Raw genomic sequence first — 115,343 nt, forward strand, 5'->3', positions numbered from 1 at the left:
TGAAAATACGCCTATGATGGCGGAGAACAAGCCAGAAGAAGGCGAGTTCCATTGCGACAGTTCACGTACGCCAATTATCTTAAATCAAGCTCAGAAGATGCTCAGCGGCATTCAGAGCTATGATGAGTTAACACCTGACCAGCGCAACCAAACTCGTCGCCTGTTAATGTGTATCTCCGATACTGCGAATGCAGTGGCGAAGTTACCAGAAACTAGCGCGAAAGATGCGAGCTTACTGAAAAAACTGAGTAATGACCTGCTGTATACTGTTGAGTATGCACCGTTATGGATCATCGTTGCTGTTGCGTTAGCATTGGCACTGGGTACCATGTTCGGTTGGCAACGTGTTGCTGTGACTATCGGTGAGAAAATCGGTAAGAAAGGTATGACTTACGCACAAGGTGTATCGGCTCAGGTGACTGCGGCAGTATCTATCGGTGTGGCAAGTTATACAGGTATGCCTGTTTCAACAACCCAAGTTCTCTCTTCTGCGGTAGCGGGTACGATGGTGGTTGATGGTGGTGGTGTTCAGAGTAAAACCATTAAGAGCATTGCGCTTGCATGGTTACTGACGCTTCCTGTTTCCATCATTCTGTCTGGTGTACTGTACTGGATTGCGCTGAAGATTATCTAATCAGCGGTAGGAAGCCCAATTGGGGCTTCCTACACACTTATCAGTACGCTAAATATAAGCATTCTAAAATAGTGATGATCGGTTTCCGGTCATCACTATTTTTTTGCCTTGAATAAAGGGAATGACAAACGCGAGGTTAATTGGCTATCACCATATAGACCAAACTCACAACAACTAAAATGCTTAACCGGCTGATCAACATAAACTGCTTACGAATACGCTCACAACGGAATATCACATCAGGATCGTAGTGCTCAAGGTACTGTTTGGTATTGATATAGCGGACAAGGCGTAATTGCTTGTTCAGCTGGCCGTGAGTCGTGAAAAAGCCATTACCATCAACGGATTGATAAAGTAGGGGATCCGAATCCCTCAGAATAGATAATAAAACGCGAATGGAAGAAAAATAGCGCATCATATTTAAGATACACAAAATGCAGAGTGCCCAAAATAATGCAATTACACTGAACATAATCCCCTCCTTAGAACGAACCTAAATTGCCCCGTTGTCACTAAAGGAAATACCGCCAAAATATTGCACTAACATCGTTTATTTTCATTGTAGGGCATGTCGTTACTTAAACACAATTCATTGCTTAAAAAAAGTGCAGATAGTTCAAATTTTGACTTCAAAAAAGTGGGCATCATAAGCTGTTAATTTACAGATTGTTGATTACACTTACTGGCATTGCGGTAATTCGAATTTTGAACCGATATATATTAATATTGAATGAATGATGTTATTGTTTTATCAAATGTTCTGTCTTTTAATCCTTAAAAATTAATCTGCTAGATGTGATCAAAACGACACTTAGTTATCGCTTTTAGCAGGTATAGTATATTCATAAGATATTGGTGAACGTCGTTAACCACCAGTTAAATCAGCATTTGGAAGGAGTTTACTTATGGCTTATAAACATATTCTTGTCGCGGTTGATTTATCACCTGAAAGTAAAGTTTTACTGGATAAAGCAGTTTCTATGGCAAAACCGTACGGAGCCAAAGTATCCATGATCCATGTTGATGTTAATTACTCGGATCTGTACACCGGTCTTATCGATGTGAATTTAGGTGATATGCAACAGCGCATCACTGACGAAACTCGTAATTCACTAAAAGATCTTTCCGCAGGTGCGGGCTATGACATCCAAGAAACCCTTAGCGGTAGCGGTGACTTAGGTCAGGTGTTAGTGGATGCTATCAAAAAATACGACATGGACTTAGTTGTTTGCGGACATCACCAAGATTTCTGGAGCAAGCTGATGTCTTCAGCTCGCCAGCTAATCAATACTGTTCATGTGGATATGCTGATTGTTCCACTGAATGACGAAGAAGAATAATTCATTACCGATAAATTGAAATATTATTCACTGAAAACGCCTGCTTATGCAGGCGTTTTTTTTGCAGCAAAATAATCGTCTGAAGGGAGTGATTGGCAGGTCAAGCAATTTTTTTTTCAAATGAGTAAAAAAAAACCTTGAATTGAGAATATAAACTAATGATATATTCAATAGGCAAACACAAATCGACCTCACATTTTCTAAAAAAAAAGATAAGAAATAGTGAGGCTCCTCACAACAATATCCACATTGAAAAAGGAAGACAAAGATGGCGCAAACACTATCTTCATTCTTGGAGTCTGTCCAAAAAAGAGACCCTTCACAACCTGAATTCCTACAAGCAGTGCGTGAAGTATTCACTTCTCTTTGGCCTTTCATTGAACAAAATTCAAAATATCGCGACCAAGCACTTCTCGAACGCTTCGTTGAGCCAGAAAGAGTGATCCAGTTCCGCGTGTGTTGGATGGATGATCAAGGCAAGGTACAAGTTAACCGTGCATGGCGTGTTCAATTTAGCTCTGCGATTGGTCCATTCAAAGGTGGCATGCGTTTCCACCCATCCGTTAACTTATCCATCCTGAAATTCTTAGGTTTCGAACAAACCCTCAAAAATGCACTCACAACCCTACCAATGGGCGGCGCAAAAGGCGGTTCTGACTTTGATCCTAAAGGAAAAAGCCACGGTGAAGTGATGCGTTTCTGCCAAGCGTTAATGACAGAACTTTATCGCCACTTAGGTGCGGATACTGACGTTCCTGCTGGTGACATCGGTGTGGGCGGTCGTGAAGTTGGCTTTATGACTGGGATGATGAAAAAACTGTCTAATGACACCTCTTGCGTTTTCACCGGTAAAGGTCTGTCATTTGGCGGTAGCTTAATTCGTCCAGAAGCAACGGGTTACGGTCTTGTTTACTTCACTGATGCGATGCTCAAACGTCACGGTTTAGGCTTTGAAGGCATGCGAGTGGCCGTTTCAGGTTCGGGTAACGTAGCTCAGTACACCATTGAAAAATGTATGGAGTTAGGTGCGAAGGTTATCACTGCATCTGATTCTAGTGGTACTGTCGTCGATGAAGCAGGTTTCACCCCTGAAAAATTAGCACGCTTAGAAGCTATCAAAAATAACTATGGTCGTGTTGAAGAATACGCGAAAGAGTTTGGTTTGACTTACTTAGCGGGTAAACAACCTTGGGGCGTTCCAGTGGATATCGCACTGCCATGTGCAACACAGAACGAACTGGATGTAGAAGCGGCTAAAGTGCTGATCCAAAACGGTGTTAAAGCTGTCGCGGAAGGCGCAAACATGCCAACCACTATTCCTGCAACTGAGCTGTTCCTTGAAGCAGGTGTTCTGTTTGCTCCTGGTAAAGCAGCTAATGCTGGCGGTGTTGCAACTTCCGGTCTGGAAATGGCACAAAACGCAGCACGCTTAAGCTGGAAAGCAGAAAAAGTGGATACGCGTCTACACCACATCATGTTGGACATTCACCACCACTGTGTTGAATTCGGTGGCGAAGCCAAACAAACCAACTACGTCCAAGGCGCGAACATTGCTGGCTTTGTCAAAGTCGCTGACGCTATGTTTGCACAAGGCGTTGTGTAAGGTTTTACTCAAAACGTAAGCGAAAGGGCGGTCGTACAAGTTTGTCAGCAACGTTATTTGTGATAAACCGTACAAACGCCCTTCGCCGTTACGTTTTAATCGCTGTGTTTAATGCAGGGATAGATATCGAATCGATGGCTTTTGGTTGTGACTGCTGAGGGTGCTTTTTGCCCCGCAAGCGGTTCGGCGTAATCAGGTCGCTTAACCACAACACGGCGTTTTGCCAGCGCAATGGCTGGTGCCAGTAAAGAATCTGCATCATCATCAGCCCCGACCAATGACTGAAACACCCGCATCTCTTTCTTCACTAATGCACTTTTTTGCCGATGTGGGTACATCGGGTCGAGGTAAATCACGTCCGGCGCTTCAGTAATTTCGGCTAATGCTGTAATGCTCGATGCGTGGATCAGAGACATGCGTGATTGTAACCATTCCCCTATTTCAGGGTCTTGATAACCGCGTTGTAAGCCATCATCAAGCAGTGCAGCCACCACCGGATGGCGCTCTAACATCTGTACTTTACAGCCCAAAGCCGCCAGTACAAAAGCATCACGGCCTAAACCCGCAGTCGCATCAATCACATCGGGTAGATACTCTTTTTTGATCCCCACCGCTTTAGCAACCGCTTCACCGCGTCCACCACCAAATTTACGGCGATGGGCCATCGCGCCTGAGACAAAATCCACAAAGATGCCGCCTAATTTTGGCTCATCCATTTTGCGTAATTGCAGGTTTTCGGGGGTTAACACCAACGCCATTAAGGCATCTGGCGTGTGAGTGAGTTGCCATTTTTCAGCAAGTTGATTGAGAGTGCCGATATCGGCACCCTCTTCACAGATTAATTGAATAGCAATCTTCTCAGCCATGAATACCGTAGCTCTTCAACATCGCATCTAATTCTGGTTTACGACCGCGGAAACGCTCGAACAGAACCATAGGCGCTTCAGAACCCCCGCGACTTAAAATATTATCAAGGAAGGACTGGCCAGTTTGGCGATTAAAAATGCCTTCTTCAGAGAAGCGAGAGAACGCATCGGCTGCCAACACATCCGCCCATAAATAGCTGTAATAACCCGCCGCGTAGCCGCCGGCAAAAATGTGGCTAAATGCGTGCGGGAAGCGTCCCCATTTCGGAGATGGTACCACGGCAACTTTTTCTTTGATGGCGTACAGCGTTGGCATCACTTGCGCGCCTTTTGCTGGGTCATATTCTGCGTGTAAGGTGAAATCAAACAGACCAAACTCAAGCTGGCGCAGTACAAACATTGCAGACTGGTAATTTTTCGCAGCTAACATACTTTGTAGCATATCGGCTGGCAAGGGTTCGCCAGTTTCATAGTGACCAGAGATAAACTCAAGGGCTTCAGGTTCCCAGCACCAGTTCTCCATAAATTGGCTTGGTAATTCAACAGCATCCCATGGAACCCCATTGATACCCGCCACATCGGCAACATCAATCTGGGTCAGCATATGGTGCAGACCATGACCAAATTCGTGGAACAGGGTGATAACTTCATCGTGGGTAAATAAAGCAGGCTTATCCCCTAGCGGCTTATTAAAGTTGCAAGTTAAATAGGCCACAGGATTTTGCAGCGCACCATCTTTATGCACCATGCGGCCCACGCAATCATCCATCCATGCACCGCCGCGTTTGTGCTCGCGAGCATATAAATCGAGATAGAAGCTACCGCGCAGGGTATTGGTATCATCATACAGTTCGAAGAAACGGACATCATTGTGCCAAGTTTCAACATCATGGCGTTCTTTAGCCGTTAAACCATAAATACGGTGAACGACTTCAAACAGACCATTTAATACGCGCTGCTCTGGGAAATAAGGGCGTAATTGCTCATCATTAAGTGAGAATTTATGCTGTTTTTGTTTTTCGCTGTAATAGGCTAAATCCCAAGATTCGAGGGTTTCAACGCCATAATTTTCTTTCGCGAATGCGGTAAGCTCGGCGAGTTCCTCTTTACCTTGCTGATGAGCGCGGTTAGCTAAATCATTCAGGAAACCTAAAACTTGCTCAGGGGATTCTGCCATTTTGGTGGCGAGGGATTTTTCGGCAAAGTTTTTAAAACCAAGCAGTTGAGCCAGTTCATGGCGTAGCGCCATTAACTCATCGATAAGTTCGCTGTTATCCCATTTCCCAGCGTTTGGACCTTGGTCTGAGGCGCGAGTGCTATAGGCATAGCTCATTTCGCGGCGCAGCTCTGCATTATCGGCATAGGTCATGACTGGCAGGTAGCTTGGCATATCTAAAGTCAGTAAATAGCCTTCTTCACCTTTAGATTCCGCCATCGCTTTTGCTGCGGCGATAGCGCTTTCTGGCATACCCACAAGTTTGTTTTCATCTTTAATGAGTTTTGACCAACCCATTGTCGAATCCAGTACGTTATTACCAAACTTAGAGGCGATCTCCGACAAACGTGCGACGATTTCGCCATAACGTTGCTGCTTTTCAGCAGGTAGACCGATACCGGATAGCTCAAAATCACGTAGGGTGTTTTCGATAGATTTACGTTTAGCTTGGCTTAATTGATTAAATCCAGCGTCTTCTTTGAGGGATTTATAAGCTTGATACAGTGGCTCATGTTGTCCCATCCATGTACTGAATTCGGACAGTAATGGCAAGCATTGTTCATAAGCTTCACGCAGTTCAGGGCTATTTTTAACAGAATGCAGATGGCTCACTGGGGACCAAACGCGGGAGAGTTTATCGCTCGCTTCTTCTAATGGTTGGCACAGGTTGTCCCAAGTATAGTGGCTGTTGGCCGCCAGAATATTTTCAACGGTTTGGCGATATTCACCTAAAACATGTTCAACTGCTGGGAAAATATGTGCAGGTTCAATATGTTCAAAACGGGGTAATGCGGAATCGGCTAATAATGAGTTTGTCATAAAAAACATCCTTGAATGCAGGCTTGCGCTCGGGAGCCAAGGCTTACTGTGCTGACAATGAAAGTGTTGGCGGGGTGATGTTGAAATCAGCGCGCCGTATGTAGACATGAATAAGTATATGGGGGCAATTGTACAAACCTCAATATCACATTTGTGCTTTTTGTTATCAGTTCTTGAGAATGGTGCGGCATTATTGGCGTGCATCAATAATTTGAATGGTTGTTCTTACAATACCTTGGAAAATAAATAATTCAGTTTATAATCGAACACCTACCAAATAGAGGAAGATCGTCGTCTCCGGTGAGGCGGCTGGATTTCAAATCCAGTTGGGGCTGCCAGCAGTCCCGGGCAGGTTCGACTCCTGTGATCTTCCGCCACTTTTTAGTTTTTCCATCATTTTTAGTCAATTAATTGTACTTTTCATATTGGTTTATGAGTAAAACCGCTTCTTCGGAACCATGAGCTTTTTGCGTATTACAAATGTGTTATCTCAATCCCGCTAATATTCATCAATATCATTTTTTTCTTGTAATTATTTTACTCACACTATAATTTAGTAAAAAATAACTTTTATTTACTAAATTTTTGGGGGTGGTTATGGATAGTGAACATCTGGTTGCTTTAGCACTTAAAACGTTGTCATGGACTCAAAAGGAACTTGCTCAATATCTTGATGTATCTCCAACTCAGATAACAAAATGGAAGAAAGGCGAATATATGTCAGAAGATATGGATCGGCGCATTCGTCAGAAAATTAATTTGGGTGATACATCTCCTGAATTGGTACTAATGGTAGGAAAATATGACGACGCAGTTAAATGGGATCGATTAATTCAAACTCTTGCAGAGCTTGAAAAAGAAAATGCTGAGACAGGATATGTCACAGTTCCACTAGAAGAGGATACGGATTTTCTAAGTTTGCAGATTATGCAAATTTTTAAAGAAATGGGAGTTAGCATTCCGAATCAATTTCCTGCTGAACTTGAAATAAATTATGACGAAGAAGATGATGCTAGTTGTGATGAGTTTTTTTGTATTATTGAGGAAAATAATTATACCAAGCTAATTAAGCATATTTTTTCTTCTTTGAATGATATATATGGTTTCTATTCCGCATATATTGAAGAGCTAATCTTTGATGATGCATTAGATTTATATGATACAGAAGCTATTAACATTGAAAGTTGCTTAATATTTTTGGCTGCGTCAAAAATAGATGTTGATATGGATTTCGCACCAAATTTTAATCAATTCAGATATAAAACCAATCAAGAATATATTCAATGGATTAATATTGTCAAAGAAAGAGCTTTTAGAGAGAGAATCCCATTAAGATCTGAACTATTAAATATTGTGTATAAACATCACAGTGAAATAGGACATGAAGCTGAAGCGCAAAGTTTAGGCTTCAATGACGGAAAATTACATCCAGATATTTATATGAATGAGTTACTTGTTGGGATGAGATTGATACATCAAGTCCTTCCTAAGATTATGGAAAAACTAGAAATTAAAGAATTTGAAATTGATGAGTCAGATTTGCACTTATAAAAGGTGGATCCTTAAATCTATATGCTCTGTAGTGGTCAATTAAATTTGGGCATTTGTTGAGCTTTTTCCAAGATAGTCGCTTCGACTTATTTGGCATTAAACTACCACTAGTGATTGAAAAATCTCGAATAATCAATGGGTATTCGATCTTATACTCAATAGTTTGTATTGAAGTAAGTGGCTAAGAATACTCAATATTATTGATGAGGTGGCTCGTTAATACTTTGTTATTGAGATTGATGCACCATTACCAGCTGAGTGAGTTATCAAGGTTCTTGACCGTTTAAAAACAAAAAGAGGGCTGAAATATATTCGAGTCGATAATGCCCTGAATCTCTTTCTGCTAACTTACCGAGTTATAGCGAAGAAAAGCAAACTGTTCTGTGTCATAGTCAACTGGATAAACCACAACAAAATAGTTTTATTGAATGATTTAATGGCTCGTTCTATTGTTAGTTTTTAAATGCCTATTTATTTAAATTGCTGAGCCAAGTTAGAGAGTTAGTGTAGTTTTGGCTGTAAGATTATAACCAAGATAGAATTTATGAAAGTTTAAATCATCTGTCATTGGAGACATATCGTAAACAGTTAGAAAACTATAAGCTGGTGTGTCTCAATTAAAGAAGAGTGGACGATATGTTCGTAGTATGAAAAACAGCGATTCCAGTCTCTGCTAGTTTAAGGGGGGATAGTTTGGCTATGGGTAAAGCGTGTTTTTTCATCGAGATCTTCTTAGCTAAGATAATGATAATATTCTATTTACTAATACACTGGTTTTTCGAGTATATTACTGTTTAATTTTTTATGCTTAATGACTTTTTAAAAGTATTAGGTGTTTATGTGAAATCCTCTAACCTGAAAAAATATTTTTAATATAATAAAGTTAGAGGGTTTCTATAGTATTAATGATGTGATTTTGAATTAATTAAATAAGTAACTGAAGCTAGTTAATTATATCCATAGCAAAAATTGCTGTTGGAGTATTAGCTTGAGCGCGAATCACAGGCCAATAAAATGGAGCTCCCCTCCAACCTTTTTCAATATTACCATTCTGACGAAGTAAAAATAAAATTGGAGTATTAATCGCATGTTTACTTGCAATTTTTCCTTCTGTTTTTGGGGAATCAGGAGTTTCAATATATGTTGAATGGGAACCTTCTCCAGATAATCGTGCAGAATTACGATCCTGTGCAGCCCATAACAATATTTTTCCTCTTTGTTCCTTATCAGGATGCTGTGCAGATAAATGAGCCATTGCTGAAAATGCAACATCCCAATCAAAAGCTGGCGTTTCATCTGGCTCTTCAAATCGTAATGTAGATTTAATTAATTCTAATAGTTCATATGCTTTATCTACTGAAATTAATACTGGTTCGCCAGAATTAAATTCGATAATTTCTTGAATTAAAATATCTAGCTTATCTATATTTTTCGAAATGCCATTTTTCCCGGAGTTATAACCAGATTGAAAACCAATTGGTAAAATACGTTTAAATTTTTTCAATGTATGAATAGTGGAAACTAAAATTTTATTAGGATTACATGGAATTATAGTTCCATCTTCCGCTTTACGAATAAATTGTACCGATTTATCATTACCGGCTTCAATTGCTTCACGTAGTGATGCATCAAATTCTTCCATTTTTTGCATAGCTAAGCGAATAGCCCTAGAAGTATAAAACCTTGTGATAGCTAAATTTTTACGGCGATAGCCAAACATGCGAGAATGTTGTAAAACGGTATCTTGTTGAAATTTATTTGGTCTTCTACCGTAATAAAATCCTATCAGGTTTGCCAAGGTAATGCCTCTATCAAGTACTTGCCCACCAATAAATATGTTTAAAGGACTCCTTAATTTTAATTGTCCTGTATCATCTAATAAGTTAATGACATTTTCTTCTGAGTTAACTTTAGATATAGTTATATATTCATCATTCAGTGCTACAGTTACTTCAAAAATAACATCTTCAAGTGTAGGAACAATTTCATTATTTAACTCTAATGATTTTGACAAATCATCATATGAAATTTGAATAAGATCTCTAAATAAATTTGGTTGTTTTATTATTGAATTTTTCAGCTGCTCAAATAACTCATTAGTTAAGTTTTCTTGCCAAGAGTGAGAGAATTTTGTTGATTCAGAATGTAAAAGAAAAGAGTAAAGTAATTTTTTGGGATTTTCTCCTTTTTTAATCCCATTAATTCTTTGAATACAACCACCAACTATGAATGTTATTAAAGCGGTACGATAGCCTTGGATTTGTTTGATTTCAAGCAGTTTATTTATATTAACAGATCGCCCATCTAGCTTTTTTAGTTTGCCAAATTCATCATGATCGACAGCATAGTGAATCAGACTTTCAACTGTATCTATTCCAGACCTAGACCTTTCACCGAAATACGTATCACCACCAACATACTCTTTCGGTACGGGTACTAAATTCGTAAAAGCTGGTCTCATGGGCTTAAAATCTACGATATTATCAACCTCAATTTCTGTAGGCTGAAGATAAAGTGAATAAGGTGTTGCTGTTACTTGTAAGAAGCTTACATTGGTAATTCTAGATCGTAGATCACTAATTTTTCCCGCTATTGTTTTGGCGTTTATTATTTCTTTTTCCTTTGAATAGCCTATCGATGCATTATCAGCTTCATCATCAATGATTAACACTTTTTTTTCAGACATTTTAGGATTATTTTCGAAGAGTTCTATTAAGTGTTTTAAATTATCACTTTGTTTTTTAGCTATGAATATTAGCTTTGAATCCAACTCAAAATTTGTGAATTTTTTTGGGGAGCTCATTATATCATAAATTTCAAGCTCATTATCATCAAGAAATATTTCAAAATCTTTACGCAGCCGCTTGTATGTTTGCTGGATTAATGCTTTTGAGTTTTTACTCAATACAATAACAATATCAAATTGATTATCAAATGCTAAAGCTATTACACTAATGAACGTACGAGTTTTACCACTTTGTACTTTACCTAATAACATGCCAGGATGTTCTGATGTTGTCGCTATATGCAATAAATCAGATACTGTTTTTTCTGCACATTCAAATGTTTCTTTAGAAAATGTATTATTTATTTTTTTGAAACTTTTATAAAATTTTTTTTCTAGATTAATATTTTCTTTCATTTTGTCCTCATGATATTTTTAGCTATCTGATTAAATATTTTAAAGTTACTTATTCATTCGTCCTATTATGTCCATATCTCCAAAAATAAGACAGTTATAATTAAATTTTTTATTTAAAATAGCAGCATTCATGATGAATAACGTCTGTTCTACGGAAAATAAGATATTCAAATGCTATTAATTAATGCGTTTATGGGCAAATGGCGCTTGCTAACCATCTTATCTTTATGTGCAACATAGTATATTGTTGGCTTTGGACCTTTCTCAGACGATTCAAACGGAGACAATTTGATGAGCGATAATCTTCCTGACGCACCACTGGGTGAATTTGTTTTATTCCGAAGTGAAGATGGTCAGACTCGCGTCGAATGCCGTTTTGAGTCTGATACGCTGTGGTTATCTCAAGCTTCAGTTTGTGAGCTATACGGGAAAGCAAAAGCCACTATTAGCGAGCATATCAGCAATATCTTTGCTGAAGGAGAACAGGTCGAAAATTCAGTTGTTCGGTTTTACCGAACAACTGCGGATGATGGAAAGCAGTACAATGTAAAATACTTCAACTTTTCAATGATCCTCGCCATCGGTTACCGCGTCTGTTCTGTCCGCGGCACACAATTTCGTCAGCGAGCTGCGCGCTTTCCAAGACAGAAACCGCGCGTGTTTCAATTTAGGCAAAACATCGTTTAAAACAAATTTTCCAACTAAAAATCAGTCTTAGAAAAACCTGTCATAGTTTCCAGCTCCATTTCGCGACCTAATGCTGTCATTGGGTGGACAATAACGAGGCCTCGTACGGATTTCTTCAGCTTACCCATATCCGCTTGCTCTTTCTTGGTGATAGGGCGCTTGAATGGCATATCCACTAATTTTTGTGCTTCTTTGCTTAGCTTTTTGTTACGCGTTTCTTTCAGGCGAGCGATTTCAACTTCCAGCGTCGCTTTTTCTTTTTCAAGTTCAGCGTACTTTTCCGCTTGGGTGGACAGCTGCAGACTTGCCATTTGGTGACGAACAAGGTCTAAGCGGTCGCTAAGCGTTTTAATTTGTGTTTTTTCAGTTTCTTTCATCATTAATTAACCGTGAATAAATTTCCTGCCGGCAAGTATACAACATTCTGGGTTAGAGGGGGAAAGGGGATTGTGCCTATTAAGCTCATCACCAAAATACGGTTATTTGCGATTTATCTATCACTATTTCACGGCCTATTTTTACTCAAAAATCAATTCGAAGCATGACGAGTTTAATTATCAGCGGACAATTATTTCTTTTTCATAATGATTTTGCTCACCGGAATCATCAATGAGGCTAAACAGTATCTTGTTATTGGTATTATTTTGTTTAATTTCAGTCTGTTGCTCCGAAAAAGGATTCAATAACATGGTCGGTAATTGCTCTCCTGTTTTACCCATTTGTAGTTTATTGAACGTAATATAAAAAGGGGTTGGGTTTTTTATAATTAAGCGTTGGCTTCCTTTATCTAACGTAAATTGGATTTGATCACTTATCTCACCAATGGTCGCGTTAAGGTTATCAGGCCGGTAGAAGACTTTAATTTGTAGCCTGACCGCTACATTGATAATGCTGGTATTGTCTTTTTCATTGTCAGGGGTCGGTGTGATTTCATATAAATTTAGCCAATAAAGTGATTCTCTGTCTGTTGAAGATGGCATAAATTTATTCACTAACCGGATGTATTTTAATTCGTTTTCATTAAGGCGAAAAATAGTAGGAATAGAGATGATAGGAGAGTGACTTGCTTTTTCTGGCGTGCCATCGGGAGCCCCGTCATCAACCCAGCTTTGGATAATAACTGGGTATTTACTGGTATTTTTAATGGGCAATGTCGCTTCTCTTTGAGAATGCTTGATGATAACCCGTGAGCCTTCAATCATCATTGCCGCCTGACTATAAGAGCAAAGCAATATCATTAACACGAATAAGGTAGATTTCATTATCATTGAACCTGAATAATCACTTGAACAGTCGCATCAAATTTTCCGGGTTTGACGACTTTACCAGGGATCTTTTCAAGTGAGGCATTGACTGTTTTAGAATACGTCGTCACACCATTGACTACACCGGCAGAAATAGCATCGGTCAGAACAGGGTACCACCCATTAGCCGCTCCTTGGCCGGTGTTTGATAAAGAAGATAGATAATTTAAAGCCGTGCCGTTAAGTTGATACAATCTAACCCCGACGCCGGTTGCAATATTTGGCATGCCATACCCATTTGACAGCAAATGCGTTACACCGGATCCCGAACTGACGGTTAAATTTTCTTGGATGGCAGAGGTAATATTTGCAGGGTTAGGTAAAAAACCCATCGCAGTTTGTGTATTTGCGGTTCCGCTGACAAACCCTGAAAGCCCGCTATTTGCAGGGGGACCGGATTGACATTGAAATCGAATATTAATAGGCGCGGTGACTTTCACATTATTATCGATATCATTCTTAGAGATTAATGGGAAAAAGACATTAGGCGTCACGTTTTCAACCATACAAGTGGCGGCTCGTCTAACAACGATGTTTTGGTGCAAATTAATGGCTCCGGGCCAATATAGATACCAACCATTATAGTAGTATGCGGAATCCGCATTCTCCGTTACGTTTAAAGAGCATTGCTTACATTTAAACGCCGTGTAGGTAGAAGGCTGAGTCCAAGAAACTGTCCCCGTTGTTACACCTGGCACAGGAACTCCAGAACCATAGTCAATTTTAAATAACTCTATGCTTGAGTCGGAAAAGTTTTTTGCTTTAACCAGAATCCAACCTTGGCTATCTCTATCTAGATTTGTTAGTGGGCGAGATTTCCAATAGCGAGAAAAATACTCCCCTGTATTGACATTTTTAACCCTAATTCCGACACCATTAACGATGGTTGTATAGGTCTGATCGAGCCCTAAAGCCGGATTCGCTTGATACATGCCCGCATAGGGTGAGTCACCATTGGTGGCATAGAATTCTTTTAAAAACCCATCTTCATCAGCGGTACAACGAAATAAAATTTGTTCTGGTTCATAACGTGCAGAACCAGAATCTAAAAAAGAAACATATCCTGTGGCGATTAAAGAACCTAAAGGCTGAAAGTTATTATTATTAATATTAATAACTCTTGGCGTTGTTCCCATTGTACCAGACGAGTCCGTAGACCCTCCCCAAGCCCCAGCCGTTCCCTTTCCTGGTTCGGTATAATATACGTCACGAGGGTTCGTATTTATTGATGTGATTCGATAGCATGTTGCGAATGTATAGCTAGTAAAAGAAGAAAGTAGCAGGGCTAGCAATATTTTTGCAAAAGAAGATGTTGTCATTTTAATCGCCTTTACTTACTCGCAAGTTTCATTTAATAAAATGAGACTTAATGCTTTTTTGTCATCAGGAATGTTGTACGTTACGTGGCAATCGCCTAATTGCTGCGCAACGGATAGCGTGCCATTCAATTGTTCAACTCGAGCGTATATCTGATTTCCTTGTCCTACTAACCCAACGACTTGTTTGTTGACATCATAAACGTCTGCACCTAGAGGTAACGATACAGATTGAGGTATAGAGATAAGGATAGGATAACCTACGGATGTATTAAACTTCAGTTTTACGTTGGCACCCGCGTAAGGTGCAATCTTTTGGGAGTTTTCAGTTAATGCAACATGATTATCCTCAATTTCTTTACTGTCTAAGCCAACGTTATTGTATTGATAAGGGATGAGGGACGGGATGATTGCATATCCGAACCTGTCAATTGATGCACCAGAGCCATTAATCACTCTAGCCCCTTTAGCTCCCTGCGCTTCAACTAACGCAAATGTGTCGCTAACATACGGACCCATGGTGACTCCTCCACTATGAGCAACGATGGCTCCCCTAGCAGAAAGGCTGCCTTGAGTATAATTTTCACCTTTAGATACACTGCCGGAAATTGTCGCTTCAGGAAATTGTTTCGTTAAATGAATTCCTGAGCTGACATTTCTATTATTCGCATCATAGTCGGCATTCACGCTGTAACTGAGTGTTTGGTCTTCTCCCATAATTCCAGATAGGTTGGCTTGATAGCTGGAATTACTGTCGCTATTTGTACCACCGAGCATCAGCATAGGAGAATCATAACTTCCACCCAGAGGGACTGAGACCGTGAACATCACGATTTTATCGGTTTTCGAATTATCACGTTGATCGCTGTACGTGTAATTGTCGTTAACATGTCCAACTTTTTGTTGGCTATAAACAATGCTGTATCCAATGTTTTTGTATGTATTTGAATACCCTAATTGAAATTGCGTATCGCGTTCACGGTTACCATAATAATTATTGATTGAACCCGATGTAAAAACTTGTCCCCATTCCCCTAAAGATTGGTTGATGTGTAACACCATTTGGCTTTCTTGTTTATAGGTATTGGAATTCCAGACTTCATTTTCTGATTTCATTCCTCTCACACCTAAAACATCAGCTAACTCACGAAATCCTTCAGTTGAATATTTATAGCCTGCTAATGTAATGATCGTATTTGTTGTCGACAAAGTACGGCTGTAATTTATGCCAACCCGCGCACCTTGGTGAGTTTCACCATTGATATCAGCATTAGAAAAGGCGGATTGTAGTCCAAAGGCACCAAATTGAGTCGCAAGTACTGTTCCAACAGAAGCCGCATAGTATTTATCTGCCGCACGGACACCACTGCTTAGCGTTAGCATGTTAGTTAAACCATGCTGAAAGGATGCATCGACAAACCGATTATTTATTCGGTTGAAATTCTTCAATTCACCCATAGCGATAGCATAGCGAGTATATCCTGGGCGAACAGACTCAGGTACGGCAGAGAAAGGCACAACAAATGATGTTACCTTGTCATTTGCTTCTTGAACTTCGACAAGCAGGTCACCTTCATAGCTGGTTGGATATAAATCTGTGATTTCAAATTGGCCGGGAGATACCGTCGTTTGGTAGATTTCAACGCCATTTTGCTTGACTGAGACGCGAGCGGTTGTTGTGGCGACACCACGGATAACGGGCGCATACCCTTTTTGCGAGTCAGGTAGCATCCGATCATCTGAAATTAACTGAACGCCTCTAAATGAAAGGCTGCCAAAAATTGAACCAGCGGTAGATATTTCACCAACTAACAATTGTGATTTTAGTGAAACAATAGGGCGTTGCAGATAAGTTCTTATCCAATTAAATTTTGTTTTTTTACCACTATTATTTTCTGTCGATGTGTAGTTCATCGATGCTTGTTGGCGAAACTGCCATAAACCTAAATTTATTCCCCCATTGAAACTGGCAAACGCATAATCAGAATTGTATCCTTTGGACTTATTTTTGTAATAGTTAGTATCATAATTAGCGAAAAGCATCGCTGTTCCAGCATTTAAGCTACTTTCGGGGACAAACCCTTTAGCATCTTGTTTGATATAAATCTGTGGAATGAGAAGATTTAATCTTAAATTAGCAGAATCAAAACTCACTTTAGCATCAGGGATAACGTCTTGAATAAACAAGCATTGGGCGGATTTTGTTTCTATGGAAGCATTGGCCTTTTTGAGCAAAATGCCCATAGACTCTAATTCTTCAGGTGAAAAGCATGGCGAGGTGGTCTCTGTCTTATCTAACTTGAACTCAACCTCTTTTTTTTCATAAAAATTACTGTTAACAAAAAGATTGACTAAGTATTGCCCTGTTGGGACATAGTTATTCTCACTAAATTTATTAATATCAATGTTTTTCCCTCCACCTAGCAACATACTTTGGTCAAAGACAAATGATTGCTCGTGATGTTGAGCACTAGCTTTAGAGATAAATAAAACAGAGATAAAGCAATAAGATGCAATCTTGTATTTAAACGATTGGTTTTCTCTCCTTAAATAGGAACAACGTCTGATTGTCATCTTATTTTTATCCACTAATTATATTTATACGTGTATTCGACATTACCACCCAAATCATTGGTAAATGAGAATATGATTTTGTCTTGCTTGGAGTTTATGGTTTTCCCATTTTTAAGAGGCAATTTTTTACTGGCAAATGGCGGGATCATTGTTGGTATTAATTCTATTTTTTCACCTGCTTGACCGAACACTTTTACAGAGTTCAATGATAAAAAATAAGGTGAGTTGTTTTTAACTTCGATACCTGAAGACGTTATGCCTGAAAATGAAATATGTTTCCCTATGTCATCTGCACCTGATGCGAGTGATGCTGGACGGTAGAAAATTTTAATGCGATGGCGAATTAAAAAAGAAAGTTCATTCTCACTTGAAGCAGCATCGCGAGGCGGAATTTGCACTAAATTTAAATAAAATAGGGATTCCTTATCTTGAGGTAAATTTCCTCCGGTATAAATTAAGTTCGCGTCTCTACCTGTATTTGGTTCAATACGAAATACTGTCGGTTGTACAATGAAAGGGCCGTCCGCATCGGCTGGAGTTGAATTTGAATTATCAATATCCGTCCAGATTTGCATGATATAGGGGGTATTGTCGTTATTCTTTAATTTTAATGTTTCTGATTTGGTATCTGACAGATAAACAACACGAGTTTTTAACATCGTGACAGATGCTGACGCGCTTGAAACAAAGGCATAAATAAAAAGAATAAAAAAAATAGATTTTTTCATTATTTGGCTCTTTCTATAAAAACAATCTCTCTTCTTTTTGAGAAGAGAGATTAGGGGCTTAATTATAAGAAATAGAATATTGAACACTTCCTAATACAGTACCCGCTTCAGCTTGACCTTCAGCATAATAACGAACGGCATAGTCATGAGTTGCCGATTTTTCATTTTGTTTTAATACTAATCCAGCATTAGATTTAGTACCTGTTACATCAAGTGCGGCTTTACCAGCAGTTGGTTCAATGAGTTCTAAAGAAACATTGGTTGCCGTACCAGTATTACCAACGCGGTTACTGGATGTAATATTGTTAGCAACAAAAATGGTGTTTATATTTGTATCTGTAGTTGTCGATCCTGTGCAGCCACTTACAGCGATGGTAAATGGTGTTTCACCAGCAGTACTACCTGATGATGCTAGGTCCTTCTTTGATACTGTAGGCAATAAAACAACGGGTAACGCGGTGTTTCCATTAATTGTTACAGTACATGTTTCATCAGCAACTTCGCCTTGAAAACGTATTGTATTATTAGAGGCAGCAATTGCATTAGAAGAAACAATACAAGCAGCGATAACTAAATATTTATTCATGATTACATTCTCTCCATTCAAAAATATGTAATTTTTATTTGCTTACAAAAAAGTATTAAATTGATAAAAGAAAAATTAATACATTATTTATTAAAGGTGCTAGAAGCCATCTCATTAATAAGTTAATGAGAGATATTTAAAGGAGATGTTTAATTTTTCTTTTTTAGGAAAATAAAGTTATGAGAATGAATTTCATTTCTTTATTATCGTTACTACATTTAAAAAACTATCCCTATAAATACAGGGAAATTTAAGTCAAAAAAATATTAACATAACTAATACTCACTTAAAAGGTGTGAGAAATAAACTGAGAAATGTAAATATTTGCACCTTGAAACACTTGAAAACATTTAGATACAAAGTATTAAAGCATAAAAATAATTAATGATAAATAATTGATGCTTATTATTCTGAAAAATCAAAAGACTAATCAAATAAGTAAAAATAACGCACTCTAGGTTAACTTAGTTAGGCTAATTTAAATTTTGGATAAGTAAAAAATCGTATGTAATAATTTTTTTAATAAAAAATGTTTCCACCCCAAAATTAAGAATTATCTTAATATTTGGGTGGGAAAGTAACAGTAAGCAACTTTTTAGGGTGCATTTAATAAGATGTAATACTTTTATTTTCAAGAGTCAGTAAGAGAATTGGAATAGTGACACTGAAGGGTATTAACAACATTTCACTTAATTCAGGCAATTGATTGAAATTGAACACCAATATTTAGTGTCATCTAGTTATATTAAAGTCACTAAATTATATTGGTTAAGCCACCTTTACATTAAAAATAAACTAATTAATTTTGTGATGATAAGATAATATGCTGGTTGGTTGTGTGTTATATGAATGTTTTAATTTGCCATGCATTGTTAATTTTATGATGCAATTTTATTTCACAATATTTGAGTTTTTTTTCAAATAACATTTTTGTGGTGAAGAGATACAAAGGACTTCACAATGAAATATAAAATTATTAACAAAAACCAAATTATTGGGATGAGTGAACTTGGAAAAAGCGACCCGCCAATGGGGTTTGTCTTTGGTGAATTAGAACCAACACCGTTTTATCAAGCCAATATCAGCATTATGAACTACAAACTGTATTGCTGTGAAAACCATGAAGAGATCCTTTGCAAATCTATCATGATTGAAGATCATTCAGACGAGGTTGGCGAGCAATATATCGAGGTGACGGTTTTAGTTGAGTCAGCAGAAGAGTTCGAGAAATTTTTTAAGCATCATCTAGACGCTTATGAAGAACAATTTATCTCAGAAGAATAGCGAAGAATGAACGTAACCATCTCTTTAGGTGCAATTTAAAGAGATGGTTAATTTTTAAAGGGAAGGAAAATAATTTAAATGATGAGCAGCCGCTTTAGTTATTATTTAGAATAATCACTGTTTGACCCGAAAACTCACCTAGGTTATTCCCAATCAATGGTGACGGTGGCAGAAGCGGAGGCTGCACCAATTTTAAAGCCTTGTCCAAGAGCGCAAAGGCTAAAACGGTAAGGTACTTGGTGTGAACCGGCGGTGAGTTTGCCTAAGTCCACAACATTTCCTGGTTCAGGGTCTGTTCCAGAATTAAAATATATACCATTAGAGGAACATGCTGAGTAAATTGATTTAATCGATGCTCGTACGGTTGCAGGGGCAACCTCACCGGTGACATCCATCGTCATTTTTAAGTCATTCGCATAACCTTGAGTGTCTCCCTTAAGTGTTAATTTAGCCGGATTTACAACGTCATTATCACCGGTACAATTTATGGAAAAATTCCCATCCACTACCCCTAAAACATCCTTACGGCTCCCTCCTGGTGTACCGGAGGTATTGCCTTCCCAATCCCAAACATTGACCTTGCCAAAATCAATCTTAGGTGGTGCAGAAATAGAGCAGGATAACTGTTTGTTTTTTATTGTGATATATCCTGCTGAAGAAAGGGGGATCCCTGTTTCCATATATAGGCCAGCATAGAAAGCAGGAATGCTATACCTCCCTGGCTGTGCATTAGGCCCCACATAAATAGCAACTACTCCATTAAAAGATAGACTTCTTCCTGCCCCCATTGGATTTGGAAAACTAGTATAAGATGTCCCTGTCACACAATATGTAAAGGGAGACTTTTGGATCACTGCTCTACCCGTCGCAGTCGTCTTTCCATAAGAATTAAACGTGGCTCCACCATTATCCCCGCCGCCTCCATAAGTATTAGCAGTCGCATCCTTTACAATAAAAAGGATGTCTTCAGCAATTTTTAAGCCTGTATATTTACCATCTGAGGATGTATATGTTGTACTTGCACGATTAAAAACGGAATTATCATCTGTACTGCGAATGTTAAAGGCAAAACAGCTTTGATCCATCAGAGTTTGGTACCCCCAACCAGTTGCTGAACGATATGTATCATTAACAGCATCGCTCCATACTAAACCACCTCCTATATCATATTCACCAGAGGGCCCGCTAAGAGATAAAGCGTGAGGCTGACCTAGCAAGAAAAAACAAATACTTCCAATCAATTTATAAAAATAATATTTCATATTTTTTTAATCCTTTTATTACCCAAAGTTTGTCCATTGTGAAAATGGAGATTTTTCTTCATTCGCTAGGTCATCTAATGTCTGTATCTCTGAAGCAAGGCTAACGGGCTCTTTCGCAGGTAACACCGCTTCTGTTTTACTTTCAGCACCGCAGGTATATGTCACTTGGCGGATTGGCATATCCGCAGAGACGTCCACATGGCGTAAATCAAAACTCACCTGACATTGCTGTGCGGCGGCGTCTCCCCATTTCACCAACAGTTCCCCCGTTTCAGGTAACCCCGTGAGGTACACTTGCCCTGCATCCCCCACAATGCTGCTAATGTTGTCAGCGCTGTTATCGGAAATTAAGGTGGCAATTGCCCCAAATGGCACATATTTAGCACCTTGTTTTAAGGTCATTAACACTTGGTACCCAACACGAGTGCGGAAGTTAGCTTTCACCACCGCGCCTTTTGTTGGGTAAACATTGGTATTGGATTGCGGCAAATCGACGTTTTCAGGCAGCGTGCTGGGGTCTAAGCCAATGCTGTTTTTGTTATAGTCGGAGAGATAAGGTGCCACGGCATAGCCTCGCCAATCGGTCACGGCGGTTCCGCCATTAACACTGACGCCTTCGGCTCCCGGCGCACTAATGAGTGCAACAGAATCCCCCATAGAGCGGCTTAAGGTCAGCCCTTCGGCGTGGAGTAATGCGCCGCCGCTGGCGTTTATATTGATTGACTGGGAATTATTGCTATAGCTATAACCGGTGCTGATACTGCCTTTATCGCCTTGGTAGCCCGCATTTAGGTTGGTGTTGGCGATTTGCCCTTTATTTCCCCAGCTTTGTGACGCGCCATAAGACAGCTTGCCATCCATAAAACTGCCGCTGAGACCACTATTATTTTGCGTGCGCCCATTTTGGTCATGGCTCAGGGAGTAGGTGGCATAAATTGACTGTAAATCACGGTCTTGGGTAAATAGACTAAACGGCACGCTTAAGTTAAAGGAGAGCTGGCGGTTTTCCGGCCAATTATTGCGGCTGTCTTTCACGCGGTCGATATTGTAATTCACACCGTAGCTGACCCCTTTAAAACTGTTGCTGTAGCCCATGGATAAACCGGTTAAGGTTCGGCTGCTGCCCCAGTAATCATCGCGGTTAGCGCGAAAATGCAGTGAGCCATACTGTTGCATCTGTTGGCTGAGCTGGGTTTGGAAGCTGCTACGACGACGCTGCAACGTCCACGGGCTAAGACCATCTTCAAGGCGATAGCCTTGGCTATTAAATTCGCTGAAATTATAGAAATGCTCCGTGGAGTAACGTAATGCGGTTAAATCCACCGAGGTGCCTGTTGCCATTAAACTTTTTGAGTAACGGATACGGTAGGATTGCCCGGTTTTACGCTCATTGGAACTGGCCACTTGGTTAGAGTACGTGAACTTTGACGATGAGTGGGTGACGTCAGTGGAGACAGCGCCGAAGTCACCTAAAGAGACCCCCGTTCCGACACTCAGGGATTGATAATCTTTTGCCAGCAAGGCACCGCCATACAGAGTGACATCGTTATGCAGCCCATAAACAGCGGTACCGAGAATAAAGTCAGAGCGACGCGAGCTGGTGGTTAAATTACCGTTATAGCGGCCAGAGGCCACTTCGTATTTCCAGCCGCCGGGGCGCAGCATTACGGGTAAGGATGAGTAGGGCACCACAAACTGGCGTTCAGCGCCATCGGCTTCGGTGACGGTGACATCATAATCCCCAGATAAGCCGGCTTGCTGGATATCATTGATATAAAAGGGACCCGGAGCCACATAGGCTTCGTACACGATATTGCCATTTTGGCGAATAGTGACGCGGGCGTTGCTGTTGGCAACACCACTGATTGCCGGCGCATAGCCGCGTAATTGGCTTGGCAGCATCTGCTCGTTGGAGGTCAGTTGCACGCCCTTAAAGGGCACACCATCAAATACATCACTGCCCGTGCTGCTTTCACCCACTAACAATGTCGAGCGCAATGCACGAATATCCCGTGATAGGGTGGTATTGGAGAAGTAGGTTTGGGTATTGGTCGTCGCCGATTGGTTCTCGCTTCCGCTGTATTCAAAGCGAGAATGGGTGAGGTTACTGCGCAAGCGCCACGGCCCCGCATTAGCGCCCAATCGTGCAGACGCAAATACGTTGGTATTTTGGTTTTTTTTGCCGTGATCATAGCGGCTCGTGGTGCGGCCTGCGCTGACGTTATAGTTTGCCATTAATGCGGGAATACCATCATCCCATAATGACGGATCGGCATTACGATTGACTTGAGATTGCATCGCCACTTGCGGCACGCTGATGTTTAATCGTAAGCGTGACAAATCTAATCGGGTTGTTGCTTGTGGGATCAGTGCGCCTAAATCTGAAATAAACTCGCCGTTAGGTAAGTCTTTCAGGACCGGAATTTGTGGCACATTGACCCCAAACGTGTCGAGCTGTGCGGGGGTTAATTCCGGTGCGATTTCACCGTGGGCATTTTTGATAAAATTAAGTGTAAATTGCCCCACGTCCTGTTGGTTAACAAAAACGGACACGGTGTATTCCCCTTCAGCAACGCCACCGGCTTGTGAGAAGGCGGATAAATCCACGTCTGTGTTTTCACCCACTACCCCTAAAAAACTGGGATCAAAGTAATCTTCGGCTTGTGTTGGAGCGACCGCCAATAGCAATATACACGCCAGCGGGTGATATCGGAAAAAAGGGATTTTAGGCTGATTTTCAGCAATTTTATGGGCTTTTTTCATGATCTTCCTTTATCTTGCGAATGCAAGAATCCCCCCGTTGCCAATGTGCATCGGGTGAATATGCTTATCTGTCGGTTGTGGTTACATTACTGAGAGTTGGCGTGTTCTCATTTTGTCGGTTCCGCCATCGTCTTTCATGAGCTGCCAATGAATGTCGTTTGCAACATGGCTGGCATCAAGAGGCCATTGCATCTCACCAAAGGGGGGAACCATTCGCGATTGGCTTAAATTAACATCCGTTCTCCCGAGAGAAAGTGATGCCAACGTGACATAAAAAGGCGTTGGGTTTTTCAGGGTTAACGTGTTTTTCGTGCGCTGAAATTGCAGCTGTTCGGCGATGTTATCTAGATTGTGTTCCGGTAATCCCGCAGGGCGATAAAACAGCTTCAGGTTGTTTTGTACGGCCAAGATCATTTGCGCACCTTCAGCCGCCTCTTTTGACTGGGCGGGGATCGCAGTCAGTGATAACTGCGCAATCGACTCTTTATCTTGCGCGAGTAAATGATGTTTTTGAAGAATGCGCAATGTGAGCGTTTCGCCCGGTTCGAAGCGCTGTAACGGCGGTAAGGCAATAAATGCCGTCAGATTATCATTGGCTATTTCTGTATTATCATTCGCTTCTTGGCTTGATGAATGATCTTCCCAAGGTAATAGGCGCGCCTGTAATAAATACGGTATCGCGGTATTATTGGTGAGGGTGTAAGTCACCCCGTTTTTTGCATCTTGAGGGTAAACAATGCGCGTCGAGTGTAGTGTTAGTCCGTTAATTTGATCTTGGATGTTATTCGCCAAAACGGGCATCGCAAAAAGTATCGCCAATAGGGATATTCCGCCAGTGAGGCGACATAACAGAGTATTTTTAACCTTCAAAATGTTAGCGTTTATCATTGCTGGCCTCTCCTGATAGGATTTTTCCCTGATAAGCAGGGCTCATGTCCCCATAATCGGTAATCACTTTCCATTCTGCATGGGTCGCATTTTCTTTTATTGGATAGGTTTGTGTTGAAAATGGTGCAATCATAGGGCCCAGCTCTCGTACATCAACGGGGTGCTGATCCACACTCAATTGCGCCAACGTGATGTAATACGGTGTTGGGTTACTGACTTCGAGCTGTTGACCTTGCTGGCGAAACGTCAGTTGGCTTGAGGCGGTTTCGACGCTCATGGGTAACCCTTTTGGGCGATAAAACAGTTTGATAACGTTGCGGATCCCCACCGAAACTTGCGCGCTGGTCATCTCGCCTTCGGGGGCGTTAGCTTTTGTGGTGGCTGGGATCGCTAATAAACTTAAATAAAACACGGATTCTCGGTCTGTCGGCAGCGCCGAAGCCCCATTACGCACAATGAGCAGCGTGTTTTGGCTCTCTTTTTCTAAACGAAACATCGGCGGTGTCACAATGAACGGCGGTGCGGGTTTGTGTGCATTACCCTCCGGTGTATTGATGACATCCGCTTTGATTAAGTAGACCTGCGAGCTGCTATTTTTGATGGCAATTTTGGCATTTGGGTTCGCTGCATCGAACACGACGCGTGTTTGGGCTAAACGCAGTCCGCCTTCTGCGGCGAAGGAGTGCGTCGAAAAACTGCTGCATATCAATAGAATAATCAGAGCGCGGTAGTCAGAGAAACGATTTAAAAACATACTTATTACCCAATTAGTCATATAAGAAGCTAAACGTGACGGTCGCGATGAGCTCACCGTTTTGTAAATTGTCACTGGCGGTGCAGGTGCCGCAGGCGAGCACGGCAGTAAAATCAAGTGAGCTATTTAATCTCTCTACATCGCTGGTTCCACCCGATGGCCATGTCTTGATGGTAATGACCTCATTGCCGGATTTGGCCGTATTGTCATTGGCATTAAAAAGCGTATTCCCCAGGGTGGATAGCTTAACGCCATAGCCTTTTGTGGTGCTGGATGCATCGGCATACAGCTGTTCATTGTTATCCGCGGTGAAGGTGTTCCCTTTGACCGCAATTTTGGGTGTTAAAAAATAGCCTTGGCACCCTGAGAGGGTTAACGTGAATTGGTGACGTTGCTGATTATTCGGAATTTCATCGTAAGGCAGTGGCGCACCATTGTTATAGGTGACGGTACTTGGCACCGTCACATCGCAGCTACCACCATAAAAAAAAGCGGAAAATGAAAGGGTGGTTGAGGCACTGCCTGCCTGTAATTCACCGGCTGGTAATAGCAACCCTACAATCACGCTAAAGAAAGAAAGTTTTCGTATCATTGTTATTAACAGCCTTGAAAATCAGTTATAGAAAAAATTAAACGTTAATGAGGCGGTTAATTCACCACCTTGTAAGTCATTGGCGGTACAGGTTCCACAACTGACGGTTGCTTTCAGTGGAACTTTTCCATCCAATGTGCTGGCAAAGGTTTTGTCCCACTCTTTGGTGGCGAGTGCCGTGATTTTTTTATCCGTTGCCAGGTTGTCACTACCTTCGAAGTTAGTATTGCCAGCCGTCGACAATAGAATGCCATAGCCTGTACTGGTGCTGCCGGTACTCACAAACAGATCTTCACCGGAGGCACTATCGGTATCCCCTTCGATGGTTATCGAGGGGGTTAACCCGTAACCTTTACAGCCGAGAATGGTGATATCAAAGGTTTCGCTGATATCGCTGGTCGTGGTGATATCTTCAGCCGGAATAAGATCCCCGTTACGAATCGAAACGGTCGGGGGGGCTGTAATCTGGCAGCCCCCGCCGACAATGCTGGCACTGATTTTGGTGGTGGCCGAGGTTGCCGCCATCGCGGATTGCCCCAGACTTACCGCATACAATGCGGTGGGGATGAGCAGGGAATAGAGTGACTGTTTAGTCAGTGTCATGATGATTTCCTATTTTTAGGTCTTACTGAAAAATAAGGTTAAACGTCAATGAGGCTGAGAATTCACCGGGGATAGCTTCCCCATCCACGGGCCCGACTAAACCCACGAGAAAAGTCTCTTCAGTTTGGTGATGGTTCTCTTTGGTCAGTGGGGTTAAGGCAATCTGTTCACCGCGTTTAAACGCTTTGCTTGTGTCATAAAAATCACTCAGGGAGAGCGGCGTGCCATCACTGAGGCGTAACATAAACCCTGTGCTGTTTGGGGTTCCATCTAAGAAAATGGTGCTTTCGTTATAGGGGGTATTTCCCTGTAACGTAATTTTTGGGGTCAAATTTCCCGTTTTATCCACACAAATAAACTGCGCTTTCAAGGGTTTAATTTGATGCGTGGTTATTGCGCCTTGAAAATCGGATGTACGCATCGGGGTAAATTGCAATGAATTGGGAATGCGAATTTCACACCCGACATCATCGGTAATGACGGCTTTAATCTCGGTATTTTCGGCCTGTGCTACGTGCCATCCGTTAAGTAACACGGCGAAAAAAACGACGAGACATTTATTGAATTTGCGCATGAAACTCGTCCTTTGCGCCATAGTCATTAATGGCTTTCCATTCAACCGCGCCTTGTCGTTGAACATGGGAATAGGTGATGCTGCTAAACGGCGCAATCATGTTATTTCCCTTGGCTGCGCTCAACGGAACGGGTTTATTGGCAATTTTTACGCTGTCTAAGGTGATGTAGTACGGGGAAGGATTGGACACTTGAACCCCATTATTCACGCTCGAAAATTTCAGCGATTTCATCGCTTGTGGCTGGGTCATGCCCAAATGATTCGGGCGATAAAACAGCTTGATGATATTTCCCGTTGATACCTGTACTGCACCATCAATATTATTTTGTGGGGCATTCAGCCCTTTTTCGCTGGTCGGCATAGCGACAGTACGAAAATAAAAAACAGATTCTTTATCTTGTGGAAGTGCCACATTTTTTTTCATGATGCGCACTTGATTCGTGGAACCAGACTCTAATCGAAATAACGAAGGCGTCACTACAAAGGGAGTTTCACCATTGTCGCCATAGGGGGTTTGCAAAATCTGTGCTTTGACTAAATAAGGCGTAAGTGATTGGCTAGAGCTGGAGATCCCCACGCTTTTTCCGGTGGTGTTATCACTTTCTGAAAAGATAATTCGAGTGGTGTCGATAGCGATCCCGGCTATCGATGAACCTGATAGCAATAGCAAGCCACCGCAGATCCCTTGCATAAATCGGTTATGTCGCATTTGTCTATCCTCATAGTGTGCGTGGCAGAATGTAGGTAAGACGGTGCCCGCCTTACCTCAGTCAACTGAGTTAATTAAATCGAATTAGTCAACGATATAAGCAACTAAGATGGGTGCACTGTAGGAACCTGCATCAGGTGCATCTGTTGCCGTTGCCATACCGACTTTGAAGGTGTATTGAGCGTCAGTATTTTCTGGCTCAATGTTAAAGGCGATTTTTTCGCCATTAGTCACGGTTGCTTTAGCTTCGTCTTCAATCATAAAACCAACGGTTTTCGAATCGTCAGAAACAAAGAGGTTACGTTCGTTGTTACCCACTGAAGTAATACCTTGAATGATCAGGTTACCCTTTTCACCCTTGGCACAACCGACTAAAGTCACTGGCATATCAACGGTTGTAGAGGACATTGCATTGACAGCGGCAAAGTCTGAATCTGCTTTACCGACAGAGGTTTTTAAAACACCGACGTTTAAGACTGATTTACCACCATTGATGGTGACATTACAGGTTGTGTTGGTCAGGATCCCTTGCAGAGTCACTTCTGCAGAAGGTGCTGCCATTGCATTTAAACTGACACAGGAAGCGCCAGCGAATAATGTTGTTAACGCTAATTTTTTAAAAGCCATATTGAAATTCCTTTATATATAAAAAACAAAATAAAACGTACTTCAAGAAACCCGTGAAAGTGGTGATACCTTTACCCATATTCACAGCAAAACAGTCGCGCTCATTGTGCTAGGGGCAAGCGTGACTACAATGATTTTTCATTGATTTAATTTCCTTAATTAAAAAAGAATAGATAATTTTAAATAAGGCCATGTTTTAATGTTTATTAAAACAAATAGAAAATATCCATGATTAATGGATTTTTTAATTTACTGGTTTTTTTATGGATTAATAGTATGAATATTAATTAATAAATCCGTTTAATTTAAATGAAATTAAATTTAACACTAATTTAGTGTTATTAATCCACTGTGATTTATTTTGAAATTAGAGCACCATGTTGCTCAAATAATAAACTAAACTCACCGTAAAGCTCAGGTTCCTTGGCTTCTATGCGTTCAGAAACAAAGAAGAAGAACGATTCTAAAGATACACCCAAGTAATGAAGTAAAAGACATAAAGTAGATAAAGTTATTTCACAAACACCATTTTCATAGCGTGAAATCTGTTGTTGAGAGACTCCAATGAGTGAACCTAATTGTCTACCTGATAATAATCTTTTCCTTCTTAAGCTTGCAATTTCATCTGCGATAGCTTGAGAAAATGATTTTGTAATTCTCTCTATTTTTTTCAAACTCATCATAAACCTTAAATAAGAATCAATTTCAAAACATATTAAATAAAATAAATGCGTAAGCACGAATCTGTTTTTATTTTTAAACAAAATAGGAGTAAAAAACAATAGGGTAAAATTTGGCAATATTTTTAACCAAAGCATGATTTACACATTACCAACACTGTGAGTTTGTTAAAATAAATAAATTACAAAAGGTTGCGATATCCATACTCGTAATGTGGCTTAAAGCGCCAGTGAAAAAATCTCAATAAATCCTTTATAGTAGTAAATTTTAGATTTATATATCGTTATAAATATATTTTCATAGTTACATTTTAAGAAAATCCAATGGTATGAATGTTTGATAATGCAAAATATAAAAATAACAGTAAAATTCAGTTAGATAGGCTGTGCGTTGTTAAATACATGTTTAGTAACAATTATGAATTCAAAAAAATGAGATATACAAAATATGTCGAAATGTTATTTCAATGACATTTAATGACATTTAATTTCACTTAAGTTGTTGGTGTTTGTGATTCAGATCACATTAAGATGTATTTAAAATGACACATACATTTAAGACGCTGGTTTTATTTGTGGGGTTGAAACAAATTCAGATTATTGTTGGTCACACCGACATTTTTGAGGGGAATTGATGACATCATGTTTCCATCACTCATCGAGCAAGAATCGCAAAACTTACCTTACAAGAGCAAATGCTCCAAGCGGGACTCATCACCAGTAAAAATGGTGAAAGTACAGTGCACAGCGAAGAAATCACGAGTACAGGCTAAAGAAGTCAAAGAAGTCAGAAAAGCGGTAGAAGAGAATAAAAAGCGCAGCTCGAGCGCGATAAGCAACTGAGTGATCAATAAAAGCAAGCGGCATTGACTAAAGAGTATAAAGCTCAGGTGAAGCAGCTGATTGAAATGAACAAAATTGACGTGGTGAAAGGCGATATCAGCTTTAACTTCATATGAAGACTCATTAGCAAAAGAAATTGAAAATACGGTTAATACAGCAAGGCTCGTTAATTTAACTATCTAGAAAATAGACTCGTCACTTGAGAATGGAAAAATTATTCCAGTAACGGATCCCAACGAAATATCATCAACTCCCGCTAATTTGATTTTTCCTGAGCAAGAAAAAGATGTTTTTAAAATTATTTATCAAAGCCTCAAAGCCTCAAAGCCTCAAAGCCTCAAAGCCGATAAATAACGTTATTACCGATTAAATTTGAAAGATGACCCTATTTGGTGAAAGCGATGTTAAAAAGAGTGCAAAATCTGCCTCAGCGATAACTTCAGCGACCATTATCACTATCTTGGTTTTTTACACAAGAATTGAAAAAATTGATTACCTATATGCAAACTCTCAAGTTTCCAATATAGGGGAGTGGGAATGTGTAAATTGATGAGAAATTATATTTTTTATTCAATTATTAATGTCTCAATTTAAAATGGTATTTTTTAAGATAAATTAATTGTATCACTTAATTACAGTGATTAATTATTTATAACAAGGATTTAATTGTAATTTCATGCAGATTCTTACTCGAAAAAAGAGTGCGGCTTAATGGTTTGATTTATTTTGATTTTTTTGTTTTATAGTTTCTTTCTTGATGTTTTCATTACTCTCTATTTGTGTTTTTTTGATGATAATTAAGTTTTTTTGTTACTATTTGCTAGTAATTATTAAAAAACGTTAATTTTAGGTAAAAGTATTGTTTTTATTATTTTTATAGATATAAATATTGGAATGTTAATGTCTAAATCTGATTTATTTAAAAAGAATAAAAACTTTAATATTACGTAATGTGCTGTTATATAAAAAAATAATTGAATTGTAAAAAGTGTAAATATAGCTATTTTTGCAGAGTCTAATATTTCCATAAGTTTGATTTAAAATAATCATTCTTTATAATTGTAAGCACTTAAGGAAACTATTCTTAAAACCAATTAAGTTAAAGGTGTTAATTTTAGGTGCAGTTATTAATTATGAATAAAACTAATTTGGATTTAAAAAAAGACAGTTCATCAGAGAATATATTTTCCCTATGTTGTGGGCTAGTCATAAGGAAAATTCGAAAAGAAAATGGTATTTCTGCATGTGAGTTAGCAAAAAAAGTAAATATTTCTCAGCAGCAGATGTCCCGTTATGAACGTGGAATCAATAAGTTTAGTATTGATATGTTATTTGATATAACAGTTGCTTTAAATATTCCATTTGAAAGATTAATCAAATATGTTGTTTCTGAGGTTCAAAAATTACCTTCAGACAGTGCCGCTATATTAAAAAATAAAATATTAGCTTCTGATATGATTTATTTTTATTAACCGAAATTTATTTATTTATTTATTTATTTATTTATTTATTTATTTATTTATTTATTTATTTATTTATTTATTTATTTAAAACACATGTAATTGGTTATATGTGTATCTATATCTATATCTATATCTATCGTTTGAGGACAGTATGAAAAAAATTATTTTAGCAACTATGATTTCTGGCGTAATGAGTACATCTGCATTAGCTGTTAATGCAGGTAGCGGAACAGTAACATTTTCTGGTTCTATTATTGAAGCGCCGTGTTCTATTGCTCCGGGTGAAGAAAACCAAGAAGTCGCATTGGGCCAAGTATCTAATGTGACTTTAGATAATGGTGGCGAATCATCGGCACAGCCTTTCCAGATTAAGTTAGAAGGTTGTAATCTCAAAGGTGATAATCAAGTGGCTGTCACCTTTAAAGGAACCGAAGTGGGAACCAATACGGGCTATTTACAAATTACGGGCGATGCAACTGGTGCAGCAGTCAAGATCATGAGTGGCTCCGGCTCTCAAATTAAAGTTAACTCTAGTGCTAAACAAAATTATGTTGAAGGAAATAATACATTAAAATTCCAAGCATCATTAATTGGATTAAAATTAGTTGATAAAGATAGCAAAGTTATTCCTGTAACACCCGGTAAATTCCAAGCTGTGACTAACTTTACATTAGCATATAACTAAATAAATCTTTATAAGATGCTCTTTCACCACGAGTTAATGAGACTCGTGGTGTATATCTTAATGGCTATAATATGAGAATAAATAAAAAAGAAGTTATTTTTTTATTACCATTTATATTAATATTTTCCAGATATTCTTTTGCAAAAAACTCAATGGATTTAATAATGCAAGGCAGCATTATCGATACCGCGTGCGCTATTGATACAGGATCTTATGAACAGTCTATTGATATGGGAGTTTTACCTCTCTCATTAATAAAGAATCAAGGTGAGGGACAAGCTCAGGATTTTTTTATTACATTAATTGGTTGCAAGCTAATGTCTTATTCAGGGGAACTGTGGAAAACTTTTGATATTTCATTTGAAGCTCCAGTTAATGGCAATTGGTTTTCCGTGTCAGGTTCTGCTCAAGGCATTGCATTATCATTAACTGATTCAACTGGAGAGAATATCAGCCCTGGGAAAAAATTATCGCCTCAAAATATAAAGGATGGTAATCACCTTTTAAATTACCAATTTAAAATTGTTTCAGATAGAACACCACTACGTGCTGGGAAATATCAAGCATCGATCCGTTTTAAACTTGATTACTACTAAATAATAAATTATTGATAGATTTTAGGAATGTTTTTATGTCTTCGTTACCTATTCATACACTGCAACTAAAATTTTTAAGTATTATTCTTGGATTAATAGTCGGTTTTATTTCATTAACAGCGACTGCGACTAATTATATGGAATTTAATACTGACATTTTAGATTTAGAAGACAAAAATAACATTGACTTAAACCAGTTCTCTCGTGCTGGGTATATTATGCCTGGTGTTTATAATTTTACGTTAAAAGTTAACAATGAACAGATCTCTGATGTCGAGATACCTTACTATATAAGTGAGCATGACCCCGAGAATAGTTTACCTTGTTTATCCCCTGAATTGGTTAATCAATTAGAATTAACTCCAGAGTCATTGAAAAAATTGACATGGTGGCATGAGGGGCTGTGCCTTAATGAGAAAAGCTTACCCGGATTATTATTGAGAGGGGATTTAGCGACATCATCGTTATATGTCAGTATTCCTCAAGCTTATATGGAATATACCTCACCAAATTGGGATCCGCCTTCCCGTTGGGATGATGGAATATCGGCATTACTTTTTGATTATAATGTCAATGCGAATACAACACGCTCCTACATTGGAGGCACAGATTCATCCTCGGTAAACAGCAATGGGGTGACGGGGATTAATTTGGGCGCTTGGCGGTTTAGAGCTGACTGGCAGAGTCGTTATATCTATACCACAGGTCGACAAGGTAGCAACCAAACTGATTTCACTTGGAACCGTTTTTATGCTTATCGGGCATTGTCGGCATTAAAGGCTAAATTAGTGTTGGGTGAAGACTATTTGGCCTCAAATATTTTTGATGGATTCCGATTTCTTGGTGCTAGCCTCCAATCTGAATTGAGTATGATGCCTCCAAATTTACGTGGATATGCACCGGAAATAACAGGGATAGCAAAAAGTAATGCGACGGTAATTGTCATGCAACAAGGGCGAGTATTGCATGAAACCCAAGTTGCTTCAGGACCTTTTCGCATCCAAAATTTAAGTGATGCCATAACGGGAACGTTGGATGTCATTGTTAAAGAACAAGATGGCTCTGTTCAAGAATTTCAGGTTGATACAGCAAATTTGCCCTATCTGACAAGGCCAGGACAAGTTCAATATAAATTAGCGTTAGGACAGCCAACGAATATCAACCGTCAAAGTGAAGGGGAAAATTTTATTACGGGAGAATTCTCTTGGGGTATAAGCAATGGCTGGTCTTTAATTGGCGGCAGTTTAAATAGCCAAAATTATAATGCGTTATCTATTGGTTTTGGCCGTGACCTACTTGCCTTTGGCGCACTTTCATTTGATGTAACACAGTCTATTGTTCGTTTGTCGGGTGAAGATACATTAAGTGGTGGCTCATATCGTATCAACTACTCTAAGCGATTTGAACAATTCGATAGCCAAATACAATTTGCAGGCTATCGTTTTTCGGAGCGTAGCTATATGAGTATGAGTGATTTTCTGAATACCCAAAAAACGGGTGAACGCTATTACGGTAGTAAGGAGTTGTACACGATATCAATGAATAAAAATTTCAACGATATAGGGCTATCATTATATTTAAACTACAACCATCAGACATATTGGGATCGACCGGACAATGATTATTATAGTTTGATGCTATCGAAATATATGGATATCGGTTCGATTAAAAATGTGAGTATCAGTGTATCTGCTAATCGTAGTTTCTATAATGAAGTTAAAGATGATAGCGCTTATGTATCATTATCTTTCCCATTAAGTAATGGGGCCAATATTGGCTATTCGATGAATACAAGCCGTGATGATACCACCAACCGAATTTCTTATTACGATCGATTAGGCGATAGAACAAATTATCAAATCAGTGCTGGAGCTAATCGAAAAGGCGGCACCGCAAGTGCCTTTATTACTCATCAAGGTGATAATGCTCGTTGGTCGGCCAATGCGAGTCATACGAATAATCAATACAGTGCTGTTGGTTTGTCTGCTGCAGGTGGCTTTACCTTGACGACAGAAGGTGCGGTAGCTCACCGCATGAATAATCTAGGTGGAACTCGCCTACTTGTTGATACGGATAGTGTTCCCGATATTGCTATTCGTGGTGTTGGCCCTCCAGTCAAATCGAATCGATTTGGGAAAGCGGTTATTTCCGATGTCAGTAGCTATTATCGTAACAAGGCTCAAATTGATTTAAATAAACTGCCTGAAGATGTTGATGCCCAGCAGTCAGTTGTTCAAGCAACATTAACGGAAGGGGCGGTAGGATATCGTTCATTTTTCGTTATTTCAGGTCAAAAAATAATGACCGTAATTGCATTAAGTGATGGCTCTCACCCCCCATTGGGTGCCCAGGTGACAAATCACAAAAAACAAAATGTTGGGATTGTTGGTGATTTAGGTAATACCTATATTAGTGGTGTTCATTCCTCCGAAGTTATGAATGTCTCATGGGGTAAAAATAGGTCTTGTGAAATTATTTTCCCATCTGAACTAATGAATCAAGAAATCCAAGATAGCTTATTACTTCCTTGCCAGTAAGCAATTAAAAGCTAAAAAACTCAATCATTTTTCATTTTAAACGACGATTGAATTTAACCAGATAAAAGTAATAGATAAAGGTAATAATCGAATGAATATTAAAACGATATTAATCAGTGGTATTTTGGGCTCTTTAGCCCTAATGAATGTATCTGAGGCTGCAGTATCATTAGATAGAACAAGAATTATATTTGATGGGGAAAATAAGTCAGTTTCGCTAAATATTAATAATAATAATAAACAGCTTCCATATCTTGCTCAGGGATGGATTGAAAATGAAGAAAGTAAAAAAATAACATCGCCATTAATTGTACTTCCACCGGTTCAACGATTAGAACCAGGGAAATCAAGCCAAATGAAAATTGAATCTCTACCCAGTATAAAAAATTTACCACAGGATAGAGAATCTTTATTCTATTTTAATATGCGTGAAATTCCGCCTAAAAGTGATAAACCAAATATATTACAGATTGCATTACAAACAAAAATAAAATTATTTTATCGTCCGGCTGTTATTGCACCACAACAAAATAGCGCGCCATGGCAAGAAAAAATGCAGCTTGAAAGAAAAGGGAATCTTGTTATTGCAAAGAACCCAACACCTTATTACATCACAATAATTAATGCTGGTGCTCATGCAAATACGGATGCAAAAGAATTTAATCCCATCATGATCACACCGTTTGGTGAGGAAAACATAGGAATAACAAGTGAACAGTTAGGAAATACGCCAGTCATTACCTATATCAATGATTATGGTGGTCGCCCAAAACTGACGTTTGATTGTAAAAATACAATATGCTCCGTTGTATCAAATTCATTAACTAAATAATAAAGCCAAAATGAAGCTAAATGGAGATATCTTTATGATCTCAAATCTATATCGCTGGTTGCGCCAAGAATATCTCGTCGGTTCACTTTGCTTAGTTGCAGTATTGCCCGCAGTTGCCAATGATAACCGTTATTTATTCAGACCCACAGATGGCTGGGAGGTTGGTGGCCAACATGGTGTCATTCATGTTTCAGGATCTTTAACTGAAAACCCATGCGAATTAGCGATGGAATCCAGTAACCAATCGGTATCGTTGGGCAATATTTCATTCAGTGAGCTGAATCATTCTGAACGAACAATGCAACCTGTACCATTCAAAATTGAATTGCTAAATTGCTTACAAGTCCAAACTGAGTTGCAAAATTTCCAAACGGGGCAATCAGTGTGGAGTAGCACGCAACCCGCTGTTAAAGTTAAATTTTTAGCAGCAAGCGTGCCTGAGAACTCTAACATTATTCGTATTAATGGTGCACATGGTTTTGGATTACAAGTCGCAAATTCAGCTGGAAAAATATTGCCAATAGGAAAAGCGAGTAATCCTACGTTAATCTCATCGGGTCAAAATAGCCTAATATATTATGTCTCTGCAATAAGAACATCCGGCCCACTTATTCCCGGTGCTTTCTCTGCATTGATTGCATTTGAAATGCTATATGATTAATTCCATCGTATTTAAAAATAATGATTGATAAAAGTGAATAGGTAATAGCGTAATGCTAAGAAATAAAAACATCTTCTTTATAAAGTCAATTATACTGACTTTATTATTTTTAATTGATTTTAATGTGAGTGCAAATCCATTAAATCCAAATAGTATTTATGCTAAAAGTATAAAACATCCATCTGTTGATAATGCATACAATACAATTCCAGAAACAGTAGGGCCTTATTTTTTATATATTCCCGATAATATTAGAAATAGTACCAATCCAGAATGTAATATTAAAGTTATTGTAACAGCTAAGACATCAATAGGTACATTTGAAATGATGGCATCTCCATCCTCTTATCTTTTAGATGGCTTTAGTAATATATATAATTTAGGCGTCGTGAAGTCGTATACGGTCACACGAAATTCCTCAAAGCATTGCAATGATACACTTCTTGATTTTGGTGTGAAATATGGACGATTTTCCGTTAGATATATAAACGTATTTGCTACCCAAGTCTCTTCGTCGGGTTATGCAGATATGTGTTTGCGAATATTTGTAAATGAGAAAGAAGTGGGTACAACGTGTTCAAATCATGTTGCAGAAATTCCAGTATTACCTTCTTGCAATGTATTTATGCCATTAACCCTATCTCATGGTGAAGTTAACGCAAATAATGTGAATGGTAATATTGCTAAAGTTAATGGGGATATCTCATGCACTGGGGACATGAGTGCCACATTTCAATTTTTACCTAAAAATGAAGTTGATTTATCACAAGGCGTAAAAAGCCACTTGGATGTATGTGTTTCAGGAAAGTGTATGTCGAATAATGTGGTTCAAGCCGAGATAAAGAAAAATACCCATTTAGCATTCTCCGTTAACTCCACATTATCTGCATTGGGAAATCCTGAGCCTGGTTCGAGGGTTGGGAATGCCATTCTATCGATTGTGATTAATTAAAACGCAGTTTATTGGCTATAACGATTGGAGTATGAATCGCTATGATGATTTTTATTAAAAGAATAAAAAAAAGATTCTTTTTATTATTTACAGTATTTATTAACACGTTGATTATTTTTTTTAGTGGTTTTTGTGTTGCAGCAACGTACTCATTAACGATTAAAGTGGATGTGATTGAAAGTACTTGTGATATTTATGGTAATGACGGGCCTGGTAACCCTATTGAGGTTTCATTTGGTGAAATGAACTTGAATGGTTTCACCAGCGAAAGGTATACAAGAGATATTCATTACGCTATAGACTGCGGTGGTAATACATCGAGTAACCCAAATTTAAAACTCAAGTTTGAGAGTGATATTTCAGATTTTGATGCCACTTTAGTGAAAACATCAAATCCAAAATTAGGTTTAAAAATTCAAGCAGATAATAAGTTATTAGCCCCTAATGAGTACCGTAATTTTACCTATTCTAACAAGCCATTACTGAGCGTATCTCCGGTTTTGAATGAAAAGAAAGAGATCGAGTTTGGGGCATTCACAGCAACAGGAAGGCTCAAGGTGGAATATCAATAATCTCTTTTTTACGTATAAAAATAGCCTATGACGTAATGTCACTTGAAGATTGGCGATATGGGAGCTGTCAGAGCCTTTGCTCCCCATTCCCTAGCACTCTCGCTGAAATAACAGGTATAATCCCTTGAATTTCACTCAACAGGCTTAGATACCAACATGGCAAAACTCACCTTACAAGAGCAAATGCTCCAAGCGGGACTCGTCACCAGTAAAAAAATGGCGAAGGTACAGCGCACAGCGAAGAAATCACGAGTACAGGCTAGAGAAGCCAGAGAAGCGGTAGAAGAGAATAAAAAAGCGCAGCTTGAGCGTGATAAGCAACTGAATGATCAACAAAAACAAGTGGCACTGACGAAAGAGTATAAAGCTCAGGTAAAGCAGCTGATTGAGATGAACAAAATTGACGTGGCGAAAGGCAATATCAGCTTTAACTTCACAGATAATAACGTCATCAAGCAAGTGGCCGTTGATAAAACAACGCAAACCCAACTCATCAGCGGTCGCCTCGCTATTGCACGTTTAGCGACTGACAATCCAGAAGTGAGCTCCTACGCGATTATTCCTGCGAGTGTGGCGGATAAAATCGCTCAGCGTGATGAAAGCAGCATCGTATTAAATAACGCCTTGAGTCAGGAAGAGCAGGATGAAGACGATCCGTACGCAGATTTTAAAATTCCAGACGATTTAATGTGGTAGTTGTTTAAAACGGGCTCTCGCTGCGAGCATGAATGGGTTTTCCAGTTATCGGATGAATTAAATCCAATTCACTGGCGTGCAGCATCAGCCTCGGCGCAGGTTCTATCTCTGCGGGCAGTAAGCCTCCATACAGATCGCACCCCAAAATAGGATGACCGAAAAGTTGGCTGTGAATGCGCAGCTGATGGGTTCGTCCTGTTTCTGGGATAAACTTCACTCTCGTCAGTGGCAACCTACGCCCAACGTCTAGCTCACGATAAAACCGCTCAATCACCTGATAATAGGAACGCGCCGGTTTACCGTGAGTCTCACAAATCGACATTCGGGGAAACAGCGCCGGGTCTTTGGCAATCGGCGCATCTATCACACCATTATCATTTTTCACATGCCCACATAGTAGTGCGCTGTAGGCTTTAGTCACGGTTCGTTGACTAAACTGTCGGCATAACTCTGCATTTATGGCTTTATTACGAGCGATAACCATTACACCAGAAGTGCCAAAATCAAGGCGGTGCACGAGAGTGCATTCAGGGAATAGTTGAACGAGCCGGTAATGTACTGAGTCGAGATTTTGTGGATTCTTGCCCGAGAGACTCAGGAGCCCAGAAGGTTTATTGATAATAATAAGGTGCTCATCCTGCTCAATGATTTCAATGTCATCATGGCAAGGGGGCGCAATAAAGGTATCAATAATCGTCGACATCAGGTTATCTCGATAAAAAGTGGTTATGGATAATACCCAATTTTGCGTTATCTGACGATGACGTTATGAGTCGATAGGTTAGACTAAAACTAAAGGCGTAGTCTGGGCCAGCATTGTGTTTTATACTGCACGCAGTGAAATTGAGTCAATAAAGAAGGTGGCATGGCAATGAACGGAACAATCACAACGTGGTTTGAAGATAAAGGTTTTGGATTTCTCAAAGATGAAAACGGGGATAACCGTTATTTTCATGTGATTAAAGTGTCTAACCCCGATCTGATTAAAAAAGGGGCTGAGGTAACTTTTGAGCCGACCACCAATAATAAAGGCTTATCGGCTTTCGCTGTTAAAGTGATCCCTGAAAGTAAATATATCTATATTGCTGGTGAGCGTATTAAGCTGACGGCTATCAAATCTTTTCGTATCTATTATGAAGATGTTCCGGCAGATACAGGTATTGATAAAGAAAATACCGTGTTATCGATTGGTGCGCTAATGAATAGCATTAAGCCTAAAACAAACATCAAGCCGGGAGCGACTCGTGCGCTGAAAAAACTGATCATTGAAACGCAGCATGGGACAACATTAACGTTCTCTGAAGATGAGATTGACGTGGATGAAACCATGAAGAAGCTTAAAGGCGTTAAATAGTTTTCGACTAAATTAAAAAATCCGCTATTCCATTGCCTCTAATGTAGGGGCAATGCTTTTCCAGTAGTATCTTCTATACCCTTTCCTAAATTTGAATGAAAAATCAACAAACGATATAAAAAGAGAATATTTTTAATAAGCCATCGCTACATATGAAGCAAGATGTATTAATATATGTGTGAACCGCATTCTGATACGTCCAATTTATAGCGCTTTTATGGCATACAATCTGGATTGTAAATATTATGATACGGGTTAGTTGTTGTTAAGTTGATAATCGAAGTGGAAATTATTGCAGGATAGAGAATTAGGCTGTAGAAATATATTTTTATATTGGTATATTACTCATCTCATGAGTTTTTTATTTCGGAAAAAACAATTTAGCTGTTTCAAATTGTAATTTATTGTAATTGAAAATTTATTTTATCTCGTTTTTTTATGTTTTTACTCCTCTCGCGTAAATCTCATTAAAAAAAAACAAAAAATATATTAAATAAATTGAACAGATATTTATTTAATATATATCAGGTAGTTAATTCTACCTATCATATTAAGTGTACTCATGCTTGTTGTATCTTAATAAAGCGCGACGATCAATAAATTGATATTTAATAGGCTGTACCTATCAAAATAATCTCGTTCGATCGGTATAAACGTTTTTACTCTTATTTTAATATATCTATTATTAATGGAAATTAAATAAATTGTTTCTTTATATTGGAGTGTGGTTAATGAAATCTAATATAATTAGTGGCCAGGTGGGAGCTTTTTTAAGAAAATCACGTAAAGAAAAGAATATGACGGGAAAGCAGTTGGCAAAATTAATAGGAATCAGCCAGCAACAAATATCAAGATATGAAATGGGAATTACTTCGATTACCTTAGATCAGCTTGATATTTTTTTAAATATTCTAGATAAACGATGGGTCGATGTCATTAAATATGTCGAAAAACATGCTGACTCTGAAAAAACAATGGGTAATAAAGGAAGTGTGAATAAATATACTTCCTGGGGAAACTACTCAACAAAAACTATAAATAACTGCTAATTTCCCCTCTTAAATTAGAAATAAAATAATCAGTTAATTCTGGTTATTTTATTAAGCATATTCTCTAGGAAATTCGATTGTTTTTTATAAAACACACAATGAATGTGTTTTTTATGCTATGCAATTAAATTTTTTCTTCATGGATATTAAATAGAGAGAACAAAATGTTAAATAAAAAAATGGCATCTGTTTTGCTATCAACAATTATTGCTGCTTCCTTTGCTACAGTTGCTAACGCTGACACTCGTACTGCCCAAGCGACAGCAACGTGGCAAGCAACCGCAATTAAAGATACGACAAGTATGCTGGTTGTTACACCATTAAAAAGCTTAACGTTTAACTATGCAGAAGGTCAGAAAAGCTTTAACCAACAAAATGGCGCATTTGATATCGCTATTCAAGGTCAATCAGGTGCAACAGATTTTAAATTAGCATCAAAAATCATTTCTAACACCTTAGCGAGAACAACAGATGATTCTAAATTAACTGTTGGCGTTAAATGGAATGGTGAAGATCTGAATAAAACAACTGACACCGTATTAATCGATACATCAAAAGGCTTAACATCAGGTTTAGATAACTTAGCTGCGGATGGTATCTACAATGGTTCAGAGCGTGCAACTGACCGTGGTGAGTTCACCTTCGTTATCGCTAGCGCGGAAGCGGCTGGCGCAGCGACAGACTTCAAAGCACTGACCGACGGTTCATGGGATGGTGATGTTAAAGTTCAGTTCACTGCAACTTGGGATGGTACTTTCACACCAGCGCCTTAATTGATTATTTACGCTTAGTGAATAACTAATTTTCACGATAAAGATACTATAGGGAAATATTATCTTTATCGTTATCTTTTTTAAAATTAATAATTATGAAAAAAATAACACTCGCATTAGCTTTATTATCTATTCTTCCACTAAAAATGAGTTTTGCGGTTAATGTAGGAAATATTACTGAAATTATATCGCCAGATGAAGACTCATTAGCAAAAGAAATTGAAAATACGGTTAATACAGCAAGACTTGTTAATTTAACTATCGAGAAAATAGACTCGCCACTTGAGAATGGAAAAGTCATTCCAGTCACGGATCCGAACGAAATATTATCAACCCCTGCTAATTTAATTTTGCCGGGGCAAGCAAAAGATGTTTTTAAAATTATTTATCAAGGCCCTAAGGACGATAAAGAACGTTATTACCGATTAAATTGGAAAGATGACCCTATTGGTGAAAGTGGTGTCACACAAAGTACAAAATCTGCTTCAGCGACAACTTCGGCAACCATTAGCACTATCTTGGTTGTTGCACCAAGAATTGAAAAATTTAATTACCAATATGCAAACTCCCAAGTTTCCAATATAGGGAATAGTTCATTTCGTGTGGTGGCATCAGGACCGTGTTTACCTGAAAAACAAAAATACAGCGTGGATGGTATTTGTCGTGAACGTTATTACCTCATGCCACATTTAGCTGTGAAATTACAGTTTGTCGATCTTAATAATAAAAAATCTAGCGTAGGTATTTGGCACAAAGGAGATTTCATTGTCGTCAAATAATTAATAACGGACTTTAATCATGCGTAAGAGTGTTATTGCTTTATCAATATTAAGCATTTTTTTTTCAAACACCATTCATGCCAGTGAGATGAAGAGTATTAAAATTGGTGGTTATATTATTCCTCCTGCATTTGTGAGTGCATTGGAAGAAGGGATGTCTGTACCTGTTTTTTTACGATTAAGTGATGATGCTAAAAACAACCAAAGTGAAGATAAAATCGCGGATGCAGTTATTGTCATTGACCAAGGTAAAATTAAGTTGTCGAGTATTCACCTCATTGACAGTACGCAAGGTCCGCAACTGAATAATTTGCTGGTTGATAAAATTGAAAATAAACAAAATGCCATTTTTGATGATAACAATGGTATTGTTATCGACAATAATGCGGCGCTGAAATTAAATATTTCGTCATTTAATTTATCTTTAGATGTAGATAAAGCTGCATTTGCACCTAAAACCCACGCAAGGCATTCTGTATTAGGTGATTCATCCGTTAATTCACTCTCAGCAGTGGCAAACTATGATTTAGGTGTATTCCAAAGTCAGATAAAAAATGCCCAAAATAGCTCCAGTAGCTATTTTAATTTAGACGCGTTATTTGCCGCAGCGGAACACCATTTTAATATCAATGCATCGGCTTATAGCATCGGTAAATCCAATGCAAGTGTTGAATTATACCGGGCGATGTATGAGCGTGATTTTAATGGGCTGCGTGTCGCATTGGGTTTAATGAGTACGTGGAATTTACAATCCATTGCGAGCTTAACTGCGTTGAGCAGTAGCAAAATTTATGCGGTCACTATCGGGAATAATTCCGAGAGTGTCGTCAACAATAAGCAGCAGTCACTTACCCCTATTTATGCCTTCTTAAATAGCCCTGGCGAAGTTCGTATTTATCGCCAAGGTAAGCTTCTTAATATTCAAAACTTCCCAATGGGTAATTTTGAAGTCGATACCAGTATGCTGCCTTTTGGTATCTATGATGTCACTATCGAAACGGTTGTCGATGGGAAAGTAGTTACAACTCAAAACCAGACAATTAATAAATCCTTAGGGGCAATCGGAGGGAACTTCGACAAGCTGAACTGGGAAATGTACGGGGGTTATGTTGATTTCGATAAAAGAAATTATGCCCGTGGAGAAGGCCGCCATAGCCAAGCCCCAGAGAAAAGTTATTTAGCGGGAGCGTCCTTTGCCTATAATTTCCCTGTGTTGTCTGGCATACGCTTTCAGATGTCAAACTACGGTTTTGATAAATTCCTAGTTCAAGAAACGAGCATTAACGCGTCTATTAATAACTACATTTCGGTTTCTTGGCAGGGCATGCTGGAAAACCACGGCAGCCATCGCAACATTGGCACGATTTCTGTCAGTATTCCTGAAGGTTATGGTTCCTTTTGGGCATCACGAGAACGAACGGTGATTGAAGGGGATTTACCGCTTTACGATGCAGATAACTACTCCTATGGCGCAACAGTTAACTTCGACAAGATTATAGATAGAACGGGTTCATTCACGATCAGTAATACTAAAGACCGTCGCGTAGGCAGTGATTCAATTAACTACGAATATGCGAATACGCTGTTTTCTGGGCGCTATGGAACAGTTGGGCTCAGAGCGGGTGTGCAGCGTTATCACTATGATAGTCAAAACAGTACCAACGAAAAATATGTGAATCTGGACTTTTCATTACCGCTGTCTACGTGGTTAAGCACGGGTGTTTCTTCCACGAACGGCAACATGAAAGCCAATATTTATGCCAACAAAAGTTTTGAAAACTCGCCGATTACCAATGCGGGAATTTCGGTCTCTAAGTTAGTGCGTGACAAAGATAATGGCGCTTCGGATTTTTCGACGCTGGCCTACGCCTCTTATGACATGAAATATAACTCGGGCACCGTCACGATTAACCGACCGGATAGCGACCGACTCAACGGTAACTTAACCTCTCGCGGATCGGTGGCTTACAGCAATGGCATGATCACACCAAGCGGCAACCAAGGAAAATCAGGGGTAATTATTAATTCTGAGATCCAAGGTGCCGGTAGCATGGTGGCGAAGGTGAATGGGCAAAACTACCCAATCAGCGGAAAAAATACCTTTATTCCATTGTCACCGTATTCAGATTACGACATCCAGCTAATGAATGATGGGAAGTCAAAAGACAGTTTTGACATTGTCTCTGGACGCAATAAATCCGTCACGCTGTATCCGGGCAATATCGCGTTTTATCAACCCGAAGTTCGTCAGTTGGTCACGGTGTTTGGACGGCTTAAATCACCAGATGGTGAATACATCAAATATGCCTCGATTCGTAACCATATTGGGCGAACAAAAACCGATAAGAATGGTGAATTCTCCATGGACGTTGATGTGCGTTATCCCGTGATCTCTCTATTGCAAGAAGATGAGAAGACGATCTGCGAAGCCGATTTAAACCTACAAGGCGCACGCGGTGCTTTATGGGTAGGTGAAGTGACCTGTGAGCCGCAATCTAGTTATGCGAAAAGATAATGAGAATTTAACAATGAAGCGAAATAGATTTCTTATATTCATAATTGCCCCTGTTATTTTGAATTTTTTATTGAGCGCGGCAACGCACGCTGTCACTGTGACTAACAGTTATGTTTTTATTGAAAATAACGTTGATGACGAATATTTCATTACACCGAGAACAACCGACCCGCGTTTTTCGGGTGCCAACAAATATACGCGTTACTCAAAATCGCTACAGCTTAGTTTGGGCTATATGGGGTATGTGAATACGTCCATTCAGGCAAACCAATTTGTTGATATTTGGTTAGAAAATTCTCAGATAGATAGACCATTTACTGGGAATCGGTGTATGCGGGGATATTGTAATGACGACAGTGGTTATTGGCCTGCGCAATACCTTGGGAAAGATGGTGCATACAAGATAGTACAAAGTAATATTAATGGGGAATCTTACTATGCGAGAGGGATCTTCAGCGATTCTGCTTACCAATACTTTCTTAAGTTACCAGTAGGAACTGCCGAAAGTTATAGCTATAGATCTTGCATGACAAAAACAGATTATAACCCAAGCAAAGGCGAGTCTTGCCAAAGTGTCGGTGGGCAGATTATCGCATCCCATGAATTCAATATTACTAAATCTGGGCATATCAAGCTGACTTCAACGGGAGCGTTGCAAGAGATATTTATTGATAGTAATGGCAATCCAACTTTGGGATTAGGCTCTCAATTTTGCAGAGTTGGTATCGTATTAAGTCAAAATGGGATTATCTGCCAAGTTGTCGACCATGAGACAAAGGGGGATATATTCGCCAATATTATGTTGAGTTTAAAAATTAATAATACATTGATTCCATTTGTACCCGCTGCTAACACGATATTGATTGGCCCTGATGACGGGAGTAATAGTTGGTATTATTACAATACAACTTATCCAGCGAGCTATTACTTTAAAAGCAACAATAAGAATGTATCGATATTTTTATCTAATACGTTTTTGAAGCGGTTGGTGTCGTCCAATGTTGATTTTAAAAATAGCCAAGAGTTTTTTACATTTTCATTTACCAACTCAGCGGTACCTCAATCTGGTTATTATGAGTTCACACCATCCAATACTATTATTCTTAAACCGCGGGATTATGGGATCAGCATTATTCCTGCCGACTTTAACCCGAATCAATCGAAAACCGGGAAAGTGGGAAATGAAGAGCCGCCAATTGAATTTAATTATATTGTGACCACCAGTGGGCCAAGGCAGGCAGACTCTATCACCGCCAAAGTGGAAGGCCCAAGCACCACGCTCAAAGGGCAATCGTACTGCTTGTTTAGCTCCAATGATGACAAATTCAAAGTGCCATTTTCGGCGTATTTGTCATTTAAAAATTACACGGGAAGCTTAGAGTCTTACCGAGCCAGCTGCGATAGTAATGAAATCTCCCTCAAAAATGCGTTATGGGAAGAGACGCCGTGGGCAAAACCGAATGAAGATTTAGGCTCGTTTTATCGCACGAATTTAGATCTATCATTTCCAATGAATGAAGCGAATTCATTCTTTACACTCGATGGGATTGATTGGTTAGGAACCGTTTCGGCAAGCGGTAATGTGACGGTAAAAGCCATCTGGACAGGCCCCGATATTCATTAAATATGACCCATTTTTAAGGCGATTTATTCAATCTTAAGTCGCCTTATTCTTCAGCACTAACAGGCTAAACATGAAATTAAATTCTTTGCTGAAATTCTTACTTTTTTTTGTGATGATTTCCTTCAATCATAGTGCTAACGCGCTATACATTAGCTCAGATATTTCTTCGATGGACTCCGACAAAGAATTTTTTTCTAAGCCCTATATTAACGATACGAAAAAGACCAATTTATACAATTTTAGCGCGTATCAAATTGATAAGCCGGGCAGCCATGAGCAAGGGCGAGCTATTTATAACGGGGAAATTATCTTTACCCCACTGAAGAAAATTTTATTACCGGGAGAGCAGGAATTCTTTAAAATTTTTTATCGCGGAACCGCGGACAACCAGGAACGCTATTACAAAATCATCATTAGTGAAACGCCACTTGAAATGCAAAATGATCATGAGCAACGTAAACAGCCGCTGTTTTACCCAACGGTCAGTTTAGAAACTTACTTTGTTGTGAGACCCAAGCAGCCTGATTTTAAATATACACTCGACCAAAATGCAGGCATCTTGAAAAATACGGGGAATACCTATTTTAGAGTGCTTTTGCATAACAATTGTGATGCAGAGGATGATACCCAGCCTTACGTCCTTTACCTATTACCGAATCAAACGTATCAAGATGCGCGTTTAACCAAGAAAAGCCGCAAGTACATTGTGATTTTTGATAAATATTACGCTGTGGGTAATTGCGAGTAATTGTATTGTACTTCTGGGAGCAGAGACTTTTCGATATTTTATATTTAAGATTGATAATTAATATCATTTACAAATAAATTATTTCTACATGAAAACCATTAGCTAAATACAATAAAAATCATTCAGGTATTGATAAAACCTTATCTGTATTATTTGTTTATAATCATTTGAAATGAAGGTCTTATATATTATAAAAACTCTAATTTATATATTCTAATATATAACGGATTTCCAGATTCAACCGCGAATGAAGCGGCATAAACACATTGATGATGTTGATTATCAATGTGTTTATTGATGTAAGACAATCTCTCAAATTCCCCGATTGATATTATTAACTCAATCAAAAATTCTAATTACCTCTAATTATGTGACAGGCAGTTTTATCGCTAATGGCACACAAACTACATTTTTTAATTCCATTGTTTTAACAAAAAAAGTTTAACGAAAAAATTTTAGCGAAAAAACTTCTTATTATTTTAAGCAATTGCAATTTAAGTGAGCGAGTTATATATGGCCAATATAAAAGAGAAAGCGGCTGTTTTTGCTCCTCTTAGCCGTCGCGGTTTTGTGAAAGCAAGCGCCGTGACAGGTTTAGCCGCTGCAGCGGGAGGATTTTCTCTTCCGTTTAGTGCTTCAGCGGAAACAGAGCAAAAAACATCGACACCATCAGGAAATGAAAAAGTTGTTTGGAGTGCGTGTACAGTTAACTGCGGAAGCCGTTGCCCATTGCGCATGCATGTTGTAGATGGCGAAATCAAATACGTTGAAACCGATAATACCGGTAATGACGTGTATGAAGAGCTGCATCAAGTCCGTGCATGTTTACGCGGACGCTCTATGCGCCGCCGCGTCTATAACCCAGACCGCCTGCGCTACCCAATGATGCGGGTAGGCAAACGCGGTGAAGGTAAATTTAAGCGAATTAGTTGGGAAGAAGCCTTCGACGCTATTGCCAACAACATGAAGCGCTTAATTAAAGATTATGGTAATGAATCTATTTACCTCAACTACGGTACAGGCACCCTTGGCGGTACCATGACAAAATCATGGCCACCGGGTGCGACTTTAATTGCTCGTCTCATGAATTGCTGTGGTGGTTATTTAAATCATTATGGTGACTACAGCACCGCACAAATTGCGGCCGGTTTGAATTATACCTTTGGTGGCTGGGCAGACGGTAACAGCCCATCAGATATCGAAAACTCTAAATTAGTCGTAATGTTTGGTAATAACCCCGGCGAAACGCGTATGAGCGGCGGTGGAGTGACTTACTATGTTGAACAAGCACGCGAAAAATCTAACGCGAAAATGATCATCATCGACCCACGCTACACTGATACAGGTGCAGGGCGTGAAGATGAATGGATCCCAATTCGTCCGGGTACTGATGCGGCGCTGGTTAATGCTATTGCGTATGTGATGATCAAAGAAGACTTAGTCGATAAGCCATTCTTAGATAAATATTGCGTGGGCTACGATGAAACCACCATGCCAGCTGGCGCACCAAAAAATGCGCACTACAAAGCTTATATTCTGGGTGATGGCCCTGATGGCCAAGCGAAAACGCCAGAATGGGCAGCATCCATCACGGGTATTCCGGCAGATCGCATTGTGAAATTAGCTCGTGAAATTGGAACTGCAAAACCCGCTTATATCGTGCAAGGTTGGGGTCCTCAGCGTCGTTCGAATGGTGAGCTGACGTCTCGTGCTATCTCAATGCTGGCGATTTTAACCGGTAACATCGGTATTCATGGCGGTAACACGGGGGCTCGTGAGGGCTCTTACAGCATTCCATTCGTGCGTATGCCGACTTTAACTAACCCAGTACAAACCAGCATTTCCATGTTTATGTGGACAGATGCCATCCTGCGTGGCCCTGAAATGACGGCGACTCGCGATGGTGTCCGTGGTAAAGATAAATTGGATGTGCCAATTAAAATGGTGTGGAACTATGCAGGTAACTGTTTAGTTAACCAACATTCAGAAATTAACCGTACCCACGATATCCTTCAAGACGAGTCTAAGTGCGAAATGATTGTGGTGATTGATAACCACATGACCGCCTCTGCAAAATATGCCGATATCTTACTGCCAGATTGTACTGCATCTGAGCAAATGGATTTCTGTATGGATGCTTCCGCAGGGAATATGTCCTACGTTATTTTTGCTGATCAAGCTATCAAACCTCGTTTTGAGAGCCGTAATATCTATGAAATGACCAGCGAAATTGCCAAACGTATGGGTGTCGGTGAGCAGTTCACTGAAAATCGTACCCAAGAAGAGTGGTTGCGCCATTTATACGAACAATCTCGCGCGGCACTACCTGAGCTGCCAACGTTCGAAGAATTCCGTGAGCAAGGAATCTTCAAAAAACGTGACCCTAAAGGTCACCATGTGGCTTACCAAGGGTTCCGTGAAGACCCGATTGCGAATCCATTAACCACGCCATCAGGCAAAATCGAGATCTATTCTGCGCAATTAGCGGAGCTGCAAAATTCATGGGAGCTGGAAGAAGGGGATGTTATCCATCCATTGCCAGTCTATTCCGTTGGGTTTGAGCAGTATGGCGACCCATTAATGGAAAAATTCCCATTACAGTTGACCGGCTTCCACTATAAATCACGTACCCACTCAACCTATGGCAACGTGGATGTACTGAAAGCGGCTTGTCCTCAAGAGTTATGGATCAACCCACAAGATGCGGCGAAACGCTCCCTGAAACATGGGGATTTAGTCCGTGTATACAATGACCGAGGCGAAGTGCGTGTCAAAGTCAAAGTCACCCCACGTATTTTACCGGGTGTGGTTGGTTTGGGTGAGGGGGCATGGTATGACCCAGATGGTAACCGCGTTGACCATGCGGGCAGCATTAACGTGCTGACCACACAGCGTCCATCGCCATTGGCGAAAGGGAATCCATCACACTCGAATCTTGTTGAAGTTGTGAAAGCTTAAGGATGCCAGATATGTCAACGCAATATGGTTTTTATATCGATTCAAGTCGTTGCACTGGCTGCAAAACCTGTGAGCTAGCCTGCAAAGACTTTAAAAATTTATCTCCAGAAGTGAATTTCCGCCGTATTTATGAGTACGCGGGAGGGGATTGGACTGAGCAAGATGGCGTTTATGGGCAGAATGTTTTCGCCTATTACCTGTCTATTTCGTGTAACCACTGTGATGACCCTGCGTGTGCCAAAGTGTGTCCAAGTGGTGCGATGCACAAACGCGAAGATGGGTTTGTGGTGGTGGATGAAGAAGTCTGTATTGGTTGTCGCTATTGCAGTATGGCGTGCCCTTACGGTGCGCCTCAGTTTGACCAAGCCAAAGGCCATATGACCAAGTGTGATGGTTGCTATGAGCGTGTTGCAGAAGGCAAAAAACCAATCTGTGTGGAATCTTGCCCATTACGCGCATTGGATATGGCACCGATTGAAGAGCTACGCGCCAAATATGGCGATTTAGCGGAAATCGCGCCGTTACCATCGGCTGAGTATACTCATCCAAATATCGTTTTAAAATTGAATGCCAATAGCAAACCTGTCGGTGATACCACGGGTCATCTGGCTAACCCGGAGGAAGTTTAATATGGGCGCGGGAATTCATGAATGGCCATTGATGTTTTTCACCGTTATTGGTCAAAGTGTTGCGGGTGCATTTATTGTGATGGCAGCGGTTTTGTTAAGTGGAAAATTATCCCCTGAACTCAACCGTAAAGTGCATTACAGCATGTTCGGCCTGTGGGTATTAATGGGAATTGGTTTCTTATTATCCACAATGCACATGGGTACACCATTGCGTGCATTTAATGCATTCAACCGCTTAGGGGCTTCTTCACTGAGTAATGAAATTGCCAGTGGTGCAATCTTCTTTGCCTTTGGTGGCTTGTATTGGTTGTTGGCAGTGTTAAATAAAATGCCTGCTGCGCTAGGTAAACTGTGGTTAGTGGTGGTGGCTGTTCTTGCGGCTATCTTTGTGGTGGCGACTTCCCGTGTGTACCAAATTCCAACGGTACCAACATGGAATAATAGCTACACCATGATTAACTTTGTGCTAACGGCATTCTTGGGTGGGCCTATCTTAGCCGCACTGCTATTGCGTGTGGCTGGGTTTGACCTGCAATGCATTCGCCGCCTTCCTGCATTGAGTGCGATAGCATTATTAGTGAGTGCCGCTGCGGCAATTTCCCAAGGATTTGACTTGGCGAGTATTGAAACTGCAGTACAAAAAGCAACAGATTTAGTGCCTGACTACGGTTTCTTAATGGATATTAAGATTGTCGCCGTTGCGATGGGGCTGGGCTGCTGGATCATGCCGTTAATCGCGAAACGTAATCCATCCGTCATCAACTTGGGTATCGGTACCCTGTTAGTGTTGGCGGGCGAGATTGTTGGACGCGGTGTGTTCTATGGTCTGCACATGACCGTGGGCATGGCAGTTAACTAATCGTCACCTCAAAGGCTTAGCAACCTTGTGCTAAGCCTGAGGTTGATGACAAAGAGGGATAAAAGCGTGGTTTTTCCCTCTTTGTGTTATCAGGCGAAAATCAATAAATTGATTTTCCTCGTTAATTTTACAACCCAAACGAGCCATTTCCAAACCTGATGGGTTTGGAAATGGTCTGGGGCTTATCAGATGGTTGCTAAACCTTTCGTTTCCAAGAATTTTTATCAATAATAAGCAAAACAGCAAATAACACATGAACAGTGGATTACACACCATGAACGAACTCGCTTTAAATGATGTTTCTGTGACAGCTCGGATCCTTGGTGCGGCATTCTATTATTCCCCTGACCAAGTGCCCGATATTATCGAATTATTGGTATCCGGTGAGTGGGTAGCAGACTGGCATTACGGTTCTGAAGAGCAAAAACAAGGGATTGCCGCAGAGATGGCGACAATGCAACGTGATGATGAAACCCTTGATGAAGCCTATCAATGCCTCTTTATTGGCCCTTACGCGCTCCCTTCTCCACCGTGGGGATCGGTCTGGCTCGATAAAGAAAATGTGCTGTTTGGCGAGTCTACCTTGCAACTTCGCGAGTGGATGCAAGCCAATCAAATTGATATTCACTTAACGCAAAATGAACCCGAAGACCATTTTGGTTTATTGATGATGATGGTGGCTTGGGTAGCGGAACATCAACCTGAAAATCTTTCTGAATTACTCGGTAAACATATTTTGCCGTGGGGCTTGCTGTATTTAGACAAAATGCAGGAAAAAGGCGACTCTCCATTTTATGTGGGGCTGAGTAAGCTAGCTCATTTAACGCTGGTGGCTTGGCAGGATTCGATGAATATTGAGGCGGATAAAAAACTGATTTTTTATCGCTGATGAATCGGTTGGCGATCTTGAGGATCGCCAATTTATCCTAAGGTTTGATTGGCTGTTTTTGTTGGCTCCAAACACGATAAGCAAAAGCAGCGCCTATTAACCCTAAGTAAATAATCGGCTCAGGCGTTAGGGTTTTTAATGACAAAGTATAGTGGCAAAGAGCGAGTAATAGCGTTGGGTAAAGCAGCATGTGAATTCTTTTCCACCATACGCCTAGGCTCATTCGTATACGGTTGAACGAACTCACTGCCATCAAAAATAAGCATAGCCAAGCCGTGGTGCCAATCACTAAGTAGACCCGCGAAAAAACCTCCTCGAAAAAGAGTGATAAATTATTGACGCCAATCTCCAGTAATAAATAGCTACTCAAATGCAGTACAGCCCAGAAAAAACACCATAATCCCAGTAATTTTCGTATCTGAAACAGCGTGGTAAATCGCAATAATTTAGCGATAACAGGGATTAGTGCGATAACGACGAGCAAACGCAAAGTGGCTATTCCCGTAAAATGTTGGATGTCTTTAGCGGGATCAGCACCAAGTCTCTGGGTATCAATTAAAAAAATCAGCCATATCAAAGGAAGCAGAGCAATAAGATGAAAGCCTCCTTTGGTTAATCTCACTACTAGCCTGTTTTCTTGGGGCATTAGAAGTATCTCCGCAAGTCCATCCCCTGATACAAGTTTGCGACTTGGTCACCATATCCATTAAACAGCAAAGTAGGCTGCCGGGTTACCTGACCTAAACCTCCTGCACCAATAAAACGTTCGGTCGCTTGTGACCAACGAGGATGATCAACTTGCGGGTTCACATTGGCAAAAAAACCATATTCACTGGGCGCGGATAGGTTCCATGTAGTATCTGGCATCTGCTCGGTTAGGCGAATTTTGACGATAGACTTAATCCCTTTAAAACCATATTTCCAAGGAACGACCAAGCGGATCGGTGCGCCATTTTGATTGGGTAATGTTTTTCCATATACGCCAGTGGCAAGTAAGGTTAGCGGATTCATAGCCTCATCTAAACGCAGTCCTTCAACATAGGGATAAGGCAAGCCACCGCCGATATAACGGCTTTTTTGTCCCGGCATTTGTTCGGGAGCATAACGAGTTTCAAAGGCGACATATTTGGCTTTGCTGGTAGGTTCCACCAATGCCAATAATTTGGCTAACGGAAAACCCACCCAAGGAATAACCATCGACCAAGCTTCGACGCAGCGCATGCGATAGATACGCTCCTCTAGGGGAAATTTGGTGTTGATATCATCTAAATTAAGGGTCAAAGGACGATTCACTTCCCCCTCAATGGTGACCGTCCATTCGTCGGTAATGAGGGTATGCGCGTTTTCAGCTGGGTCAGATTTCCCTAGCCCAAACTCATAAAAGTTATTATAGCCAGTCACTTTATCTTCAGGTGTCAGGGTTAACGATGACTGAAACTCATCAGGCTGAATAAATGTCAGTGCTTTTCTTGGCGCTGAGGGCGTTGCTGGTGCATCGTCACTTAGCCAAGAAAATAAGCCCGCATTTGCTGTCGCTGCAACGGTTAAACCTGCCGCCCCCAGACCTAAGGCTTTGAGTAGCTGCCGGCGCTTCATAAAAAAAATGGATTCATCCGTGATTTGAGATCCAGGGATTTTAGGTAACTTTTTCATTGTGCGCTCCATGGCAAAAAGAAGAATGAAATCAGTTATACCGAATGCGTGATAAAAGTGGCTGACAGTAAGATGACAAATTTGTCATCTTACTTAATTGTAGGAAATTTTAGACAGTAGGAAACGTTAGAGTCATGGTGCTGGTACCTGACTCGTGTTCAAAACTAACCGAACCGCCATGCAGTTCAATAATCGCTTTGACAATCGCCAGTCCTAACCCAGTTCCCTCTGTGGTTCTGGCATTATCTCCGCGCCAAAAACGAGTGAAAATTTCCGCGCTATTTTGTAGCAGTTCCCCTTGGTTAGTGATGCGGATTTCTCGTTGCTGGGGAAGATCAACGATTTGGGTGACCACGCGAGTGTTTGGGTGAGAGTATTTAATCGCATTAGCGATAACATTCATGAATACACGGCTGAGTAATACCGGGTCAGCATCAAGTGTGAGGGTTGAAGGCTCACAATAAAGCGTAATCTGCTTCTCTTCTGCATAAGCTGAAAATAGCTCATAAACATCATTCACTAATCCTGAGACTGAGAGACTTTCTCGATTTAACGTAATGTTTTTATTTTCAGCACGAGCAATAAATAACGTGCTTTGGATCATCTGTGCCAGCTTATCGAGCTCTTCAATATTGCTAATGATGACCTCTTCATATTCGCTCACATTGCGGGAACGCTGGAGCGTAATTTCATTTTGCACTCGAATGGCATTAATGGGCGTTCTTAGCTCATGCGCTAAGTCATCAGCGAACTGGGTTAGTTTAACAAAGTCATGTTTTAGCCGCTGGCGCATGGTATTCATTGATTCGCCCAGCTCTTTTAACTCTTGTGGAAGCTGATCAATATCGATCGGATCATTTAGCGCATGAACGTTTGTTTTGATCGTGATCTGGCTCAGCGATTGAATATCGGAGAGCCCTTTTTTCAGCAACCACAAACTCAGTAATCCCATTAGCAGTATTGAAAGGGCAGATACCAGCACGCTTTGGGTTAAATATTGGGTTAATACCCCGCTGCGGTCGACGGAGACTTTACCGAGCACCACATGGAGCTGCCCTAATGGTGAGTTCATCGCGAAATAAACGGCGGAGATGGGAATGCTTTGTGCGGTTTGCCAATGGTTGATTGCATGGATATTGAGTTGCTCAAGGTTAACTAGCCGCAGTGGTTGGGTATCCAGAAGTTCGCTGTTAGTCGCGACGAGTATGTGCCCACTCGCATCAGAAATTTGGATCAAATCTTGGCGCATATCCATCATGCTTTGGAAATACATCGGCAGCGTTTTGATATCGATGCCACCCGAAATTAACTTAGCGAGCTGCTCCGCACGGTTCACGAGTAAATTATTGTCTTGTTCAGACAGCTCATTCTTCAGCGAGTGATACAAAACCCATGTCACGACGCCAGCATTAGCGACCATCAGAATGATAAACAGGGAAATAAGTTTAAAGCGTAGCGACTTTTTTTTCATTCTATTGGCCTATTTAAGCGGTACCCCATACCTCGAATGGTTTCGATAAGTTTAACTTCAAACTCATCATCAATTTTCTTTCTCAATCGACGGATGGCAACATCGATGATATTGGTATCACTGTCAAAATCGATACCCCAAACTTCACTGGCAATTAAGGTTCTAGGTAAAATTTCATCGCTATGCAGCACGAAAAACAGCAATAAAGAAAACTCTTGGCGGGTTAAGATGATTTTCTTTCCTCCGCGTTCAACATCATGACGGGTTAGATCGATTTTTAAATCTGCAATAGTCATGATTGTTGAGGTTGGCTGATTCACTTTGAGTTGGTTTTTAACGCGCGCTAATAATTCAGAAAACGAAAATGGTTTCACAAGGTAGTCATTGGCACCGAGCTCTAAACCTTTAATACGATCATCTACGGCATCCCGCGCGGTGAGGCAAATAACGGGAATGCTTTTTGCGGTGCGTAAGATTTTTAAAATATCCCAGCCACTCATACCCGGCAGCATGATATCGAGAATAACCAATTGATAATTGTTTTCTAAAGCAAAGTAGAGTCCATCACGACCATCATTAGCGACATCCACTAGAAAGCCCGCTTCTTCTAAGCCATTTTTAACCCAACCTTGGGTTTTAAGGTGATCTTCAATTAATAGTATTCTCATGGAAACCCAGCAATCGTTTGATTTGACTTAATTCATCTTAAAGAAACTTTTACTGTAAAGAAACAGTCTGGGGTTTAGCAATAAAAATGAGGTAAATGAAGATATTTCAGAGGAGAGAAGCACGGGGTACTCATTGATTACAGACTCAACAAACCCCGTGCTGGGGTAAAACTTAATTCTCGCTATGTGGCTGATAACCGTAACGAATCGTTTCGACATCGTCGAGTTGAATTTGGGTCACGGTTGGCTGCGTAGTGGCAATCACGCGGCCATCACGGATGGAATAGCGCACAGGCACTTGGCGACGTACTGCATCAAAACCATTTTCAGCAGGCAGGATCAGCAGGCTTGCGCGTTTCCCTTCATCGATACCGTAGTTTTGTAAATTCAACGTTTTCGCGCTGTGTTCAGTAATAAGCTTCAGACCATCATTAATCTGACCATAGCCCATCAATTGGCAAACATGCAATCCCATATGCAGCACTTGCAGCATATTTGCGGTACCCAGTGGATACCACGGGTCGAACACATCGTCGTGACCGAAGCAGACATTAATATTGGCGGCGAGCATTTCCTTCACGCGGGTGATCCCACGACGCTTTGGATAAGTATCGAAACGACCTTGTAAGTGAATGTTCACTAACGGGTTGGCGACGAAGTTAATCCCTGACATTTTCAGCAGACGGAATAAACGTGAAGCATAAGCACCGTTGTAAGAATGCATTGCCGTTGTATGGCTGGCGGTAACGCGTGCGCCCATATTTTCACGGTGAGCAAGGGCGGCAACGGTTTCGACAAAGCGTGACTGTTCATCATCAATTTCATCACAGTGAACATCGATTAAACGGTCATATTTTTGTGCCAGTGCAAAGGTCTTGTGCAGGGATTCCACACCATATTCACGGGTGAATTCAAAGTGTGGGATGGCCCCGACCACATCCGCCCCTAAACACAGCGCTTCTTCTAATAGCGCTTCGCCGTTTGGATAGGACATGATCCCCTCTTGTGGGAAAGCAACGATCTGCATATCCACCCAAGGCGCTACTTCTTTTTTCACTTCCAGCATCGCTTTCAGTGCCGTTAAAGTGGCATCGGAAACGTCAACGTGGGTACGAACATGTTGAATGCCATTAGCAATCTGCCACTTTAGCGTTTGCCAAGCGCGCTGCTTCACATCGTCATGGGTCAGTGTCGCTTTACGTTCTGCCCAGCGTTCAATTCCTTCAAACAAAGTGCCAGACTGGTTCCAATTTGGCTGCCCAGCGGTTTGTGTTGTGTCCAAATGAATATGCGGTTCCACAAACGGTGGAATGGCTAAGCCGCCTTCACCATCAAGGCTGTTGGCTAATACTTCACCAGCAGGCTGCGGAACGATAGCTTTAATTTGTTGATTTTCAATATCGATTCGCCACAGACCTTCACGCTCAGGTAAACGGACATTGTGGATATGTTGAATATGTTGATTAAGCACGGGTCATCTCCGAATTAGTGGCGCGTACGCGATTCAATAGTGGATTCAGGATGGCGTAGCAGATAGCGCCACCAAGCACTGCGTTAACAGGGACAATTCCCGGCAGCCAATGTCCTGCGGCAACACCCGCAGCCACGGCGATTAACGCACTGATATTCACATCGCGCATTTTGCTCATGTCAAAAGTGGCATAGCGATGACGATACATTAAGTAATCCGCAATGATAATGCCACCAATCGGTGGAATGGCTGCGGATAAGAAGGTCAGCCAGCTAACAAAGTTGTTGTACAGCCACAGTGCGCAGAGTGTGCCCACTAAGCCGTTGATAATAGATAACGTCTTGCTGGATAAGCCCGTAATGTTGGCGAACCCTAAGCCAGAAGCGTACAGTGCATTGTCGTTGGTTGTCCAAATGTTCAAACCAAGAACGATAATTGCAGGTAAGAGTAATCCTTGCGCGATCATCACGTCGGAGATATCCGCCATGCCCAAGGAAGCTGCGCCCGCCGCACCAAAGATAAACATCAGTGAGTTGCCTAAGAAGAACGCCACAATCGCTACCAGTACCGCGATTTTCGGCTTACGCCCGAAGCGTACAAAGTCAGCGGTTAAGGTTCCTGCGCTGACAAACGAGCCGACGACCATCGCCAGTGCGAGGTTGAAATCGATAGGTTGTTCTGGTTTTACCATTTGCAGTGCGCTTAGACCACCGGCATCAGTGACGGCAAGATACACGGAGTAGCTTCCTAAGATAGCAATGGCAGGGACGGCGACAATGGACAGCACGGTTAACGCGGAGATACCGAAGAACACGGTGACGGTCATCAAAATACCGGAAATACCAATCAGCAAGTTAATATCCCAGCCCGTTGCTTTCCCGACGGGAATGGCGAACATGGCAACGCCGACGCCGAACCAGCCGACTTGTGTACCGCCAAGTAAGAAAGAGGGGAGCCAAGAGCCGCGAATACCGAAAGAATAACGAGCAAGAAGGTGGGTTGTTAAGCCTGTTTTAGAACCGATAAAACCAAGGAAGGCGGTGTAGACACCAAGAATAAGATTACCAATGAGAACTGCGAGGAAGAAATCGTTGAAACTAAGACCGGTACCGAGAGCACCTCCGGTCCACATGCTGGCGGAAAAGAACGTTAAACCCAGCATTACAAAGGTTAATGCGAGCCCGCCTTTTCTTGCGGATATGGGTACTGGCTCATGACTATAATTTTTATCACCGGACACAATTGCCTCCTGTCTCTATTCTCTGGCCAAAAAAATCTGACGAATTCTATAGCCGTAAAAATAAAAAGCAAACGGTTTCGCACATGCTTAAAAAGAATTAATGAATTGTGTTTTTGATCATTTTTTATTCTAGTCTGTCGCGTAACTGGAAAGGACGTGAGACGTTAAAAAGCCTGATAGGGTGAGATAAAATCACGCTGTAAATCAGTGGTCAAAACAGCTAATGATACAAACAAAAAACGTGAAATTAAGATAAAAAACTTCCGAATGTGTGGGTATCAATGGTTCGTTTTTTTTATTTATATTTATTCAATAAAATGTAATGTTTAGACAGTTTTTAATATTTTATTTATTATTACGCATTTAAATTGTTGATTGGAATTTATTGCTAATTTTTTTGAGTAAAACATGATTTCAATCTAAATGAGAATCTATATTTATAAATCTAATTATTTACGTAATTTAATATTTAATCATTTAATAATTAAAGGGTGAAAAAAGAGTTTCAATATTACCAAAATGATAACAACGTTAATTTTATATTCATTTTGACGGAGTTTAATGTTTCTTTATGGTTTATCATGATTATGTTTTTAAAGGATATTTTTAATTTTTAATGATTTGTTTATAGTAAACATCGCACTGATCACAAAATGGCGGTTAATTTCCAGATAGGGAATGAAAATTGATATCCCTCAATTAAATAAAACAATTAAAGTTCACAATGAATTACCAATTAAAAATTCATTCTTTTCTTTATTTGTTCTATCTATTTCTCCAGGGAATAAAAGAGGTCAGTCATGATAATACAAATTATCGCGGCACTAATTATCGTTGCTACAATTTATCTTTTAATTAAAAAATATGAAACTCGGATGGTATTAATTGCTGCGGGGCTAGTACTTTGTATTATTAGTCTTGTACCAATGGATGCCTTAAATGCATTTAGCGAGCGCATGGTTTCGGCTCCGCTGATCCAAGCCATTTGTTCCAGTATGGGTTTTGCTTATGTCATGAAATACACCAAGTGCGATAAACACTTAGTGCTGGTGCTATCTCGTGTTCTGACTCGACTGGGTTTTTTCCTGATCCCCGCGGCAGTCGTGTTGACTTTCTTTATTAATATCGCGATCCCTTCTGCGGCCGGATGTGCCGCTGCGGTTGGTGCGACATTGATTCCGTTACTGATTGCTGCGCGTATTCACCCAGCTATTGCTGGTGGTGCCGTGCTGTGCGGTACGATAGGTTCTATGCTGAGTCCTGGGTTGTCACATAACCCCTTTGTGGCGCAGATGTCGAACATGAGTATTGTTGACTTAATTGCTCGCCACGGGCCATATAGCTTAGCGGTTGGGGGCATTGCTGCAGTTTCCTTAGCAGTAGTGGCTTTAGTGAAAAAAGAGTACAACATGAAAGCGGCTGTTGAAGTGAATGGCACCGCAGGTACAGAACAAAATGTGGCGGCGGAGCAACCAAATTACCTTTATGCAACAGCCCCGTTTATTCCATTGATTCTATTAATTTTGCCATTTATGGATGCGCTGAAAGCGTATCAAATCAGTGTGCCAGCCGCGATGCTCATCGGGGCAATCTATGCGTTAGTCATCACGCGTACTAACCCTTCAACCATTACCAAAGAGTTCTTTAAAGGAATGGGGAATGCCTATGGGGATGTGCTTGGGATCATCATCGCTGCCGCCGTTTTTTCTGCGGGCCTCAAAGCATCTGGTTTAATTGATTCCTTTATTGGTTTTCTGATCCACTCCCCTGAATTTGCACGTTGGGGGGGGACATTGGGCCCATTCTTGATGGGAATTATCACGGGTTCAGGTGATGCGGCCGCGTTTGCTTTCAACGAAACAGTGACCCCATTTGCTCAGCAATTTGGTTATGAAATTCCTGATTTGGGGATGGCTTCTGCAATTTCAGGCGCATTGGGTAGAACCATGTCACCGTTAGCAGGTGCGGCTATCGTCTGTGCAGGTTTAGCTAATGTGAACCCGATGGAAATTGTGAAGCGTACTGCGCCCGGCATGATTGTTGGGGTGATTTTCATTGCGCTCATCATGCTTTAATTTTAAGGAGATAACATGTCAAACATTACATTAGAACAACTGACTCAATGGCGTCGTGAATTCCATCAATATCCTGAAATTGGTTGGTCTGAGTTTTTAACCACAGCAAAAATCGTTGAAGAACTGCGTCGTTTAAACTTGGACGTTAAAGTGGGTCCACAGGTAATCAATCCTGAATATGCCTTTGGACGCCAACAAAAAGTGGTTGATAAAGGTTTAGCGGTAGCGAGAAAGCACCAAGTTGATGAAAATCTGTTGGCCGAAATGCAGGAGCTGACAGGGTGCGTTGCCATTTTTGATAGCGGCAAAGCGGGACCGACAGTCGCACTGCGTTTTGACATTGACTGTGTCGGTGTGACAGAAAGTACCGATGAAACTCATCGACCAAAAAATGATAATTTTAGCTCTTGTCATCCCGGCGAAATGCATGCGTGTGGCCATGATGGGCATATCGCGATTGGTTTAGCAGTCGCGCATTGGCTAGTGGCCAATAAAGAGAGCTTATCTGGCAAAGTGAAATTGTTATTCCAACCTGCGGAAGAAGGCGTTCGTGGCGCGAGAGCGATGGCAGAAAGTGGTATTGTGGATGATGTGGATTATTTCTTAGGGGCGCACTTAGGGTTCATTGCCAATAGTGGTGAAATTGTGATTAACCCAACCCATTTCCTCTGTACAACAAAACTGGATTTTCGTTTCAAAGGCGCACCATCCCACGCGGGAGCGGAGCCTGAATTAGGACGTAATGCGCTAGCAGGCGCTTGTCATGCCACAACGCAAATGTTGGGAATTTCAAGACACGGTAAAGGAATGTCGCGCATTAACGTTGGGGTACTGAATGCAGGTGAAGGGCGAAACGTGACGCCATCCTATGCTCAAATGCAGATAGAAGTCCGCGGTGAAAATGAAGAGATTAACCGCTTTATGAGCGAAAATGCGATTCGCATGGCCGAAGGCTCTGCACACAGCTTCCAGCTAGAAATGGAAAGTGAAGTGATGGGTGAAGCGGTTGATTTAACCAATGACCAAGAGCTGATTGATACCTTGGCAAGTGTGGTAGGGAAACATGCTGAATTAACAGCGATTGCAACTCGCCCATTTGGCGGTAGCGAAGATGCCACTATCTTGGCAAAACGCGTTCAGCGTCATGGGGGGAAATCTTTGTATTTTGTTGTCGGTGCAGATAGAACCGCAGGGCATCACCAAGCTAATTTTGATTTTGATGAAAAACAGATGTTAACAGCCTATCAGCTGTATACCGGATGTTTGGTGTCATTAATGTAATTGTTGGTGATAGGAAAAAGCCGCTGAGAGAGCAATCTCCCAGCGGCTTTTTTCACTTTGCTAAGAATTATTTTGCTAAAGAATGCAGGGTATCTTTCAATAGATTGGCGGCAATAATAATGTCGTCGAAATCAGTAAATTCATCAGGGTGATGGCTAATCCCATTTTTTGATGGTGTGAAAATCATTGCGGTTGGGAACTTTTGTGCGAGATTCATAGAGTCATGACCAGCACCGCTCAACATGGTCATATAACCGATGTTTTGCTCAAGACAATGTTGTTCAATACACTGGCAAATCTCGTTGTCTAATTTCACTGGTGCTTCCGCTGAAATTTCACGAATTTGAATCGAAACATCGTTGTCTTGTTCAGATTTTCTAATGGAATTTCTCAAGTGAGTGGCAACGCGGGCAATACTTTCTGGCTCAATACCACGAATATCGACTAAGAAATTCACTTCACCAGGAATCACGTTCATGGAATTTGGATAGACATTGAGTTTCCCAATAGTGCCGACTGTTCCCCAAACAGATTCACGGCAAGCTGCGCGATTTACATCACTGATAATGGCGGCGCTGGCCACTAATGCATCGTGGCGTTGATACATTGGGGTGGCACCGGAGTGATCTGCATGACCTGTGACCTGAACTTGGAAGCGGGTTGGTGCCGCAATTCCATTCACAATTCCCACTGATTTTCCTTCAAGTTCAAGACGTCGACCTTGTTCGATATGCATTTCGATAAAAGCAGAATAATGGTTATCAGCCAATTGGCACTGTTCAATTTCGTGGCTTGGGTAGCCAAGGCTATCTAGGACATCGAAAAAACTGCGTCCATCATCATCCCGGTTGAGAGACCACTTTTCACGATCAACTTTCCCTAGTAACACTTTGCTGCCAATACAGGAAAAACCAAATCGGCTGGATTCTTCCGCCCTGAAAATGACGAGTTCAAGGGAACGGGACAATTGCTGTGGCTCAAATTGCATCAGCGCATAAAATCCTGCCACGACACCAAGCGTACCATCATAAGCACCGCCATTAGGAACCGTGTCCAAATGAGAGCCAGTGCCAACAGCAGGTAAGTCGGGATTTTTTCCCGGTAATCGGCAAAAAATATTCCCTATCACATCTTGGCTAACAGTAAACCCGGCTTTTTGCATGGTTTCTATCATGTATTGGTGTGCCAATTGGTCAATAGGGGTATAGGCTAAACGTGTCACACCTTTATTTTCAGGATAAACAGTAAAGGATGCTAATTTTTCAAATAATAATTTCATTTCATTTGTAGAAAATAATTCCCTAGTCATGAAAACCTCTTTCATAAGTTGTAATCAGATATATTTAAATTTATTGGAATAAAAAGGATTGAAAATCAAAAACAGAAAAATCTAAAAATTATTATGAGTACCACTATGCAAATAGGAATTGGGGGAGTCAAACAGAATCATGAAAAAGAGAGGGTTGCATGATATTTGTCAAAATATTGATATTAAACGAAAAAATAACAAATTTTACGTTTTTTGTAGATTCTGTTTATCATGGATTAATTTAAAAATCTTTTAAATTAACCCATGATTTTTTTATTATTTATTGATGGTATGTTGTGAATCTATAATTTAAATAAGATATTTATTTTTTATAATCAATTTAGGCCAGTAATTTATTTTATTTTTTTCATAATCTCGTTAATTGTTATTTTTTATATCCAATTGTTAGAGTCTAAATAATGTAAGTAGAGGCGAATGTCATTATATAATTGACATAATTCAGCACTGTTTTTCTGCCTACGTAATAATGTTTGCAGCAGGTGGTGAATTTTTTCAACATCAGGCTGTGGGTGTTGCAAACGTAAAACAAGCCCTTTTAGGGCACGCTTGTGTGATTCAGAGGCAGAAATTTGTTTATAAACTTGCATCAGATTGAGCCAAATAGCGTGGCGGACAGCAAAAAATTGTATTGTTCTATCAAATGGATAATCACTCTTACGCGCCAGTATTAACCCGCTAAATAGGCGATGGCTCATCTGTGATGTTGATGGTTTTTGTCCTGAAATAATCTTATGCAGACCCAGCTTAAATTGTTGTTCACTGAGTAAAATAAGGTTTTGGTAACGTTTCTTCGGATTTGTTGGGTAAATCCAATAAAAAGCTCCCATTGCGACTAGCGGTCCACAAATAATGGCGATGGCATTACTGAGGCTTTCTGGGAAACTTAATGTAAAAGGGTAACTTGGTTGCAGCAAAATCAAAGAGACCATGATGTAATCAAAGGCGATTAAAATCAGTTTTTTGTGGGCAAAAACAAAAATCCCACTGATGATGACGGGCACAATGAATAAGGTCATTTGCCATGATGAGGATGCAAATGGCCATAGACACCAAGTACAAATCAACGCGGCAAGTGCCCCGAAAGATTGTCCCGTGAAGATGTTTCTCATAAACCTAGCGGGGTAATCGAGGGATGCGAACAGTGCGATCATCACAGATAAACCTAGCGTCAGATAGGCCAGAGCTTGCCATTGAGTCACTAACCAGAGTAAGCCAACGGTAGCAATGGCAACGAACGAGCGTGCAAAAGTTTGCCAAGCGGCAATGCGATCATGGTGGAGTTTTAGCTTATCTACACGGTATTGTGCTTTGATGGATAACCCTTTAGATACATAAAACAGCGGGATTAAGAGATTTTTCAATACGCCATTCGGGCATAGAGACAGGATATGTTTCCATTGTGATTCAGTCGGTTGTATTGCTGGAAATGGAAATGCAGCGACGTCTTTAAATTTATCAAGTTGTAGCAAAATCTGGCTTTGAGCGAGTAGTTGTTGGCGGGCTTTTACGACTTGTTTACGGTGATAATGCCACCCAATACGGTTGGCTTCTAACTGCTCATCATAGGTGGCCATTTGCTGCCATAAGGTGTCAATATCCTGTTGTTCAATAGGATCTTTTCTATATAAAGAACGGTGCAAAATAGTGTAAAACTGCTGATCAATTTGTTGCTTTAACGCGATGATGGATGCTTGTTCACGCTTGGGGGTAAATAAAAAGTTAAATAAAACTGCGCATAATACGCCAACTAAAATAGTCCAAAATCGATCCCATGCAACGGCAAAAATATTGTCGGTGGCATGAACGCTAAGCATGCTTACCATCACCGCTGAGTAACCTGCCAAAAAAGTGCCGTAAGCCACAAAACCTTTTTGTAGCTGTCCAATACCGCTACATACACCTAACCATGTGGCTAAACTGATCACAAATAATAATGGACTGCTTAGGTGAATTTGAATGAGTACAATGCCAGCAACTACGCCAGCAACTGTACCAGCAAACCGCCACCAACTTTTCTCTAGCAAGTTTTCACGCCAAGGTTGCGCGGAGGCCCATACAGTCATTGCTGCCCAGTGGGGGTGAGTTAGTCCTGCATATTTAGCAATAAATAGCGCGAGAATAGATGCGCAGGCGGTGATCATTGCAAAGCGTAAACGATCAGAATCAAATCCGAATCGCTGCATTAATGTAGTTGGTTGTGGCATGGTCTTTCGCAGATGGGTGAATAAAACAGTGTATAGGGTAGTGCTTGTGAGAAAAAATCGCAAACAGAGGTGGAAAGCTTCTATATTGGTAAAAAAGAATTGGTAAAACAGAGCTCGAAGTAAAATAAAAAGTAAAAGCCTTAAAATAGGCTTTTACTTTTTATACAGGAGCATCATATATGGACTGTTTTAAATCAAGACTTAGTTGAAGTTAATACGAAACGCTAGATACTCACATTATGCGTAATATTCAACTGATTCTTGGGTTTTATTTTCATATTTAATATCTTGATTGTCTTGAAATACATCACAAAATATATCACTGATATTAACATCTAATATTTTTGTTACTCTAGCTAAGCAATCAATATCAATACGATTAACACCTCTTTCATAACGGAATAGTTGTTGTTCACTGATATTACATTCTCGTGCTAATTGAAACACAGTATAACCTTGAGATTTTCTTAATGACTTGATTTTTTGTCCGACAGCATAAGCGACAGGAAATTTTCTATTCATAAATATTCTCTATTAAATTATATTGTTGAGATAACAATCAATGTGAATTTTCAGATTTTATAAAAGTGATTTAATATAATCTGTGTGTTTTAGTTTTTGGTTAAATATATAGTGACCCTCAAGTGCCACTCACTGAATGATATACTATCCTTATAATTGTTTTCAATTAGTCCCAAAATGACGTATTAAATATCCTGATGTTTGCGATTGTCGATTTTAAATATTTAACGTAATAATTATTTTTTCATTTTCAATGGTTTAAAATTGAATTTATGCAATGTTATAACAAATGTAAATTTTGGTGTATTGTTTTTGATCAATATTATATGCTTTATATTTTTATTAATTAGATATATAAATCTAAAAAAACAGAAAATAAAACATTAACAATATTGGTTTTTTATATTTAATCTCTGTGATTTTGCTTAATTGTTTTGTTTTTTTGATTTATTTCATAAAGGCATCAATCTAGGAAGATCGTTATTTGATCAATTTTTTTATGATTTTTTTAAATATGTAGATTTCAGGCATCTTAATAGAAATGAAAATATTTTGGTTTCTATTTTCTTTTTTTTTGTTTTAAAAGTAATAGTTATTTTAGTATCAAAGATTTGGTGAGTCAGTGAGAGGTTTGTATGATGATTAAGATTAAAACTTTGCATTAATCCTTTTAAGTCAAATTGTACTAAATGGTATGCCACTTTAGTAGTAAAGGATTTCCTATTATAATCTTTGTAGTATAAACATTCGTTATATGGCTATCAATAAAGTAATAAAAATCATATTTTGATTTATGTTTATTTTCAAAAATATCTAAGATAGTACGTGCATTTACTTAGTAATTACAATTTGTTGAGTAAGAAGAAAGAGGGGGGTAATAAAAAACAGGGCGCAAAGCGCCCTGTGGAATAAGTTAAGAACCACTCCAAGAGAAATGGGTTTTAAGTTGAGATTGTTGACCGGCAAATTCTAATATTGTGGTGATGTTTCCGTTACCGCTATGATTAGTATAACATTTCTCTTTTAATACCGAACCGCTAGCTTGCGAGTAATTGTATTCGTATGTATCTAGGCCATGAGTTGGTTTTGTCAGCGTTGGATACGTTATTCTATCTGAGCCAAATGATTCGTTCCCTTGATATTCAGACTGTAATATCTGATGGCTTACCTGAACATTCTCTAGCAACTGTTTTCCTGATAACCCAATATATACTTTAGGGAATATAATCGCTTTACGATGGTAATTGAACAAGGCAGAAGGCGGATTACAACGATTATCATTATCCAATACGTTATCTTTATCGACGTAAACTGAAGTTTTATAGCTAATAGATAGGCTTCCGATATTTTTGGGTTCAGTTATAACAATAGGAACATCAACAGCTTGGATCTTATTTTCAATTCTGTGTTGGGACTTACCTATTGCAACAATTTCAACTTTAACTTTTTGGTTATTTTTCAAATAGCTTTGTTTTGGTGCATAGGTATTTGAACGTGGGCCGCTAGTTACCGATGATGCGACGCTATCTGTCCCGCCATCCGGTTTTGTTACGACGATTTTGACATCGGAAGGCAGATCAAAATCACTAGTTCCTGCAACAGACCAGTTAACCGTTAGGTTATCGTCGGTATAAACAGGTGACCAATAAGTTGCATTAGTTTCTTTGGTACCATTATTACCATAAGAAATTGAATTTATAGTAATCAAAGGCTTCGTGTAAACCTTGACCTTATAATCACCACTACTTTGCTCAAAGTAATCATTGGCTTTTACTGTCATGGTTAAGTTGGCTTCGCCTTTGCCTAAGCTTTGAATCGAGCCATTTTTGGCAATATTGACAACATTATTAGCCCCTGAACCCCATTCAATATCTGCTTTCGGAGGGATAGCAACACTGGTTTTTTGTAGGTTAAAAAGGTTACTCTGATCCGTGATTTCTTGCTCTTTCTGGTTAAAATTAACATTAAAACGTGCTTTTGCGAGGTTATAGGTAATATCTTGGCTTTCAGAAACAAACTGATCGGTCTCTTTGGAACGCACTGTCAGTTTCGCCACCCCTGGCTTGACCTGAGTAATTGCACCAGAAACAGAGTCCATCTGGGCGATATTGGCATTTTGACTAACATATTCGAGAGGAATGGCTGAGGCATCAGCATTACCGAACGAGGTTTTAATATCATGAACTTGGTTATCTGACCAAGTCGCGGAAATAGTGCTCGCACTGGTTAACGCTAAGTTTGGTTTGGCTTTTTCAACGTCCACTTCATAGCTTGCAGCCGCGGATTTATAGACACCATTTCCATCAATACGCGCCCAGATTTTGGTACGACCCGCTTTTTTCAGTTTGACTTTACCTTGTGGGTCAACCGTGGCAATGCTGGTGTTATCACTGGACCAAACGGGTTGAGCACCATTTGGTAACCCCTTAACAACCTGACCGTTATTCACTGCGGAAGAGTAAGTTAGGCGCTGTTGCATGTTGTCAAAACGTAGCGTTGGGTTAATGGCGTCAATTTTGATTTCAATCGGGTTGGCAATGGTTTTATTGTCAACTTTTGCTGTGACTTTAGCGGTGCCTTGCTTCGTCGCGGTGGCTGTTGCACTGTAGCGACCATCTTGGTGATTGGTGACTGAACTGATAGTAAAATCCCGAGTTGGGACGTTACTTGTAATATTAACCTTTTCACTCAGTAAGGCGTTACCAAAATCATCTTGTAATTTAACCGTGAACAAGGTGCTTTCTAGCCCATCAGGACCAATATCAGTTTTACTGGTCGTAAAGGTAGAGTTGGCGATGTTTACCGTGCCTGCTGAGACGTTAACCACACTGGCCTTTTTATCTTCGACAGCGGAAAGTGCTGCTGTCATCACTAATGCACCCACTGTATGGCTAGTGACCGTAATTTTAGTCGTACCGTCAATATCTGTTATTGATGAGTGTGGGAAAAGTTCTGCTTTACCCTGTAAGTGCCATGAGACATTGACCTGCGGCACTGGGTTATTGAACTTATCCACGACCTTGGCGGTATAGACTACGCCTTGGGCATTACCTGCCTGAATGTTATTGGTGCTGGGAACTAAGCTGGCGATGCTGCCGGTGGCTTTGTCACTGGTCACATTCAACGTTAAGGTTTGCGATAATGCACTGCCGTTGAGGTTTGCTGATAATATGGCAACGCCTGTTTTATCACTGCTCACAACCGCGTGATATACCCCAGCCGATGGCATCGTCACCGGGGCAATTTTTACGTCCTTGTTATTGCTACTGATTTTAATCGCAGGTATTTGGTTGGTTAATAAATTACCAAACTGATCCTTTAATATCAGCTCAACCGTTGCGGATTTACCCGCCACAATGGTGGCAGGGGTTAAATTGAATACCGCTTTACTGGTGTCAATCGTGCCTTGTGTAAAGGAGATTGATGGGGCAGCTTTGGTGTTTTGCGATGTTAAGTTAACGGAGACGTTGGCATGACCCACATCATGGCGTTGAATGGTAACTTCGCTGCGTCCATTAGCATCGGTGGTTGTTTGGTTATCCGAAAGCTGGCTACCATCGTTAGCCGTCCAGAATATAGGGATCCCCGCTCCGAGTTGGTTGCCGTTAGCGTCTTCAAACTGGGTGCTGACCGTGACTTTATTTCCTACGGATTCAGTTGTTTTTGAAACCTTGATATCACCACGTACCTGTGCGCTTTGTGCATCAGCAATTACAGTTAGAGGGGCTTTTTGACTCAGAGCCACACTATCAACAAGGACGGTAATGTCTGTTTTACCTGCTTTGGTACTGTTTAACTTCGCACGATAGGTTCCTGCTGGTGTTATCTCTGTGAAAGTCGGTGATTTTGCTAAGCCTAAATCAGTTGAGTAATCCAGCTTGATTTTATTTGCTAAGTTACCCAGTCGGTTGCCAGTATCATCTTTCAGCGTAACAGTAATTTCAGTTTCACCTGTTGCTGCAGTTAATGATGGGGTGCTCAGCGCAACACTTGAGGCGCTGCTAGAAACGTTCCCTGCTAAGAACTCGATATTTTGAACAGTTTGCTTAGTATTTTGACCTAAAATGGCGGTTACACTGCCTTTTCCTGCTTGTGCGCTAGTTAAGGTAATTTGGGCAATACCGTTATTATCTGTATGGCTAACGGGTTGTGATAGCTCACCAACGTCACTACGCCAACCAATCGCAATACCTGCAGGTGCCAGATTATTGGCGGCATCTGTAATGGTGGCTTGTACAGTAATGCGGCTGGTACCATCAGCAGGAACCGCAGCTTGACTAGTGATGTTAATCTCTTTGATGAGTGCAGTGGCGCTGTCCGCAATCAACCCAAGGCTTTTCTGTTTGGAAACAGCACCATTTTTAGCAGTGATATTAATGGTATCAGCAAGGTTACCACTCACTTTAACTTGGTATTCACCAGTGTTCGCTAGCTCTTTTGAACCCGTAAGTGTAATGGCGCTGTTGTTACTATCCCAATCAATTTTTTGCCCTGTAACTGGGTTATTCCATTGATCACGTAAGGTCAGCGTTGCTGTCGCTTGTTCACGATTATTCGCCACAATTGTTTGTGGTTTAATCTCAAAGAAACTATTTAGTGGGTTTGCATCGCCAGCAATAAATTGAATTTTTTGCTGTGCTTCACGGCGGTTAAGCAGTTGTGCGGTAACCGTTGTTTCTCCCGCAATATAACCTGATAATTCAACGGTCACTTGCCCTCTATTATCGGTACGGGTGGTATTTGCACTTAGCGTGTTGCTATCACTGAGCCAAGTGACTGGCGTTTCAACGAGAGGGTTGTTCAGGTTATCGACGACAGTCGCTGTCAGCAACACTTTTTGGGCTTGTGGATGAATTTGCACTTGGTAAACCGATGATCTAATCGTCACTGTTGCTGTCGTATTATCTGCAACTGCTTTTACGGTGCTCGAAAGTGGTTGCTGGTTACCGTTCGCTAATTCTGCCGCAACCATAATATCATTGGCAGCTTGCGAGGTAGACAGGGTGGCGTGAACCAAGCCGTTGATATCTGTTTTAGAGAATGGTGTGACTAGGGTGAGTACGGCACCATTGTTCGTCTGTAATTGAACCTCTACGCCTTCAACTGGATTACCGTGGTTATCTTCTACGAAGACATAAACATCGGCTTTGTCTACGCCATTAGCCACGATAGTTGGTTTTTTGACATTTAACGATGTGATTTGAGCTTGGGCTTTATCGGCAACAAAGTGAATCTCTTTTGCCATCTTCCCATTGCCATTTGTGGATGCCATTACGTTCACGATATTGGCTTTGATACTGGTGATGGTGGTGATCGTTTCCCCTTGGGCATTGGTCTTGGTTTTTTCTTGACTAAATTTCACGTCAGATGTGCTGAAGTTAGACTGCCAGTCGACATCAGCACCAGAAACAGGGTTATTATTCGCATCCACAACTTTTGCCGTATAAGTGACGGTCATTTTGCCATCAGCGAGATACTGATTTTTAACTTCTGGTGTGACTGAGCTGACACTTGCGGTCTGCATATTTGCAATGAATGTGACGGTTTTATCAAACGATTTTCCACCGACAGTCACTGTAATTTTGGCATCTCCTGCTTGCTTGCTGGTGATGGTGGTTTTTGCCACACCTTGGTTATCTGTCATCACTTTCTGATCAGCCAGAGAACCGTTATTGGTTGCAAATTGAACTTCAACATTTGGCACGACGTTGCCATTCGCATCGGTCACGGTGATCGCGATTGGATTATCTGTCACCCCATTGGCAACGGATGTCATTGAGCCAACAGTGATATCTGAAGGTTTAATCGTTGCAGTGGTTGAATCAGGTAAAAATTTAAGGCTAATGTCTTGTGATGTGGCGTTAGGTATTGCCGCCGTAATCACGACGTCACCTGAAACGGTACTGGTGACTTGAGTCGTAGCAAAGCCATTGGCATCAGTGATACTGCTGGTTTCAGAGAAGCTAACTTCATTGCCTTTCTTATTTGATGTCCAATTAACCACTGTATTTGGCAGCGGGTTATTATTGGCATCCACAATTTGTGTTTTTATTTCAAATGGCTTATTGCCATTGGCAATCTGTGAAGCGGTATTGGTTGTTGGTTTCACAACGTGCGGTGTGTTTTTATCCCCAACAAACGAGATAGTCTGTTTAACATCTTTGCCATCCACCGTAATCGTCACAGTAGCATCTCCGGCTTTATCACTGGAAATTGCGGTTTGTGCGACCCCTTGGCTGTTTGTGGTCACTTTGCTATCTGCCAATATTCCTTTATCAGTGGTGAATGTAACTTCGATATTTGGGATTGGGTTGCCTTTTGCATCCGTCACGGTAATAGAAATGGTATTTGCAGAGTTACTACCTGCGACAGTATTTGGCTGGGAAATCTGAATATTATTCGATTGCACCACAGCCGTTGTGGCATCAGGTAAGAAATCCACTTTCACGTCTTGTGGTTTAGCATTCGGCGCTGTGGCTGTAATGACAACTTCCCCGGCCACGGTACTGGTAATCGTGGTTGTCGCTAGGCCATTAGCATCGGTTGTGGTGGTTTGTTGCGCAAACTGAACATCATTCGTGTTTTTATTTGAGCTCCATGTCACGACGGTATTCGGTAGTGGGTTATTATGGACATCGACTAATTTTGTGGTGATTTCAATCGGTTTTTTACCATCGGCGATTTGCGTTGCCTGGTTGACGGTTGGTTTTGCGATTTGCGGTGTTGAGTTATCTCCCACAAATTGAACTTTATGTTGGATGTCTTTGCCATCCACGGTAATCGTCACGTTTGCTTCACCCGCTTGCGTACTGGTAATAGCGGTTTGCGCAACCCCATTAGCATCTGTTTTTACGGTGGTATTGGTGAGGGTTCCTTTGTCGGTAGCAAACTGTACATCGACGTTTGGTAATGGGTTGCCAAATTGGTCGGTAATGGTAATAGACACCAAGTTGGGTTTTTTCCCGTCAGCAATCGATCCATTTTTTACAATATTGATATTTTGCGGTTTCAGCACCGAAGTGGTGGCATCTGGTATAAATGTCAGCGTAACGTCTTGTGGAGACCCATTTGTTGGCGTTGCTGTGATCGTGACATCACCAGCTTGTGTACTGGTGACGAGAGTGGTGGCATAGCCGTTGCTATCCGTTGTCGTGCTCACAGGGGTGAATATCACTTTTTGCGGATCTTTGTTTGAACTCCAAGTGACCACACTATTAATGATAGGGTTGCCATTCGCATCTTTAAGCTGTGTTTTGACTTCAACAGGCGACTTTCCGTTAGCTAACTGAGCCGTTTGCGTATTGAGCGTGGGCTTTGTGACTTGAATTGTTGTCGTGTCTGCAACGACGGTCACTTTGATTTCAGGGAATACAGCATTACGGGCTTTGGGAACCAATACAAAGCTTTCAGGTTTAGTTCCTGCGGTTAATGTCGCTTCATATTGTCCGGCTGCTAAGCGGGTAAATGGACTGATGCTGGTGTATGTTGCTGTAGGAGAAGCTTTTAATCCCTTCGCGGGCATTGCTCTCTTTACTTTTCGAGTTGTGACTCGCTCAAACGTGATTTCTTTGGCCGCGAGGTCAATGACATTTCCTGCGTTATCTTTAATGGATAACGACAGTTTTTTGCTGCTTTTGCCGTCAGCGATTAAATCAATATTGCTGGATGAAATTGTGCTTTTTAAGGTGTGAATGGCAGGTTGAGTAACCAAAACACGTACAATGACTTTGGAAGAGGTATTCCCTTTCTTGTCGATAGCAATGGCGGTGATGGCGTAATTATTCGCATTTTTGGTATTTTTATAGGAAGGCAACACAAGGCTATATTGGCCATGTTCATTGAGAATGTGACCCCCAGCTGCAACCAGTGCTTCTGCATCCCATTTTATGTGACTTAAGCCATATTTGCTGGTCACTGTGAAACTTAAAGGAATTTTTTCCCCTGCGTAGCCTGTGACAGAGTCAGCTATGTTTAAGTGGATGACATCATTCTTTTTATAATCCAGAACGATATGGTTGTTACGACTGACAAAATCGTAACGATTACCCATGAGTGAGCGAAATGCATTGACAGATTCTGGATCCAAATGTTGTTTCAAACTTTTGCCAAATTGGTAGTTTAGCTGTAAACCAATCCGTGAATCTTTTTTGCTGGCTTTCCCTTGGCGATGCTCCGCATTGAATGTGACTAATGGAATCGGCGTATAGTTGAGGCCGAGATTGATGGAGTATGGATCGCGTTGTAAATTTTTGGTGCCGAATAGGGCGACATCGTCACCATAATATTGCTCATAGGTGAGCTTGCCACCAATATGTGGATAGATAGGTAGCCAACCTTCTGCGCGAAGATCCCATCCATTAGACGGTCTTGCTGAGTGATCGACTAATTCACGAGCATTGCGCCAGCTGCTAAGACGATGGTAGCTGTTGCCTGACAATTTTAAGAAGTCACGGCGATATTCAATACCTAATCCTAAACGAGAATGGCCACGAGATATATCGTAGTCAAAGAAGGTATTCCCGCCAAACATTTGATTTTCACCATACCAGCGAGCACCAAAGCCGAGGTTGGTTTCAATGCGCTGATCTTGACGATGAAAACTACCCTGAGTAAAGAATAAACTCTCTTCGTTTTCATAAATAGGCAGTAGTAAATCAATTTGCGAATTTTTTAATGAAAATTTCTTATCCGCAACCAGCTTTATTTGCGAACTACCAAAATGATTAAACCAATCTTGTAGATAGCCGCTTGCTGCGGTCGTGATTATCTCTTGGGCAAATGTTTTGGTTTTTTCATGATTAGGTTGCTTTGTAAAAAATTGGCCAGCTTTAGAAGCAAATTGTGCCAGTTTGATTTCTTCTTCACTCGGTGCTGCTGGTGGAATATATACAGGTTTTTCGTTTTCCCATTCTACAGTGGGTAACGGAGCCAAAGGAATATCCAGCTCATCGCCGACCTTTAGTGCCTCAAAACTTTCTGAAAAAGTTCTAAATTGGTTAAGCTTACGTAATTGCTCCAAACTTATATTATATTTTTTGGCAATACTTTGAGTTGTCTCTCCCACTTGCAGTGTATAGGGTTGAGTTTCTCTTAGAGTCTGCGTATTTTTTTTTGGTAATAAAAACGTACGTTGTTGATGACTTTGTTCTGTAAATGCACTGGCTACGACAGGTGAAAAAATGGATGCCAAAGGAAAACTAATTTGCGTTGCAATATTTATCCACGCGATAAATGTAGCATGATAAGGAATAAAATCCTTAGACTTGCGATTCATTAAGGAACTCCGAGAATATAGGGTTAATTAAATGTCTTTGATGAGTATTTTAAAAATTCCTGCTTCTAACTATCCTTAAGATTCGCACAGTCATTAAAATGAATTGCCAATACTCAACATCATTCGATTTATATGTGAATGAAGTATATTTACTTTTTTTAGATCTATTTTTTGAATAATTTGGAATTTTGCTTAACAAAAAAGGAATTCCAATAAATTCTAGTGATGACTAGTTCTCTGTTGTGTCGATTTATGCATTTAAAAATTTTTCATTATGTATTAAAGTATTTGAATACTACGATTTCTGATGTTCTCTAATAAATTAAAGAGCGTTTACTTTTAAAGATAATCTTTCAGGCTTAGATTGATTTAACGGAGTAACTTGATTACTCATCATCAGTAACTCACCTTTTTTTTCTACTCTCACACTTAATCCAAAATAGTGGCCTTGTGTTAACATCGACTCTGGTAAATTAATGGAAAAATTAATCGTTCTCGCTGATTTTCTGGTTGTCAGGGTATAATCATAATGGCTTTTTTCAGAGTAACTGTTGCCGTTTATTGGGGTAACTGAAACGGTGATTAATGCTTCATTAGGAATATCGATAGATTGGCTATAAATATCACCTTGAATGTTAAATGTATTTCGATTTTGATTTATTGGGTTATTACAAGAAAATAAAAATAAACAACAAGCTAATATGAAAGTAGAATGTAAAATATTTCTTGATATGGCAAATCTAGGCATGGTTTTTCTTCTGTTATATAAATAAGTTATTGAAATGAACGATTAAATACTTTCTGGAAAAAGCAGCGAACATATGCATACATGTTTTTTCGATCATTAACTCTTGATAGTATAGGCATTTCTGATTTTTCACCGGTATATAAAATACCAATGCGCGGCAGTGTCATGATGAGGTTTTCATCTAACTCTACTTTCTTAAATGATTGTCGTAATTGCCTGACTAACTTGTAGTAACTGCTTTCAGTCACGATAGTTCCACGCTTTTCCCAAATTTCATGCATCACTTCTCGCTTGCTATTTGTTTTTAATAACAACAGCTTTAAGAGGCAGGATTCATTTTCTGATAAATTTACCGTTCTTTTTCCTCGAGATAATGTTCTTTTTAAGGGGTCATAAACCACTTGACCACATAAAAGCACCATTGGCTCTATTTTATTGTATTCCATGTTATTCATAATATTTCCCACAGGTATAGTTCAATATAAAAATAATTATCAACATCGTAACCATCAGTAAAATTATGTTCAATATAAAAAACAGTAGGGTAATGAATAGATGAAGAAATTAAGACGTTTTTTTAAATTCGAACAATGTGTTTTGGTGATGTAAATTTAAACTACTATCTGTGAGTGTATATATCAATTTCAAATTTATTTTTTTTATATTTTTTAAAAAGGAGGGGGTTAGATAGCTTAGATTATAAAAAATGCACTCTAAGCTTATAAATATTCGTCGGTGATAAGTAATAAACTAATTTAATAGTACAAAATTATTCAATCGTTGGAGTTATATAATAGAAGAATCATCATCATCATCGCCATCAAGATTGAAGCTAGTCATATTTTTATTCAATTGTTCAGTAAATGGAGTATTCATTAAACTTATCGACATATAACGTTGAATAGCTTTAGTGAAATCTTTATATAAATCAGAGCTAGGGTCAGATTCAGATGAAGATTTTAATGTTTGGACGATTTGAGTAATGAATGACTCTTTATCATTGCGGTTCAAATTCACCATGGTTTTAAACACCAATGCGAATCGTGTTTTATCACTATCCTGGTGTTTAAATTCAGTAATAAAGCTTTGTATTTTGGTGTTCTTATCTTCCGAAATGTGGGGAATGTTTTTTGCCTGATAGTTCTGTATATCTTTCATGTTATTACGGGATTTCCAAAGGGTGCTCATTTTAGTGTGTAGATCGGATATACTCGATGGCGTATTGCCATGAGTACGTGAAGCTGACAACGTATTCAGCAAATTAGGATCAATCTTCATATATTTCTCTCCTTAATTTCTTCTTGTTGGAGAGCGTGTTCTTGTTGAATTAGCAGTTTTTGTTGAATTAATCGTGCATAAGCTTGTTTATGTTGTTGCAAAATTAGACAACGGGTCGAAATCGGAAAAATATGCGGTAATATTTTCTCTGCAGCCAATGTTGGTGTGAATTGTGTAATTTTATTATCCATTTCTAGCGCGATTGAGTTATCAGGGCTAGTGCATATTTTAGCGCCGTTAGCTTGAGAGCTTATCTTGGCTTGCAATGATGCTGGTATATGTAATTGAATATGGCGAGCCTCAGAGTGTAATTGAGCGAAATGTTCTGCCACAATTTCCTGTAGGCGTAAGTCAGTAAATAAACCGATGAGTAATTGAGTTAATTGACTCTCTGTTTGGCTCACCTGATTTTGGTATTGGGCTTCGCTATCATTAATAACGCCAATAAAATCATTCAAAAGCTGCGTTAATCCATCTTGGTAGCCTTGTTGATAGGCGATAGCATGAATACTTTTCTCAGACTGTTGAGCTTGTTGAACATGAGCTTTGGCTTTTTGATGGGCCTGTTTAACAACCGACTGGGCATATCTGTTGGTGTCTAAAACTGGATGTTTAATCAGCACATTTTCAATTAAGGTCTGCTGGATATTAGGTTGTGTGTTCTCTGACATAGCGGCAAGTTTCTTCAATAATATTCCAAGGTAGCAGAGTGGAAACCGTGTTAGGGATCATCTGCTGTGTGCTGCGGCTAAACATATATTTTGCGCGGGTAGCATAGCCGTGACTAAAGGTGTTTAAACACATCAAAAGCTGCTCAGCGCCCAGCGCAAGTAAATGCTGAGGCGTATCGATGGAATGTGTCGGGTCTTGCCATAACGGATGGCTAAATTTCTGATGCAACTGTCGATATTGAGATAGCTCTCCCCACCACGGTAGAGGGTCAGGGTGCTGAATAACCCCTAAACCCCATGCCACAGCAGGTAATAATGACCAATTTTTGGCAAGCATCTCGGGTAATATCAACGTCTTTTCATCGGGTAAACCCAGTTGATATTGTTCAATGAGCTGTAAATTCTGCTGCTGTTGTAGCGGTGCGGGGAGCTGATGATAATGTTCATCAACAAACTCCGAGTGAAAATAATCTCCCGGCGCTAAGAAAATGTTTTTTTGGTCAACAAGTAGCTTACTCAACAGGGGCATGGCTTGATTTCTCCGCCTCTTCTTCGTTTTCATCGCTTTGTTTATTGTTGCGATGGTACAAATACAAGCCAAGCGCAATTAACATGCCGATTAATGCAGTGATTAAAGCGAAGGTAATCACTGGGTTAAATGCCGGTGTTGGGCCATTCCTTGTCTGATAGAGTAAAGGTGGGCGGCTAACTATCACGACAGAAACATTGTCATAAGTGGTTTCAGCAAAGCTATTATTGAGGAATAACTTAATCTTATTCATCATCACTTTCGGGTCTTCATTACCAGAATACGTGACGAGACTTGAGACTTTCTGAGCTTGTTTTACGGGGCCATTACCCGAAATTGGGTAACTCACATGAACGCGTGCATTCACCACGTGTGGAATGGTCAGTAAAGACTGCTCAAGTCGTTGTTCAATCAAGGATAATAATCGCGTTCGTTCGGCTTGCGGTGAGGCAACCAACGAATCTCCAGGAAAGGCATCAATGATTTCCACCGGGTTTTTGGATGGCAGGTTGTATTGGCGTAAAAGATCCACTGCAATCACAAAGTCGTTAGGTGCTACGCGAATCGAGTCCCCATTTTTAGAATCCTGTTTACGTTTAGCGTCAACCCCGTGCTCTTGCAAAATCGCAAGCACTTCGTTGCTTTGGCGTTGGCTTAAATTACTCAGTAATAGCTGGTTATCACAGCCGAGCAGTAAGCCAATAAACCCGATTAATAGGAATTTCTTTAATATATTCATGGTCTATTGTGCTTTTAATACTGTATCGATGGCAGAAACACTTTTATGTGTGAGTGTGCTGACCATATTTAAAGCAAGGCTGTAGTTCCCCACTTGGTTTTGTAATTCCAATAATTTAGCGGGATCGCTTGGGTCAACTGAACTTATTTTCTCCAGAATATCCGCTTTTTCTTGGCTCACAGAGGTTGTGTACTCAGCAAATAACTGTTTCACCTTATCTTCCAAAGGGATAGCCGCTGGTGTGACAGGTGTCATTTCAGCGATATTTGATAATGCTGAGATAGGATTAATTGGTAACATAAATATCTCCTATAAAAATAGAGCATCAGGTTCAGTGATGCTCTGATTTAAATTAATCGTTACGAGCTTACACGTTACGGATAATGGCTTGCGCCGCATCTTTAATGGACTTCATTACGTTACTTTGTAATTGACGTGCCATATTATAGTTACCGCTTAACGCTGTGATTTTACCCAGAACTAGCGGGTTATCGACTTCCAGGTTTGGGTTGTCAATCATAGCCTTTAATTCATCAGCGATAGTTTTAGTTCTTTCACTAATACCTGCGGAGCTGCGATACATCATGCCCCATTTATTATCTGTTGCTGTGGTCGATTCTTTTTCTAATGCTGATGCATCCCAATTACCATTTGTATTATTAATACCCGGGGTTGCCATATCTATTACCTCATTAATTAGGTTTGTTTAAGTTAAATAACCAATGATTATTACCTAACAACGTAATACCGTTGGTATGAGTGATAAACGATTTTCCAGCCAGTTCATTATTGGCAAGGGAGACGGAAAATTGAATTTGCTTGGTTCCCCACTTTTGACTAAATGAATTGGTGAAGCTAATTAAAGAGAGAGTCTGTTTATCATTTAAACTATCTCTTATAACAAAGATAACGTAGTTACCTTTGGTTATTCTTTGCCATTTGACATTACTTTCAGTTAACCCTAATTCTGCTTTCTTGATGAGTTCCTCAAGTGGAACTTGTACAAGTTGGCTTTGGTTATAACAGCTGAAGTAATTAGATAAAGTGCGATTAATGTTTTTATCATCATTATTCGGAAGTGGGTTTTTCACGACTCGAATGATGGGTTGACAAGGGTTGCTAATATCAACCTTTAATAAGTTAGGTATAGTGTCTATTAACTTGCCTTCAATTTCTTTTTCAAGAGAGTTTATTTTCTTGATAGTGTATTTCTCTTGATAATCTGACTTTAATAAAACTTGACGGCTCCAATCTTCATCTCTTTGAGATTTGACTAAAATAAGCATCTCGCCTTTTTTATTCTGTGTGTAGACAATAGGGTAATAGCTTCCTTTTAATATATTATCTATATTTTTAATTTGTTTTTCAGTGTTATTTTTTGGATTAATTTGGAATTCAACGAATAATATAAAAATAACGGCAAATAGTAATAAAAAAACAAAATACCATTTATTATTAAGCTTTGATTTTTGTTTTATGGCAGTGGGGCTCTGTTCTGTAAATGATTGTGATTGAGACGGCAATGGTTTTTGGTCTTTCTCCGGGTAATTCCATTCAGTATTCAATAGCTTAATGGCGATTGGAAAGGTGTCAATGAGCAATATTTCTTGTAGTGTGGCAGTCAGGTGACGACTTTTTCCATCTTGTTTAAGATTAATTGTAAGGTTATTACTCGATTCGTCATGAGAAACAATAGAAAACTCACACTGGATGTGTTCACTAGGAATATAATAGGTTGTAAAGCCGTTTTCATCTATTTCAGTTTTGTATTTAGTATGTTGCCCAACGATAATAAGATTTTTATCGATGTTGATCATTAGTTCTTGACTCTTCATCGAACCACTAATAATTTTCATTATGCAGTTGTGGTGTTTTGTTTCTATCATAAGATAATCTCAATTAATAAAAAATAGCGAATCATATTGACTTCAATGTTCAGTATTTAAATATAAGAACATAATATAGTCAGCTGAATTTATCTTATTCATTCACACCCTGTATTTTCACGGTTAATTCCAAAGTATTCCAGAGTATTCATTTGTTTTTTACTATTTAATAACTGACTCTACACCAAGTAAAAATCAATGAATAAGGTCTATTTATAATGTCGAATAAAGATATTGCTAAATTATTGGAGAATAGAAATAGTTGCTTTTCTTTACAAGACGTATTGGTCTTGTCAATACCAAAAGAAACTAGATCCTCAATAGAAAATATAACCTCAATAGAAAATATAACCTCAATAGAAAATATAACCACAGAAAAAGCGAACGCGACGCTTTGTTATAAATCTCGGTATACAAATTTAAATATTAAAGTACAAGAACCCGCTATCTTTGTTTGCGATCTGAATGAATTAACGATTGAAGATCAATCTTTATGGGATATTTATACCATGGAGTTATCAGAACTCGTTGAAACACTTGCTATTATTGATACGGCAATGGGGCAATCCTTTCTTGCAAAAAAAGCGACTAAAGAGAGTGATGAAAATCAATTAGGTGAATTCATTCTATTTGACGATGAAATATCAGCACCTATTTTAATTAAAAATGTCGTGATTGATTTGATCATTAAAAAGCAGCCGTTATTTGATGATTGGTGTGATGTATTAAGACGTTATGAAGCGTATGGAATGATGCGCTTTTTAATTTCAGCCGCTCAGCAAGACAAAAATGCCAATATTAATCAACTGTGTGCCCGTTACGGCATTTCAGCTTCTTATTTTAGGCAACTCTACCGAGAAAACTTTAATAAAACCGCTAAACGCAAAATTATGGGCGTACGTATGGGTGCGGCTATTTTGCAATTAATTGAAAGTGAAAGTTCTATTTTAGATGTTGGGTTAGAAGCAGGTTACTGCTCCGCCTCTCACTTCACGAATGATTTGAAAAAAGAATTGGGATTAACCCCATCAGAAATAAGGCACCTTGGAGCAACGTTATATGAACAGTAAAAAATTAATGGCGGTTTTTATTTCGCTGTTTTTACTGAGTGTAAATATCAATACCGCCCAATCAGAAATGATGATTGCAGAGCCGGTGACGCAAGAAAGAAGTGCAGACACGTTTGTCGCGAATAATATCGCGGTAGGTAAAGTGTTTGATGCAGTAGCAGAACAAATTAACAAGCCGATTATTTTAAGTAAATTAGCATCCCAGAAAAAAGTGACGGGAAATTTTAATCTCGCGAATGCCGATGAAATGTTTAAAGCTTTAACGCGTCGAATCGCGTTAGTTTGGTATGACGATGGCGCAGGCATTTATGTCTATGATAATAGTGAAATGCGCAGCTTGATTATCCCGACTCACAAAGTCAGTAGCCAACAAGTTATCAGCTATATCCAACGTAATGGCATCTATGATGCACGCTTTCCGGTGCGTTCCCAAGGTGGCGACACCATGTTATTTGTGTCGGGGCCACCGCTCTATGTTGAATTGATTAAAGGTGCCGCACTGTATCTTGGCGAGCAACGCAAACAAGAAGAAAAAACCAGTGGTAATGTGGCGGTGATCCCGCTGAAACATGCCTCTGTAAGCGATCGAAGTTACTCCTTACGTGGTCAATCGATCACGGTTCCCGGCATGTTATCGGTGATCAGTTCCCTGTTTAAAAATGGGGGCAGTAGCGTTGAAGAAACCCTCGAAATTTTACCTGCGAAACTCAATACCGATGGGGATGAAATTGATGCCTTGATGGATGCACCCATTGGTGGCGCTCGTTCTGAGAATCGCCAAGTCACGGTTAAACGTGGTGGCGCATCAAATAGCTCATTTTCTCTGGTTGCCCATCCTGATAGCAACAGCTTAATTGTGAAAGGCAGCCCAGAGCAGATCCGTTACGTTCGTGATTTGATGAAAACATTAGATAACCGCCGCCGCCAAGTGGAGTTGTCTTTATGGATTATCGATATCACACGCTCTGAGTTGGATAACTTAGGGGTGAACTGGGAAGTGGGCTCATTTAACGTGGGTGGCGGCTCCGTTTCTTTCAATCGAAGCACCTTACCCGATAGCAGCAAGTTTTTAGTACAAATTGATGCGCTAAGCAAAAATGGTAATAGCCAAATTGTCTCGCGCCCCGTGTTGCTGACCCAAGAAAACGTTCCTGCCCTGTTTGATAACAACACCAGCTTCTACGCCAAGCTACAAGGTGAACGTACTGCAACCCTCGAATCTGTCACTTACGGCACGATGATCAGCGTCATGCCGCGCATTTCAGCCGGTCAAAGTGTCGAAATGGAAGTGAATATCGAAGATGGAGCAGAAAACCGCGATAGCAGCGGCAAAACGTCCAGCGTTGAAGGGCTTCCGACGGTTAACCGCACCAGCATTAATACCGTGGCACGTATCGCCAAAGATAGCAGCCTGTTAATCGGTGGCTATACTCGCGATCAATATATTGAAAACGAAAGCAAAATCCCACTTCTTGGTGATATTCCTTGGGTGGGTGGCTTATTCCGCCATAACTCGACAAATCAACAAAAAATGGTGCGCATCTTTTTAATCCAGCCGCGTTTATTGGATGAAAACGAATCGTGGGATGGACGACAATTTTCCGAGAAAACCCGTATTACACAAAAAGATAGCCAACTGCATGGAACCGTCCAGTTTCTCCAGCAATACATGAGGGATTCATGGCAATAACTCCGCTGAGCTACAGCAGCCGCATGTTACTGAACGCGCAAGACAAGAGTCGTACAACTACGAAAAGCAGTGATGACTCCGATGAAGCTGCGCGTGGTGCGGGGGTGATTGATAGTTCCAGCGAATACGCTTCGATGGCGATGCTGGCCGCAAGCCATGTTCGTCGAGGCGGCTCGAAAAAAGGGCAAGAAGAAGAGTGGATGCGCTTTGCCGAGCGCATCTTAGAAAATAATGCGGACGAAAAAGTACTGCGAATTGAAGGAATACTCAACCGTCAGCTGATGACGCCTCAGCAGTTACGTGCCTTTTTATTGCAGTTTTTCTCTGACCCTAGCGATTTACTGATGGTGCTTGCCGCGCTTATCAACCGTAAAAAACTCAAGCAGGAGCAGATTGATCATTTGCAAGAGTTGGAGCGGTTACTGCTAACGGAAGACACTAACCGTACGGCGCAGGCAGGGGCAAACATCGCGCTAATCGCCAAAGCCTTTGCCCAAACTCTGCGTGAAAGTGCGGGGAATTTACGCACCTTATACCGCGAATTTATCGGCTATGACGGTCCAGTGGTCTATTTATACGAGCAGTGGGTGGAAGAGATGGAACTGGCTCAGCGCGAAAATATGATGCGTTATCTCGCAAGAGCCTTGGCGTGTGATTTACAAGCACTGCCGCTGGGAGACCTCAATATCAGTGAGTTTGGCAGCTTTTTCACTCGAATTGGTCGCCTGCGTGAGTTGCAGTCACTAGACCGCGTATTTAGTCAGCAATTTCTCCAATCGGGTCTGTTTCGCCAGCAAACGCAGTTATCGCAAAACCACTTGCAGCAGAACCCGTTGGAGAAGGTGCTAAGCCAATTATTTACCAGCGGGATCCGTAACCAAGAAAGCTTCAATGACAAGCTTGTGAATTTCATTCAGGCGCAATTAAGCGCCATGACCACGGATCTACGCGCCCGCTTTGTTCAGCTTCTGATTATTGCGTTTTCAATTATCCCCGTTGCCATTTTTCATTCATTGGAAGCGCGTGATGAATTACTCGACCAATTAAAAACACAGATGGATCAACTGTTGGCGCAAGAGCAGCGATTACGTCGACAACCCTAATTTGATAGGAAATACACGATTTCATGAAAAATTTAACCGGATTTTTACTGCAGATCCGTAATCGCCCTGAACTGATGGTGCTAGTCATCATGGTGATGGTTATTGCGATGCTGATTATTCCGTTACCTACCGTCTTGGTCGATTTATTGATTGCACTGAACATTATGATTTCGGTGCTGATCTTTATGAGCTCGTTTTATATTACGCGAGTCCTTAACTTCCAATCCTTCCCGTCTATTCTGCTGATTAGCACGCTGTTTAGATTGGCGCTCTCTATTAGTACTAGCCGACTTATTCTGCTTGAAGCGGATGCGGGCGATATCATTGATACTTTTGGTCAGTTTGTCATTCAGGACAACTTAGTGGTGGGAATGGTGGTATTCGCCATCGTGACTATCGTGCAATTTATTGTTATCACCAAAGGTTCAGAACGTATTGCTGAAGTGGCTGCTCGCTTCTCCTTGGATGCGATGCCCGGAAAACAGATGAGTATCGATGCGGATTTACGTGCGGGGGTTATCGATGAAGCGACCGTAAAAATTAAACGTAGCGATCTGGAAAAAGAGAGCCAATTATTCGGTTCTTTTGACGGTGCGATGAAGTTTATCAAAGGGGATGCCATTGCCGGTATCGTGATTATTTTCGTCAACTTAATCGGCGGAATATCTGTGGGTACGGCTCAGCAAGGCATGGACGTTTCCACGGCATTAAATACCTTCACGTTATTAACCATCGGTGATGGCTTGGTTGCGCAAATTCCCGCGCTGCTTATCTCTATCAGTGCTGGCTTTATTGTGACCCGTGTGGGAGGCAATGATAAAAACTTAGGCGAAAACATTGTTTCTGAACTTTTTGACAATGATTTTACCATCATGATTACCGCATTTATCGTGCTATTTATGGGCTTTTTACCCGGGTTCCCAACGGCCATTTTCGTGTTCCTTGCGGCATTGCTGATGGGATTATTTGCGACCCGCTATTTTAAAAAACGTAAAGCACAGCGAAAAGAGCAGCAATTAGGTGAAGAAAATCTGCAAACCGAAGCCACTGAAGGGGAAACTCAACGTGCGAATGATGATTTCGACGATGAATATATTCCAGAAACCTTACCCGTCATTATCTCGGTTAATCAGCAATATAAGCAGCATCTAGAAGATAATAATTTTTTATCTCGCATGAAAAAAGATGTGTTTATTCGCTATGGATACCGCATCCCAGATATTGCCATTAACTATTCACCTATCGTGCCAGAAAACAAAATTGTGGTGCTAATAAACGAAGTGAAAGCGGGTGAATACAATGTCTATTTTCATGGTCAGCGCTTACTGACGGCAAATGATGAGCTGGAATACCTTGGTATGGAACTCATCAAATATACCGATGAATATGGTTCAGTCAGCACCTGGTTTGATAACCAATACAGCGAAAATGTAGAGCAACTCGGTTTATTAGCCCGCGACGACGTGACGGAAATGATTGATTGCGTCAGTACGTTGTTATTACGTCACATCAATGAATTCTTCGGGATCCAAGAAACTAAAAATTTACTGGATGATCTTGAAAGAAAGTACCCCGAATTACTGAAAGAATGTTATCGCCACGCCACTGTGCAAAAAGTCACGGAAGTTTTCCAACGCTTATTAATGGAAAAGATTTCAGTGCGCAATATGAAGTTAATTATTGAAACTTTAGTGCAATGGGTACCCAAAGAGAAAGACAGCATGATGCTGGTAGAGCATATTCGCAGCTCCATGGCGCGTTATATCTCATCTCGTTTCTCGGTGGAAGGGCGCTTGAATGTCTTAATGGTGAATGCCGAACTGGAAGACACCATTCGCCAAGGTATCCGTCAATCATCCGGTGGTGTTTACCTGCATTTAGAACCTGAAAAAAGCAATGAACTTATTCAGGCGGCTGAAGTGGCATTAGAAAACAGTTACTTATCTGTTAGGGATGTCAATGTACTGGTACCTGTGGATATCCGCCGGTTTGTGAAAAAAATCTTAGAAGGCCGTTTCCCTGAACTTGAGGTGCTCTCATTCAATGAGGTTTCCGAAATGGTGAAGGTTAACGTTATTAAAACGATATAAGGAACACGTAAATGAAATACCGTTTTGTCGAAAAATTGAATGAATTTTTAAATTCCATGGGGCGCAGTGATTTAGTGAATCCGCAGCTTGATTGCCATTCCAATATTCAACTCGAAATGAATGATGCACCTGCGATTAATATCGATTTGTCATCCGATGATTTAATTATTTGGTGCAACTTAATGGAATGTAATTACAGCCGACTCGATGCATCCAGCGCGTCATTATTAAAAGGCATTTTAGAGTATGTGCCGCGTAATTTTCATGCAGGACAACCTGCCCTGAATATCATGGACAATAACTTGGTGTTGTCCGCAGTATTAAAAGTGACTTCATTGGATAACATGCAATTATTTGCAGATTCTTTTGAAGAGTTTTTTGAGCGCGCTACCGAATTGCGTCTGCAATTATCGTAATTGATGATGAAACTTTTTGACGTTTGCGCACACCCAGTGCGCATTCATGGATGCCTGATAGAAGCCCCGTTGGATGGCGTATTTATTGGCGAGATCTGCTTTATTGAGCAGTCATTGGCACAACCAAAAATTATCGCCAAAGCGCAAGTGATAGGCTTCAAAGAGGAGCTAACGGTGCTGAGCCTAATTGGTCGTGCTCAAGGCCTCACTCGTGAAGTAGTTATTCGCCCAAGTGGTTATCCGTTTGTATTCCAAATGGGGGAGCACCTTGTCGGGAATATTTTTAATGCAGCAGGGGAATTAGAAGGCGCATTAAGCCAGAAAAATAGCGAAATTACCCAGTTAAAAACTAAGCTGCAACGCATTGATAATCCTCCGGTTAGCGTGAATAAACGCCGTCCAGTCAATGAACCGATGGTCACGGGAATTCGTGCTATTGATGGATTGCTGACGTGCGGGTTAGGTCAGCGCATCGGTATTTTTGCCGCGGCGGGTAGCGGTAAAACCTCACTAATGAATATGCTGATCAACCATGCTCACGGGGATATTCATATCGTGGCATTGATTGGTGAGCGTGGGCGAGAAGTCATTGAGTTTATTGAAGAACTCAAGCAGTCCCCTCATGCGGATAAAACCATTTTAGTGTATGCCACCTCCGACAGCCCGCCGATTGAGCGCTGTAATGCTGCCTTATTGGCGACGGCGATGGCGGAATATTTCCGTGATTTAGGAAAACAGGTTTTATTGTATGTCGATTCGATGACCCGTTATGCCAGGGCATTGCGTGATGTGGCGCTCGCGGCAGGGGAACTTCCTGCACGTCGTGGTTATCCCGCCTCTGTTTTCGAGCAACTCCCGTTATTACTCGAACGTCCAGGGCGCGTAAAACAGGGGTCTATCACTGCGTTTTACACCGTGTTATTAGAGAGCGAGGAAGAAGCCGACCCTATTGGCGATGAAATCCGCTCTATTTTGGATGGGCATATTTACCTCAGTCACAAGCTTGCAGGGCGAGGACATTATCCTGCGATTGATATTTTACACAGTATTAGCCGTGTTTTTCAGAAGGTGACAACGCCGGAACATCGCCAATTTGCTGTCGATATTCGTGAAAATTTATCTCGCTTAGAGCAAATCAAGCTGTACCTCGAATTGGGGGAATACCAGCGAGGTGAAAGCCAAGAAAATGACCGTGCGTTAGATAAACAGCAGGATATCAATCATTTCTTACAACAAAACATGGATGAATCAGAGGGCTTTGAGGAGATGTTAGCCCAATTACACCATTTGGCATCCTGATGATTAATCAATTATTAGCGTTGACTGAAAAGCGTCTCGAAAGAGTGCAGTTAGAGCAAAGCAAACTGAAAAACGCCATTTTGCAGTTGCAACAACAGCGTCAAGATATCCATCAACGGATCGCCATATTAACGCTGCAAGTGGGGGTGTATGAAAAATCTGAAGAATTAACTCAAATGGATTTTTGGGAACGTCAACGGCAAAAAGCCGTGGTTTTATCAGAAATCGCCCAATGTGAATTTCAGATAGAAAACATAGACGCTGAATTATCTAAGTATCATTTATTGAAGCAGCAAATGACTGAACGGACGTTCATTTTGCGTAATAAGTGCGAGAAATTCCGAAAATATCTCAAGCAACAACGTAGGGCGCAGTGGTTAAAATTAGAGCGCCAGCAACAAAATGAAATCGAGGAGCTGTTTGTTCATGTCGACAATAAAATCACTGCCTAGTGAAAATAAATTTAATTCCATGATGGAAGGTAAAAGCGCATCGCTAGGTTTTCATCATCCACAATATGATCAGCAAAAACCTGGTTTTCAAAAGCAAGGCGGTCAGCAGCATTCAGTCAAAAAAGCCGCTCAGGATATTGTTCAGAAAAAACTGACTCAAGTGACTGGCAATAATAAAAACCTCAAAAAACCAGTAGAAGAGTTGGCGGTACCCGTTCTGTTGAACTTACCGACTCAAATCCAGCACATGCACTCTGGCGGGAAAGTGGCATTTCTCTCTGCAGAATATGGCTCAGATAAAAAAAATAGCGAAGCGAATCATTCGATAAGTGCACAACCCGATGGTCCATTAGGGCAAACAGTGAGTGAAGACGATATTCCACAGATCTCGTTTAACGCCAATGTTGGGGCGGTATCAAGCGGTCAGTTGCTTGACACAAAAACCGTTAAAACAAAACACATGGAACAAAAAGCGGCTCGATTTTTGTCAGATAATCCGAAAAGCGTCAAGCAAACCCAATGGATGAGCATCCCATTAGCGCAGCAGACAGAATTGGTGGACATCGCAGTATTGAAATCACCTCTGAGTGATGGCCAATCAAATTTAGTGGGTGAAGCTCACTCTGCGACTGAGCTTGCTATACAAACTCAGCATGACTTCGAAGGGCAGAATGTCTCTGTGGGCCACGAAGGTCGAGCTGTGACAAATGAGCGCCCTATACCAAATGAGCGCCCTGTGCCAAATGAGCGTCCTGAACCGCAACATTTTCCTGATATGAAAAGTTTCGATATTGAAAAGTCAGAAGTGATTCAACCGGATGAAATGGATATTACCAAAAATATCTTAACGCAAGTGCGTGCAGAAATGGGTGAGAAATCACTGGCTACGATGCCCCAAGCCTCTACTTCTCAAGCTTCGGCTTCCCAAACATCAGCGCACACACAGCAAGCCTCTTCAAGGGTAAGCAAGGTTGCTGAATTGATGGCAGCTTCTGAGGTTGAAAGCCCCAAAACGGTGCCTTCTCGCACCCTGAGCTACACCTTTAGCCAATGGCAAAATGCACCAACGGTCTCTTTCACTTTAGCGAGCGCCAACAGAGATCAGGTGGTGGCATCAACGCTAAGCCATGAAGTTCAGCAGGTTTTACAAGACAACCAGCATTCATGGACAGGCGAACAAAAAATGGTGATCCGACGTGAAGAGCAGGAAGGCCAACAGCGTCAACGGCAGCAACAGCATCAGCAAGATGAGGAGTCCTAATGCTAAATATCCATCGAATTAGCCACCGAGAAAAGCAGGTGAGAGAGTGGCAACAGCGTTTTCAATGGGACTTAGACATGTATATTCCCAAGGTGGGAGAACGCTATTTTCAAATCACCCTACACAGTAAAAAGCAGAAAACTCAAGTGCTGGTGAATGCTGAAGAATGGTGCCGTCACCGCTGGCCTAAGCTGGCTCACTATGCATGGAATCTCTTAGATACCAAAAGCTTATGCAAAATTTTTACTTATGAAAATACCGGAAAGACGTTTTTCTCCGAGCAATTCCGTTGTCATGGTGTCGAGATTATTGATGATGAACAGCTCCAACAACCAAGGTTCACGGTGAAAGAAAAAAAACTTGGCATTGTGTTGTTAGCTGAGCCAATTGAAGGGCTAACCGAGCGTAAGGCGCAAAACGGGATAGTCGAGCAGCTTAAGCTGCAAGCTGACTGGATTTTAGGTTATAGCCATATAAGCAGTAAAACTTTGCAGTCTATCGCGCTTGGCGATGTGCTGCGTATTCAGCAATTGCAATTAGATATGACTGTTGCAGGGCGTGTATTGGCCCATTTTCAAAAACAACAAGAAGGCATTTTTATGATTGAACAGTTAATAACAGCAGATGACGAACAAATAGCTTCTGCAGTGGAAGAGGAGTTTGTTGATGAAACTGTTCGTCCTTTTAATTTGCACGACCTCACAGTCAAATTGACCTTTGTATTGGGTCACTCAGACATCAGTGTAGAGGAATTGGATTCACTCCAGCCGGGGGCTATTTACTCAATTGGTGAAAATAAAGAACGTGAAGTGAAGGTGTATGCGAACAAACAACTGATCGCGGAAGGTGAGTTGACCTATATTGGCGATAGTGACGAATTAGGTTTAGAAATTAAGCGATTGGTAAGCTTAGGCGATAAAAGGTTATAAGCATGCCAACGGTTCCGAATGAAATACCTTTATTAGTCCTTATCGCCTTTTCCACGCTGCTACCTTTTATTATTGCAGCCGGAACCTGCTATCTAAAAATCTCGATTGTGCTGATTATGGTACGCAATGCGATGGGAGTTCAGCAAGTGCCTTCGACGATGGCACTCAATGGTATCGCCTTGTTACTGTCCATTTTTGTGATGATGCCTGTGCTGCAAGATGTGAACAATTATATGCGCCACGAAAGCGTGGATTTTAGCAATGTGGAATCCATCGACAACTTCGTTGATAACGGGTTAGGACGTTATAAAGATTACTTAGTGAAATATTCCGATCCTCAATTAGTGAATTTCTTCGAGTCTATTCAGCAGGGTAAAACGGAAGCCGAGGTGCAAGAAGAGCAAGCGGTGCCAACGCTATTTTCATTACTGCCAGCTTACGCATTGAGTGAAATTAAATCCGCGTTTGAAATTGGTTTTTATATCTATTTACCGTTTGTGGTTATCGACTTGGTGATCTCAAGCATTCTGTTGGCGCTCGGTATGATGATGATGAGTCCCGTGACTATCTCAGTACCCGTGAAATTGATTTTGTTTGTGGCAATTGATGGATGGTCGCTGATTTCGAAAGGGCTGGTGATGCAGTATTTCGAACTCGCACAGCATTGACGTAAAGGAATAGAAAATGGATTCAATCATTTATGTCAGTAACAAAGCGATGTTGTTGATCGTCATATTGTCAGCGATTCCTGTGATTGTGGCGACGGTCGTGGGGCTGTTAGTCGGGCTTTTGCAAACCGTAACTCAGCTTCAGGAACAGACATTACCTTTTGGTATCAAGTTATTAGCCGTGTTTGGTTCCTTGTTTATGATTTCAGGTTGGCTGGCGGATAAAGTGATGAATTATGCCATTGAAGTCATGACCACCGCCCTGCCAGCGATAGGGTTATTCGGATGAATCAGGAGATGCTCTCATTGGCATCGTCCTTGTATTTTAATTTCCAACAAGGGCTAGTGAAAATCGCGCTTGCATGGTTGCGCATTGCCCCTGTTATGTTTTTTCTGCCTTTTTTGAGCAATAAACTCCTCAACGGCGGGATCATTAAGAACTGTGTCGTCGCGTATTTGGCATTAGGCATGTGGCCTTATCTTACCGCCCGCGAAATAAATTGGGATGAAATCAGTTTCAGTGAGGTTTTTATTTATGAGGTCAGTATTGGCATTGTATTGGCACTGATTTTAGGGCTGCCATTTATGATTGCTAATGTTATCGGGGAGGTGATAGATACCCAGCGAGGTGAAACCATCAGTAGTATTGTAGACCCTGCAAGTGGTACGGAAGCCTCTGAATTGGCTGTATTTATCAGCTATATCGTGTGTATGGTGTTTTTGGCGCAGGGAGGTATGTACCAACTTGCCAATGTATTTGCACAAAGCTACCAATTATTGCCGTTCGCCCACGGATTTACCTCATTTAATAGTTTGCCATTAGGGGAATGGTTGAATAAGGCAGTGGTGAACGGAGTGATATTAACGGCACCGATTATTGTGACATTATTTATTTCGGAAGTCGCATTAGGGTTATATTCCCGTTTTTGTCCACAATTAAACGCATTTTCATTGTCTCTGGCAATTAAGTCGATTATTGCTTTTATTGTGTTTTTACTTTATTTCCAAAATGAAGTCCCGGATATTTTGGTCAATATGATTTCGATATCGCCATTGAATGCGATTTTTCTTTCTCCTTAATTAGCGCAAGGTTATGTGATGAGAGCGAGTTATGGCTGAAAAAACAGAAAAGCCAACCGACAAAAAAATAAAAGACTCTGCCAAAAAAGGACAAAGTTATAAAAGTAAGGACACCATAGCGGCAATTGTTTTAGTCACCGGTGCATTTATTATTGGTGGAATGTCCAGCTTGTATGAGTTAGGTGGGTTAATGAAAAAATTATTCTTAAACCCACATGATATTTATATCGATAATTTACTTTGGAAACTCTCAAAAATATTTTTGAGTATAGTGGTGCCCGTTTTGATTGCTTGTTTTTTATCGGGAACCATTATTTCACTATTACAGAGTCGATTTAGATTAGCGACCGAGGCAATCAAACTCGATTTTACAAAATTAAACCCAATTGCCGGGTTTAAAAAAATATTTTCTTTAAATTCGCTTAAAGAATTGATTAAAGCCATTCTATATTTATTGGTTTTTAGTATTTCTGCGGCCACATTTTTTATTGTGTGGCGGCATGAAATTTTTATGTTATATCGCACCACGATAAATAGCATGACAACGCAATGGGTAAGTCTTTGTATTACATTTGTTTTTGTTTTTCTTGCTGTGGCGATAATTATTGTTTTGGTGGATGCGATTGCTGAGTTTTTCTTATTTATTAAAAACCTAAAAATGGAAAAGCAAGAAGTCAAAAAAGAGTACAAAGATAATGAAGGTGACCCCCATATTAAAAGTGCACGTAAAGGGCTACACCAAGAGATATTATCAGAGGAAGTGAAGTCGAATATTAAAAACTCGACGTTCGTTATGGCGAATCCGACACATATTGCGATGTTGATTTATTATGATTCAAACATCGCACCGTTACCTTTCTTAATGTTAAAAATGCGTGGGGTACAAGCGAAAGCCGTTATTAAATATGCAGAGCAACAGAATATACCTGTAGTAAGGGATATTATTCTGGCTCGCCAAATATGGCGAAATTATAAGAGGAATAGTTTTATTGATGAACATGGTCTGCAAGATGTTATGCAAATAATTACCTGGCTGATCCGTGTGGAATTAGAAAAATTAGGAATAGATGTTGATGATGCATTGGAGAAACTAATTTCTTCCGAATCACATCCATAAATTAATAACTGTGTAAATTAATTATTTACATGCTAAATCGTTTTTTATAAGAAACGAAAATTTTGATTATTTATGATGCATTCATACGGTTTGCATCATATATCCCGTATGACTAACAAGGCGATTATATGAATAAGACTGAAACAGGCAGTATCCAAACTGACAGCTCTCAAACCGAAATGGATGCATTACTTGACGGAATTACCACCGCACTCATGGATGGCGCAACGTATAAAGATATTCATGGTATTCCGCAAACAACGATGGATGGCATTTATGCCTACGCTTATGAATTTTATCAGCAAGGCAAATTAGAAGAAGCGGAAACTTTTTTCCGATTTTTAAGTATTTACGATTTTTATAACACTGACTATGTCATGGGTTTAGCGGCTGTTTATCAATTAACGAAACGTTATGAGAAAGCAACGGAATTATACGCACTCGCCTTTGTTTTGGCGAAAAATGATTACCGACCATTATTCCACGCTGGGCAGTGCAATTTGATGCTGAAGAAAAGCAGTGCAGCAATTCACTGTTTTGAAAGTGTAGTTGAAAACAGTTTTGATGCCGATTTACAGAAAAAATCAGAGGCTTATTTGAGTGCTTTAAAAGCAAACCTCGAAAAAGCAGAGCCATCAGAGTTATCGGACTCTAATACTTAGAGAAGGAAATACCATGAGTCAAATCACCATGCCGGGCGTCAGTCACGCTTCAGGTAATGATCGAATTAATAAGATTCACACGTTCTTGCAAGGGAATAATCCTTTGGAGCTAGGTGAGGCGAGCGCAAAAGCGGTATTAGCCTTAGAAGAGGCATGTGGCGAGCTAATGTCTTCAGAACAAATGAAACATCAGCGTTCAGAGCATCTTCCAAAGCTAGTAAGACCCAAAATGTCGGCAATGAAAATGTCGCCAGAGGCTCAACAAGCTAAAGGGTTCAATGCCAATGCGGTACTGATTGAAACATTCTCAACCATCCGTCAGTTACTACATGAAGGGAATATCGGTGAGTTAAATAACCGCCTGCAGCTATTAAATATTGAATCAGAATCCTTGCGCCAAAAAGGTGCTGAGTTATTGGATTCCTTTGCTGGCTCTACTGAAAGGCTTAAAGATATCCATGACAAAATTACTGAAAAAAAGGCTCAGTTAAAGCCACTGAACCTTAAATCTAACGACCTTGTTAACCAACGTTCGAGAAATGAAGCTTTATTCACCGGTAATGAGCAAAAGCTGACCGAGCTGAGCACTAAGCTAGCAGAAAGCAAAACCGCATTAGCCCAATTAGATTCGCTCCCGAAACCTTATACCGAAGAAGTGTATCAGCAAGAGGTGATGTTGGAAGCGAACATTACGCAACTTTCGAGCGAAATTGAGCAAATTACCCAACAACAAAAAACGTTAGATTCAAACATTACAGTTTTCGATAACGATCTCAGTGCGCTCAAAAATGAGATTAGCCAGTTAAACTCATCATTAGATTCATTGCTGGATGATTCCGTAAAGCTGGCGGCAATTGCCGATCAAAATCGTCAAAAATTAAATCAATTCATAGAGACTGCACCACTTCAAACAAATATTGATGGTGAAAAATGGGAAAACACCATTGCACTGTTAACCATGCTAACGGCTCAACTGAAAAAAGCGATGAATGAAGATTCAATCCGCAATATGAAAGAGCAAGAAGAGGTGATGATGAAAATCAACGAAGCCTCTCGTAAAGATTCAGATAAGAAAGCCAAAGAAGCCGCAGAGGCAGAACGCAAAGCGGCAGATGCCAACAAAGCAGCATCTTGTGCCAGTAAAATTTTCAGCTATGTAATGCTGGCGGTTTCTGTGATTGCCACTGTTGCTACGTTTGGCGCGGCTGCTCCGCTAACATTAGCGGTAGCTGCGATTGGTATCGCAATGTCGATTGCCGATATTGTTTTAGAGGAAACGGGTCAGGGCAGCTTGATGCAAATGTTGGCCACCGAAATTTCCAGTGCTGTGACCGATATGTTGATTACCTTTGGTGTCCCGGAAGAGGAGGCCAAAAAGATTGGTAGCATTGTGGGAATGGTCCTTGCGGCTATCGCATTCTTAGCGATTTCGTTACTTTCCATGTCGTCATTTGTCAAAAATATCGGCAATACAGTCACTAACGTCACAAAAATGCTGGCGAAAAATGTCGGAACATTACTGAAAAGTGCCATTAAATCCATGCCAAAAAGCCTTACTAATGCATTGGGAAATATTGCCACTAAAGGTGCAAAAGCTGGGCAGTCAGTTGCAGATAGTGCAGATGATATGGTTAAGCTGACCAAATTTACCAAACTGGCCGATAAATTTGATGATGTAAAAGATATCGCCAAATCAGTGACTCAAGCGGTTGATAAGGTAGATAAATCATCAGATTTCGTTTCTCTTGGTGGGCAGATGGTGAAAGTCGGTAACACAGCCAAATTAGCCAAAGCGGCTGACAAACTCGATGACGTAAAAGATATTGCAAAAATTGCTGATAAAGCGACTTCTGGCGTGAAAACTCAAGGTGTGGCGATGGCTCGTGTTGAAGTTGGGATGCGAGGAACTGGAGCAGCTTTATCCGTGGCAAATGCGGCGACATCCGGTGGTTTACGTTTAGAGGCTGCTGCACAAATGCGCGATATGAAAGAGATGCTGGCAGGCATGATGCTGAATAATGAAACCATCAATGCCCTCACTGAGTTGATCAATGCGCTGATTAAATCGATGTCAAAAAATCATGAGCAATTTGATGACATGTTTACTGGCATGATGACATCCCTTAAGCAGTCTAATAACAGTAAAGTCGATGCACTGCACATGGCTCGCTTTGCCTAATTTTTTGGAGAAATATCTAATGACAACGATTAATCAACCCCATTATTCACCCGTATTGACTCAGACGAATCACAGTTCAATGGTCAATAACCAAGACGTGAGCTCAAACGCAGCTTCAGGCGTCCGTAAAAATGTTGAATTACCGAATATTCAAAATGTTTTTGTTGAGCCGCATTCAGACAAGCCGACATTAAATGGCACTATGGTTGATATGACGGTTGAAAATCTATCTGAGGCACTGTCTCAGTTGATGACCCCGGAAAAAGCCGCACTTTTGAATGATATTCGCCATTTCTTAGTGATTACACCTGAGCAAATGCAAACCACAGTCTCCAAAGTACTGACTGAAGAAAATAAAACGATCAAACAGGTTGTTGATAATAACCATCAGCTTGATGAGACAGACATTAAACTGATTGCTCAGGCAATCCAAGTGGTTATTGCGAGTTCATTCTCAAGGGATGCTCTGAATAACCAAGCAGTATCGGATAAAGACGTAAAGGTAGTGACATCCACCAAAGACGCCAAAAAAAGCGAATTTGTCGGGATTATCAGCAGTGACATTATGTTGGAGCTGATAAAAATCATTCGTAAAGTGGTTGCTGAGTTGAACATCTCAGATCGCCGTATTAGCGCAGATTTTTTAGTCTTGAACGCAAAAATGGTGGAAGCTGCGGCTGAATCAACCATCAAAGAAGGTAAAGAGATGTTTTCAGGTGCCTTAGCGGGCTTCTTTACCTCTTTAGCCATCAGCACCGCGGGAGCCGCTTTCCAAGGTCGTGCTTTACATAAGCAAAACCAGTCAATTAAAACTAACCTAGTGAAAGCCAACCAAAACGGTGCAGCGGCGGATCGCTTAACGGAACTGAATGCCAACTCCCTGTCATCAGCAAAAGGCAGCGCTTTAACGCTGAAGACAAAAGAAGGTACGGATGTAAAACTTGCCGATCAGGCAACACCGGCTCAACAGGCATTAGCGAATCAGCGTGGTAATGAAGCGGCTCAGCGTACCAACAAATTAGGTTTGGCTGAACGTGATGAGCATGAGCGCATCATGAATAAAACCCGCGTTAAGATGGGAATTGCAGAGCAAGGTGGTCGCTTATCTGACAATGCAGGTCAAATGGTAACATCTGCCAACCAAGTGAATGTGAAAGGGGAAGAAGCCAGCAAAATGACCCAGCAGTCAGTTGCCGATGTCGCACGCACAGTTTCTGCGGATAAAGATAAGCAGGTGGATAAAAACCAAGACTTGGTTAAGCAGATGAATGAGCATTTGCGTGAAATCCGTGAAGGTCAATTACGTACTTTCCAGAGTGTGGTTAGAGGGTAATGATATGGATATTTCTGTCACAACCAATCAGGTGAATAGCTTAGTGACTCGTCCAATGGATAAGTCAGTAGGCTCTCAGTCGAATACAGGACTCCCCTCGGTTAGGGGGGATATTACGACTAATCCTCAAGCCGATTATTATCAACAGGCTACGGATGCCTTACAACAATTGGGTTATCAAGTTCCACTGCCCAAATTTCGCGAACAAGTGATTTCAACTCGGCTTAGTGATATTGCAGACCAAGAGAGAGATTTAGTTCGTGGGTTACGAAGTTCCAGGGATAAACGAAGCCTATTATCCCGCCATGTTGCAACACCAGTGGAAGATGGCCGCGGCCATATATCAGGGGTAAGTGACTTAATTGATAATGTGCATAATGGTTATCAGAAAAAATATGGAGAGTTGGTCAAAGCATCGACAAAATATATGCAGGTGGTTAATTCTGGGCTAGGTAAAATGAGCTCTTCTTTAGAAAGCGCCCCAGAAGGGAAAATTAAGCTTTTTAAACATAGAATGATCAACACCATGAACGATACAATGTCGGGTTATTTTATAAATAACAATATGGTCCCTGCTTATTCTGATGTAAAAACCTCGCCTGATACTAATTCACGAACCATGTCTATTTTAGATGGCATATATAGAAATAATCCTGATGGAGATAAAAATGTTATGCTCGAATTTTTGACTCCATTAATTGTTTTCGATTCCGATGGAAATTCAGGTGAATTTTGGAAAAAGAAACTACAAGGTCAAGGCTTTGTTACCATTGAACACAATGGTAAAACCTATATTTATCCTGATATGGCTCCGTTACATAAAATATACACAGCAATGAATGAGTTAATTGGTAGAGAATTTGGTGAAATTGCAATTTCTGCTCAAATTTTTCAAAGTTTCCAAACTGCTATTGATGCACAGAAAAATGCGATTAATAGCAGTGTTTCCCGACTATTAGAAACTTTCCGTCAGGATAATAGTCATTTTGATACTTTGGTTCAGTTACTCATTCAGTTAATAAAAGATCTCAATCAAAATAATAATAGCCTGATCAATATGTAATTTATTTATCTTATTTAATTTTAATCATAAGCAATTATGAGGAGTTTTTATGCCTATTATTGGAAGCGCTAATTCCGAGATTAGACGTTCGTCAGATATATCATTAAATGTTACATCGCTGTCGGGTAATAACCCTATCAGTTCACAAATTTCAACGGTTAATTCGGTAGGGGAGCAAAGCCGTTTTCCTGGGCATTCTATAACAAATGATCAAGTTTCGATTTCAGGTGATCGTAATGAATTGCATCAACGCAATCATATTGCACAATCTGCCAATATTCATCAGTTATTGAACCAAACTCATCCTGAAATCACTCAGGGAATGGTGCTCTCTGTATTATGTGCGGGCGCAAGTGGGAACTTAGCACAGCAAGAAATTAATTACCGCCCAGAGAATAATTTAATTTTATTAACGTTATTAAAACCGGAAGAATTAAAAACTGAAAAAGGTCTTATAGAGAGCGCTGTAAATCTAATTAAAAAACTGCATGTGATGGGTGAAAAAAACTCACAGGCAAAGCATGTACTGGGGAATGAAGAGAAAATATTCGATAAGAAAATCGAATCGGCAATCTCTACATTAGGCCAAGATAAACTGCAAATATTAGCCCAGCGTTATCAACAACAGTATGTTGACCCTGCAATCAAAGAAACTCTCGGCACTTATTTCAATCAAGACGAAATTGATAGCCGCCCAATCAATGATTTCTTAGTGAGTTCTCTGAATCATGGTTGTGAACAACGAGCGGCGGGGGCGATAAATGAATATCAGCAACATAAAAGCCACGCATTTGTGGATAAAGCCTGCCAAATTCATAATCTATTTTTGGCATTGGAAGAAAAGATTGAAACCATTCGCCCTTTAAAAGTGATTATGGATTTAGGTCAGCCTCCGGCTCAGACTCAATCTCCTACCGAAGAATTACCTTTAAGGGTGAATCGTACGGTAGGTGATGAAATTGACGCTGGAAGACCGCATTTCGGCACCTCTCCATCAATACCTTTAACACCGTCAACACCGTTATTGCCTCGCAGCACTAGCCATAATGAAAATATGTATAATACTTATATTACAAATAATTATTATACCTCTCCTCATGAAACGACGAGCATCAATTCTGTTCAGTCCAATGATGAAGGAAATGAAAAACCATTATTACCGACGTCATTTAAATCTGTTTTGAATATGGAATTAGCCTCACCTGTCGTTCAAACATCGGGGCGTGTGAAAACCACACTTGAAATCCCAAATGTTAACCAATATCAACCGCAAGTTGCCGAAAAGCCATTTTTAGAAAGTAAGCCGCCAGTGAGTGAGAAAACGGTTAAGGAAAAAGCGAAGCCTGTAATTGAACAAGAAACTAAGCCAGTCATTGAGCTAGAAGCCACCGAGCGAGTTGAGCAATCTCAAAAATATGTTGCAGATATTCAATGGCTATTACCGAAAAATTCAGGTGTTCAGAATCGTTATATTCGAACTAAATCAGGCTGGAAATCGAGCAATGGATCAGAAAATGCAGCAAAACCCGTCGTTACGACAGTTGGCGGGTTAAACCGCAGCCAAGCAGATAAAGAAATTTATCAAGGGTTGCGTACGGCACCACAAACGGTACCTGCAGAGCAAATGTTTGCAGATTCTATCGCAAAAGCCGATGAACTTTTTACAGGTACGGAGCGTGGTGCTTTAAGATCAAACCAAGCGGAAGTCGAGCGGTATAACGATAATACCAAACGTTTCTCATAAGGTGATGAGATGACCACACAACAAGATATTGCGCAGCAATGGCTAGAACGCCATCTTCAGCAGATTCGTGAGTATTCTGGAATTAACAAAACTTACGCGATGGATGCGGAGCTGATTGCCGATGTGCATATCGATTCTTTAGAGCTGTTGGAGTTGATTGCGGCGATTGAGGAATATACTGAACAGCCATTGCGGGATGAAGTGTGGATGAAGTGGCGATGCTTACAGGATATTGTGGATTACCTCGTTAGCACCACCACAGACAGTTAAGTTATCTGGCCAGTTTTCATCGATAACAGCTCGGTTTCGTGCTTGTTGGCAGGAAACCGAGTTTTTTATGGCTCGAATGTTGCGATTTCCAACGCTTTTTTGATGGCATCAGGAATGACGCTACCGTGAGTTTTGCCCGCAAATAAGGTGAAATCACAAACCCGTTGAGGGCTGTTTATGGCTTCACACACTTCACGGGGGGAAATCCAACTTTTTCGCGTTTGATAATTCTGCTTCTGCTCATCGGTTAAACGGCTTAAATCTGGCGTCTCTTCTAACTCACCGAGGGTGATATCTAGTGGTGAGGCTTTCGACGGGCGCGTTAACTTATCTAAATTCACCATTTTCCCTTCTCCCCACCATAATGACGGGCTTGCCGCGACAAAATGCTGGAAATCCGCAGGGTGGTCTTGGTACGCCATCAGGGTAAATAAGCCGCCAAAAGAGTGCCCAAATAGCGTTTCGCGTTGGGTATCTATCGGGAATTGCTGCTCAGCCCATGGGCGAATGGTGAAGGTGAGAAACTGGTACAGAGATTGTGCACCGCCACCGTGTTGGAATGCGTCGCCAGCAACTTTCGGTGTGTAGTCGTATGTGCGTTCTTTCTTGGGAAATGCCTCAGGGCTGGGATAGCCGATACCAATAATGATTGGTAATTTATCGGGGGAAAATTGCTGAGCAGCCTGATTGACCGCGAGCGGGTACAGGCCATTCCCATCTAACATAAACAGCACGGGGCGCTTTCCTGAAATATGCTGAGGAACGGCGCTGTAGATGCGTAGCTCGCGCTGGCCATTGCGCATATCATGGTGCTGCACCGTGTATACGTCCGCCACACGGGCATCGAATTCGGGAATATTCGGGTTGGGGCGCGCCCAAGTATTATTTGCGATACACATCAATAGGCTCGCCATAAACAGTTTTTTTATCATTGGGATTGCCATCGAACTAAAAAGAATTAGCGGGTAATCAGCGATAAGCATCATACCCGCAATCGGGGATTAGAATGTCACGTTGACATTCGCCCAGTAACGGCGACCGTCTTCAACATCCCAGTTACCGTATTTTTTTTCAATGCTAGATGCTTTCTCATTACCAATATTCAATACCGCAAGGTTTAATTTGGTGTTTTTGAATAGTTGATAGGTTGCTCCTACGTCCATGGTGGTATAGGCGCTACGGTAACGAGGATATTTTGAACCATTACGTTGGGCAGCCCACACTTGCTCGCCTTCATAATGCGCTCGGGTGTATAAGTTGAGGTCTGGGCTATATTGCCAATCTAACTTCGCATTCGCTAAGTGCTTCGGCGTTTTATCCAGTGGATAGCCTTTGAGGGAAGTTCCGTTACCTAATTTTTCGTCATTACTTTTACGTTCTGAATCGGTATAGGTGTAATTTAAGCTGAGTTTCCAGTCTTGAGCGATAGGGATACCTGTTGCCACTTCTACCCCTTTAATATTGGCTTCACCGACGTTGTCATAAGTATAAAGCGTGAGATTAGAATGAGCAGGGTCAGACTTATTAAGTGAATAGCTAGTAAGTTTGTTTTTAAAGTCGGTATTGAAAAGTGTTAGGCTAGCGTTGAATCCAGATTCATGGTCATAAGCTATCCCAATTTCTTCACTGAGGCTTTTCTCTGGTTTGAGGTCAGGGTTACCATAGATAATACCGTTTCCTCCTTCAGTCGATGTACCATAGCCTTTACTAACTTCACGCAATGTTGGTGCGCGAAATGCTTGTGATACCCCGCCTTTAATAGTGATTTCATCGGTTAGATGGTAAATCGCGTAGCCGCGTGGGTTCCAGTGGTTACCATAAGTTTCATGGTGATCCAGTCGTAGCCCACCAGTCAGAATCAAATTCTCTGTTGCTGTAAATTCATCTTCAATAAAGAGCGCAGATTGATCAACGCTCATCTGTGTTTTCACCATCGTATCTTTTGCGACAAGAGAACTATCCTTTAATTTTGAGTGCTGGAATTGTCCACCAACAGTAAGGATATTATCCGGTAGAAACGCAACGACCTTTCCATCAACGACAGTGTTTGTAATTTCTGGAGTACGAGCTTCGTAATGATATTCATTAAGCTTTGTTGTTGGGTTCTTGATTTCTGTTTTAGTTTTTCTTTTCGTACTTTCTTGATACACACTTAATTCAGTATGGAATAAGTCCCACTCACCTTTATAAGTCAGTGCAGCATGGTTTCGGTTATTATAAATTTCCGTTTTTTTATTGAATTGTTTAGATGACCCACGCATTTCATATTCAGCGAGAGATTTACCTGGATTTTCTTCTCTCTTTTGTGTTGTTCTACCTGCTTCAAGTAAGAAAGTTTGGTTTTCCATCGGCGTAAAAGTTAATTTAGCGGTTAAGCTTTTATTATCTTTTTTGTAATGACCATCTGTAATTTCATCTTCTTTACGGTAATCCCCGCCGCCATACAGTTGCAGACCTAATTTATCTTTGATAAGCGGGCCAGACAGGTAGAAGTTACCGTCCATGGAATCGCCGCTTTCGCTATTTTCTTGAATGATAGCGCCGGTGGTCACGCTGCCGTGCCATTCATTGGTGACTTTTTTGGTGATGATGTTAATCACTCCGCCCATGGCATCAGAGCCATACAGGGAGGACATTGGGCCACGGATCACTTCGATGCGCTCGATAGCTTCAACCGGCGGCATAAAGCCCGCTTCAAAGCCACCGCTACCATTTGGGCGAGATTCACGGCTATTTTGGCGGCGACCATCCACCAGAATTAGGGTGTATTCGCCAGATAGCCCGCGAATATTAATATCTTGTTTATTGGCGCTGCCGACGACGCTGACACCTTCAACATCTTTGACCGCATCGGCTAAGTCACGAACAGGTTTATTTTGTAGCTGCTCGGCGGTGATGACGGTAACACTGGCAGGGGCATCGCGTAATTGCTGGGAATAACCCGATGCCGTAACAATCATTTTGTCTGAATTTTCTTCTGCTGTGGCGCTAAATGAAGCCAACGCTGCGCAAACTCCCGCAGCGATTAAAGAGTAGTGATAGTGCGTTTTCATGTTTTTCCCTAGCAAAACTAAATGATAATGATAATCATAATGTTTGCGAATACTAACACCGATACAGATAGAAAATAAATAATTAGCGAGTTATTTTTTGAGCAAAGTTTGATCACGGTTAACATTTTGTGCGAGGGAACGAGAGTGAGTAAAAAACCGTACAAAAGGTAGGTAATAGGCTGAAAAACGAGAGAGTGACTATTTTGAAATGAAAGAAATAAATGCCAATTGTTATTTAACTATTCGAAACTATCTTATTTAGAATGTTTTTTATTATCTTTTAAATAATCCCATCTTTTTTTGATTGCATTTGATTATTCTAATTTAAAAACAAGATTGAATATTGATTTAAAACAGAAAATAAAAATTAAAATGGATATTTAGTTAATATAAAACAGTTGGCTATTGCATTATCACGGTGAGTTCGTAAAGATAGGTTTATTGCTAAAATAAAGTCTATTTCCCTTGAGAGTTATTATGGAACAACCGATAAATTCAACTGAAGAACATCAAAAAACGAAACAAGAAAATAAAAGAACACTGTGGATGATCATCGCCACGGTTATTATTGTTTTGTTATTTGTCGCCTATGGCGTGTATTGGTTTTTGGTTCTGCGTTTTCAAGAATATACCGATGATGCCTATGTGTCGGGCTTGCAGATTCCTATCGTTGCGCAAACCACCGGAAATGTCACCCAAGTGAATTTTGAAAATACTGACTTGGTTAAAGCCGGTGATGTGCTGGTGGTGTTGGATAAAACCAATGCGCAACTGGCTTATGAACAGGCAAAGCATGATTTAGCGTCTACAGTGCGCAAAACCAAAGAGTTGTATATCAATGGGGATCAGTACCAAGCTCAAATCCAACAAAATCGAGTTTCGCTTGCGCAAGCGCAAAAAGATTATCAACGCCGTGCAGCATTAGGTCGCAGTGGGACGATTTCAAAAGAGGATTTACAGCACTCTCAAGAAGCGGTGCAATTGGCGCAAGCAGCGCTGGATATTTCGATTCAACAATATAATGCCAACCGTGCGTTATTGCGTAATACGGCGTTGAAAAACCAGCCAGCGGTACAACAAGCGGCGGATAGCGTGCGCAGTGCGTGGATCAATCTACAGCGGACAGAAATCAAAAGCCCGATGACGGGGTATGTCTCTCGCCGTAATGTGCAAGTGGGTTCTCAAGTGAGTTCGCAAAGTTCGTTAATGGCGATTGTGCCGGTTCAGCCAGTGTGGGTCGATGCTAACTTTAAAGAGACGCAACTTGAAAATGTGCGTATCGGTCAGCCGGTCACGATTAACAGTGATTTTTATGGTAGCAATGTGAGTTACAAAGGCACCGTGGTGGGGCTGGATATGGGGACGGGAAGTGCGTTCTCATTGCTGCCTGCTCAAAATGCTACGGGGAACTGGATCAAAGTGGTGCAGCGCCTGCCAGTTCGCGTGGAGTTAGACCCAGAGCAAGTCGCGAAATACCCGCTGCGTATCGGTTTATCCATGAATGTGACTATCGATATTAAAGACCAAAATGGCCCTGTGTTGTCGGAAGTTCAACGCACAATTCCCGCGTTTGAAAGTGATGTTTTGGTGCTGAAGTTAAACGATGTGGATCTGGTGATCGACACCATTATCAGCGATAACGCGGATTAGTCCCATGGCTGATATTCAACCGCTAAAAGGGTCAAAACTCGTCTGGGCGACCATCGCCCTGTCTCTGGCGACATTTATGCAGGTGTTGGACTCCACGATTGCCAACGTGGCTATCCCAACGATTGCCGGAAACTTGGGTGTTTCGGTTTCCCAAGGGACGTGGGTAATTACCTCTTTCGGGGTGTCGAACGCTATCTCCATCGCAATTTCAGGCTATCTGGCAAAACGTTTTGGCGAAATAAAAGTCTTCTTGTGGGCGACGGCACTGTTCACGCTTTTTTCATTACTGTGTGGTTTTTCCGACAGTCTTGGCATGTTGATTTTGTTCCGTGTGTTGCAAGGAGCGGTTGCTGGACCTGTTATCCCGCTGTCACAAAGTCTCATCATGCGCTGTTATCCACCGAAAATGCAGAATATGGCGTTGGCATTTTGGTCAATGACCATTATTTTAGCTCCTGTTTTTGGCCCTATTTTCGGCGGCTATATCAGCGATAACTTCCATTGGAGCTGGATCTTCTTTATGAATATCCCGCTGGGGATCTTCGTGATCATTGTTGGTTCGATCATCCTCAAGGGAATGGAATCGACAGTGGTTAAAGTACCATTCAATGTGATCGGTTTAGCGTTGCTATCTGTCGGTGTGGGCTGTTTGCAGGTATTGTTGGATAAAGGGAAAGAGCTCGGTTGGTTAGCGTCCAATGAGATTGTGATCCTTGCCGTGATTTCTGCGATTGCGCTGGTCTTTATGGTTATCTGGGAGCTGACCTCCAAAAACCCGATAGTGGAATTGTCGCTGTTTAAGTCACGGAATTTTACTATCGGGACGATTTCCGTGAGTTTGGCGTATATGGCGTATTTTGGGGCGATCGTTCTCTTGCCGCAGCTACTGCAAGAAGTATACGGCTATACCGCAACATGGGCAGGGTTAGCACTCGCGCCAATAGGCCTTTTACCAGTATTGTTCTCAGCACCTGTCGCGAAGCTCTCTGACTTTTTAGACATTCGCTGGATAGTCACCTTTAGCTTCGTGTTTTATGCCATTTGCTTCTTCTGGCGCGCCTATACTTTTGAGCCATCCATGGGGTTCGATGCAGTTGTCTGGCCGCAGTTAGTGCAGGGGATGGCGGTAGCCTGTTTCTTTATGCCGTTGACCACCTTAACGCTGTCGGGGCTGCCTCCTGAAAAATTAGCCTCGGCTTCCAGTTTGGCGAACTTTTTCCGTACGTTGGCGGGCTCAATTGGGACATCGATTACCACCACGCTGTGGAGCGATCGGGAGGCTGTGCATCATAGCCAATTGACGGAGTTTATTACGGATTACAATCCAGAATCCCTCGATATGTACCAAGGGATGGCGGCGCATGGCATGACCACGGAGCAAACCTCCGGCTTTATTGCTCAGCAGATCACCAGCCAAGGGCTGATTATCGCGGCGAATGAGATTTTCTGGTTATGTGGCTGGGTGTTTATTGCGTTGATTGTGACGGTGTGGTTTGCGAAGCCGCCGTTTGGCAGTAAGGCCAATAAATCATAAATACGGCGAGCCATAGACGGTGATAAGGGCGCGTGAGTCATTGGCACGCGCTTTTTTACGGCTTAATTTTTACGCAATGGTTTTTACAGAATGGCTTTTTACAGCCTAGACTTGGGAATAATATCGTCAAAAGCCAGTTTCGGGCGGTTAGGCTCTTCCTCCGCCAGCGGTGTCACTTCTTGGAATGTATTGAGGCAGCGGGTCACTAAGGTTTGATAATCCAGTGTGCCCTTGCTTTTCCATTCAATCTCTTGCTCTGATAGGCTACGCAGTACTTTGGCAGGTGTTCCGATAATCAAACTGTTATCGGGAAATTGTGCATCCGCTTTGATAAATGCACAAGCGCCGACAATCGAGTTTTCGCCCACTACCGCGCCATCCATCACCACGCTGTTCATGCCTATCAGTGCATTACGTTTAATATGGCAGCCATGCAAAATAGCGCCGTGACCGATATGTCCATCTTCCTCAATAATGGTATCGAATTGCGGAAAACCGTGCATCACGCAGTTATCCTGCACATTCGCCCCATCTTTAATAATGAGTCGCCCAAAATCCCCACGTAAACTGGCATTAGGTCCAATATAAACGCGCTTACCAATCACCACATCGCCAATGATCACGGCGGTAGGGTGAACAAAACTTTCAGGGCTGACGACAGGGGTAATACCGTCAATTTGATAAAATGGCATAAAGGTTCCTTTAGCAAAATGATTATGCGGCTGCTAGTTCCCGAAGAATGCCGCCAAAACGTCGATAATAGGCACTGGAGGGTTGTGGAAGTTCCCCAACGGTGGTTTCGCATAAGTCGGTGACATACTGGGTGGCACCTTGGTCGATACGCTGGTAAATATTGGTGCATAAATGGCGCGCAATATGCCCTTCCCACTGTGCAGGCAGTAGTTCATCGGGGAGTAAAGGGTCTTTTAAGATAACGCGGCGATAAAAATGGATCAGTAATAGGCGCAGCTGGAAGCATAATTCAGGGGAAACGGTCTGTTCACCATGCTCTTTTAGCAATAACGCTACAGGGCGGAATAAATTGATAAATTGATGATAATACTCTGAAATTTCAGGAAGTGACCAAGCATCGAACACCAATTCTTTTAATTTTTTCTCAGAGCGATTAAAGGGATAGTTGGCACGGAAGTAAATCACTTGGTCAGCGGCGTTTAATTCTCCCAGTAAGGCGGGAATATCGCTTTGTGTCCGGCTTGGCGCTGCCATCAAGCCGCTATTAAATTGCCCAAACCCGAGCCAACCAAACTCTTTTTTAAGGCGAATTTTTTCGTCTTTATCCGCGCTTTCCAGCAGCAGTAAATCCCATGTTCCATCCCATTCAGGTTGTTCACTGAGGTAAATTTTGCTTTCCGCTCGGCGAAAGCGGTTTTGCCCACGTTCTGAAATGCGGTAATAGCTGCGGCGGCCCATTTTTTCGACATCCAGCCAGTTTTCTTTTTGCAGACGAAACACGGAGGTGCGCACAAAGCGGTCGGAAAAACCCATTGGCTCAAGCAATTTGGTGAGGCTGCCTAGCCAAACCTCGCCTCCGCGGTGGTGCAGGGCATCTCCATATAGGGAGCTGATAAGCGACGTTCCGCTGATAGGTTGGCTCTCGATGGCGTAGTGTATAAATTGGCTGAGTTTGGTTTCCATTATGCTTTTATCCCTAAAATTTATGTATCAGGTGCTTGGCAAATCTTAGACAAAAACTAGACGATTGTCTTGTTTTCATACCAAAGAGTGTGAGCATTGTGAGGAAACCTACTGAGAGGTGTATTCATCATAAATACACCTCACTCTCGGAGATTAAATGGCAATTCGTGTATCAATCACGCGTTGGGCTTTACCTTGTGAGCGGGGGATATCCCCACAATTGACGATGCTCACTCGGGTGCTTATTCCCACCATGGATTTAATACGGTGTTTGAGGTTGTGGCAGATATTACAGCGTTCATCAAAAGTCAGTTGTTCAGGGTGTTTGAGTTCAACACGAACAGAGAGGTTATCCATGTTGCCTTTGCGCCCGATTTCCAGTTGGTAATGTGGCGATAACTCTTTGAATTGCATGATTTGCTCTTCAATTTGAGACGGAAAAACGTTCACGCCACGGATAATCATCATGTCATCGGAGCGCCCTGTGATTTTGCCGATACTGCGCATCTGGCGGTTTCCACCGGATTTTAGGTGAGTAAGGTCACGGGTTCGATAGCGGATCACTGGCATGGCTTCTTTTGTAAGGGTAGTGAACACTAACTCACCATGCTCCCCATGACCGAGGGTTTTTAGGCTATTTGGGCAGATAATTTCAGGGTAAAAATGGTCTTCCCAGATAGTTGGGCCGCTTTCGTCGGAGTCTGCACACTCCATGGCAACGCCGGGTCCCATCACTTCTGACAAGCCGTAAATATCTAATGCTTTGATCCCTAAGCGAGTTTCAATTTCGGTTCTGAGGGATTCTGTCCACGGTTCTGCCCCAAAGACACCAATTCGTAGTGAGCACTTACTAGCATCTCCGCCCATGATTTTTTCAAGCTCGTCGATGATACTCAGGCAGTAAGATGGTGTCACCATGATGATATCGGGCTTAAAATCGACAATCAGCTGCGCTTGTTTCTCGGTTTGACCGCCGGACATGGGAATCACCGCCGCACCAAGGCGTTCAGCCCCATAGTGCGCCCCGAGTCCGCCAGTAAATAGCCCGTAGCCGTAGGCAACGTGGACTTTGTCCCCACGGGTGGCACCCGCAGAGCGTAGGCTACGAGCGATTAAATCTGCCCAGTTATCAATATCTTGTTGGGTATAACCGACCACAGTAGGGCGTCCTGTCGTACCGGAAGAGGCGTGAATACGGATAATTTGATCCATTGGCACGGCAAAGGTGTCGAATGGGTAGTTTTCACGTAAATCTTGCTTAGTGGTATAGGGAAATTTTTCGATGTCACTAAGCTGTTTAAAATCGTCAGGGTGTACGCCCGCAGCATCGAATTTTTTGCGGTACATTGGCACATTTTCGTATGCGTGAGTGAGTGTCCACTTCATTCGCGAGAATTGCAGTGCCTCGATTTCATCGCGGGAAGCAAACTCGATCGGGTCGATATTATCGTGTTGTGTCATGCTCATAATTGCCAATCCTTATTATTATTGATACTTGCCTGAGCAGGTGTTGGGGAGTCAGGCAGTTTTGTTATTCAGACTCGTTCAATAATCATTGCAATACCTTGACCCACACCGATGCACATGGTGCATAACCCGTAGCGACCTTGCTTGCGGTGCAGTTCATTCATGGCGGAAATCACCAAGCGAGACCCACTCATACCCAGCGGGTGCCCTAAGGAGATAGCCCCACCATTGGGGTTAACCTGCGGGGCGTCATCTGGCAGACCTAAGCCCCGTAATACAGCCAGCGCTTGAGCGGCAAAAGCTTCATTCAGCTCAATCACATCCATTTGTTCGATAGTCAGCCCTGCCATTTTCAATACTTTTTGAGTGGCAGGCAGAGGGCCGATTCCCATTAAACGCGGCTCGACACCACAGGTGGCTGTCGCAATCACTCGCGCTCGTGGGGTTAACCCTTGCTGCTTGGCAACCGCTTCGGAGGCGATAATCAAGGCGGCGGCACCATCATTGACCCCAGAAGCATTGCCTGCGGTGACGCTGCCATTTTCACGAAACGGTGTTTTCAGTTTTTGCAGCTGTTCATGCGTGGTTTCAGGACGCGGGTGCTCATCTTCCGTGACTTGCTGCTGCACTTTGCGCAATTTCACGGTGACGGGCACAATCTCTTCGGCAAAGATGCCCTTAAGGCGAGCAGCCTCGGTGCGTTGTTGGCTACGCAGGGCAAAAGCATCTTGGTCTTCGCGGCTGATATTGTAAGTGTGTGCTACGTTTTCCGCGGTTTCTGGCATGGAGTCCGTGGAGAATTGCTGCTCCATTAATGGGTTGATAAACCGCCAGCCAATGGTGGTATCAAAAATTTGCGCTTGGCGAGAAAACGCAGAGTCTTGTTTTCCCATCACAAACGGTGCGCGGCTCATGGATTCCACACCACCAGCAATCATCAATCCCGATTCCCCTGCTTTGATGCTGCGAGCGGCAAGGGCGATGGCATCTAAGCCAGAGCCACACAGGCGATTGATGGTGGTGCCAGATATTGAAATCGGCAAGCCAGACAGTAGCCCTGCCATTCGCGCGACGTTGCGGTTATCTTCCCCCGCTTGGTTGGCGCAACCGAGGATAATGTCATCGGTCAGCGTCCAGTCCAGTTGCGGGTTGCGTGCCATCAATGCCTTAAGGGTGACCGCAGAAAGGTCATCGGGACGCAGTGAGGATAATGCGCCGCCATAGCGACCAATCGGGGTGCGAATACCATCGCAAATATAGGCGTCATTCATGAGGCTTCTCCAACTAAACGGTGACCTAAACGGTGGGAACGACCTTGAAACAGCGCCAGTGGCTTGCCGTCTTGGTTGATAATCTCGACTTCATACAGCCCGCTGCGTTTACCTTGGTGCTGCATTTTGGCGGTGGCGGTCAGTACATCCCCCTCAAAACCGGGGCGCAGAAAATCGATAGAGCACATAGAGGCGACGGCGGCATAACCTTGGCTGTTGCAGGCATACGCAAACGCGGTATCTGCCAGACTAAACAACTGCCCGCCGTGGCAGGTTTTGTGCCCGTTCAGCATGTTGGGCGTAATCACCATGGTGAGTTGCGCATAGCCTTCGGCCACATCTTCAATCACCATGCCCATGGCTTTGGCGCAAGTGTCATCGCGGTACATGGCATGTGCCGCTTGCTGAGCGAGAGTGATGTTGGGCAGTGAGTCAATATTGGGCTGTGAATTAATGTCGCGCAGTGAATTCATGGCAATGCCTCCAATGAGAGTGATTGAAAACCGGCGGCAAGCTGGCGTAGTAATGGGTTGGGGCGATAACGCGTGTCCCCATAGAAATTGGTTAAATGTTCAAGGGTGTGCAAAATATGTGACCAACCGATTTGAGCGCCCCATGCTAATGGCCCTTTCGGGTAATTCACGCCAAAACGCATCGCCAGATCAGTATCTTGGGCGCTTGCGACACCTTTATTCACCACATCCAACGCTTCATTGCACAGCATGGCAACGGTTCGCAGGGTTAACAGCCCAGGGTAGTCCGGCAGCACAATCACTTGCTTGCCGAGGGATTGAAAAAAGGCAATCGCATCTTGGTTTTGCTGGTGGCTATTTTGTACTGCACAACTGATAGCGATAGTGGTTGCCGCAACGTAGTTGGCGGATAAATCAAATTGCACCACGGGTTGCTCAAGTTTTTGCGCAAGGGTGGATGTCATTTCACCATTTGTTAACATAATAATAACTCCGTTAACAACCAGTGAAGGTGACTGGCGCGTTTTTTGTTCAGCTTCTTCGAGGCAGATCCCGTTTTGCTGTAAGAGTTGCTTAAGTTCAGGAAATATTTGCCAATTTCCATAAGCTTTGATATCGAGCTGGCGAGACTGCTCTACGACAGGCGCGACATCGACCTGAGATGCGAGTTTATTATGATCATTATGATTATCGGTGGCGTAATCATAAAATCCACGACCTGATTTACGTCCTAAGTGTCCCGCTTGCACTAGCGCCAATTGCGCAAATGCGGTTTGGAAACGCGGGTCATAGCCAAATGCTTGAAACATGGATTCTGTCACGGCGTAATTAACGTCATGCCCGATTAAATCCGTCAGTTGCAAAGGCCCCATGGAAAAGCCCCCAGCATCACGCATCACACTGTCTAATGTGGCGGGGTTGCCCACTAGCTCTTCCAGTGCGCGTAAGGTTTCCGCATAGAAAGGCCTTGCTACGCGATTAACAATAAAGCCCGGAGTGGAGCGGCAAATCACCGGAATTTTATTGAATGTCAGTGTTAGCGTTTTTAGGGTTTTAACCACGTTCTCTGCGGTTTCGAGTCCACGGATCACTTCCACCAGTTTCATCACGGGGGCAGGGTTAAAAAAGTGCAATCCGGCCATACGTTCAGGGTGTTTAAGTACGCTAGCAATCGCCGTGATAGATAATGACGAGGTGTTGCTGGCAAAAATCGTGCTTTCGCGACAAATGCCTTCAAGTTCACTGAAAATAGCCTGCTTAATGGCGAGTTTCTCTGCCACCGCTTCAATCACTAAATCGGCGTCAGCAAGGGCGGCTAGGCTGTCGGCGACATGGAGACGAGCAAGGGTTTCTTCCGTACTTTTGGCGTCGGCTTTTCCTTGCTCAACGCGTTTGCGTAAACGGGTGGTGAGCGCCGCTAAAGATTGCTGCAACACTTGGGCGTTCACATCAAAAAGTTGCACTTGTAGACCCGCACTGGCAGCGACTTGCGCAATTCCGATACCCATGGTGCCCGCACCAATAACCGCAACATTTTGTATCGAGAGGCTCAGTGAAGTATTCATAGTTATTTTCCTTGAAACGTCGGTTCGCGTTTATTTAAAAACGCATCGACACCTTCGCGGTAATCGTAGCTGCGGCCCGCTAAACGCTGTAA

Annotated in this window: 97 protein-coding genes, 1 tRNA gene and 2 pseudogenes (2 of these 100 cut by a window edge); 51 read left to right on the plus strand and 49 right to left on the minus strand. The window is 41.2% G+C overall.

All coding sequences use genetic code 11. The features are described from left to right. Positions 1 to 634, plus strand: the end of a protein-coding gene (pitA, locus tag LDO73_RS00495) for an inorganic phosphate transporter PitA (protein ID WP_036950148.1). 854 nt of this gene lie to the left of the window's left edge; the window shows 634 of its 1,488 coding nt (coding positions 855-1,488); its start codon lies beyond the left edge, outside the window; the stop codon is at positions 632 to 634. Positions 635 to 770: 136 nt separating this feature from the next. Here the strand turns inward: pitA and uspB are convergent, their stop codons facing one another. Beyond that, positions 771 to 1,106 (minus strand): universal stress protein UspB, encoded by a 336-nt coding sequence (uspB, locus tag LDO73_RS00500; protein WP_036950083.1) that lies wholly within the window; start codon positions 1,104 to 1,106, stop codon positions 771 to 773. A 433-nt stretch (positions 1,107 to 1,539) separates the two neighbouring features. Between uspB and uspA the strand changes: the two genes are divergently transcribed. Next, entirely contained in the window at positions 1,540 to 1,974 is a 435-nt protein-coding gene (gene uspA, locus LDO73_RS00505; RefSeq protein WP_006657449.1) for a universal stress protein UspA, read from the plus strand. Positions 1,975 to 2,242: 268 nt separating this feature from the next. Continuing rightward, entirely contained in the window at positions 2,243 to 3,577 is a 1,335-nt protein-coding gene (gdhA, locus tag LDO73_RS00510; protein ID WP_006663503.1) for an NADP-specific glutamate dehydrogenase, read from the plus strand. A 95-nt stretch (positions 3,578 to 3,672) separates the two neighbouring features. On the opposite strand, the gene rsmJ is transcribed toward gdhA, so the two are convergent. Together rsmJ and prlC are read right to left on the minus strand one after the other, a co-directional pair. Next, positions 3,673 to 4,443 (minus strand): 16S rRNA (guanine(1516)-N(2))-methyltransferase RsmJ, encoded by a 771-nt coding sequence (gene rsmJ, locus LDO73_RS00515; RefSeq protein WP_224059718.1) that lies wholly within the window; start codon positions 4,441 to 4,443, stop codon positions 3,673 to 3,675. Then, the gene (gene prlC / locus LDO73_RS00520) at positions 4,436 to 6,478 is read right to left on the minus strand and encodes an oligopeptidase A (RefSeq protein ID WP_224059719.1); all 2,043 of its coding nucleotides are present in this window, start codon (positions 6,476 to 6,478) and stop codon (positions 4,436 to 4,438) included. The genes rsmJ and prlC overlap by 8 nt, the downstream gene beginning before the upstream one ends. A gap of 282 nt (positions 6,479 to 6,760) precedes the next feature. Here prlC and LDO73_RS00525 point away from each other — a divergent pair. After that, a tRNA-Sec gene (locus LDO73_RS00525) sits at positions 6,761 to 6,855 on the plus strand. 220 nt (positions 6,856 to 7,075) lie between these two features. Continuing rightward, positions 7,076 to 8,029, plus strand: coding sequence for a helix-turn-helix domain-containing protein (locus LDO73_RS00530; RefSeq protein ID WP_224059720.1), 954 nt, complete (start codon positions 7,076 to 7,078; stop codon positions 8,027 to 8,029). Positions 8,030 to 8,972: 943 nt separating this feature from the next. On the opposite strand, the gene LDO73_RS00535 is transcribed toward LDO73_RS00530, so the two are convergent. Then, positions 8,973 to 11,171: a Z1 domain-containing protein gene (locus LDO73_RS00535; RefSeq protein ID WP_224059721.1), complete on the minus strand. Its 2,199-nt coding sequence runs from the start codon at positions 11,169 to 11,171 to the stop codon at positions 8,973 to 8,975. Positions 11,172 to 11,462: 291 nt separating this feature from the next. Here LDO73_RS00535 and rhuM point away from each other — a divergent pair. Then, positions 11,463 to 11,807: pseudogene (gene rhuM, locus LDO73_RS00540) on the plus strand (RhuM family protein); the annotation flags it as partial. Between the two features lie 65 nt (positions 11,808 to 11,872). Here the strand turns inward: rhuM and LDO73_RS00545 are convergent. From LDO73_RS00545 to LDO73_RS00570, 6 genes are all read right to left on the minus strand, one after another. Further along, entirely contained in the window at positions 11,873 to 12,235 is a 363-nt protein-coding gene (locus tag LDO73_RS00545) for a YibL family ribosome-associated protein (RefSeq protein ID WP_224061112.1), read from the minus strand. Between the two features lie 180 nt (positions 12,236 to 12,415). Next, a complete protein-coding gene (locus LDO73_RS00550; RefSeq protein ID WP_224059722.1) occupies positions 12,416 to 13,120 on the minus strand; it encodes a fimbrial biogenesis chaperone in 705 nt (234 codons plus the stop codon). Between the two features lie 2 nt (positions 13,121 to 13,122). Further along, positions 13,123 to 14,481, minus strand: a complete 1,359-nt coding sequence (locus LDO73_RS18055; RefSeq protein WP_224059723.1) for a fimbrial protein — start codon at positions 14,479 to 14,481, stop codon at positions 13,123 to 13,125. A gap of 15 nt (positions 14,482 to 14,496) precedes the next feature. Beyond that, entirely contained in the window at positions 14,497 to 17,052 is a 2,556-nt protein-coding gene (locus tag LDO73_RS00560; RefSeq protein ID WP_224059724.1) for a fimbria/pilus outer membrane usher protein, read from the minus strand. A 14-nt stretch (positions 17,053 to 17,066) separates the two neighbouring features. Then, complete coding sequence (locus LDO73_RS00565) at positions 17,067 to 17,780, minus strand: fimbrial biogenesis chaperone (protein ID WP_224059725.1); 714 nt, start codon at positions 17,778 to 17,780, stop codon at positions 17,067 to 17,069. Between the two features lie 58 nt (positions 17,781 to 17,838). Beyond that, positions 17,839 to 18,366, minus strand: a complete 528-nt coding sequence (locus LDO73_RS00570; protein WP_224059726.1) for a fimbrial protein — start codon at positions 18,364 to 18,366, stop codon at positions 17,839 to 17,841. 960 nt (positions 18,367 to 19,326) lie between these two features. Between LDO73_RS00570 and LDO73_RS00575 the strand changes: the two genes are divergently transcribed. Beyond that, positions 19,327 to 19,650, plus strand: coding sequence for a hypothetical protein (locus tag LDO73_RS00575; protein ID WP_224059727.1), 324 nt, complete (start codon positions 19,327 to 19,329; stop codon positions 19,648 to 19,650). 143 nt (positions 19,651 to 19,793) lie between these two features. On the opposite strand, the gene LDO73_RS00580 is transcribed toward LDO73_RS00575, so the two are convergent. The 10 genes from LDO73_RS00580 to LDO73_RS00625 all read right to left on the minus strand — a co-directional run bounded on the left by LDO73_RS00580 (position 19,794) and on the right by LDO73_RS00625 (position 29,240). Beyond that, the gene (locus tag LDO73_RS00580) at positions 19,794 to 20,912 is read right to left on the minus strand and encodes a hypothetical protein (RefSeq protein ID WP_224059728.1); all 1,119 of its coding nucleotides are present in this window, start codon (positions 20,910 to 20,912) and stop codon (positions 19,794 to 19,796) included. Between the two features lie 18 nt (positions 20,913 to 20,930). Next, the gene (locus LDO73_RS00585; RefSeq protein ID WP_224059729.1) at positions 20,931 to 23,675 is read right to left on the minus strand and encodes a fimbria/pilus outer membrane usher protein; all 2,745 of its coding nucleotides are present in this window, start codon (positions 23,673 to 23,675) and stop codon (positions 20,931 to 20,933) included. A gap of 81 nt (positions 23,676 to 23,756) precedes the next feature. Further along, positions 23,757 to 24,563, minus strand: coding sequence for a fimbrial biogenesis chaperone (locus tag LDO73_RS00590; RefSeq protein ID WP_224059730.1), 807 nt, complete (start codon positions 24,561 to 24,563; stop codon positions 23,757 to 23,759). Beyond that, positions 24,550 to 25,317 carry a fimbrial biogenesis chaperone gene (locus tag LDO73_RS00595; protein WP_224059731.1) on the minus strand — a complete coding sequence of 256 codons (768 nt, stop codon included), beginning with the start codon at positions 25,315 to 25,317 and terminating at the stop codon, positions 24,550 to 24,552. The genes LDO73_RS00590 and LDO73_RS00595 overlap by 14 nt, the downstream gene beginning before the upstream one ends. A gap of 13 nt (positions 25,318 to 25,330) precedes the next feature. After that, entirely contained in the window at positions 25,331 to 25,909 is a 579-nt protein-coding gene (locus tag LDO73_RS18060; protein WP_224059732.1) for a fimbrial-like protein, read from the minus strand. Between the two features lie 21 nt (positions 25,910 to 25,930). After that, positions 25,931 to 26,512 (minus strand): fimbrial protein, encoded by a 582-nt coding sequence (locus LDO73_RS18065; protein WP_224059733.1) that lies wholly within the window; start codon positions 26,510 to 26,512, stop codon positions 25,931 to 25,933. A 22-nt stretch (positions 26,513 to 26,534) separates the two neighbouring features. Beyond that, on the minus strand, positions 26,535 to 27,086 hold the full coding sequence (locus tag LDO73_RS00610; protein ID WP_224059734.1) for a fimbrial protein: 552 nt from the start codon (positions 27,084 to 27,086) through the stop codon (positions 26,535 to 26,537). After that, positions 27,070 to 27,795 (minus strand): fimbrial biogenesis chaperone, encoded by a 726-nt coding sequence (locus LDO73_RS00615; RefSeq protein ID WP_224059735.1) that lies wholly within the window; start codon positions 27,793 to 27,795, stop codon positions 27,070 to 27,072. Before LDO73_RS00615 ends, LDO73_RS00610 begins: the two co-directional genes overlap by 17 nt. 84 nt (positions 27,796 to 27,879) lie before the next feature. Then, positions 27,880 to 28,422, minus strand: coding sequence for a type 1 fimbrial protein (locus tag LDO73_RS00620; protein WP_224059736.1), 543 nt, complete (start codon positions 28,420 to 28,422; stop codon positions 27,880 to 27,882). Positions 28,423 to 28,778: 356 nt separating this feature from the next. Beyond that, positions 28,779 to 29,240 carry a helix-turn-helix domain-containing protein gene (locus LDO73_RS00625; RefSeq protein WP_224059737.1) on the minus strand — a complete coding sequence of 154 codons (462 nt, stop codon included), beginning with the start codon at positions 29,238 to 29,240 and terminating at the stop codon, positions 28,779 to 28,781. A gap of 530 nt (positions 29,241 to 29,770) precedes the next feature. Between LDO73_RS00625 and LDO73_RS00630 the strand changes: the two are divergent. The 10 genes and pseudogenes from LDO73_RS00630 to LDO73_RS00675 form a co-directional block, all read left to right on the plus strand. Beyond that, a pseudogene (locus LDO73_RS00630) lies at positions 29,771 to 30,055 on the plus strand (DUF2058 family protein); the annotation flags it as partial. A gap of 1,023 nt (positions 30,056 to 31,078) precedes the next feature. After that, the gene (locus tag LDO73_RS00635; protein ID WP_224059738.1) at positions 31,079 to 31,417 is read left to right on the plus strand and encodes a helix-turn-helix domain-containing protein; all 339 of its coding nucleotides are present in this window, start codon (positions 31,079 to 31,081) and stop codon (positions 31,415 to 31,417) included. A gap of 142 nt (positions 31,418 to 31,559) precedes the next feature. Beyond that, positions 31,560 to 32,093, plus strand: a complete 534-nt coding sequence (locus LDO73_RS00640; protein ID WP_224059739.1) for a fimbrial protein — start codon at positions 31,560 to 31,562, stop codon at positions 32,091 to 32,093. A 71-nt stretch (positions 32,094 to 32,164) separates the two neighbouring features. Beyond that, a complete protein-coding gene (locus LDO73_RS00645) occupies positions 32,165 to 32,689 on the plus strand; it encodes a fimbrial protein (protein ID WP_224059740.1) in 525 nt (174 codons plus the stop codon). 35 nt (positions 32,690 to 32,724) lie between these two features. Continuing rightward, positions 32,725 to 35,226, plus strand: a complete 2,502-nt coding sequence (locus tag LDO73_RS00650) for an outer membrane usher protein (RefSeq protein WP_224059741.1) — start codon at positions 32,725 to 32,727, stop codon at positions 35,224 to 35,226. Positions 35,227 to 35,317: 91 nt separating this feature from the next. Next, a complete protein-coding gene (locus tag LDO73_RS00655; protein WP_224059742.1) occupies positions 35,318 to 36,058 on the plus strand; it encodes a fimbria/pilus periplasmic chaperone in 741 nt (246 codons plus the stop codon). A gap of 34 nt (positions 36,059 to 36,092) precedes the next feature. Continuing rightward, entirely contained in the window at positions 36,093 to 36,719 is a 627-nt protein-coding gene (locus LDO73_RS00660) for a fimbrial protein (protein ID WP_224059743.1), read from the plus strand. A gap of 52 nt (positions 36,720 to 36,771) precedes the next feature. Continuing rightward, positions 36,772 to 37,671, plus strand: coding sequence for a hypothetical protein (locus tag LDO73_RS00665; protein ID WP_224059744.1), 900 nt, complete (start codon positions 36,772 to 36,774; stop codon positions 37,669 to 37,671). A gap of 41 nt (positions 37,672 to 37,712) precedes the next feature. Next, a complete protein-coding gene (locus tag LDO73_RS00670; protein WP_224059745.1) occupies positions 37,713 to 38,243 on the plus strand; it encodes a fimbrial protein in 531 nt (176 codons plus the stop codon). 156 nt (positions 38,244 to 38,399) lie between these two features. Continuing rightward, positions 38,400 to 38,939 carry a DUF2058 domain-containing protein gene (locus LDO73_RS00675; RefSeq protein WP_224059746.1) on the plus strand — a complete coding sequence of 180 codons (540 nt, stop codon included), beginning with the start codon at positions 38,400 to 38,402 and terminating at the stop codon, positions 38,937 to 38,939. 4 nt (positions 38,940 to 38,943) lie between these two features. Here the strand turns inward: LDO73_RS00675 and LDO73_RS00680 are convergent, their stop codons facing one another. Beyond that, entirely contained in the window at positions 38,944 to 39,642 is a 699-nt protein-coding gene (locus LDO73_RS00680; RefSeq protein ID WP_224059747.1) for an RluA family pseudouridine synthase, read from the minus strand. A gap of 162 nt (positions 39,643 to 39,804) precedes the next feature. Between LDO73_RS00680 and LDO73_RS00685 the strand changes: the two genes are divergently transcribed. The 11 genes from LDO73_RS00685 to dmsD all read left to right on the plus strand — a co-directional run bounded on the left by LDO73_RS00685 (position 39,805) and on the right by dmsD (position 53,116). Then, positions 39,805 to 40,293, plus strand: a complete 489-nt coding sequence (locus LDO73_RS00685; protein WP_224059748.1) for a cold-shock protein — start codon at positions 39,805 to 39,807, stop codon at positions 40,291 to 40,293. A 731-nt stretch (positions 40,294 to 41,024) separates the two neighbouring features. Beyond that, positions 41,025 to 41,342: a helix-turn-helix domain-containing protein gene (locus LDO73_RS00690; protein ID WP_224059749.1), complete on the plus strand. Its 318-nt coding sequence runs from the start codon at positions 41,025 to 41,027 to the stop codon at positions 41,340 to 41,342. Between the two features lie 164 nt (positions 41,343 to 41,506). Beyond that, complete coding sequence (ecpA, locus tag LDO73_RS00695) at positions 41,507 to 42,115, plus strand: common pilus major fimbrillin subunit EcpA (RefSeq protein ID WP_108478643.1); 609 nt, start codon at positions 41,507 to 41,509, stop codon at positions 42,113 to 42,115. 95 nt (positions 42,116 to 42,210) lie between these two features. Continuing rightward, positions 42,211 to 42,894 (plus strand): hypothetical protein, encoded by a 684-nt coding sequence (locus tag LDO73_RS00700; RefSeq protein ID WP_224059750.1) that lies wholly within the window; start codon positions 42,211 to 42,213, stop codon positions 42,892 to 42,894. A gap of 19 nt (positions 42,895 to 42,913) precedes the next feature. Further along, positions 42,914 to 45,409: a TcfC E-set like domain-containing protein gene (locus LDO73_RS00705; protein ID WP_224059751.1), complete on the plus strand. Its 2,496-nt coding sequence runs from the start codon at positions 42,914 to 42,916 to the stop codon at positions 45,407 to 45,409. Then, positions 45,396 to 47,033, plus strand: a complete 1,638-nt coding sequence (locus LDO73_RS00710; RefSeq protein ID WP_336431856.1) for a fimbrial protein — start codon at positions 45,396 to 45,398, stop codon at positions 47,031 to 47,033. The genes LDO73_RS00705 and LDO73_RS00710 overlap by 14 nt, the downstream gene beginning before the upstream one ends. A 70-nt stretch (positions 47,034 to 47,103) precedes the next feature. Further along, positions 47,104 to 47,781 (plus strand): fimbrial protein, encoded by a 678-nt coding sequence (locus LDO73_RS00715; RefSeq protein ID WP_224059753.1) that lies wholly within the window; start codon positions 47,104 to 47,106, stop codon positions 47,779 to 47,781. 513 nt (positions 47,782 to 48,294) lie between these two features. Continuing rightward, a complete protein-coding gene (dmsA, locus tag LDO73_RS00720; protein ID WP_224059754.1) occupies positions 48,295 to 50,739 on the plus strand; it encodes a dimethylsulfoxide reductase subunit A in 2,445 nt (814 codons plus the stop codon). A gap of 11 nt (positions 50,740 to 50,750) precedes the next feature. Beyond that, on the plus strand, positions 50,751 to 51,368 hold the full coding sequence (locus tag LDO73_RS00725) for a DMSO/selenate family reductase complex B subunit (RefSeq protein WP_224059755.1): 618 nt from the start codon (positions 50,751 to 50,753) through the stop codon (positions 51,366 to 51,368). A 1-nt stretch (position 51,369) separates the two neighbouring features. Next, the gene (locus LDO73_RS00730) at positions 51,370 to 52,227 is read left to right on the plus strand and encodes a DmsC/YnfH family molybdoenzyme membrane anchor subunit (protein ID WP_132496824.1); all 858 of its coding nucleotides are present in this window, start codon (positions 51,370 to 51,372) and stop codon (positions 52,225 to 52,227) included. A 274-nt stretch (positions 52,228 to 52,501) separates the two neighbouring features. Continuing rightward, positions 52,502 to 53,116: a Tat proofreading chaperone DmsD gene (gene dmsD / locus LDO73_RS00735; protein WP_224059756.1), complete on the plus strand. Its 615-nt coding sequence runs from the start codon at positions 52,502 to 52,504 to the stop codon at positions 53,114 to 53,116. A gap of 37 nt (positions 53,117 to 53,153) precedes the next feature. Here dmsD and LDO73_RS00740 read toward each other — a convergent pair whose 3' ends face one another. The 6 genes from LDO73_RS00740 to codB all read right to left on the minus strand — a co-directional run bounded on the left by LDO73_RS00740 (position 53,154) and on the right by codB (position 59,619). Then, positions 53,154 to 53,762, minus strand: a complete 609-nt coding sequence (locus LDO73_RS00740) for a sulfite oxidase heme-binding subunit YedZ (protein ID WP_224059757.1) — start codon at positions 53,760 to 53,762, stop codon at positions 53,154 to 53,156. Next, positions 53,762 to 54,769, minus strand: coding sequence for a protein-methionine-sulfoxide reductase catalytic subunit MsrP (gene msrP / locus LDO73_RS00745; RefSeq protein WP_224059758.1), 1,008 nt, complete (start codon positions 54,767 to 54,769; stop codon positions 53,762 to 53,764). The genes LDO73_RS00740 and msrP overlap by 1 nt, the downstream gene beginning before the upstream one ends. A 109-nt stretch (positions 54,770 to 54,878) precedes the next feature. Next, positions 54,879 to 56,240, minus strand: coding sequence for a heavy metal sensor histidine kinase (locus LDO73_RS00750; protein WP_224059759.1), 1,362 nt, complete (start codon positions 56,238 to 56,240; stop codon positions 54,879 to 54,881). Beyond that, positions 56,237 to 56,908, minus strand: a complete 672-nt coding sequence (locus LDO73_RS00755) for a heavy metal response regulator transcription factor (RefSeq protein ID WP_224059760.1) — start codon at positions 56,906 to 56,908, stop codon at positions 56,237 to 56,239. The genes LDO73_RS00750 and LDO73_RS00755 overlap by 4 nt, the downstream gene beginning before the upstream one ends. A gap of 172 nt (positions 56,909 to 57,080) precedes the next feature. Beyond that, on the minus strand, positions 57,081 to 58,379 hold the full coding sequence (locus LDO73_RS00760) for a cytosine deaminase (protein ID WP_224059761.1): 1,299 nt from the start codon (positions 58,377 to 58,379) through the stop codon (positions 57,081 to 57,083). After that, positions 58,372 to 59,619 (minus strand): cytosine permease, encoded by a 1,248-nt coding sequence (gene codB / locus LDO73_RS00765; RefSeq protein ID WP_108478658.1) that lies wholly within the window; start codon positions 59,617 to 59,619, stop codon positions 58,372 to 58,374. Before codB ends, LDO73_RS00760 begins: the two co-directional genes overlap by 8 nt. 800 nt (positions 59,620 to 60,419) lie before the next feature. On the opposite strand from codB, the gene dcuC reads away from it, so the two are divergent. Together dcuC and LDO73_RS00775 are read left to right on the plus strand one after the other, a co-directional pair. Next, a complete protein-coding gene (gene dcuC / locus LDO73_RS00770) occupies positions 60,420 to 61,694 on the plus strand; it encodes a C4-dicarboxylate transporter DcuC (protein ID WP_224059762.1) in 1,275 nt (424 codons plus the stop codon). A gap of 15 nt (positions 61,695 to 61,709) precedes the next feature. Then, positions 61,710 to 62,975, plus strand: coding sequence for an amidohydrolase (locus tag LDO73_RS00775; RefSeq protein WP_224059763.1), 1,266 nt, complete (start codon positions 61,710 to 61,712; stop codon positions 62,973 to 62,975). 67 nt (positions 62,976 to 63,042) lie between these two features. On the opposite strand, the gene LDO73_RS00780 is transcribed toward LDO73_RS00775, so the two are convergent. The 13 genes from LDO73_RS00780 to LDO73_RS00840 all read right to left on the minus strand — a co-directional run bounded on the left by LDO73_RS00780 (position 63,043) and on the right by LDO73_RS00840 (position 82,087). Then, complete coding sequence (locus tag LDO73_RS00780) at positions 63,043 to 64,284, minus strand: Zn-dependent hydrolase (protein WP_224059764.1); 1,242 nt, start codon at positions 64,282 to 64,284, stop codon at positions 63,043 to 63,045. Between the two features lie 392 nt (positions 64,285 to 64,676). Next, the gene (locus tag LDO73_RS00785) at positions 64,677 to 66,509 is read right to left on the minus strand and encodes an FUSC family protein (protein ID WP_224059765.1); all 1,833 of its coding nucleotides are present in this window, start codon (positions 66,507 to 66,509) and stop codon (positions 64,677 to 64,679) included. Positions 66,510 to 66,746: 237 nt separating this feature from the next. Next, the gene (locus LDO73_RS00790) at positions 66,747 to 67,031 is read right to left on the minus strand and encodes a helix-turn-helix domain-containing protein (RefSeq protein WP_224059766.1); all 285 of its coding nucleotides are present in this window, start codon (positions 67,029 to 67,031) and stop codon (positions 66,747 to 66,749) included. A gap of 913 nt (positions 67,032 to 67,944) precedes the next feature. Continuing rightward, positions 67,945 to 76,305, minus strand: a complete 8,361-nt coding sequence (locus tag LDO73_RS00795) for an Ig-like domain-containing protein (RefSeq protein WP_224059767.1) — start codon at positions 76,303 to 76,305, stop codon at positions 67,945 to 67,947. A gap of 322 nt (positions 76,306 to 76,627) precedes the next feature. Next, positions 76,628 to 77,053: a YbaY family lipoprotein gene (locus tag LDO73_RS00800; RefSeq protein WP_224059768.1), complete on the minus strand. Its 426-nt coding sequence runs from the start codon at positions 77,051 to 77,053 to the stop codon at positions 76,628 to 76,630. A 26-nt stretch (positions 77,054 to 77,079) separates the two neighbouring features. Continuing rightward, positions 77,080 to 77,508 carry a winged helix-turn-helix domain-containing protein gene (locus LDO73_RS00805; protein WP_224059769.1) on the minus strand — a complete coding sequence of 143 codons (429 nt, stop codon included), beginning with the start codon at positions 77,506 to 77,508 and terminating at the stop codon, positions 77,080 to 77,082. 331 nt (positions 77,509 to 77,839) lie between these two features. Further along, a complete protein-coding gene (locus LDO73_RS18070) occupies positions 77,840 to 78,331 on the minus strand; it encodes a hypothetical protein (RefSeq protein WP_224059770.1) in 492 nt (163 codons plus the stop codon). Then, positions 78,328 to 79,002 carry a hypothetical protein gene (locus tag LDO73_RS00815; protein WP_224059771.1) on the minus strand — a complete coding sequence of 225 codons (675 nt, stop codon included), beginning with the start codon at positions 79,000 to 79,002 and terminating at the stop codon, positions 78,328 to 78,330. The genes LDO73_RS18070 and LDO73_RS00815 overlap by 4 nt, the downstream gene beginning before the upstream one ends. Next, positions 78,980 to 79,531 (minus strand): hypothetical protein, encoded by a 552-nt coding sequence (locus tag LDO73_RS00820; RefSeq protein WP_224059772.1) that lies wholly within the window; start codon positions 79,529 to 79,531, stop codon positions 78,980 to 78,982. The genes LDO73_RS00815 and LDO73_RS00820 overlap by 23 nt, the downstream gene beginning before the upstream one ends. Next, positions 79,515 to 80,270 (minus strand): type III secretion system inner membrane ring lipoprotein SctJ, encoded by a 756-nt coding sequence (sctJ, locus tag LDO73_RS00825; protein ID WP_224059773.1) that lies wholly within the window; start codon positions 80,268 to 80,270, stop codon positions 79,515 to 79,517. Before sctJ ends, LDO73_RS00820 begins: the two co-directional genes overlap by 17 nt. A 3-nt stretch (positions 80,271 to 80,273) precedes the next feature. Further along, on the minus strand, positions 80,274 to 80,570 hold the full coding sequence (gene sctI, locus LDO73_RS00830) for a type III secretion system inner rod subunit SctI (RefSeq protein ID WP_224059774.1): 297 nt from the start codon (positions 80,568 to 80,570) through the stop codon (positions 80,274 to 80,276). A gap of 67 nt (positions 80,571 to 80,637) precedes the next feature. After that, on the minus strand, positions 80,638 to 80,949 hold the full coding sequence (locus LDO73_RS00835; protein ID WP_224059775.1) for an EscF/YscF/HrpA family type III secretion system needle major subunit: 312 nt from the start codon (positions 80,947 to 80,949) through the stop codon (positions 80,638 to 80,640). 13 nt (positions 80,950 to 80,962) lie between these two features. Further along, positions 80,963 to 82,087: a PrgH/EprH family type III secretion apparatus protein gene (locus tag LDO73_RS00840; protein ID WP_263422579.1), complete on the minus strand. Its 1,125-nt coding sequence runs from the start codon at positions 82,085 to 82,087 to the stop codon at positions 80,963 to 80,965. 287 nt (positions 82,088 to 82,374) lie between these two features. On the opposite strand from LDO73_RS00840, the gene LDO73_RS00845 reads away from it, so the two are divergent. From LDO73_RS00845 to LDO73_RS00935, 19 genes are all read left to right on the plus strand, one after another. Beyond that, a complete protein-coding gene (locus LDO73_RS00845) occupies positions 82,375 to 83,226 on the plus strand; it encodes an AraC family transcriptional regulator (RefSeq protein WP_224059777.1) in 852 nt (283 codons plus the stop codon). Continuing rightward, positions 83,216 to 84,916: a type III secretion system outer membrane ring subunit SctC gene (gene sctC / locus LDO73_RS00850; RefSeq protein WP_224059778.1), complete on the plus strand. Its 1,701-nt coding sequence runs from the start codon at positions 83,216 to 83,218 to the stop codon at positions 84,914 to 84,916. The genes LDO73_RS00845 and sctC overlap by 11 nt, the downstream gene beginning before the upstream one ends. Then, positions 84,907 to 86,019, plus strand: a complete 1,113-nt coding sequence (sctW, locus tag LDO73_RS00855) for a type III secretion system gatekeeper subunit SctW (protein WP_224059779.1) — start codon at positions 84,907 to 84,909, stop codon at positions 86,017 to 86,019. Before sctC ends, sctW begins: the two co-directional genes overlap by 10 nt. Before the next feature lie 23 nt (positions 86,020 to 86,042). Further along, on the plus strand, positions 86,043 to 88,109 hold the full coding sequence (locus LDO73_RS00860) for an EscV/YscV/HrcV family type III secretion system export apparatus protein (RefSeq protein ID WP_224059780.1): 2,067 nt from the start codon (positions 86,043 to 86,045) through the stop codon (positions 88,107 to 88,109). 11 nt (positions 88,110 to 88,120) lie between these two features. After that, complete coding sequence (locus LDO73_RS00865; RefSeq protein ID WP_224059781.1) at positions 88,121 to 88,525, plus strand: type III secretion system protein; 405 nt, start codon at positions 88,121 to 88,123, stop codon at positions 88,523 to 88,525. A 6-nt stretch (positions 88,526 to 88,531) separates the two neighbouring features. Beyond that, positions 88,532 to 89,824, plus strand: a complete 1,293-nt coding sequence (sctN, locus tag LDO73_RS00870) for a type III secretion system ATPase SctN (protein WP_224061113.1) — start codon at positions 88,532 to 88,534, stop codon at positions 89,822 to 89,824. Continuing rightward, positions 89,824 to 90,276, plus strand: a complete 453-nt coding sequence (locus LDO73_RS00875; protein ID WP_224059782.1) for a hypothetical protein — start codon at positions 89,824 to 89,826, stop codon at positions 90,274 to 90,276. Before sctN ends, LDO73_RS00875 begins: the two co-directional genes overlap by 1 nt. Further along, positions 90,251 to 91,537, plus strand: coding sequence for a type III secretion protein (locus tag LDO73_RS00880; protein ID WP_224059783.1), 1,287 nt, complete (start codon positions 90,251 to 90,253; stop codon positions 91,535 to 91,537). Before LDO73_RS00875 ends, LDO73_RS00880 begins: the two co-directional genes overlap by 26 nt. Then, positions 91,537 to 92,466: a FliM/FliN family flagellar motor switch protein gene (locus tag LDO73_RS00885; protein WP_224059784.1), complete on the plus strand. Its 930-nt coding sequence runs from the start codon at positions 91,537 to 91,539 to the stop codon at positions 92,464 to 92,466. The genes LDO73_RS00880 and LDO73_RS00885 overlap by 1 nt, the downstream gene beginning before the upstream one ends. Before the next feature lie 2 nt (positions 92,467 to 92,468). Continuing rightward, the gene (locus LDO73_RS00890; RefSeq protein ID WP_224059785.1) at positions 92,469 to 93,134 is read left to right on the plus strand and encodes an EscR/YscR/HrcR family type III secretion system export apparatus protein; all 666 of its coding nucleotides are present in this window, start codon (positions 92,469 to 92,471) and stop codon (positions 93,132 to 93,134) included. 16 nt (positions 93,135 to 93,150) lie between these two features. Next, the gene (sctS, locus tag LDO73_RS00895; RefSeq protein ID WP_036949954.1) at positions 93,151 to 93,423 is read left to right on the plus strand and encodes a type III secretion system export apparatus subunit SctS; all 273 of its coding nucleotides are present in this window, start codon (positions 93,151 to 93,153) and stop codon (positions 93,421 to 93,423) included. Next, positions 93,420 to 94,214, plus strand: a complete 795-nt coding sequence (gene sctT, locus LDO73_RS00900; RefSeq protein ID WP_224059786.1) for a type III secretion system export apparatus subunit SctT — start codon at positions 93,420 to 93,422, stop codon at positions 94,212 to 94,214. Before sctS ends, sctT begins: the two co-directional genes overlap by 4 nt. Before the next feature lie 31 nt (positions 94,215 to 94,245). Beyond that, complete coding sequence (locus LDO73_RS00905) at positions 94,246 to 95,331, plus strand: EscU/YscU/HrcU family type III secretion system export apparatus switch protein (protein ID WP_224059787.1); 1,086 nt, start codon at positions 94,246 to 94,248, stop codon at positions 95,329 to 95,331. Positions 95,332 to 95,510: 179 nt separating this feature from the next. Beyond that, positions 95,511 to 95,993, plus strand: a complete 483-nt coding sequence (gene sicA / locus LDO73_RS00910) for a type III secretion system translocator chaperone SicA (RefSeq protein ID WP_224061114.1) — start codon at positions 95,511 to 95,513, stop codon at positions 95,991 to 95,993. A 13-nt stretch (positions 95,994 to 96,006) separates the two neighbouring features. After that, the gene (gene sctE, locus LDO73_RS00915; protein WP_224059788.1) at positions 96,007 to 98,172 is read left to right on the plus strand and encodes a type III secretion system translocon subunit SctE; all 2,166 of its coding nucleotides are present in this window, start codon (positions 96,007 to 96,009) and stop codon (positions 98,170 to 98,172) included. A 19-nt stretch (positions 98,173 to 98,191) separates the two neighbouring features. Next, complete coding sequence (locus LDO73_RS00920; protein ID WP_224059789.1) at positions 98,192 to 99,505, plus strand: IpaC/SipC family type III secretion system effector; 1,314 nt, start codon at positions 98,192 to 98,194, stop codon at positions 99,503 to 99,505. Positions 99,506 to 99,509: 4 nt separating this feature from the next. Further along, on the plus strand, positions 99,510 to 100,568 hold the full coding sequence (locus LDO73_RS00925) for a hypothetical protein (protein ID WP_224059790.1): 1,059 nt from the start codon (positions 99,510 to 99,512) through the stop codon (positions 100,566 to 100,568). A gap of 49 nt (positions 100,569 to 100,617) precedes the next feature. Further along, positions 100,618 to 102,312, plus strand: coding sequence for a hypothetical protein (locus tag LDO73_RS00930; protein ID WP_224059791.1), 1,695 nt, complete (start codon positions 100,618 to 100,620; stop codon positions 102,310 to 102,312). Between the two features lie 9 nt (positions 102,313 to 102,321). Beyond that, positions 102,322 to 102,582, plus strand: a complete 261-nt coding sequence (locus LDO73_RS00935; RefSeq protein ID WP_224059792.1) for an acyl carrier protein — start codon at positions 102,322 to 102,324, stop codon at positions 102,580 to 102,582. Positions 102,583 to 102,647: 65 nt separating this feature from the next. Here the strand turns inward: LDO73_RS00935 and LDO73_RS00940 are convergent, their stop codons facing one another. Continuing rightward, positions 102,648 to 103,514, minus strand: coding sequence for an alpha/beta hydrolase (locus LDO73_RS00940; RefSeq protein ID WP_224059793.1), 867 nt, complete (start codon positions 103,512 to 103,514; stop codon positions 102,648 to 102,650). Between the two features lie 69 nt (positions 103,515 to 103,583). Next, on the minus strand, positions 103,584 to 105,635 hold the full coding sequence (locus LDO73_RS00945; protein WP_224059794.1) for a TonB-dependent receptor domain-containing protein: 2,052 nt from the start codon (positions 105,633 to 105,635) through the stop codon (positions 103,584 to 103,586). Between the two features lie 477 nt (positions 105,636 to 106,112). Between LDO73_RS00945 and emrA the strand changes: the two genes are divergently transcribed. Both emrA and LDO73_RS00955 read left to right on the plus strand, forming a co-directional pair. Beyond that, entirely contained in the window at positions 106,113 to 107,285 is a 1,173-nt protein-coding gene (emrA, locus tag LDO73_RS00950) for a multidrug efflux MFS transporter periplasmic adaptor subunit EmrA (protein WP_224059795.1), read from the plus strand. Positions 107,286 to 107,289: 4 nt separating this feature from the next. Next, positions 107,290 to 108,819: a DHA2 family efflux MFS transporter permease subunit gene (locus LDO73_RS00955; protein ID WP_224059796.1), complete on the plus strand. Its 1,530-nt coding sequence runs from the start codon at positions 107,290 to 107,292 to the stop codon at positions 108,817 to 108,819. Between the two features lie 98 nt (positions 108,820 to 108,917). On the opposite strand, the gene paaY is transcribed toward LDO73_RS00955, so the two are convergent. From paaY to paaG, 7 genes are all read right to left on the minus strand, one after another. Beyond that, complete coding sequence (gene paaY / locus LDO73_RS00960; RefSeq protein ID WP_224059797.1) at positions 108,918 to 109,511, minus strand: phenylacetic acid degradation protein PaaY; 594 nt, start codon at positions 109,509 to 109,511, stop codon at positions 108,918 to 108,920. 22 nt (positions 109,512 to 109,533) lie between these two features. Continuing rightward, complete coding sequence (gene paaX / locus LDO73_RS00965) at positions 109,534 to 110,475, minus strand: phenylacetic acid degradation operon negative regulatory protein PaaX (RefSeq protein ID WP_224059798.1); 942 nt, start codon at positions 110,473 to 110,475, stop codon at positions 109,534 to 109,536. Positions 110,476 to 110,628: 153 nt separating this feature from the next. Further along, positions 110,629 to 111,942, minus strand: a complete 1,314-nt coding sequence (paaK, locus tag LDO73_RS00970; RefSeq protein ID WP_224059799.1) for a phenylacetate--CoA ligase PaaK — start codon at positions 111,940 to 111,942, stop codon at positions 110,629 to 110,631. Positions 111,943 to 112,010: 68 nt separating this feature from the next. Next, the gene (gene pcaF / locus LDO73_RS00975) at positions 112,011 to 113,213 is read right to left on the minus strand and encodes a 3-oxoadipyl-CoA thiolase (RefSeq protein WP_224059800.1); all 1,203 of its coding nucleotides are present in this window, start codon (positions 113,211 to 113,213) and stop codon (positions 112,011 to 112,013) included. Further along, positions 113,210 to 113,686, minus strand: coding sequence for a hydroxyphenylacetyl-CoA thioesterase PaaI (paaI, locus tag LDO73_RS00980; protein ID WP_423810864.1), 477 nt, complete (start codon positions 113,684 to 113,686; stop codon positions 113,210 to 113,212). The genes pcaF and paaI overlap by 4 nt, the downstream gene beginning before the upstream one ends. After that, positions 113,683 to 115,251, minus strand: coding sequence for a 3-hydroxyacyl-CoA dehydrogenase (locus tag LDO73_RS00985; protein ID WP_224059801.1), 1,569 nt, complete (start codon positions 115,249 to 115,251; stop codon positions 113,683 to 113,685). The genes paaI and LDO73_RS00985 overlap by 4 nt, the downstream gene beginning before the upstream one ends. Positions 115,252 to 115,253: 2 nt before the next feature. Beyond that, positions 115,254 to 115,343, minus strand: the end of a protein-coding gene (paaG, locus tag LDO73_RS00990) for a 2-(1,2-epoxy-1,2-dihydrophenyl)acetyl-CoA isomerase PaaG (RefSeq protein WP_224059802.1). 720 nt of this gene lie beyond the right edge of the window; the window shows 90 of its 810 coding nt (coding positions 721-810); its start codon lies off the right edge, out of view — the gene reads right to left on this strand; the stop codon is at positions 115,254 to 115,256.

Origin of the sequence: Providencia alcalifaciens (genome assembly GCF_915403165.1) — a bacterium.
Classification (GTDB): Bacteria; Pseudomonadota; Gammaproteobacteria; order Enterobacterales; family Enterobacteriaceae; genus Providencia; species Providencia alcalifaciens_C.

What these genes read in the sequence shown, in the direction of transcription:
- uspB (WP_036950083.1), bottom strand. Translation starts at nt 1,106, where the DNA reads ATGTTCAGTGTAATTGCATTATTTTGGGCACTCTGCATTTTGTGTATC.
- uspA (WP_006657449.1), top strand. Translation starts at nt 1,540, where the DNA reads ATGGCTTATAAACATATTCTTGTCGCGGTTGATTTATCACCTGAAAGT.
- gdhA (WP_006663503.1), top strand. Translation starts at nt 2,243, where the DNA reads ATGGCGCAAACACTATCTTCATTCTTGGAGTCTGTCCAAAAAAGAGAC.
- rsmJ (WP_224059718.1), bottom strand. Translation starts at nt 4,443, where the DNA reads ATGGCTGAGAAGATTGCTATTCAATTAATCTGTGAAGAGGGTGCCGAT.
- prlC (WP_224059719.1), bottom strand. Translation starts at nt 6,478, where the DNA reads ATGACAAACTCATTATTAGCCGATTCCGCATTACCCCGTTTTGAACAT.
- LDO73_RS00530 (WP_224059720.1), top strand. Translation starts at nt 7,076, where the DNA reads ATGGATAGTGAACATCTGGTTGCTTTAGCACTTAAAACGTTGTCATGG.
- LDO73_RS00535 (WP_224059721.1), bottom strand. Translation starts at nt 11,171, where the DNA reads ATGAAAGAAAATATTAATCTAGAAAAAAAATTTTATAAAAGTTTCAAA.
- LDO73_RS00545 (WP_224061112.1), bottom strand. Translation starts at nt 12,235, where the DNA reads ATGAAAGAAACTGAAAAAACACAAATTAAAACGCTTAGCGACCGCTTA.
- LDO73_RS00550 (WP_224059722.1), bottom strand. Translation starts at nt 13,120, where the DNA reads ATGAAATCTACCTTATTCGTGTTAATGATATTGCTTTGCTCTTATAGT.
- LDO73_RS18055 (WP_224059723.1), bottom strand. Translation starts at nt 14,481, where the DNA reads ATGACAACATCTTCTTTTGCAAAAATATTGCTAGCCCTGCTACTTTCT.
- LDO73_RS00560 (WP_224059724.1), bottom strand. Translation starts at nt 17,052, where the DNA reads ATGACAATCAGACGTTGTTCCTATTTAAGGAGAGAAAACCAATCGTTT.
- LDO73_RS00565 (WP_224059725.1), bottom strand. Translation starts at nt 17,780, where the DNA reads ATGAAAAAATCTATTTTTTTTATTCTTTTTATTTATGCCTTTGTTTCA.
- LDO73_RS00570 (WP_224059726.1), bottom strand. Translation starts at nt 18,366, where the DNA reads ATGAATAAATATTTAGTTATCGCTGCTTGTATTGTTTCTTCTAATGCA.
- LDO73_RS00575 (WP_224059727.1), top strand. Translation starts at nt 19,327, where the DNA reads ATGAAATATAAAATTATTAACAAAAACCAAATTATTGGGATGAGTGAA.
- LDO73_RS00580 (WP_224059728.1), bottom strand. Translation starts at nt 20,912, where the DNA reads ATGAAATATTATTTTTATAAATTGATTGGAAGTATTTGTTTTTTCTTG.
- LDO73_RS00585 (WP_224059729.1), bottom strand. Translation starts at nt 23,675, where the DNA reads ATGAAAAAAGCCCATAAAATTGCTGAAAATCAGCCTAAAATCCCTTTT.
- LDO73_RS00590 (WP_224059730.1), bottom strand. Translation starts at nt 24,563, where the DNA reads ATGATAAACGCTAACATTTTGAAGGTTAAAAATACTCTGTTATGTCGC.
- LDO73_RS00595 (WP_224059731.1), bottom strand. Translation starts at nt 25,317, where the DNA reads ATGTTTTTAAATCGTTTCTCTGACTACCGCGCTCTGATTATTCTATTG.
- LDO73_RS18060 (WP_224059732.1), bottom strand. Translation starts at nt 25,909, where the DNA reads ATGATACGAAAACTTTCTTTCTTTAGCGTGATTGTAGGGTTGCTATTA.
- LDO73_RS18065 (WP_224059733.1), bottom strand. Translation starts at nt 26,512, where the DNA reads ATGACACTGACTAAACAGTCACTCTATTCCCTGCTCATCCCCACCGCA.
- LDO73_RS00610 (WP_224059734.1), bottom strand. Translation starts at nt 27,086, where the DNA reads ATGCGCAAATTCAATAAATGTCTCGTCGTTTTTTTCGCCGTGTTACTT.
- LDO73_RS00615 (WP_224059735.1), bottom strand. Translation starts at nt 27,795, where the DNA reads ATGCGACATAACCGATTTATGCAAGGGATCTGCGGTGGCTTGCTATTG.
- LDO73_RS00620 (WP_224059736.1), bottom strand. Translation starts at nt 28,422, where the DNA reads ATGGCTTTTAAAAAATTAGCGTTAACAACATTATTCGCTGGCGCTTCC.
- LDO73_RS00625 (WP_224059737.1), bottom strand. Translation starts at nt 29,240, where the DNA reads ATGCTTTGGTTAAAAATATTGCCAAATTTTACCCTATTGTTTTTTACT.
- LDO73_RS00635 (WP_224059738.1), top strand. Translation starts at nt 31,079, where the DNA reads ATGAATAAAACTAATTTGGATTTAAAAAAAGACAGTTCATCAGAGAAT.
- LDO73_RS00640 (WP_224059739.1), top strand. Translation starts at nt 31,560, where the DNA reads ATGAAAAAAATTATTTTAGCAACTATGATTTCTGGCGTAATGAGTACA.
- LDO73_RS00645 (WP_224059740.1), top strand. Translation starts at nt 32,165, where the DNA reads ATGAGAATAAATAAAAAAGAAGTTATTTTTTTATTACCATTTATATTA.
- LDO73_RS00650 (WP_224059741.1), top strand. Translation starts at nt 32,725, where the DNA reads ATGTCTTCGTTACCTATTCATACACTGCAACTAAAATTTTTAAGTATT.
- LDO73_RS00655 (WP_224059742.1), top strand. Translation starts at nt 35,318, where the DNA reads ATGAATATTAAAACGATATTAATCAGTGGTATTTTGGGCTCTTTAGCC.
- LDO73_RS00660 (WP_224059743.1), top strand. Translation starts at nt 36,093, where the DNA reads ATGATCTCAAATCTATATCGCTGGTTGCGCCAAGAATATCTCGTCGGT.
- LDO73_RS00665 (WP_224059744.1), top strand. Translation starts at nt 36,772, where the DNA reads ATGCTAAGAAATAAAAACATCTTCTTTATAAAGTCAATTATACTGACT.
- LDO73_RS00670 (WP_224059745.1), top strand. Translation starts at nt 37,713, where the DNA reads ATGATGATTTTTATTAAAAGAATAAAAAAAAGATTCTTTTTATTATTT.
- LDO73_RS00675 (WP_224059746.1), top strand. Translation starts at nt 38,400, where the DNA reads ATGGCAAAACTCACCTTACAAGAGCAAATGCTCCAAGCGGGACTCGTC.
- LDO73_RS00680 (WP_224059747.1), bottom strand. Translation starts at nt 39,642, where the DNA reads ATGTCGACGATTATTGATACCTTTATTGCGCCCCCTTGCCATGATGAC.
- LDO73_RS00685 (WP_224059748.1), top strand. Translation starts at nt 39,805, where the DNA reads ATGGCAATGAACGGAACAATCACAACGTGGTTTGAAGATAAAGGTTTT.
- LDO73_RS00690 (WP_224059749.1), top strand. Translation starts at nt 41,025, where the DNA reads ATGAAATCTAATATAATTAGTGGCCAGGTGGGAGCTTTTTTAAGAAAA.
- ecpA (WP_108478643.1), top strand. Translation starts at nt 41,507, where the DNA reads ATGTTAAATAAAAAAATGGCATCTGTTTTGCTATCAACAATTATTGCT.
- LDO73_RS00700 (WP_224059750.1), top strand. Translation starts at nt 42,211, where the DNA reads ATGAAAAAAATAACACTCGCATTAGCTTTATTATCTATTCTTCCACTA.
- LDO73_RS00705 (WP_224059751.1), top strand. Translation starts at nt 42,914, where the DNA reads ATGCGTAAGAGTGTTATTGCTTTATCAATATTAAGCATTTTTTTTTCA.
- LDO73_RS00710 (WP_336431856.1), top strand. Translation starts at nt 45,396, where the DNA reads ATGCGAAAAGATAATGAGAATTTAACAATGAAGCGAAATAGATTTCTT.
- LDO73_RS00715 (WP_224059753.1), top strand. Translation starts at nt 47,104, where the DNA reads ATGAAATTAAATTCTTTGCTGAAATTCTTACTTTTTTTTGTGATGATT.
- dmsA (WP_224059754.1), top strand. Translation starts at nt 48,295, where the DNA reads ATGGCCAATATAAAAGAGAAAGCGGCTGTTTTTGCTCCTCTTAGCCGT.
- LDO73_RS00725 (WP_224059755.1), top strand. Translation starts at nt 50,751, where the DNA reads ATGTCAACGCAATATGGTTTTTATATCGATTCAAGTCGTTGCACTGGC.
- LDO73_RS00730 (WP_132496824.1), top strand. Translation starts at nt 51,370, where the DNA reads ATGGGCGCGGGAATTCATGAATGGCCATTGATGTTTTTCACCGTTATT.
- dmsD (WP_224059756.1), top strand. Translation starts at nt 52,502, where the DNA reads ATGAACGAACTCGCTTTAAATGATGTTTCTGTGACAGCTCGGATCCTT.
- LDO73_RS00740 (WP_224059757.1), bottom strand. Translation starts at nt 53,762, where the DNA reads ATGCCCCAAGAAAACAGGCTAGTAGTGAGATTAACCAAAGGAGGCTTT.
- msrP (WP_224059758.1), bottom strand. Translation starts at nt 54,769, where the DNA reads ATGAAAAAGTTACCTAAAATCCCTGGATCTCAAATCACGGATGAATCC.
- LDO73_RS00750 (WP_224059759.1), bottom strand. Translation starts at nt 56,240, where the DNA reads ATGAAAAAAAAGTCGCTACGCTTTAAACTTATTTCCCTGTTTATCATT.
- LDO73_RS00755 (WP_224059760.1), bottom strand. Translation starts at nt 56,908, where the DNA reads ATGAGAATACTATTAATTGAAGATCACCTTAAAACCCAAGGTTGGGTT.
- dcuC (WP_224059762.1), top strand. Translation starts at nt 60,420, where the DNA reads ATGATAATACAAATTATCGCGGCACTAATTATCGTTGCTACAATTTAT.
- LDO73_RS00775 (WP_224059763.1), top strand. Translation starts at nt 61,710, where the DNA reads ATGTCAAACATTACATTAGAACAACTGACTCAATGGCGTCGTGAATTC.
- LDO73_RS00780 (WP_224059764.1), bottom strand. Translation starts at nt 64,284, where the DNA reads ATGACTAGGGAATTATTTTCTACAAATGAAATGAAATTATTATTTGAA.
- LDO73_RS00785 (WP_224059765.1), bottom strand. Translation starts at nt 66,509, where the DNA reads ATGCCACAACCAACTACATTAATGCAGCGATTCGGATTTGATTCTGAT.
- LDO73_RS00790 (WP_224059766.1), bottom strand. Translation starts at nt 67,031, where the DNA reads ATGAATAGAAAATTTCCTGTCGCTTATGCTGTCGGACAAAAAATCAAG.
- LDO73_RS00795 (WP_224059767.1), bottom strand. Translation starts at nt 76,305, where the DNA reads ATGAATCGCAAGTCTAAGGATTTTATTCCTTATCATGCTACATTTATC.
- LDO73_RS00800 (WP_224059768.1), bottom strand. Translation starts at nt 77,053, where the DNA reads ATGCCTAGATTTGCCATATCAAGAAATATTTTACATTCTACTTTCATA.
- LDO73_RS00805 (WP_224059769.1), bottom strand. Translation starts at nt 77,508, where the DNA reads ATGAATAACATGGAATACAATAAAATAGAGCCAATGGTGCTTTTATGT.
- LDO73_RS18070 (WP_224059770.1), bottom strand. Translation starts at nt 78,331, where the DNA reads ATGAAGATTGATCCTAATTTGCTGAATACGTTGTCAGCTTCACGTACT.
- LDO73_RS00815 (WP_224059771.1), bottom strand. Translation starts at nt 79,002, where the DNA reads ATGTCAGAGAACACACAACCTAATATCCAGCAGACCTTAATTGAAAAT.
- LDO73_RS00820 (WP_224059772.1), bottom strand. Translation starts at nt 79,531, where the DNA reads ATGCCCCTGTTGAGTAAGCTACTTGTTGACCAAAAAAACATTTTCTTA.
- sctJ (WP_224059773.1), bottom strand. Translation starts at nt 80,270, where the DNA reads ATGAATATATTAAAGAAATTCCTATTAATCGGGTTTATTGGCTTACTG.
- sctI (WP_224059774.1), bottom strand. Translation starts at nt 80,570, where the DNA reads ATGTTACCAATTAATCCTATCTCAGCATTATCAAATATCGCTGAAATG.
- LDO73_RS00835 (WP_224059775.1), bottom strand. Translation starts at nt 80,949, where the DNA reads ATGGCAACCCCGGGTATTAATAATACAAATGGTAATTGGGATGCATCA.
- LDO73_RS00840 (WP_263422579.1), bottom strand. Translation starts at nt 82,087, where the DNA reads ATGATCAACATCGATAAAAATCTTATTATCGTTGGGCAACATACTAAA.
- LDO73_RS00845 (WP_224059777.1), top strand. Translation starts at nt 82,375, where the DNA reads ATGTCGAATAAAGATATTGCTAAATTATTGGAGAATAGAAATAGTTGC.
- sctC (WP_224059778.1), top strand. Translation starts at nt 83,216, where the DNA reads ATGAACAGTAAAAAATTAATGGCGGTTTTTATTTCGCTGTTTTTACTG.
- sctW (WP_224059779.1), top strand. Translation starts at nt 84,907, where the DNA reads ATGGCAATAACTCCGCTGAGCTACAGCAGCCGCATGTTACTGAACGCG.
- LDO73_RS00860 (WP_224059780.1), top strand. Translation starts at nt 86,043, where the DNA reads ATGAAAAATTTAACCGGATTTTTACTGCAGATCCGTAATCGCCCTGAA.
- LDO73_RS00865 (WP_224059781.1), top strand. Translation starts at nt 88,121, where the DNA reads ATGAAATACCGTTTTGTCGAAAAATTGAATGAATTTTTAAATTCCATG.
- sctN (WP_224061113.1), top strand. Translation starts at nt 88,532, where the DNA reads ATGAAACTTTTTGACGTTTGCGCACACCCAGTGCGCATTCATGGATGC.
- LDO73_RS00875 (WP_224059782.1), top strand. Translation starts at nt 89,824, where the DNA reads ATGATTAATCAATTATTAGCGTTGACTGAAAAGCGTCTCGAAAGAGTG.
- LDO73_RS00880 (WP_224059783.1), top strand. Translation starts at nt 90,251, where the DNA reads ATGTCGACAATAAAATCACTGCCTAGTGAAAATAAATTTAATTCCATG.
- LDO73_RS00885 (WP_224059784.1), top strand. Translation starts at nt 91,537, where the DNA reads ATGCTAAATATCCATCGAATTAGCCACCGAGAAAAGCAGGTGAGAGAG.
- LDO73_RS00890 (WP_224059785.1), top strand. Translation starts at nt 92,469, where the DNA reads ATGCCAACGGTTCCGAATGAAATACCTTTATTAGTCCTTATCGCCTTT.
- sctS (WP_036949954.1), top strand. Translation starts at nt 93,151, where the DNA reads ATGGATTCAATCATTTATGTCAGTAACAAAGCGATGTTGTTGATCGTC.
- sctT (WP_224059786.1), top strand. Translation starts at nt 93,420, where the DNA reads ATGAATCAGGAGATGCTCTCATTGGCATCGTCCTTGTATTTTAATTTC.
- LDO73_RS00905 (WP_224059787.1), top strand. Translation starts at nt 94,246, where the DNA reads ATGGCTGAAAAAACAGAAAAGCCAACCGACAAAAAAATAAAAGACTCT.
- sicA (WP_224061114.1), top strand. Translation starts at nt 95,511, where the DNA reads ATGGATGCATTACTTGACGGAATTACCACCGCACTCATGGATGGCGCA.
- sctE (WP_224059788.1), top strand. Translation starts at nt 96,007, where the DNA reads ATGAGTCAAATCACCATGCCGGGCGTCAGTCACGCTTCAGGTAATGAT.
- LDO73_RS00920 (WP_224059789.1), top strand. Translation starts at nt 98,192, where the DNA reads ATGACAACGATTAATCAACCCCATTATTCACCCGTATTGACTCAGACG.
- LDO73_RS00925 (WP_224059790.1), top strand. Translation starts at nt 99,510, where the DNA reads ATGGATATTTCTGTCACAACCAATCAGGTGAATAGCTTAGTGACTCGT.
- LDO73_RS00930 (WP_224059791.1), top strand. Translation starts at nt 100,618, where the DNA reads ATGCCTATTATTGGAAGCGCTAATTCCGAGATTAGACGTTCGTCAGAT.
- LDO73_RS00935 (WP_224059792.1), top strand. Translation starts at nt 102,322, where the DNA reads ATGACCACACAACAAGATATTGCGCAGCAATGGCTAGAACGCCATCTT.
- LDO73_RS00940 (WP_224059793.1), bottom strand. Translation starts at nt 103,514, where the DNA reads ATGATAAAAAAACTGTTTATGGCGAGCCTATTGATGTGTATCGCAAAT.
- LDO73_RS00945 (WP_224059794.1), bottom strand. Translation starts at nt 105,635, where the DNA reads ATGAAAACGCACTATCACTACTCTTTAATCGCTGCGGGAGTTTGCGCA.
- emrA (WP_224059795.1), top strand. Translation starts at nt 106,113, where the DNA reads ATGGAACAACCGATAAATTCAACTGAAGAACATCAAAAAACGAAACAA.
- LDO73_RS00955 (WP_224059796.1), top strand. Translation starts at nt 107,290, where the DNA reads ATGGCTGATATTCAACCGCTAAAAGGGTCAAAACTCGTCTGGGCGACC.
- paaY (WP_224059797.1), bottom strand. Translation starts at nt 109,511, where the DNA reads ATGCCATTTTATCAAATTGACGGTATTACCCCTGTCGTCAGCCCTGAA.
- paaX (WP_224059798.1), bottom strand. Translation starts at nt 110,475, where the DNA reads ATGGAAACCAAACTCAGCCAATTTATACACTACGCCATCGAGAGCCAA.
- paaK (WP_224059799.1), bottom strand. Translation starts at nt 111,942, where the DNA reads ATGAGCATGACACAACACGATAATATCGACCCGATCGAGTTTGCTTCC.
- pcaF (WP_224059800.1), bottom strand. Translation starts at nt 113,213, where the DNA reads ATGAATGACGCCTATATTTGCGATGGTATTCGCACCCCGATTGGTCGC.
- paaI (WP_423810864.1), bottom strand. Translation starts at nt 113,686, where the DNA reads ATGAATTCACTGCGCGACATTAATTCACAGCCCAATATTGACTCACTG.
- LDO73_RS00985 (WP_224059801.1), bottom strand. Translation starts at nt 115,251, where the DNA reads ATGAATACTTCACTGAGCCTCTCGATACAAAATGTTGCGGTTATTGGT.